The organism is Nonomuraea sp. NPDC050310 (genome assembly GCF_040655795.1).
Taxonomy (GTDB): Bacteria; Actinomycetota; Actinomycetes; order Streptosporangiales; family Streptosporangiaceae; genus Nonomuraea.
Genome location: NZ_JBFAKP010000007.1, coordinates 110,955 through 221,703, shown reverse-complemented (window position 1 = coordinate 221,703; position 110,749 = coordinate 110,955). Strand labels below are relative to the sequence as shown.

The window sequence follows — 110,749 nt, the reverse complement described above, 5'->3', positions numbered from 1 at the left end:
CCGGGGACGGCATGCTGGGGTGCATGAGAAGGCTGGGTGTCAGGCTGCGGTTCACGCTCCTGCTGGGCGGGCTGTTCGTGCTGTCCGGGCTGGGCCTGCTGCTCGTCCTGTTCGTGCTGGTGCTCGGGCCGACCCGGATCAGCCACAGCGTGCCGGCCGGCGTCCAGCCCGCCTCGGCGGCCCAGCAGCGCATCGAGCAGTTGGAGACGGAGGTCTCGGAGCTGCGCGAGGGCCAGACCCGCCAGCTCGTCGTCGGCGCTGGGGTGGCGCTGCTGGTGATGTCCGTGGCGTCGGTCGGGCTGGGCCGGATCGCGGCCGGGCGGGTGCTGCGCCCGCTGCGTACCCTCACCGCCGGCACGCGCCGGATCTCGGCCGACAACCTGCACGAGCGGCTCGCGGTGGACGGGCCGGCCGACGAGGTCAAGGACCTGGCCGACACCATCGACAACCTGCTGGAACGCCTGGAAGGCGCGTTCGCCGCGCAGCGCCGGTTCGTGGCCAACGCCTCGCACGAGCTGCGAACCCCGCTGGCCACCATGCGGGCCTCGATCGACGTCGCCACCGCCAAACCGGAGCCGCCGCCGCCTCAGACGCTGCTGCTGGCCGACCGGCTGCGCACCGAGCTCGACCAGGTGGACCGGCTGCTCGACGGCCTGCTGACCCTGGCCCGTACGCAACACCAGCGCGGCGCGCTGCCCGACCGGGTCCCGGTCAGCCTGGCCGACCTGCTGGCCGAGGCCCTGGCCGAGCGCTCCGCCGCCATCGCCGACCGCGCCCTGACCGTGCACGTCACCACGCCGGATGATCAGCTCGGAGACGGGCTGGTGCAGGGCAGCCCGACCTTGCTCGCGCAGCTCGTCGGCAACGTGATCGACAACGCCGTGCGGCACAACCGGCCCGGCGGCTCCATCCGGGCCGAGCTGCGCCTCCGCGCCCTGGTCGTGGAGAACGACGGCCCGCGGCTCGACCCGGCGCAGGTCGCCCGCCTCGGCCACCCGTTCCAGCGCCTCGGCACCGACCGGGTCAACAGCGATGGCAGCGGCCTGGGCCTGTCGATCGTCGCCGCCATCACCTCCGCGCACGGCGGCCGGCTCAACCTGACCGCCCGCCCCGAGGGCGGCCTGCGCGTGGAGGTCACGCTGTGAGAGTGCTCGTCGTCGAGGACGCCCGAGCCCTGGCCGAGGTCATCGCCGAAGGGCTGCGCGACCAGGGCATGGCCGTCGACGTCGCGCTCGACGGCCTCACCGCCGCCGCCAAGCTCGACCTGGCCCCCTACGACGTCGTCGTCCTCGACCGTGACCTGCCCGGCCTGCACGGCGACACCCTCTGCGAGATGATCACCAGCCGGGACGAGCGGGTCATGGTGCTGATGCTCACCGCCGCCGGCGCGCCCGGCGACCGGGTCAGCGGCCTCACCCTGGGTGCCGACGACTACCTCGCGAAGCCCTTCCACTTCCCCGAACTGGTGCTCCGCGTCCGGGCCCTGGCCCGCCGCCGGCCCGCCGCCCGTGGCCGGGTGCTGCGGGTGGCCGGGGTCGAGCTCGACCCCCTCCGGCGTACGGTCACCCGCGACGGCCGGCAGCTCGACCTGTCGGTCAAGGAGTTCGCCGTGCTGGAGGCGCTGCTGCGGGCCAGCCCGGGCTTCCTCAGCGCGGAGGACCTGCTCGAACAGGTGTGGGACGAGTTCGCCGACCCCCTCACCAACACCGTCACGGTCACCGTCAGCCGGCTGCGCCGCAAGCTCGGACCCCCGGCGATCATCACCACCACACCGGGCGTGGGCTACCGCCTCCTCTGAGCCGCCTGCGCCTCGGGCCCGGCTACCGGGCCGGACTGGCGCGTCCCGCCTGGCGGAGGGCCTCGCGGCAGGCGCGGACGGCCGGGTGGCCGCTGCGGCCCCGCCGTACGACGGTGAACAGGCGGCGCACCCCCTCGCCACCGGGCAGCGGACGGAGCGGGACCGTCGGCGGGCGGCCGTTCCAGACGAGGTCCGGCAGGAAGGCGGCGGCCAGCCCCTGCTCCACCAGCCGCACGTGCAGCAGCAGGTCGGCGGTCTCGAACCGGACGTCGGGCTCGAACCCGGCCGCCCGGCAACGCGCCGTAGCCCACTGCCGCGCGGCCGTCCCCTCCGGCTCCATCGCCCACACCTGGCCGGCCAGATCACGCAAGGCCCCGCCACGGTGGGCCGGCGGTGTGGCGAGGTGGATGGGGTCGTCGAGGAGGTCCTCGCGGGCGAGGCCGGCGGGGCGGGCGTCGGGCAGGCCGGGGTACTCCTCCCCCACCGCCAGGTCGAAGTCCCGCGCCAGCAACGCGGGCAACGCCTGCTCCGGCTCCAGTTCCCGCAGGTGCACCCGCAGCCCGGGGTGCCGCGCCCGCAGCCAGGCCAGCGCGGCCGGGAGCAGGGCGAGCGCGGCGGTCTGGAAGGCGGCCACCCGCAGGGTCCCGGTCAGCTCGGCCGATGACCCGGCCACCTCCGCCTCGGCCCGCTCCAGCCGCGCCAGGATGGCCTCGGTGTGCGCGACCAGGATCTCGGCCGGCCCGGTCAGCCGTACCCGCCGCCCGGCCGGCTCCAGCAGCGGGACCCCGACCTCGGCCTCGAGCTGAGCGAGCTGCTCGGACACCGTGGACGGCGCGTAGGAGAGCGCGGCGGCGACGGCCGCCATCGTCCCCCGGTGCTTGAGCTCACGCAGCAGCCGCAGCCGGTGCAGGTCGTACATCGGTCGGCCTTTCCGATGGGTACATGTCGGATACATCCGCTGGACCGATGCTAGCCCTCGGCGGCAGCCTGGACCGGTGACGACTGACTGGGTCACCCGACCCGCCGCCCGCACGTGGACCTGCCCGCCCGCCCCGCCCGAGGCCCGCGCCTTCCACGCCACCCTGCCCGGCTACCACCCGACCCCGCTGCCCGAGCTCCCGGCGCTGGCCGAGGAACTGGGCGTCGGCCGGCTGTTCGTCAAGGACGAGTCCGACCGCCTGGGCCTGCCCGCCTTCAAGGCGCTCGGCGCCTCCTGGGCGATCCACCGCGCCCTGGCGGGACGGACCGGCCCGCCGGCCACCCTGGTCACCGCCACCGACGGCAACCACGGCCGTGCCGTCGCCCACGTGGCCCGCCTGCTGGGCCAGCACGCGCACGTCTTCGTCCCGGCCGGCGTGTCCCCGGAAGCGGTGGCCGCCATCGCCGCCGAGCAGGCCCGGATCACCGAGGTCCCCGGCCCCTACGACGAGGCGGTACGGCAAGCCGCCCGGGCCGCCGAGCAGCCCGGCGCGCTCCTCATCCAGGACACCGCCTGGCCGGGGTACGAGCAGGTGCCGGGGTGGATCGTCGAGGGCTACTCCACGCTCTGCGCCGAGGTGGACGACCAGGTGGCCGCCGCGGGTGCCGGAGGTCCCGACCTGGTGGTGGTCCCGGTGGGCGTCGGCTCCCTGGCCCAGGCCGTCATCACCCACTACCGCAGCCGTACCGGCGGGCGCTCCCCCGCGCTGCTGGCGGTCGAGCCGGAGACCGCCGCCTGCGTCACCACGAGCCTCGCCCTCGGCCGGCCGGTCACCGTCGCCACCGGCGAGACCGCCATGGCGGGGCTGAACTGCGGCACGCCGTCCAGCCTGGCCTGGCCGTACCTCGACGAGGGCCTGGACGCGGCGATCACCGTGTCGGACGCCGCCGGCGCGCGGGCCGCCCGTGACCTCGCGGCCCTCGGTGTGCACGCCGGGCCTTGCGGAGCCGCGCCGCTGGCAGGACTGCGGGCGGCCCTCGCCGGGCCCGGGCGCCGGGAGGCGCTGGGCCTCGGGCCGGAGTCGGTGGTCGTCCTGCTCAGCACCGAGGGGGTCGCTCAGTTGCGTACGTAGTACCCAGTGGCCTAGCCTGGCTTTACCGCGTACGGCGTACCCAGTGGAGGCGGCGTGAGCAGGATCGGTGAAGCCGAGCGCGACGACGCCGTGCGGCGGCTCAAGGAGGCCTACGGCGACGGGCTGCTGACCCACGAGGAGCTGACCGAGCGGCTGGACCGGGCGCTCACCGCCGGGAGCCGCGGGGAGCTGGCGGCGGCGCTGGAGACGTTGCCGGACGGGACGGCTTCGCTCACCGCGGTCAGCGGGCGGATCCGGCGGCGCGGGAGGTGGCGCGTGCCGCGGGTGCTCAAGGTGGAGTCGGCGCTCGCGCGGGTGCACCTGGACCTGTCGCGGGCGGTCATCGACCATCCCGTGGTCGAGATCGAGCTGCGCCTGGGCACCGGGCGGGCCCGGATCACCGTGCCGCGCGACGCGGTCGTGGACCTCGAGGACCTGCGCGCCGGCCTGAAGGCGCCGCGGTATCGCGGCGGGACGGCGGGGCGCGAGGGCGGGCCGAGGATCCGGATCTCCGGGGCGATGGGCACCGGCCGCCTGACGATCCGGCACGCCTGGACGCGGAGCGCCGGGTAAGGGTCGCGGAAGGCCGGGTGAGGGTTGCCCACAAAGGGGCCGGGTGAGGGAGGGGACCCTCACCCGGCCCGGTCAGCGGGTCAGCAGGTGCCTCGGTTGTAGGCCCGGAAGACGTCGTTCCACGGGCCGACGTGCCGGACGCTGCCGGGGGTGACGCAGTGGTAGCGGTTCGGGCCGAAGATGCGGGTCACGAAGACGTTCTCGTTGGCGTCCGTGCAGTTCTTGTACATCGCCTGGTCCCCGTCCCGGTACAGCCCGCAGGGGTTGCGCGCCGCGGCGGCCGCCTCCGCCGCCTGCGCCGACCCGGCCGCGGCGGCGCCGGCCAGCAGGGTGGAGCCGAGCGAGGCGGCGAGCGCGAGGGCGGCCCAGCGTGCGGTGGTTGTCCTGGCCATGGTGTGACTCCTTAGGTCCGGCCCCCGCCGCCGTGGCGGGGAGCGCTACGTCCACCAGCGAAAACGGCCGGCCGGGGTGTCCAACAGGCTCTCGGACGGTCCCATCCATTCCCGGACACGGACCGTGACTGGCTTTACACTCTCCGAGTGGAGTGGAGGGTGGGGCGATGAGCGCGGGACCCGAGTCCGTGCACGGGCACGAGGACCTGGTGCGACTGCTGGCCAGGCAGTTCGCGCTCGCCGATCTGTCGTTGCGCGAGCTGGAGTCGCGGGCGGACCGGGCGGGCGGGACCCGGCTGCCCCGGGCCACCGTCGCGGACATGCTCGCCGGGCGGCGCTTTCCGCGGCGGGCGGTCATGCTGGCGTTCCTGCGGGCCTGCCGGGTGCCGGAGGCCGAGCTGCCGGCGTGGGACCAGGCGTGGGAACGGGCCCAGGTCGCCCGCGTGACCCAAGGGTCCAGGGCGGGAACGCCCAGCCCAGCCCCACCCGAAGCCCCCGAGACCCTCGCATCCACCACCGCCCCCGCAGCCGGAGCCACCCCCGCAGCCACCGTGCCCGCAGCCACCGTGCCCGGAGCCACCGTGCCCGAGGCCGCGGCACCAGGGGCCCTCGCGCCTGGGGCTGGCGCGGCGGGCGCCTCCCCCTCGCCCGCCGAGGTCGTGGCCACCGTCCGAGCGCTGGTCCCCGAGCAGCCGGTGCACGCGAGCGAGCCGTCACAGCCGAGCCGGACGCCGGTGCTCAAGCCGTCGCTCTTCTACCCCGCCCGGCCCGGCCGGCGCCCGGTCGTGGTGGGGGCGGTGATCGCGGGCACGGTGGCGGTGGCGGGTGCCGTAGCCACGGGCGTCCTCATCGGCCGCCGCGCCACCCCAGCCCCGCCCACCCCCGCCGAACGCCTGCTGGCCCGCCCGGTGACCGGCCACATCGTCAGCGACGACGGCCGCGCCTTCGGCCCGGGCGGGTCGAGCCGCTTCACCGTCCACGTCGACCCGGCCAACACCGGCGTACGGCTGATCCGCCGCCTCGACGTCGGCGTCCCCCTCCAGCAGGCCAAGGTCACCGTGAACGGGGCGAAGGCGGGCCAGTGGCGTCCCCTGCTCGGGGACACCGACTACAAGTGGCGCGACCAGGTCTTCCAGATCCCCGCCGGCCTGACCGCCGGCCGGAGGGCGCTGGCCATCGTCAACACCTTCGTCGCCGCCGAGGGGTTCAACGAGTTCCGCTACCTGGTCGAGCACCGGGTCGGCGGCACCTGGTCGGCCGCCGACCGGCTCGACGTCGGCGACGCGGCCAGCGAGGCCGCGCACGGCTACCGGATCGTCGGGGAGGGCTGGCGTGGCACCCAGACCTTCGCCTACCCGCCCCTGCGCAAGGACTGGACCGTCCGGTGACCGTACATCCGGGTTGTAACCGGGCATCTGTCCGGCCCAGCAGCCGCAGAAAATTAGGTAACCCTAACTAGGTGGCATGTTCGGCTTTTTTCTCGCTACCGTGACCCGCATGCGCAGCGAAACGGTCATTCCTTGCCTGCCCTGCCGCTTCCTAGACGACATCCTGCCCTTCTACGCCGCCCTCGGTTTCGAGCTCACCTACCGCCAGGACCGGCCCAATCCGTACGCCGCCCTCCGCCGGGAGGGCATCGAGCTCCACTTCTTCGGCCTCCCGGAGTTCGACCCCGAACAGTCCCTGGGGAACGTGGTCGTCCTCGTCCCGGACACGGAGGCCCTGCATAAGGCGTTCGCCGCCGGGCTCCGGGCGGCGTTCGGGAAGATCCCGGTGTCGGGGATGCCGCGGATGACGCGGCCCCGGCGGATGCAGGGCACCGCGGGCGGGTTCACGGTGATCGACCCGGGAGGCAACTGGGTACGGTTCAGCCGCTACAAGGAGGACGCCGACGAACCGGGCGCCGAGGAGGGACGGCTGGCCCGGGTGGTGTCCACGGCCGCCCGGCAGGCCGACTCGCACGGGGACGAGCACGCGGGGATCCGGGTGCTGGAGATCGGGCTGGAGCGGCACGCGGACGCGCCTGCCGTACAGCGGCTTCCGGCTCTGGTCTACCTGGCCGAGCTGCGGATCCGTACCGGCGACCGGGACGCGGCGGCGGCGCTGCTGGCCGAGGTCGAAGCCCTCGAGCTCAGCGACGCCGAGCGGGCGGCGGTGGCCAAGGAACTGGCCACCGCCGCCGAACTCACCGCGGACCTCAACGCCTGACCACCCGCCCGCCAAGACAGCCGGCCGAAGAATCGGCCGGCCAGTGAGACAGCCGGCCGAAGAGACAGCCGGTCAGCGAGGGGCCGGAATTCAAGGCGACCCCGTCGGTGAGGCGGCCGGTCAGCGAGGGGGCCGCTCCTGCTGAGGCGTCCAGTTCTCCAGCAGATCCCCCTGCCCCGCGCAGTCGCCGCCCGGCCGCACCCCGGTCAACCTGAGCGGTCTCCGCTCCTCGATGCCGAGCTTCTTCCGGCACGTGGGCCCGATCACGAACCCCAGCGACTCCGGATCCCGCAGTTTCCGCTTGCACGCCCGGCACCGCGCCGCATGGGCGCGGACCTCGGGCAGGCCGAGAAGGTCGAGCTGGCTCATCCACCCATTATCACCACGGCACCTCCCCGCGCCCCGCCCTTGGAACCGCGGTCGCGCAGTCGCTTCGACACCACCATCCGGCACGTCATCTCCTTGATCACCGCACCGAGCCGCCCGCCGACGAAGACGTTCACCACGCTGTCGTCGCGGCGGGCGAGCTGCCGGAGGCCGGCCCGCCGGCCCAGGCTGAGGCACGCCCCGCTGAAGGCCACCTCGGCCCGGGCCGGCTCGGTGCCGTCGAGGTGGCTGAGCACGGTGGCGGCGGCCTGCGCCCCGAGCGGGACCGCGGCGTAGCCGCTCATCCGCAGCGGCCGGCCCGACGGCGCGGCGGCGTCGCCCGCGGCGACGATCCGGTCGTCGTCGACGCTGGTCAGCGTCTCGTCGGTGAGGAGGCGGCCCAGCTCGTCGGTGCGGAGCCCGCTCGCCGCGGCGAGGGCCGGCACCCCGAAACCGGCGGTCCAGACGGTGAGCGCGCTGGCCAGTTCGCCCCCTCCCGCCTGGACGGAGACGGTGAGCTCGCCGCCTCCGGTCAGGACGACCGCGTCCGGCCGCACCTCGCTCACCACGGCGCTCTCCAGGACGGTGACGCCGTGCCGGGCCAGCCACCTGGCGACGTACCGGCGGCCGGGCGCGCTCAGGTAGGGCGCCAGGGCGCCGCCGCACACCAGTGTCACCCGGCGCCCCTGCTCGGCCAGTTCGGCGGCGGTCTCGACGCCGGTCAGCCCGCCGCCGACCACGGTGACCGGCGCGTCGGCGGGCGTCCGGTCCAGCCGGTCGCGCAGCCGCCGGGCGGCTTCGAGCTCGGCGAGGCCGAAGGCGAACTCGGCCGCGCCGGGCACCGACGACGGGATCGCCGCGCTGCTGCCGACCGCGTAGACGACGTGGTCGTAGCCGAGGGCCTGGCCCGATGCCAGCCGTACCGCGCGGGCGGCGGTGTCGATGCGCGTGACGCGGTCGACGACCAGGCGCACCCCCGCCCCGAGCAGCGTGCCGTACTCGAGGGTGGCCTCGCCGGTGCGGGCCACGTACTGGTGCAGGCGGATGCGGTCCACGAACTCGGGCCGCGGATTGACCAGCGTGACCTCCACATCGGTACGGCGGCGCAGCCGGTTGGCGGCGACCGTTCCGGCGTAACCGCCGCCGATGACGACGACCTGGTGACGTGCGGGCATGGCGATGATCCCTTTCGCTGGGTGGTGGTCCGTCACCTGTCCGACCACGCGGCCCGTCAGGATGTGAGGCGCTGAAGGACCTCACGTTCCGCCGCGCTGTCCGGTCGAACGGGTGACAGACCCGACAAGGGGCAGCACGGACCCGACGGCCAGGAGACCATGACCGACCACCCCGAACTCGGCGCGATCATGAACGAGCGGCGCCGGCTCATCAACCTCGCCTACCGGCTGCTCGGCTCCCTGGCCGACGCCGAGGACGTCGTCCAGGAGACCTACACCCGCTGGTACGGCCTGTCGCGCGAGCAGCAGGAGGCCATCGTCTCCCCCGGCGCCTGGCTGACCACCGTCGCCGGGCGGATCTGCCTCAACCTGCTCTCCTCGGCCCGGGCCCGGCGGGAGACCTACGTCGGCGAGTGGGTCCCCGAGCCGCTGCCGGACCCGAGGGAGTGGCTCACCGGCCGGCCCGACGGCGGCACCCTCGACCCGGCCGACCGGGTCACCCTCGACGAGTCGGTCTCCATGGCCTTCCTGGTCGTGCTGGAGGAGATGACGCCGGCCGAGCGGGTCGCGTTCGTCCTGCACGACGTCTTCCGCTACTCCTTCGCCGAGGTCGCCGGCGTCGTCGGGCGTTCCACCGCCGCCTGCCGCCAGCTCGCCTCCTCGGCCCGTCGCCGCCTTCGCGCCGCTCATCCGCCCGCCGCTCCGGCGGCGCGGCAGGCCCGGGTGGTCGGCGACTTCAAGCGGGCCTGGGAGACCATGGACATCGAAGCCCTCGTCGGCCTGCTCGACCCGGCCGCCACCGTCGTCGCCGACAGCGGCGGCCTGGCCAGCGCCGTCCTGCGGCCGATCCAGGGCGCCGAGAACATCGCCCGCTCCCTCACCGCCCTGTCCGGCCGGCTGCGCGACCTGACCTTCCTGGAGAGCACCGTCAACGGCCGCCCCGGCCTGATCGCCCAGGAGGCCGGCGTCACCGTGTCGGTGTACGCCTTCGAGGTGAGCGGCGACCGGATCACGCACATCTGGAGCATCCGCAACCCCGGCAAACTGCGCGCCTGGCGCTGAGGTCAGCCGGTCAAGGACAGGGCGGCGACCTTCCGGGCCAGCAGGCGGGCCGGGTCCAAGACCGGGACGGGGAGGTGGGCGGGGTCCAGGGCGAGGACGATCTCGGTGCAGGCGGCCACGATGCGGTCGGCGCCGCGGGCGGCCAGGGAGCGGGCGACGTCGGCGAGGGCCCGGCGGTGGGCGGCGGTCGCGGCGCCGGCCTTGACGGCGGCGATGGCCGCGCTGACGTGGCGCTGCTCGGCGGGCGTGGGCTCGACGGGCTCGATGGAACGCCGGCGCAGGGCGTCGCCGTACAGTCCGGAGTGCAGGGTGCCGGCGGTGGCGAGCAGGCCGGCGGCGGCCACGCCCGCGTCGGCGAGGGCGTCGGCGGTGACCTCGACGATGCTGACGAGTTCGAGCCCGGCCTCGGCGGCCAGCCGCGGGACGAAGGCGTGCGCGGTGTTGCAGGGCACGGCGAGCACCTCGCACCCGGCCCGCTTGAGCGCCTGGATGCCGTGCTGGAGTTGCGGGGTCGGGTCCTCGCCCAGGCCGAGCAGGCTGAGCGAGCGGTCCGGGACGCGCGGGTCGGCCCAGATGACGACCGGCACGTGGCTCTGGTCGCCGGTGGCGGGCGTCTCGGCGACGAGCTTGGCGTAGAAGTCGGCGGTGGCGGCGGGTCCCATCCCGCCCAGGATCCCGACGAGGCGAGAGGTCATGGTGCCCCAGGATCGCCGGATATGGTGACCTCGCCGCGAAGCGCGGCTATCCGGCGGCCGAAGGGGCGCGCATGCAGGATTCCGGCGGGGAGCCGCTCCGGTTGTTGTCCGAGACCGACCTGGAGCTGATCGACGCGCTGCAGGTCAACCCGCGGGCGAGCTGGGTCGAGATCGGCGCGGCGACCGGCGCCGACCCGGTGACGGCGGCACGGCGCTGGCAGCGGCTGACCGGCGCGGGCGAGGCATGGACGACGGTCGCGCTGGGCCCGCGGCAGATGCACGACCTGAACATGGCGATCCTGGAGATCGACTGCGAGGCGGGCGCGGCGGTGCCGGTGGCGGCCAGGCTCGCCGAGGCCAGGCATCTGATCACCGTCCAGCACGTGGCCGGGGCGCACGACCTGTTCGTGATCGCCGCGGCGGCCTCCATGCCGGCCCTGGCCGACTACCTGCTCGCCGATCTGCCCCGCGTGCCGGGGGTGGTCCGGGTGCGCACCCATCTGGCGACCCGGATCTTCGAGGCGTCGTGCCGGTGGCGGCTGCGGGTGCTGCCGCAGGCCGCGGCGGCCCGGCTGGCCCGGCGGGCGGCGGCGCCGGAGTCCACGCGGCCGATGGACGAGGTGGACCGCCGGCTGTTCCACGCGCTGGTCGCCGACGGCCGGGCCGGTTACGCCGAGCTGGCCGAGGTCGTCGGCGCGTCCGAGCGGACCGTGCAGCGGCGGCTGTCGCGGCTGCTGGCCACGGGCGACGTGGACTTCCGCTGCGACCTGGCCCGCTCGCACGCCGGGTGGCGCTCGTCGGCGGTGTTGTGGCTGCGGATGCCCGACCGGCTGCTGGAGGAGACCGGGCGGGCCCTGCTCGGCTGGCCGGAGACCCGCACCTGCGCGGCGCTGGCCGGCTCCAGCAACATGCTGCTGACCGTCGGGCTGCACTCGGTCACCGACCTGCATCCGCTGGTGGTGCGCCTGGAGGCCGGCTTCCCGCACCTCACCGTGGCCGACCGGCAGATCGTCCTGCGGCAGACCAAGCTGTACGGCAGGCTTCTCGATCCGGTCGGGCGGTGCACCGGGGTCGTCCCGGTCGACCCGTGGAGCCTGGGCGGCTGAGCCCGGGAGGGAGCGGGGGTCAGCGGGGTTCGGGGATCGGCTCGCCGAGCGCCTCCCGCGCCAGTCCGGCCCGCAGCACGACCGCCTCCTCGCGCCCGACGAGCTGCAGGTCGCCGATGGCCAGCGCGGGCAGCCCGAGCGCGGAGATCACCGCGGTGAACCGGGTGACCTCGGCCCGCACCGCGGCCTCGTCGCAGCCCACCCGCGGCGCGGGCCCGCCGAGCGTCGGCATGATCAGCAGGTCCACCCCGGCCATCCGCTCGGCGAAGGCCGCGCGGGCCGCGGCCAGCCCGGCGACGGCCGCCGCGTACTGCGCCGGCTCGACCCCGGCCGCCGCGTCGAGCTTGCGCCGCACGCCCTCGCTGTAGCGGTCGGCGTTCACCGGGTAGGTCCCCTCGTGCACGCGGCGGGCCTGCGCGCCGAGGATGGTGCGGTAGTGCTCCCCGATCTCGTACGGCAGGGCGAAGTCCCGCAGCTCGGCCCCCAGCTTGGTGAAGGCGTCGGCCCAGTCCCCGCCCTCGACGACCCCCACCACCCATCCGGCCAGCGACCGAGCAGGCTCGACGCGCTCGGAGGCGAGCACCTCCCACACCCGGGCGAGGTCGGCGACCGTGGTGGCCATCGGCCCGACCACGTCGAACGCCGGCGCCAGCGGCGCGACCCCTTCCTCCGAGACCATCCCCGCCCGGGGCCGCAGCCCCACCACGCCGCAGCAGGCGGCCGGGATCCGCACCGATCCGCCGGTGTCGGTGCCCAGGCCGAACCGGGCGATCCCGGCGGCCAGCGCCGCGCCGGTGCCCCCGCTGGAGCCGCCGGGCGTCAGGTGCGGGTGGCGAGGGTTGCCCACGTCGCCCCAGTGCGGGTTCTCGCTGGTGATGCCCCAGGCGAACTCGTGCTGGTTGCTCTTGCCGACCAGCAGCGCCCCGGCCGCCTCCAGCTTCTCGACACAGGGGGCGCTCTCCAGGGCGGGATGCCTGCCGTACAGCAGGGAGCCTCGGGTGGTGGGCAGGCCGGCCACGTCGATCATGTCCTTGGCCACGAAGGTCCAGGAGTCGAGCGGCCCGCCCGGTGGCCGGCCGGGCAGGCCGGCGAGCCGGTCGATGACGGGGGCCGGTCCGGCCTCGATGAGGATGTTCTGGTCGCTGTGCCGCCGGATGGCCTCGGCCGACCGGGCGATCGCCGCCTCGCGTTCCACGGGTGCTGTTCTCCTGACGAAGGTGCTGATGAGCACGGGATCGTGACAGATCGGGCCCGTCCGCGTCGAGGGGTCAGACCTCCAGGGCGTCCAGGAGGGCCTGCAGCCTGGGGGTCTCGCGGTCGGGCCGGACCAGCGCGAAGACGCTGCGGCTGGTGTTCAGCCAGGGCACGTCGGCGACCACCACGTCCGGTCCGTGCCCGGACAGCGCCAGGTCGGCGATGAAGGCCGCGCCCACCCCGGCGCCGATCAGCGACATCGTGATCTTGAAGTCGTCGGAGTGGCAGGCCACGGACGGGTACAGGTCCAGGCGGGAGAAGACGCCCTCGAAGAAGGAGGCGTCGCTGCTGCCCGGGTGGTGCATGATCCACGGCAGGTGCACGAGCTGCTCGACGCGGTACGGCGCCAGGTCCGGCCAGCTCGCCGGGAGCACCAGCTTGTAGGGGTCCTCGGCGATCCAGCGCCGGCTCAGCGCCGAGGGCCATGACAGGCCGGAGTTGCCGACCTGGTAGACGATCGCCGCGTCCATCTCGCCGCCGGCACCCAGATGCGGGATGAGCTGCGAGGACTCCCCCACGGTGATCCGCACCCCGGCCCGGTCGGCCGGCTCCATCGTGCGCAGGACTCCGGCCAGCCGGTCCACGAGGCTGGGGAAGACCCCGAGCCGGATCTGCCGCTCGCTGCCCCGGTGCACGGCCTGCACCGAGGTGATCATGCGTTCGAGGTCGGCCAGCACGGTTCCGGCGTGCCGGGCCAGCACCTGCGCCGCGCCGGTCGGGAGCACGCTGTGCGCCGAGCGCTCGAACAGCCGCACGCCGAGTTGCTTCTCCAGCGCGGCCATCTGCTGGGAGACCGCGGAGGAGGTGTAGCCGAGCCGGTTGGCCGCCGCGGCGAAGGAGCCGAGCTGAATGACCTCACGGAGCGTGCGCAGGTGTTCCGGCTTCAGCATCAGCGTTCCTTGCTCTCAGCTTGGCTAAATGTCGTGTTTATAGCGCTTCCATGCCCATTTCGCTACTTCTACAGTGATGCCCACTGTCACTCCCCTCCCCTGGGCCCGGCCGGCGCCGCCGTACAGGATCACCCCGCACGGCCACCGGCCGTGCCGCGACCGAGCGATTGAGAGCCGTCTTGAGCATCCGCGTCTACCGCAACGCCGCCATCCACACCGGGGTGGCCGGCGCCCCACCGGCCCAGGCCCTGGCCGTGGACGGCGAGCACGTGCTGGCCGTCGGCACCGAGGCCGAGGTCCGCGCGGCCGCCGGCGCCGGGGCCGAGCTCGTGGACCTGGCGGGCGCGGCCGTCCTGCCCGGCCTCTACGACGCCCACATCCACACCGCCCAGTACGCCAACAGCCTCGGCGCGGTCGACCTGCGCGACGCCCGCTCGCTGGAGGAGGCGCTGGCGCTGGTGGCCGAGCACGCGGCCCGGCTGCGGCCCGGCCAGTGGCTGTTCGGCGGCCGGTGGAACGCCAACACCTGGACCCCGCCGCAGGAGCCGGACCGGTACGCGCTCGACTCGGTCTGCCCCGACCGGCCGATCGTGCTCCCGAACGTGGACGGCCACAGCGTGTGGGCCAACTCCGCCGCGCTGCGCCTGGCCGGCATCGACGCCTCCACCCCCGACCCGGCCGGCGGCGAGATCGTCCGCGACCAGTACGGCGAGCCGACCGGCATCCTGCGTGAGTCGGCCTCCTACCCGCTGCGCGCGCTGATGGTCGAGCCCGGCCTGCGCGAGCGGCTGCTGCTGGCCCAGGAGGAACTGCTCGCCCTCGGCCTGACCAGCGTGCACGACATCGACGGCGAGGACTGCCGCGAGGCCTACCTCGACCTGCGCGACAGCGGCCTGCTCAAGATCCGGGTGCACAAGGCGATCCCCGCCACCCATCTCGACGCCGCCATCGCCGAGGGCCGGCGCACCGGCCAGGGCGACGACTGGGTCCGGACCGGACCGGTGAAGATCTTCAGCGACGGCGCGCTCGGCTCGCACACCTGCCACATGAGCCAGGCCTTCGCCGGTGACGCCGCCAACCACGGCATCGCGGTCACCCCCTACGACGAGCTGGTCGCGCTGTTCCGCAAGGCGGCCGGGGCGGGCATCGCGGTGGCCACCCACGCCATCGGCGACCGCGCCAACCACCTGGTGCTCGACGCCTACGAGGCGCTCGGCGCCACCCCCGGCCTGCGGCACCGCATCGAGCACGCCCAGCACCTGCGGCCGGCCGATCTGACCAGGATGGCCCGGCTCGGCGTCGTCGCCTCCATGCAGCCGGTCCACTGCACCAGCGACATCGACCTGGTCGACTCGCTGCTGGCCGGGCACGACCTGGCCTCCTACGCCTGGCGCGGCATGCTCAACGCCGGGGTGGCCCTGGCCTTCGGCTCCGACGCGCCCGTCGAGCACCCCAACCCCTTCGCCGCGCTGCACGCGGCGGCGACCCGCACCCGCGCGGACGGCACGCCCACCGGCGGCTGGCAGCCCGAGCAGCGGCTGAGCATGGCCGAAGCGATCACCGCGCACACCCTCGGCGCGGCCTACGCGGCGGGCGAGCAGGACCGCAAGGGCGTGCTGGCCCCCGGCCGGCTCGCCGACTTCATCGCGGTGGACACCGACCCCTACCTGGAGCCGGCGGCCGCGGTGCTGCGCACCCACGTCATCACCACCGTGGTCGGCGGCCTCGTCCGCCGGCAACGATCCTGAAGGAGCACACCCCCGTGAACCCCCGCCTCCCCGCCCTGCTCGCCGCCTGCGCCCTGCTGACCACCGCCGCCTGCGGCGCCAAGAGCCTCGACGCCGCCTCCGGCCCCGACTCCGGGGCCCCCGCCGCGGAGGTCGTCCTGGACGTCGCCCCCGACGAGGAGAAGGCGGCCGGCGTCATCAACGCCATCACCCCGGACAAGGACCTGGCCGCCAAGGTGCCGGCCCGGCTGAAGAGCGCCGGGCTCAAGGTCGTCTCCTCGATCGGCTACCCGCCCATGGAGATGTGGTCGAGCGACGGCAAGACCGCGATCGGCTTCGACCCGGCCCTGGCCCGGGCCATCGCCCGCAAGCTCGGCGTCAAGTACACGCTGACCGACGAGGAGTTCAACTCCCAGATCCCCGGCGTGCTCACCGGCCGCTACGACTTCGTCATCTCCTCGATGACCGACAACGCCGAACGCCAGGCGAAGATCACCTTCGTCGACTACGTGCGGGCCGGCTCCGGCCTGCTCGTCAAGAAGGGCAACCCGGCCGGCATCGCCACGCCCGCCGACCTGTGCGGCAAGACCGTCTCGGTCGTCGACAACGGCTCGTCGATGGAGCTGGCCGAGAGCTACGGCGCCGACTGCGAGAAGGACGGCAAGCCGGCCGTGACCGTGCTGAAGTTCGCCGGCGACACCGAGGCGATGCTCCAGGTCATCAACGGCCGGGCCGACGCGACCGTCACCGACTACGTGGTGGCCGCCTACAAGGCCGCCGACCCCAAGGTCGCCGTCGAGGCCATCGCGCTCGAAGGCACCGAGAGCCCGTGGGGCATCGGCATGAAGCCGGACGACAAGGAGCTCATCGCCTCCGTCCAGGGCGCCCTGGACGCGCTCATCAAGAGCGGCGAGTACGGCAAGCTGCTCGCGGCCTGGAACCTCGACAAGCTCGCCGTCGAGTCCGCCGTGATCAACGGCGGCAAGTGACGATGCGCACCGAACCGATCCCCGGGCCCGCCGGGACGCCCGTCCCCGTCGCCCGCGCCCGCCACTGGGGCCGGCTGCTGGCCGCCGCGGCGGCGCTGGCGATCGTCGGGTGGCTGCTGTTCCTGCTGGTGGTCAACCCGCGCCTGGACTGGGGCGCGGTGGCCACCTACCTGTTCGACGACCGGATCCTGTCCGGCGTCTGGGTCACCGTCCAGCTCTCGGTCCTGGCCACCGTCCTCGGCCTGGCGCTGGGCGTGCTCTTCGCGGTCATGCGGCTGGCGCACAACCCGGTGCTCAGCAAGCTGGCGCTGCTCTACATCTGGTTCTTCCGCGGCACGCCGGTGCTGGTCCAGCTCATCTTCTGGTACAACCTGGCGTTCCTGTTCCCGGAGCTGGTGATCAAGATCCCGTTCACCTCGATCGGGCTGGTGTGGGACACCAACCAGGTGATGACCGGCTTCACCGCGGCGATGATGGGGCTCGGCCTGAACCTGGCCGCCTACTTCGCCGAGACCGTGCGGGCCGGCATCCAGGCCGTCGACCACGGCCAGACCGAGGCGGCCTACGCGCTGGGCATGACCCCGGCCAAGCGCATGCGGGTGATCGTGCTGCCGCAGGCGCTGCGCATCATCATCCCGCCGACCGGCAACGAGTTCATCTCCATGCTGAAGACGACCTCGCTGGTCTACGCGGTCGCCGGGCACGACCTGATGACCAACGCGAGCCAGATCTACAAGGCCAACAACCTGATCATGGAGCTGCTGATCGTGGCGAGTCTGTGGTACCTGCTGCTGACCACCGTGGCCACCTTCCTGCAGGGCAGGCTGGAGCGCCGCTTCGGGTCCGAGGCCGTCCGGCTGGTACGGCGGGGCGGCCTGGCGGCCCGGGTCCTGCCGAAGGTCGCCGCGTGAGCCCGGTCGTGCACGCCACCGGCGTGCGGATGAGCTACGGCGAGGTCCAGGTGCTCAACGGCGTGGACTTCGAGGTCGCCGCCGGCGAGGTGAGCTGCGTCATCGGTCCCTCGGGCTCGGGCAAGTCCACCTTCCTGCGCTGCGTCAACGGGCTGGAGCCGGTGCTCGGCGGCAGCCTGCGGGTGCTGGGCCAGGAGGTCGGGCACTCGATGCGCGGCGGGCGCTACCACCCGTGGACGCCCAAGGAGTACGCCGCCTTCCGGCGCGACATCGGCATGGTGTTCCAGCGGTTCAACCTCTTCGCCCACCACAGCGCCCTGGAGAACGTCGCCTGCGGGCCGGTGCACGTGCTCGGCACGCCCACCGCCCGCGCGAACGCGCAGGCGATGGAGCTCCTGGACCGGGTCGGGCTGGCCGATCACGCGCACAAGCGGCCCCACCAGCTCTCCGGCGGCCAGCAGCAACGGGTCGCCATCGCCCGCGCCCTGGCGATGAACCCGGCCCTGATGCTCTTCGACGAGCCGACCTCCGCGCTCGACCCCGAACTGGTGGACGAGGTGCTGGAGGTCATGCGCGCCCTGGCCGCCGACGGGATGACCATGGTCGTGGTGACGCACGAGATCGCCTTCGCCCGCGAGGTCGGCGACCGGCTGACCTTCTTCGCCGACGGCGTGGTGGTCGAGCAGGGGCATCCCGCGGAACTGCTGGCCAACCCGGCGCACGAGCGGACCCGGGCGTTCCTGTCCAGCGTGCGCAGCGCGAGCTCGTGAGGCAAAAGGGTTTGCGGGCCGGCCGGGGCCGGGGGTAGATCTGGGACGACCACGAACACGGAGAGGAGGGACGAGCCATGATCCGCCCGATCACCGCGCCGAAGTCCTCCAGGGGTGCGGTCCACGTCTGAACCCCGGAGTCCGGCGCCCCTCCCCTGGAGCGTGCCGTGACCCTTGCACCTGACGACCTGACCATCCGCCCGATCACCGGGCCGGAGGAGCTCGAGCTCTTCCGGCGCCTGCCGTACGTCCTGGACGAGGAACTGGCCGGCGACCTCGCCGGCGGACGCCGCCGCCCCGGCTGGCTGTGGGTCGCCCTGCGCGGCGACCGGCTGCTGGCCAGGGCCGCCTGGTGGGGCCAGGCCCGGGCCAAGACGCCGTTCCTGCTCGACGTCTTCGACCTCGACGACGACGATCCGGGCCCCGGCCCGGTGGCGGCCGGCGAGCGCCTGCTGCGGGCCGCGCTCGCCGAGGTGGTCCCGGCCGGGGCCGTCCCGCCGGAGTACCTCCGCTTCGTCCCGCCCGATTGGCGCGACTCCGCGCCGGACCGGCTCGCCGTCGAGCGGCGCCTGGCGGTGATCGGACGGACCGGCGCGCGGCCACTCGTCGAGCGCCTGCGCCTGGAGTGGCGGCCGGGCACGCCGTTGCCCCCGCCGAGCGGCCGCCTGGCCTTCCGGCCGGTGAACGGGGACGGCGAACTGCTCGCGCTGATGACCCGGGTGCTGGACGGCACCCTGGACGCGCACAGCCGGGCCGACCTCACCCGGATGCCGGCCGCCGACGCCGCCCGCAAGCACTTCGAGCAGGAGCTGGCCCGCCTGCGCAGCCCGCGCGAGTGGTGGCGGATCGCGACGCTGCCGGACGGCGAACCGGTCGGCTTCGTCACCCCTGGACGCAACGACTACAACGCGGTGATCGGTTACCTCGCCGTGCTGCCCTCGCACCGGGGCCACGGCTATATCGACGACATCCTGGCCGAGGGCACCCGCCTGCTGGCCGCCCAGGACGTGCCGCGCATCCGGGCGGCGACCGACGTCGGCAACGTGCCGATGGCCGCCGCCTTCCACCGCGCGGGCTACGTGACCTTCGAGCGCGTCGTCAGCCTGACGTGGGACTGAACGAGGCGCGGGCGGATCACCACTGGTCGGCGGGGAGCTCCACGCCCACGGCAGGGTCGTAGATGACCGTCTGGTCGGCCATCCGGATCACCGCGACCCGGGTGGCCAGGCCGGCCTGCTCCAGGGCGCGGGCCGACTCCACGGCGTACCGGGAGAAGTGGTAGCGGTCGCGCGTGGGGCTGAAGGGCGTGCGGCGCTCGCACAGGACCTCGTAACGGTCGCCCGGCCAAGCCGGCGGCAGTCCATTCAAGCGCTGGTGTCCGCCTGTTGTCGTCATCGCACGCTCACCCCCCTCTGTCCCCGGTTTCGGGCGCCGGAATCGGGCGCCCAGAAGACCTTAACAATCGGTGGCATCTTGCACCAATCAGGAATTCCGCCGAATCACGACGAGGCGGCCAGCGGGCCGTTCTTGGCCTGTGGGAAATAGCCCTTGTCGTGCGGAGCGTCACGCTTGTAGACCATGACCGTGCGCCGCCAGGACATGATCTCGTCGCCGTCCTGGTTGAGGCCCCGGGTGTGGCAGGAGACGATCCCAGCGTACGGCCGCGAGGCCGACTCGCGCTTGCCGAGCACCAGCGACTCGGCGTAGATCGTGTCGCCGATGAAGACCGGGTGGCTCAGCTTGATCTCCTCCCAGCCGAGGTTCATGATCGCGGTCTGGCTCATGTCGGCCACCGACAGGCCCAGCACGATCGCCACGGTCAGCCCGGAGTTGGCGATGATCCTGCCGTAGGGGGCGCGCTCGGCGAAGTGGGCGTTGAAGTGGTTCTGGTTGGTGTTCATGGTCAGCAACGTGAACCAGGTGTTGTCGGCCTCGCTGATGGTGCGGCCCAGCGGGTGCTGATGGACGTCGCCGACGACGAAGTCCTCGTAGTAGCGGCCGATGCCGGCCTCGTGCACGGTCACGGATCTCTCCCACCGGGGTGCTGGACGTCAGGCGACGACGGTAGCCGGGCGCCGTTTCGGCGGTCAACGCGCCGCCTCGGGCCGGTCAGAGCAGGAAGGTGGCCAGCGGGGAGCCGGGCGGGATGCGCTCGACGGTCAGCGGGCTGGCCTTCATCCGCACCAGCAGGCTGTCCAGGTCGGCGGCGCGCTCCAGCTCGATGCCGACCAGCGCCGGGCCGGTCTCGCGGTTGTTCTTCTTGACGTACTCGAAGGCGATGATGTCCTCGCCCTCGCCCAGCACCTCGTCCAGGAAGTGCCGCAGGGCGCCGGGGCGCTGCGGGAAGGTCACCAGGAAGTAGTGCCGCAGCCCGATGTGCACCAGGGAGCGTTCCAGCACCTCGGTGTAGCGGCTGACGTCGTTGTTGCCGCCCGAGACCACGCAGACCACCGGGCCGGGCGCGCCGTACGGCAGGAGCTCGCGGGCGGCGGCGCCGGCCAGGGCGCCGGCGGGCTCGGCGATGATGCCGTCGGTCTGGTAGAGGTCGAGCATCTCGGTGCAGACCGCGCCCTCGTCCACCGGGACCACCTCGTCGACCAGGTCCCTGACGAGCGGGAAGGTGGCCTCGCCGACCCGGCCGACGGCCGCGCCGTCCACGAAGGTGTCCAGCTCGGGCAGCGCGAGCGGGCCGCCGTGGTCGAGGGCGGCGCGCATGCTGGCCGCGCCGGCCGGCTCCGCGCCGACGATGCGGGTGGCCGGGGAGTGCTCGCGCAGCCAGACGGCCAGGCCGCTGATCAGGCCGCCGCCGCCGACCGGCACGACGACGGTGTGCGGCGGCTCGGCCGACTGGTCGAGCAGTTCCATGCCGACCGTGCCCTGGCCGGCCATCGTGCGCACGTCGTCGAAGGGGTGCACGTAGATCGCGCCGGTGCGGTCGCTGTCGTCGTGCGCGGCGGTGCTGGCCTCGTCGTAGGTGCCGCCGCCGACGACCACCTCCACCCGGTCGCCGCCGAGCGCGGCGATGCGCTCACGCTTCTGCCGGGGCGTGGTGGACGGGACGTAGACGCGGCCGTCGATGCCGAGCCGCGCGCAGACGAACGCCACGCCCTGGCCGTGGTTGCCCGCGCTGGCGCAGACCACGCCACGCTCGCGCTCGGCCCGGGTCAGCGAGGCGATGAGGTTGAACGCGCCGCGCACCTTGTAGGAGCGGCAGATCTGGGTGTCCTCGCGCTTGAGCAGCACCGGCCCGCCCAGCAGTCCGGACAGCCGGTGGTTGGGCTCCAGGGCGGTGCGGCGCACCACGGGCCGGAGCCGTTCGGCCGCCTGGCTGATCAGGGCGGCGGTGAGGCGCTCGGTCATCCACGGATGGTAGCAAGGTGACGCGAGTGCGAGCGGAGACCGGCCGGTCTCAGGAGCCCGAGGCAGCGTTCTGGCGCTCGCGGAATTCGGCCAGGACGGCCTTGCGCGCGGCGGCCGACAGCCGGTCGATGTAGAGCATGCCGTCCAGGTGGTCGCTCTCGTGCTGCAGGCAGCGGGCCAGCACCCCGGTGCCGTGGACGGTCACCGGCGCGCCGGTGACGTCGAAGCCGTGGCAGGTGGCGAGGTCGGGCCGTCCCACCACGGCGCGCGGGCCGGGCACCGACAGGCAGCCCTCGTCGTCGGGGTCGAGGTTGCGGTCCTTGTGCGCGGGCAGCTCCAGCGTCGGGTTGACGATCACGCCCTTCTGGTAGACGTCGTCGCCGTCCGGGCAGTCGTAGACGAAGACCCGCAGGCCGACGCCGATCTGGTTGGCCGCCAGGCCCACGCCGTTGGCCTCGTACATGCTGGCGAACATGTCCTCCACCAGCGCGGCCAGCTCGTCGTCGAAGCGCTCGACCGGGCGGCACGGGGTGTGCAGCACGGGCGTGCCGACGAGGGTGATGGGGCGTGCCGTACCGGCCATGAACAAACCGCCTTGGGGGACGTGGGAGCGTGTGGTGCAGCGACCAGAATAGGCGAATCCGCGTGCCATCCTGGAGCGGGCGTCGAGGGGCGGGTGGGGGATGACCTGGTGGCAGGCGGCGCTCGGGTTCGCCTCGGGGTTGCTGATCGCGGCGGTGACCGCGCCGGTCGGGGTGTCCGGGGCGGTGTTCCTGCTCCCGGTCCAGCTCAGCGTGCTGCAGGTGCCGAGCCCGGCGGTGACGCCGACGAACCTGCTGTTCAACGTGGTGGCCACGCCGGGCGCGCTTCTGCGGTACGGCAGGCGCGGCGAGCTCGGCGGGGCGCTGACCCGGCTGCTCGTCCTCGGCACGCTGCCCGGCGTGGTCGCCGGAGCGGTGCTGCGGGTGTTCGTGCTGCCCGGCGGGCAGGTCTTCCGGCTCCTGGTCGCGGGGCTGCTGCTGCCGCTCGGGCTGTGGCTGTGCCTGCGGACCCTGCGCCCCTCCAAGGGGCCCGCGCCCGAACCGGCCGGGCCCTCGCCGCGGGCGATCACCACGCTGGCCCTAGCCGTGGGGGTCGTCGGCGGGATCTACGGCATCGGCGGCGGGTCGCTGCTCGGGCCGATCCTGGCCGGGCGCGGCCTGCCGGTCACCCGGGTCGCGCCGGCCGCGCTGGCCTCGACCTTCGTCACCTCGATCGCCGGGGCGGCCACCTACGCCGTCCTCGCCCTGGCCACGCCGGGCGACATCGCGCCCGAGTGGGCGCTGGGGCTGCTGTGCGGGCTGGGCGGGCTGATCGGCGGCTACCTGGGCGCGCACCTGCAGCCGCGGCTGCCCGAGCCGGGGCTGCGGCTGCTGCTGGGGGTGCTGGCGGTGGGGGTGTCGGGGGTGTACGCGGTCCAGGGACTGGCCATGTAGACCCCGGTGGCCGGCCTCGGGGTGACGCGGCTCCTTGCCGTGCCGGTCTTCAGGGGCGGGGCGCGCGGTGGAGGGCCTCGCGCTGGGCCGGGGTGAGGCGTTCGGGGCGCAGGCCGAGCGTCCAGGCGCCCGCGGGGGTGCGCACGAGCTGGAGCGGGTCGGCGATCTCCGGCCGCCGGTCGAGCGTGCCGAGGGCGGCGGCGGCCCGGTCCGGCTCCCACCCGAGGGCCTGCGCGAGGTCGGCCTCGGTGCGCGGCGCACCCGCGTGCACGAGCGCCGCGACCATGGTCAGCGCGTCCCCGGCCACCGCGGCCGTGACGCCTCCGTCGCCCATGTGGTCGCTGAGCCGCCCGAAGAAGCCGCGCATCCGCTCCAGCCGCTCCGCCGCCGCCGAGCCGGGGCCGAGGAGCTCGATCCCCCGCCGCGCCGCCTCGGCCACCTCGGCGTGCGCGCCGGTGTCGGAGCGCCAGGCGCGGAACCAGACGTCGTCGTCGATGAAGTACTGCTCCCGCCGCCCGGACGGGTCGAGCCTGCGCCCGACCAGGTCCATGGCCTCCAGGTAGCCGATGGCCTTGGAGATCGAGGCGGGGCTGACCCGCAGCAGCCGGACCAGTTCGGCGGCGGTGCGGCTGTCGGTGTCGGCGGTGAGCAGGCAGGTGAACACCCGCGCGGGCATCCGGGGCAGGCCGGTGGCGGCCAGGGCCGTCGCGAGCCGCTCCAGCAAGGCCCGCGTCTGCTCGGAGTCCGTCCCCACGGCCTCGGCCGTCCCCGCCGGGACGCCTCCGGCCGGCCCGGTCGTACGGCGAGGCGAGCGGCGGCCCGCGGCTCGCTGGGCTCCGTCGGCCCGATATCCGCCCGGCCCGCCGTTGCGCGCGACCTCCCGGCTGACGGTCGAGGTCGGCCGCCCCAGCCGCCTGCCGATCTCCGCGTATCCCACCCCTTCGACCAGCCAATCCGCGATCCGCCGGCGGTCGTCAAGGGTCAGCCTGCCCCCGGGCATCCGGTCACCTCCTGTGGCGTTCACCAACACTATAGTGCAACGGCTCATTGCGTTTCCCGTCAGCTCTATTGCAACGCTGCACTATTTCATGTTGACGCTTCATGAAACGCAACGTAGCCTTTCCGCAGATGCAAACGCCGAGGAAAGGCAGCCCCATGCATGTCATGGCGATTTCCGCCGTCTCCGACCAGAGCCGCTTCTGGAACGCGGTCAAGTCCGCGTACGGCAAGCTCCCCCGGAACGCCGCCTGGAAGCTGGCCGTCGCCAGCACCGACGGCACCAGAGCGGTGAACGTCGTCAAGCACGACTCCATCGACGCCGTCCGCGAGCTGTTCGAGGCCCACGCCGGCCCCTACGCCACCACCGAGTTCCTCGAGGCGGACGCGGCCAACGCGGTGGGCCTGCAGAAGTGAGCGTGGACACCACCGCCCTGGAGGCCCGCCTGGCCGGCCTGCTCGCCGAGTACCGGATCCCCGGCGCCTCGGTCGGCCTCCTGCGCGACGGCGAGGTCACCGACTTCGCGCTCGGCGTCGCCGACGTCACCACCGGCGAACCGGTCACGACCGGCACGGCCTTCCAGATCGGCTCGCTGACCAAGACCTGGACCGCGGTGACCTTCCTGCGGTTCGTCGAGGAGGGCAAGGCCGCACTGGACGAGCCGGTCCGCGCCTTCCTGCCCGGCTTCAAGGTCGCCGACCCCGAGGTCTCCGCCAAGGTCACGCCCCGCCACCTGCTCAACCACACGCACGGCATCGAGGAGGACTTCGGCGATCCCGGCGAGGACGACGACGTCTACGAGCGCATGGTCGCGGGCATCGCCGGCGCTCCCCAGGTCCACCCGCTGGGCCACACCCACGGGTACAGCGCGGCGCTCGGTTACGCGATCCTGGCCCGCGTCATGGAGGTGATCGACGGCAGGCCGTGGGACGACATCCTCACCGACCGGCTCGTCCGGCCGCTGGGGCTGAGCCGTACCAGCAGCCGCCGGGAGCTGGCCGACCCGGCGCGGATCGCCACCGGGCACCTGGTCCGCTCACCCGACGAGGGCCCGATCGTCTCCCCGCTGAGCCACCTGCCGCGGCTGTTCGGCCCCAGCGGGACGATGACCTCGACGCCGCGCGAGGTCCTCGCCCTGGCCCGCCTCCTGCTCGACGAGGGCATGGCGGCGGACGGCACGCGGATCCTCTCGCCCGGGCTCGTCCGCGAGATGACCGGCTCGCGCGTCCCCCTGCCCGAGCCCTACTCGCTCGGCCGGGAGTGGGCGCTCGGCCTGCTCGCCGACACCTGGTCCGGCGTGGAGGTCTACGGCCACGACGGCAGCACGATCGGCCACAACGCCCGGCTGCGGATCCTGCCCGAGCTGGGCCTGGCGGTCGCCATGACGGTGAACGGCGGGCCGCGCGACGGCTTCTACCGGCGGGCGATGAGCGAGATCCTCACCTCCGTGGGCGCGCCCGCCGTACCGGACCTGCCGGCTCCCGACCCCACCCTGCGGCTCGACCCGGGCCGGTACACCGGCCGCTACGAGCGGCCCGGCCTGCGCTACGACGTGGGCAGCCGGGACGGGACGCTGACGCTCAGCTTCCACCTCAACCCGATGGAGGCCGAGTTCCTGGGCCGGCCGGACCGGATCGACTACGACCTGCTGCCGGTCAGCGAGACCCACTTCGTCACCCGCTCCCCCGACCCACTGGAGGACCCTCAGGTCGTGGCGCTCTACGACTTCCAGGACGGGAAGGCGCGCTACCTGCACACCAACAGCCGGGTCACCCCGCGGGCGGCTCCGGCGGCAGGGTGGTGAGCACGGCGAGGAGCGTCGACTCCACCCAGGCCCGCCAGGCCGCATGGCTCCACCTCCGCTCGCCGACCAGGAGCGTGTAGGTCTCGGGCGATTGAACGGCCAGCGCGATGTCGGCCGCCGTCTCGGGGGTCAGGCCGGCGCGCAACGGCGTCTTGTCCGCCAGCGCCTCGGCGAAGACCCGCAGGACGGCGAGCCGCTGGGCGAGGTTGGCAGCCCACAGCTCGCCCAGGTCGGGATCGGTCGGCGCGGCGCTGCGCACCACGTCGAGCAGCGGCGCGGCGCGCAGGTAGATCTCCCCCGCTCCGGCCACCTGGCGGCGGAGCTGGCCGCGCGGGTCCGGGTCGTCGAGCGCGGCCCGGACCCAGGGGCGTTCCAGCGTGGGCACGGGCCGGTCGTCCCCCGCCACCGCCTGGTCGAGCGCGGTGGCGAGGATCGCCTTCTTGGTGCCGAAGGCGTAGTACACCGTCTGCTCACTCACCCCCGCCCGGGCCGCGATCGCGCCGATGCTCGTCGCGGTGTAGCCGTCGGCGACGAACAACTCCCCGGCCGCCCGGACGAGGCGGGCGCGGGTGGCCTGCGCGCGGGCGGCGCGGCCGTCGACCTTCTCCTGTGACGTCCCTCTCATCCGCTTGACTGTAGCAGCACTACAAAAACATTCTCTTAGTGTGACTATAAAAACCCTGTCGGACGGGCTCCGATGACCACGATCCTCGTCCTGGGCGGGCACGGCGCCGTCGGCCGGCACGCCGTCGGCGCGCTCGCCGCCGGCCTGCCCGGAGCCACGCTGCTCGTCGGTGGCCGCAACCCGCGGCCGGTGCCCGGGGCGCGTCCGGTGCGGGTGGACGCCACCGACCCCGCCGCGCTGGCCGCCGCCCTGGAGGGCGTGGACACCGTGCTCATGTGCGCCGAGCTCGACAACGCCCGCGTCGCCCGTGCCTGCCTGGAACGCGGCATCGACTACCTGGACGTCACCGCCTCGCACGCCCAGCTCGCCGCGATCGAGGACCTCCACGACCTGGCCGTGCGCAACGAAGCGACGGCCGTGCTCAGCGTCGGCCTGGTCCCCGGCGTCACCAACCTGCTGGCCCGGCACGTCGCCGAGCGCGACCCGGCGGCGAGCGAGCTGCGCATCGGCGTGCTGCTCGGCGCGGGCGAGCGGCACGGCCCGGCCGCGCTCGCCTGGACCCTCGACGGCCTCGGCGTCCTCGACGGCTCGTGGCCGATGACCTTCCCCGCCCCGTACGGCAGGCGGACCGTCCACCGCTTCCCGTTCGCCGACCAGTTCACCCTGCCCGGCACGCTCGGCGTCCCCCACGCGCGCACCGGCCTGTGCCTGGATTCGGGGATGCTCACCGGCGTGCTCGCGGCGGCCCGGATCCCCGCGCTCGCCCGCCTCCTGCGCCACCGCTGGGTGCGGCGCTCGCTGGAGCGGGTGCACATCGGCGGCGACGGCTTCGCGGTGACCGTCTCCACGGGCCGGGCGCACGCGTCCTTCACCGGCCGGGCCCAGAGCCGCGCCACCGGCCGGGTCGCGGCCCAGCTCATCGGCAAGCTGCCGGCCCTGCCGCCAGGGGTGGGGCACATCGAGCAGCTCGTCGACCCGGCCGCCTTCCTGACCACGCTCGCCGCCGGGGGCTTCGACCTGAGCCTCTGACGCCCGCGAGGCGGTCAGGGCCGCATGGTGACCGGCAGCGGCGAGCGGGGCTTCGGCATGCCGAAGGCGAACGAGGTCTCGATCGAGGCGAGCGACGGGATGGTGCGGATCTCGGTGCGCAGCAGCTCCTCATAGCTGAGGAAGCTGTCCACCACCACGCGGAGCAGGTAGTCGGTGTCGCCCGCCATGAGATAGGCCTCGACGATGCTGTCGATCTCGCGGATGCGCTCCTCGACCTGGTGGACGACCTCGGCCGCGTGCGAGTCGAGGCGGATCCGGACGAACGCCGTGATGGTCAGCCCGACCGCCCGCGGGTCCACGTTCGCCGCGTACCCGGTGATCACCCCGTCGCGTTCGAGCCGCCGGACCCGGCGCAGGCAGGGCGAGGGCGACAGGCCCACCCGGTCGGCCAGCTCCTGGTTGGTCAGCCGGCCGTCGAGCTCCAGCTCCCTGACGATCATCAGGTCGATCTCATCCATCCCTCATTCGTAGCAGATTCTGCTAATATCACCGCGAAACCCGGCATGATCGGCAATCGGCTGCTCCGTCCTCTTCCCTATTCTCCTAAGTCACCGAGCAGGAGGAGAGAGATGACGGGCAGCCGAACCACGGAACGGTCCGCCGTGGGGCTGGGCGCGATGATGCTCGCCGTGACCGTGTGGGCCGCCTACGCGCTCAGCATCCGGAGCGTCGCCTCCTCCAGCCTCACGCCCGGCGACCTGGCCCTGCTCCGCTTCGCCGTACCGGTGGCGCTGCTGCTGCCGTGGCTGCCACGGACGCTGCGGCGGTGCCGCGAGCTGCCGCTCCCGGCGCTGACCGGGGTGGCGGTGGGGGCCGGGCTGCCGTTCCTGCTGCTGTCGGAGGCGGGTGGCGCCGCCTCGACCGCCTCGCTCGTCGGGCTGGTCATCCCGGGCACGGTGCCGCTGTTCGTCAGCCTGCTGGCCTTCGTCCTGCTGCGCGAGCGGCCCGGCCGGGTGCGGCTGCTCGCGCTGGCGCCGATCGTGGCGGGCGTGGTGGTGACGCTCGTCCTCGGGCCGAACGGCGTGCCCGCCGCCGGGATCGTGCTCCTGCTGGCCGCCGGGGCGCTGTGGAGCGGCTACACCCTGGCGCTCGGCCGGGCCGGGCTGAAGCCGGTCGAGGTCGTGCTGGTCATCGCGGTGCCGTCGCTGCTGGCCACGATCGTGGCGATGGCCGCCGGGCTGCTCGACACTCGGATGTTGCGCGGCGACTCCACCGTCCCCGACATCCTCGCCATCGCGGGCGTGCAGGGCGTCGCCGTCGGCGTGCTGTCGACGCTCTGCTACTCCTTCGCGGTGCGGCGCATCGGCTCGCGGACCGCCTCGGCGCTCGGCGCGCTCAGCCCGGTGCTCACCGCGGTCCTCGCCGTCCCCTTCTTCCACGAGGTGCCGGACGCGGTGATGATCGCCGGCCTCGCGCTCATCCTCACCGGCGTGCTGGCCGCCACCGCCGCGAGCGGCCCCCGCCGCCGGGCCGCCGCCACCGCCCCGGCGGGCCGGGCCTAGCCCCCGGCACCCAGCACTCCCGCATTGAGCGCTCCCGAACTCAGCCCTCCTGCGCTCAGCCCTCCTGCGCTCAGCGCTTCTGGGCGAACTGCCGGAGCTGCGGGGCCAGCACGTCCGCGGTGGTCCCGTGGTTCTCGCCCGGTACGGCTCGCAGCTCGGCCGTGGGCAGCGCCTCGGCCGCCGCGCGGGCCCCGGTGACGAGCCACGGCATGGTGTCGAGGCCGTGCATGACCAGCACGGGCGCGGTGATCGCGGCCCAGCGGCCGGCCGGCAGCGGCGCACCCGACATGGTGGTGCCCATGATCCGCCCGTCGTAGGCGATGGTGTGCGCGACCGCCTCGAAGGTGGACCAGTACGGCGTCTGCCGGAACCCGGCCACGTCCTCGGCGCTGCCGCCGACCGCCGCGGTCATGAACAACTCCATCGCGTCCCCCGGCCGGCCGGCGGCCACCGCGGCGTCGAGCCGCTCGACGTAGTCGCCGGGCAGCGGCGGCCGGCTGTCGTCGACGACGAAGGGCGGCTCGAACAGGCCCACGTGCGTGATCGGCAGCCCGGCCGCCGCCGCGTCGAGGGTCAGGACCGCGCCGGAGGACCAGCCGAAGACCATGGCCGGCGCGCCGGCGTCGTCGATCAGCGCGGCGATGTCCTCGATCTCCCGCTCGATCGCGTAGGGCGGGGTGTCACCGCTCTCGCCGCGGCCCCGGCGGTCGTAGGCGTAGACCCGGAACTCGTCGCTCAGCAGACCGGCCACCTCGGCGTTGAGCGGGTTGACCCCGCGGTAGGCGGTCGCGCCGTCCACGATGATCAGCGGGCGGCCCTCGCCCCAGACGTCGAAGGCGATGGTCGTGCCGTCCTTGGACTTGACCGTTCCCATGGCGTGGCTCCCTTTCCCGGAGGGGGTGTACCGTACGGTACTGTACTGGGGTGAACCGTACGGTACTGTACGCTCACGGTCAATCCCCCGTTCGGAGGTCCTCGCATGGCACAGGCCGAAGTACGCCGCCGGATCATGGACGCGGCCCTGGAGGTCTTCCTCCGTGACGGCTACGTCGGCGCCAAGACCGACGAGATCGCCGCCGCCGCCGGGGCGTCCAAGCAGACGATCTACAAGCACTTCGGCCGCAAGGAGGCGCTGTTCGAGCAGATCGTGCTCGACCGGCTGACCGGCATCGACGAGATCTTCCAGGACGCCCTGCGCAAGCTGGCCGCCGCCGACGACCTGGAGCCCACGCTGCGCGAGGTCGCCCGCAACTTCGTGCACGCCCTCACCCGGCCCGCGCACCTGCGCGTGCGCCGCCTGGTGATCGCCGAGGCGGGCCGGTTCCCGAACCTGGGCAACGCCTATTTCGAGGCCGGGCCCGGACGGGTGCACGCCGCCCTCGCCGCCGCCTTCGAGCAGCTCGCCGGGCGCGGGCTGCTCCGCGTCGAGGACGCCGTGCTGGCCGCCAACCACTTCACCTGGCTGGTCACCTCCATCCCGGTGAACAAGGTGATGTTCTGCGGCGACGAGGTCACCTTCCGGGACGCCGAGCTCGAGCACTACGCCGACTCCGCGGTCCGGGTCTTCCTCGCCGCGTACGGCGTCAGGGTTGGTGACCAGCCGGCCGGGCAGTAGCCGCGGCATGAACGAGGACACGTTGCCCGAGGAACTGCCCGCCGCCGTCGGACAGGTGAACGGGGAGAGCGACATGCGGGTGGAGCGGGCCGGCGTCGAGGTGCGGCAGACCGCGCGGCCCATCCCGGCCGAACCGGTCGACCCGCCGGCCGACCCCGAGGCGAAGGCCGAGGCCGAACAGCGGAAGACCGAACGCGAGGGCCCCGACGAGCCCGATCAGGAGCCCGAACCCACCGACTGACCGAACCGGCCCCCGTTTCAACCCACCCGCTGACCTTTTGGTCCGGCTCACCGATCGGGCGGTCACCTGGGCAGCCACCGCAGGGTGAGGACGCCGAGCGCCGCGTGCAGCCCGGCCGCGACCGCGGCCACCACGCGGAGCCCGGTGACGAAAGCCGCCTTGGCCTCCTCCGCCGCCGCGGCGGCCAGACCGGGCAGCCGCAACGTCTCGGCCAGGGTCGGCGCGAGGTCCGGCCCCTGAAGGCGGAAGACCAGTACGGCGAGCGACCCGAACACCGCGATGCCCAGAGCGTTCCCCAGTTCGTTCCCGGTCTCCGCGATCGCCCCCGCCGCCCCCGCCCGCTCCACCGGAACCGCACCGACAGCGGTGTCGGCCACGACGCTGAAGCTCAGCCCGTACCCGAGCCCGGCCACCACGGTGGAGGCCACGTACCAGCCGACCCCGCCGGGCAGCAGGAGCAGCAACCCGGCGGCGATGGCGAAGTGGCACAGGATCAGAGCGGTCCGCCGCCCGATCCGCTCGACGACGTGCGGCGTGACCACACAGGTCAGGATGAGGACGGCAGCTCCGGGAAGGGCGAGCAGCGCGGCGTCCAGCACCGCCAGGCCGAGCACCGACTGCAGGTAGCCGCCGGCCAGGTACGCGGTGGCCGACCAGGCGGCCAGCGGCAGCAGCCCGGTGATGATCGCCACGGTGAAGACGCGGTCGCGGAAGAGGGCGAAGTCGATCAGCGGGTGCGCGAGCAGCCGTTGCCTGCGCACGAACCAGCCCAGCAGCACCACCCCGGCCACGCCCAGGGCGACCGGCCCCGCGGCGAGGCCCTCCGCCGCGGTGTGCTTGACCGCGTACCCGGCCAGCAGCAGGCCCGCCGCGGAGGTGACGACGCTGAGCGCGTCCACCCCGCCGGGACGCCGGGCGCGGACCTCGCGGAGCACCACGGGCGCGGCGAGGAGGAACAACGCGACGACCGGCAGGTTGATCAGGAAGACCGAGCCCCACCAGAAGCGCTCCAGCAGCACGCCCCCGGCGATCGGCCCGACGGCGAAACCGGCCGCGAAGGTCGCGGCGAAGATGCCGATCGCGCGGGCCCGATGTCCCGGGTCGGTGAACAGCTCGCTCAGCACGGCCAGGGCGGAGGGCAGGAGGGTCGCGCCGGCCACGCCCATCAGCAGCCGGGCGGCGATGAGGAGCCCGGCGTCCGGGGCGAAGGCGGCCGCCGCCGAGGCGGCTCCGAACGCGGCGGTGCCGATCATGAGCAGCTTGAGCCTGCCGTACCGGTCGCCGAGGTTGCCGAAGGCGATCAGCAGGGAACCGACCGCGAAGCCGTACCCGTCGAGGATCCACAGCGCCTGGTCGGCGGTGGGGGTCAGCTCGCGGCTGATCCGCGGCATGGCCAGGAACAGGATGGACCCGTCCATGGAGACCAGCAGGACGGGACCGAGGACGGCCAGCAGGCCGAGCCAGGACCGCAACCCAGCCGATGGCCGCCGAGGGGCAGGGCGGTCAGGGCGGTGACCAGAGGGCCGGTCAGGGTGCTGGCCAGGGGGCTGGCCAGGGGGCTGGTCGGAGTGTGGATCAGCGGGCCGATCAGAAGGCTGGCCGGCGGGGCGACCGGGATGCTGGTCAGGGTGTTGGGTGCGGTGTGGGGTGACATGTCGGGACATGTGGTCGAGGCTCCGCCGGCGCGGCCCGCGCAACCATCCCCCTGCCGAGGGTGCACCCAGCAGGGTCACCCACGCGCCCGCCGCCCGCCCTAGGCTCGACGGCATGGAAGACCTGGGGACGTTCCTGCGCGGCCGCCGCGCGCGGATCACACCGCAGCAGATCGGGCTGCGCACCTTCGGCACCGCACGCCGGGTGCCCGGCCTGCGGCGCGAGGAGCTGGCCCAGCTCGCGGGGGTGAGCGCGGGCTACTACACCCGCCTTGAGCAGGGACAGGCCGGCACCGCCTCCGAGCAGGTGCTAGACGCGCTGGCCCGGGTGCTGCGACTCGACCGGATCGAGCGCGCCCACCTGCACAACCTCGCCCGCCAGCCCGCGACCCCCGGCCTGGCCGAGCCGCCGCCGGAGGACCCGCACCCCAGGGTGCTCGCGCTGCTGGCGGCGCTGGGCGAGACGACGCCGGCGATCGTCCTGGGCCGCCGGGGCGACGTGCTGGCCTGGAACCGCACCGGGCACGCGCTGTTCGCCGAGCACCTGCCCTTCGACCTGTCCCCCGGCGAGCGGCCGTCGGTGCCGCGATTGTTCTTCCTCGACCCGTTCACCCGCGACCTGCACCGCAACTGGGCGGAGCTGGCCCGCATCCACGTCGCCTACCTGCGGCTGACCGCGGGCCGCTTCCCGACGGACGCGAAGCTGGCGGCGCTGATCGGCGAGCTGACCATGCGCAGCGACGAGTTCGCCCGGATGTGGGCGGTCGGCGAGGTCTCCGACTGCACCGTCGGGACCATGCACCTGAACCACCCGACGGTCGGCCGGGCCAGCGTGGACTACCAGGTGTGGCTCCAGCCGGACAGCCCCGACCACCGGCTGGAGATCTACACCCCGCACGACGCGGGCTCCGCCGACGCGCTCCGCATCCTGGCCTCAGCCGGGTAAGGCCGGTCAGGCCGCGTTGCCCACCACGCGCTCCGGCGTGATCCGGATCTCCACCCGCACCGCCTCCGGCGGCAGGGCCAGATAGGCCTCCCCCGCCCCGGCGCCCTCGTACTTCTCGGCCAGCGACACGGCCAGCCGCCGCCCCTCGTCCTCGGTGACCGTGGCCACGCCCCGCACCTCGACGTAGCTCTCGGGGTCGGCGAGGTCGAACACGCTGAGGCTGACCCGCGGGTCGCGCTCGACGTTGCGGACCTTGCGCCGCCCGGCCTGGGAGGAGATGACCACGTCGTCGCCGTCGAGGCCGACCCAGACCGCCGAGGTCTGCGGGCTGCCGTCGGGGTTGAGGGTGGCCAGGATGCCGGTGTTCGGGCCGCCGAGGATCTTACGCGCGGAGTCGCTGAGAGTGACGCTCATGATCCGACAGCATAGGCCTGGACACCCAGGTCGCAGGTTCAGTAGCGGTGACGGATACCGCTACTGAGCAAGTGCGGGGTTAGCCTCGGCCAACCGTCTTTCCCCCCAGGGCGGAGGTCCATCGGCATGCGTCACAGGCTCCGGACCGCGATCGTGGCAGCGGCCACGATCCTCGCGATCCCCTTCCCGGCCGCGGCAGCCGTACCGCGAGCACCCCAACCAGCGGCAGCGGCGGCAGCCGTACCGCGCACATCCGAACCGGCGGCGGCAGCCGCCCGGCACGTGCGGCACGCCGACCCGGTCACCCCGGTCGGCGAGCAGCAGGAGGCCGAGCTCACCCTGCGCTATGGCGCGTCCGGCCGGCAGTGGTCGGCCGAGATCAGGCGGCCGGGCTCCAGCTACGTCAAGGTGCACTTCAGCGCGCTCAAGCTCGTCCCCGGCGACCACCTCACGGTGGCCTCGCCCGACGGCCGCGAGGTGCACACCTACTACGGCGACCCCACGCTCGGCGCCAACACCGGCGGCTCCGGGCACACGGTGCACGGCACGCCCGGCTTCGCCGCGTTGTCCGTCGACGGCGACACCGCCGTGGTGACGCTGCACGCCGCCGGATCACGATCCGCCTCCCGGCTCACCCGGCAGGGCTACGGCGCGGTCGTCGACCGCTACTACCGCGGCTTCACCAAGGACGAGGCCGCGGCCCGCGCGCCCCGGTCCTTCTCGGTCTGCGGCACCGACGCCCGGCGCGACGTCGTCTGCTACCGCGACAGCCACCCCACCGAGTTCGCCCGCAGCAACGCCGTCGCCCGCCAGCTCCTCGACGGCCTGGGCAGCTGCACGGCCTGGCGGGTCGGCAACACCAACCGCATGCTGACCAACTACCACTGCATGGAGAGCGCCGCGGACCTGGCGGCCAGCGAGTTCCAGTTCGACTACCAGTGCGCCACCTGCGGCGGCAACGACCCGCGCGCGGGCACCAAGGTCAGCGGCGCGCAGTTCCTGAAGTCCAGCAACCTCAACGCGCTCGACTACGCCCTGTTCAGCGTGAACAACTTCGCCGCGATCCAGCAGTACGGCACGCTCTACCTCGACCCGCGCCCGCCGGTCGCCGGGGAGCGGATCTACATCCCCGGCCACGGCGACGTGCTGCCCAAGCGGCTGTCGCTGTTCGAGGAGACCCAGGGCGGCGCCACCTGCAAGATCGACGTGGTGTCCTCCGGGGTCAACACCGGCTACCGCTGCGACACCTCGGGCGGCAACTCCGGCTCGCCGGTGCTGGCCGCCTCCAGCCACAAGGTGATCGCCCTGCACCACCTGGGCGGCTGTCCCAACTGGGGTACCCGGATCACCGAGGTCTACAACGAGATCTCGGGCCTGATCGACAACACCCCGCCCACCGGCGGCAACGACTTCTCGCTGGCGCTGTCGCCCACCTCGGCGAACGTGCCGGCGGGGCAGTCGGCGACCTCGACGGTGTCCAGCGCGGTCACCGGCGGGCAGGCGCAGCAGATCACGCTGGCCGCCTCCGGCCTGCCCGCCGGCGCGACCGCCACCTTCGCGCCCCAGGTCATCCAGGCCGGCGGCAGCTCGACGCTGACCCTGGCGACCACCGCGCAGACGCCGGCCGGGACGTACCAGGTCACCGTGACCGGCACGGGCGCCTCGGCGACCCGGACCGCCACCTTCGCGCTCACCGTCGGCGGCGGTCCCCCGCAGGGCTGCGCGGGCTTCGAGACGACCAAGACCGGCTCGCTGACCAGCGGCGCCAGCCAGTACCAGCCGGACGGCCAGTACTTCCAGACCACCACGACCGGCGCGCACCGCGCCTGCCTCGACGGCCCGGCCGGCACCGACTACGACCTGTACCTGCAGAAGTGGAACGGCTCCACCTGGGCGTCCGTCGCGCAGGGCGCCACCTCCGGGCCCGACGAGACGCTCAGCTACACCGGCACCGCCGGCTACTACCGCTACCGCGTCCACGCCTACCAGGGAGGTGGCGCCTACACCCTGGGCTACGACGCGCCCTGAGCCCCCTCGCCGATCGGGCCGGCCGCCGGGAACCCGTCCTGCACGGACGCCGGGCGGCCGGCCTCCCACATGCGGTCGAACTCGCCGTGGAAGTGCCGGAACCAGCGCGGGTCGCGCTGCGCGGTGAGCGTGAAGACCGGGTCGGGCCGCGCCGAGCTGTGCGTGCCCAGCTCGACGTGGAGCACCCCGCCGGTGCTGTCCGGGTCGATCAGCACCACGCCGAAGGCCGGGACGAACGGCAGCAGCCGCACCTCCAGCCGCCCGGTGGCGTCCGGCAGGGCCGCCAGGTGGCGCAGCAGGTCGGTGGTGGCGCGGACCCGGTGACCGAAGACCTCCGGGTGGTCGGGGATGGTGCTGCGTTTGGCCGCCTGGTCGAGCACGCCGGGCTCGGCGTCGATCAGCAGGATCTTGACGGAGGCGCCCCGCCGCAACCGGTCCTCCAGCTCGCCGACCAGGTTGCGGACGGTACGGCTCAGCGTCACCCCGCACAGCCGGATGTCGTGCGCCCGGGCGATCTGCTCCTCCAGCCCGGCGCGGGTGGTCGTCAGGAAGGCCTCGGCCGAAACCGACCCGGCGATCCGCTCCTCGACCAGCCGGTTGAGCCGGCCGACCTGCTCCTTCAGCTCGTCGGCCTGCTGGCGCGGACCGAGCGCGTTGACGGCGAGCAGGGCGAGCGTGGCCAGGATCGCGGCGCTGATGACCTCGGCGTCCACGGTGCCCACGACACCGAGGACGCCCACGCCCAGGGCGATCAGCGCGGTCAGATAGATCTCCAGGTTGCGGCCGGCGGCCAGGTCGGCGCGTAACCGAGCGAAGGGGTTCACCCCCTCATCATGGCCCGGAACGCTGCGACCGCATCGTCTCGCGCAGCACCGCCCAGGCGTCGGCCACCGGGCCGACGTGGGTGAGCTTGTCGGGGTTGAGCACCGCGTGGATGGCCTGGATGCGCCCGTCGAGGATGTCGAGCGCCCAGGTGTTGACCACCCGGCCCTCGCGGTCGCGGAAGATCGCGCCCGGCTGGCCGTTGACCTCGTGCGGCTCGACCGTGCCGCCGATCCGGGCGAACGGCAGCACCAGCGCGGTCAGCAGCCGGCGCACGTTGGCGACGCCGTGCACGCCGTCCTCGCCCCAGCGGGGCGCCTTGCCGCCGCTGTCGGCCAGCAGGTGGACGTCGGCGGCCAGCAGATCGGTGAGCCGCTCGACGTCGCCGTCGCGGAAGGCGTCGAAGAAGCGGCCGGCCAGCTCCTCGCGCTCGCGCCGGTCGGCCTCGAACCGGGGACGGCCCTCGTCCATGTGCCGGCGCGCCCGGACCACGAGCTGGCGGCAGGCCGCCTCCGACCGGCCGACCGTCGCGGCCACCTCGGCGAAGCCGAACCCGAAGACCTCGCGCAGCACGAAGACCGCCCGCTCCAGCGGGCTGAGCCGCTCCAGCAGGAGCAACGCGGCCATCGACACCGAGTCGGCCAGCTCGGCCGAGCGCTCGGGGTCGGCGTAGGGGTCGCTCAGCAGCGGCTCGGGGAACCACGGCCCGACGTACTCCTCGCGCCGCACGCGCGCCGAGCGCAGCACGTCGATGGCGAGCCTGGTGACCACGGCCGACAGGAACGCCTTGGGCGAGTCCGGCGGGGGCTCGACGCTCTCGTAGCGCAGCCAGGTCTCCTGGACGGCGTCCTCGGCCTCGGTGACGCTGCCGAGGATGCGGTAGGCGATGGAGAACAGCAGCGGCCGCAGCTCCTGGAACTGCTCGGCCCGGTTCACGCCGGTTCCCGGCCGGGCTCGGTCCCGACGATGGCCACGTACACCCGCATGAGCTTTCACCTTCCGGCCGGTCGACGTCCTTCCCCATCCAAGACGAGACAGGGCGGGAGTCTGTGACATGGGACCCGCCCGGGGGCGCGGAGGGGCGGAGGTAGAGTCGGATCTCATGTCGCAGATGCCCCGGGTGCTGGCCGTACAGAACGATCCGAAAGGCGGGCCAGGGCGGTTCGCCGGCTGGCTGGCCGAGGCCGGGATCGCGCTCGACGTGGCGACCCCCTTCGACGGGTCCGCGCTCCCGGACCGGCTGGAGCACGACGGGCTGATCGTGCTGGGCGGCGCCTACCTGCCGGACGACGACGAGCGGGCGCCCTGGTTGCCGGCCACCCGCGCGCTGGCCGGGCAGGCCCTGGAGCGGGCGGTGCCGTACTTCGGGATCTGCCTCGGCGGCCAGTTGCTGGCCCAGGTCGGCGGCGGCCGGGTGCAGGGCGACGCGGGCGCGCCCGAGCACGGCAGCACGCCGATCACCGTCCGCGCCGAGGCCGCCGCCGACCCGCTGTTCGGCGGGCTGCCCGGCACGGTGCCGGCCATCGAGAACCACATCGACGCGATCACCGCCCTGCCGCCCGGCGCGGTGTGGCTGGCGTCGACCGAGCGCTGCCCGTACCAGGCCTTCCGGCTGGGCGAGCGGGCGTGGGGCGTGCAGTTCCACCCCGAGGCGGGGCCCGGCCGCATCCGCGGCTGGAGCCCCGAGTCCGCCCGCCGCCGCGGCCTCGACCTGGACACGTTGTACGGCGGAGCCGTGACGGACGACGCGCTCGCGCGGGCCGCCTGGGGCGAGGTGGCGGCCCGCTTCGCCGCCCAGGTCCTGGCCCGCCGGCCGGACCTCAGCGCCCTTCCGCGATGACCCCGGCCCCCTGGGAACCGCCCGCCTCGGCGGCCCCGGGGTCCGGCCGGTCGAGGCCGAGAAGCTTGGCGAGGGGGCCGTCCGGGTCGGCGGTGAGGTCGGCGAAGGTGCCCTGAGCGACCACCCGGCCGGCGTCGAGCACGACGATGTGGTCGGCGCGGCGGATGGTGGCCGGGCGGTGCGCGATGACCAGCGTGGCGCGGTCCTGGGCCGCCGCGGCGAGGGTGGCGGCCAGGCGGGCCTCGTTGCCGGGGTCGAGGTTGGCCACCGCCTCGTCGAGCACGAGCACGGGCGCACCGGTCGCCAGCGCCCGCGCAACCGCGACCCTGGCCCGCTGGCCGCCGGACAGGGTGACGCCGCGCTCGCCGACCGGCGTGTCGGGGTCGATCGCCAGGTGCGCCGCGGCCAGGGCCGGGACCACGTCGGCGTCCGGGGCGCCGAGCCGGACGTTGTCCTCGACCGTCCCGGCGAACAGGTGCACGTCCTGCGGGACCACGGTGACGTGCGCGGGCACGTCCGCCACCCGGTCGAGCGGGACGCCGCCGAGCAGGATGCGGCCCCCGTCGGGATCCCAGTACCGCAGCAGGAGCGAGACGCAGGTCGTCTTGCCCGCCCCCGAGGCGCCGACCAGCGCCACCGTCTGGCCGTGCCGGACGGTGAAGGAGACGCCGCGCAGGACCTCGGGGCCGTCGGGGGTGTAACGGAAACGCACGTCCTCGAAGACCACCGCCGGGGCGGGCGCCGGGGTCGCGGGCTCGGCCGGGGCGGGGACGTTGGGCGGGGCGGTGACCAGGGTGTGCACCCGTCCGGCCGCCGCGCGGAGCGTGCCGTACTCCTTCAGCAGCCCGGCCACCTGGGTGGCCGGGCCGAGGGCGCCGGCCGCGACCACCATGGCCAGCGGGGCGTGCGCCGGGTCCAGCTCGCCGGCGCGCACCAGGAGGGCTACGGCGAGCAGCGTCCCGGCGGCGGCCAGCGCGACCAGCAGGTCGGTGAGGGCGCTCTCCAGGCCGCCGCGGGCCGCGTTGGCCGCCTGGAGCCCGGCCAGCTCGCGGGTGCGGGCGGCCAGCAGGACGCGGCGGCGGCCGAGGGCGCGGAAGGCGGTCAGCTCGCGCAGGCCCTGCACGGTGTCGACGACGTCCGCGGTGAGGCTCGCGGTGGCGGCGCGCAGCTCGTCGCCGTGTCGCCGGGAGCGGCGGCGCAACCACAGCGGCACCGTCGCCACCGCCGCCGCCAGGGGCAGGAGGATGGCCGGGAGCCAGGGGTGCAGCAGGGCGGTGAGCACCGTGCCCGCAGTGAGGACGACCGCCGCGGTCAGGCCCTGGGCGAGGGTGTGCGCGAACAGCCACTCCAGGGTCTCGACGTCCGACAGCACCGTCGCGGACAGGTCGCCGCTGCGCCGGCCCAGCAGCCGGGCCGGGGCGATCCTGGCGATCGCCGTGTAGATCTGGCCGCGGAGCCCGGCCAGGACCCGGTAGGCCAGGTCGTGGGCCACGTACGTCTCCCACCAGGCGGCCAGGGTGACCACCGTCACCAGCCCGGCCAGCGCCGTGGCGACCGGCGGCAGGTCGGTGGGCGTGCCGGTGAGCACGCGGCCCAGCAGCCAGGCCGCGGTGGCGGCCGCGGCCAGGGCGGCGGTCTGGGCGAGCAGGTTGGCGGCCAGCGTGGCGGCGAACGCCCGCCGGTGCCCGGCCACCGCCCCGGCCAGCCACCACATCGGCCCCCGTTCCGGGATTCTCGGATGGGTCATACGGTCACGTCCTCGACGATCGGCGGGAGGTCAGTGGGCAGATGCGATGGTGTGGAGGGTGGCGGGCGGGCCGGACTCGACGACCTCGCCGCGGTCGAGGACGACGATCCGGTCGGCGTCACGCACGGTGGACAGCCGGTGCGCGATCACCAGGCAGGTACGGCCACGCCGCAGCCGGGCGAGGGCGTCCTCGCCCCGGACGTCCACGTGCGAGGTGGCCTCGTCGAGCAGCAGCACGGGCGCGTCGGCCAGCAGGGCCCGGGCGATGGCCAGCCGCTGGCGCTGCCCGCCGGACAGCGTCGCCCCACGCTCGCCCAGCCGCGTGCCGTACCCCTCGGGCAGGGCGGTGATGAAGCCGTGCGCGCCCGCGGCCCGCGCGGCGGCGGCCAGCTCGGCGTCGGAGGCCCCGGGCCTGGCCAGCCGGAGGTTGTCGGCGACGGTCCCGTGGAAGAGGTAGGTGTCCTGGGCGACCACGGCGACGCCCGCGCGCAGCGCGTCCAGGCTCAGCTCCCGCAGATCGGCGCCGCCGATCGTGATGGTCCCGCCGCCGGGGTCGAAGTGCCGCTGGAGCAGGGCGGCCAGCGTGCTCTTGCCCGCCCCCGACGGGCCGATCAGCGCGACGGTCTGGCCGCCGCCGACCCGGAAACTCACCTGGTGCACGGCAGGCCGCGCGGCTCCCGGATAGGTGAAGGTGACCCGGTCGAAGACGAGCTCCGGCCGGGGCGCGACCGTGGTGAGCGTCCCGGTGTCGCGGACCGGGAGCGGGGCCGACAGCAGCTCTTCGAGGCCGTCGACCGCGGTGATGCCGAGGTAGCCGGCGTGCCAGTACTCCGCCAGGTTCCGCACCGGGCGGAAGCACTCGACCGTGATCAGCAGCACGGCGAACACGCTCCACGCGTCGCCCGGCCGGGCGGCCACCAGCACCGCCGCCGCGGTGCCCGCCTGGACCAGGAAGGCGCTCACCCCGGTCTCGATCAGGGACACCCTCAACTGCCGCATCGTGCTCTCGTAGAGCCGCTGGGCGCGGCCGGCGAGCCCGGCGCCGACCCGCTGGACGGCGCCGAACGCCCGGAGCGTGGCCATGCCCTGGGTGGCTTCGAGGTAGTCGGCGGCCAGGTCGGCGAACGCGCTCCACCGGGCGCGGCCCCGGCGCAGCAGCGTGGCGTCCCAGAACCTCGGGATCACCAGCACCCCGGCCACCGCCGCCGCCAGCACGGCCGCCGCGGCCGGGTGGACGGTGAACAGCCAGCCCACCAGCGTGAGCGGCACGACCAGGGTGATCACGACCTGGGGCAGGTAGCGGCTGAAGTAGGCGTCCAGGCCCTCGACCCCGTCCACCAGCGTGGTCTGCACCCTGCCCGTCCGCGCGCCGGTCAGGTAGGCCGGGCCGAGCCGTCCCAGGCGCTCCACCAGCCGGTCGCGCAACCTGGCCCGGACGAGCGCGCCGGCCCAGGCGGTGACGCACTCGCGGGCCCACAGCAGGACGGCTCTGGCCGCGATCACGCCGAACGTCCAGGCGAGCAGGATCACCGCGGTCTCCGTGCGGCCTTCCGTCAGCGCGGCGAGGGTCGCGGCCAGGAGGAGGGCCTGGCCGACGTAGGCGGCGGACACCGCCAGGCCCAGGGTGACGCAGGCGGCCACGGGGGCTCGGACGCTGCCGGAGAGCTGGAGGAGGCGTCGATGGATGATCACGGGTGGCGGTTCCTTGGGGGATGGGGGCCCGAGTTGGACATTTCGGGATTGAGGTTGGCGCGGCGCCAGCCTAGATGGTAATGATTTTCATTGTCCAGATTGGCAATGATTTTCATACCGGAGGTTTCGATGCGCCCTGGAGCGCTTTTCGGCCGGGTCGGCGAGGCTGCCCGATGATCCGCGCCTTCGCCGTGGCGGCGGCCTTGACCCTGGTCGCCGCCTGCGGCTCCACCCCCGCCCAGCCCGCCCGGCAGGCCGTCTCGGTGAGTGTCGCCGATCCGGCGGGCGGGGGGCGGGTGACGCTGCCCAAGGCTCCCGAGCGCATCGTCTGCCTGACCGGGCTGTGCGACGACATCCTGGTCGAGCTGGGCCTGGTGCCCGTGGCCACGACCACGCCCAAGCTGCTGTCCAGGCCCGACTACCTGGGGGCGCGCGGGGCGGAGGTGCCGGTGGTGCCGGGCGGGTTCGGGAGCGAGGACGTCGCCGCGATCGCCCGGGCGCGTCCTGACCTGGTCATCGGGCTGGCCGGGGTGCACGACCAGCTCCGGGCGGCGGTGGAGAAGTTCGCGCCGCTGTGGGTGGTGCGGGTCAAGAGCTACGAGGACTCGATCGCCTACCTGCGGGCGGTGGGCGCCCTCACCGGCCGGGCCGGGCAGCAGGCCCAGGCCGAGCGCGTCTTCCGGACCAAGGTGGCGGACGGCAAGGCCGCCGCGCGGGCCAAGGGCCTGGCCGGGGTGCCGGTGCTGGCCATGTACGGCGGCAGCGGTTCGGTGGGCGTCAACACCACCGACGACGTGCTGGGGCACTTCCTGTCGCAGTTCTTCGGCTACCCCTGGCCGAGCAAGGGCGGTGGCTTCGAGACGGCGCAGGCCTACAGCTTGGAGGAGATCCTGGCCAAGGGGCCGCAGGTCATCTTCGTGCAGTCGTTCTCGTTCGGGGGCGGGAAGGCGGTCACCGAGACCTACCGGGAGCATCCGGTCTGGCGGCGGATTCCGGCGGTCGGGGCGGGCCGGGTGTTCGAGGTCCGGCCGGAGCTGTGGGCCTCGGGCCGGGGCACCCGCGCCTTCGGCCTCATCCTGGACGAGGCTCTCTCCAAGGCCGCCGGGTGACCCGCATCCAGGTGGTTCGGAGCGCGCTGGGTGGCCGGGGCGGCTCCCTCGGAGACTCCCCTCCCCCAGCCTCCGCGCAGGAAGGGCCGACGCGGTTCCGGGTGGGGGCGGTCGTGGTGGCCGGGGTGGTGGTGGCCGGGGTGGTGGTGGCCGGGCTGGTGGTGGCCGGGCTGAGCCTGGGGACGCCGGTCGTGGCGCCGCATCGGCTGGCCGCGGTCCTGGGCGAGCCGGGGTCGCTGGAGTACGTGGTGGTGTGGGAGCTGCGGGCGCCGCGGCTGGTGATCGCGTTGCTCGGCGGAGCCGCCATCGGCACGGCGGGGCTGCTGCTGCAGGAGTCGTTGCGCAATCCGCTGGCCGTACCCGAGCTGATCGGGGTGTCGTCGGGGGCCGCGCTGGCGGTGGCGGTGTGCGTGGTGTGGGCGTTGCCGGTGCCGGGCGGGCTGTACCCCCTGGCCGGGCTGGGCGGGGCGGCGGTGGGCGGGGCGCTGACGCTGGCCGCCGCGCGGGCGGGGCGGAGCGCGCAGAGCGTGTTGCTGATCGGGGTGGCGGTGTCGACGGCGATCCAGGCGTTGCTGCTGGCCGTGCTGGCCAGTGCCGACCGCCTGCAGTACGACCTGCTCTTCCGCTACCTGGTCGGGAGCTTGAGCGGGGTGGTGTGGGAGCAGGTGGGGCAGACGGTGCCGTGGTTCGTGGTGGCGGTGCCGCTGGTGGTGGCGTGTGTGCCGGCGTTGGGGCTGCTGCGGCTCGGCGACGAGGCCGCGGCGGCGCTCGGCGGGAAGGTCGGGCGGGCTCGGCTCGGGGTGCTGGCGGTGGCGGCGTTGCTCGCCGGGGCGGTGGTGGGGCCTTGCGGGCCGATCGCCTGGGTGGGGTTCGTGGCGCCGTTGCTGGCTCGGCGGTTGCGGCCTCGGGGGGAGGCTCGGGACTGGTTGCCGTGGACGGCCGTCGTGGGGGCGGCCCTCACCGCTGCGGCCGATCTGGCGGCGCGGGTGGCGCTGGCTCCGGTCGAGACGCCGCTCGGGGCCTGGACGGCGCTGGCCGGGGTGCTGGCCGGGGCCGTGCTGCTCCGCGGGCGGGCGGCATGAACGGGCCCGTCGAGACGGCCGGCCGCCCGGGTCGGCTGAGGTGGGCAAAGGGGGTCACCACCCGAGCGCGTCGGCTGAGGCGGACGAAGGGGGGCACTCGGGCGGGCCGGTTGAGGTGGACGAAGGGGGGCATCCGGGCGGGTCGGCTGAGGTGGGGAGGCGGAGGTTTCCGGCTGGGGTGGTCGGGGTGGGGGGTGGGGTTGCTGGTGATCGTGGGGGTGCACCTGCTGGCGTCCGGGGTGGGGCCGGGGGCGGTGATCGGGGTGGTGGACGGGGTGCCGGAGACGCTCGACGAGCGGATCCTGTGGGAGCTCGGCCTCCCCCGCCTGCTGACCGCGCTGCTGGCCGGGGCGGGGCTGGGGGTGGCGGGCCTGGTGCTGCAGGCGGCGTTGCGCAACCCGCTGGCGGCCCCGGAGTTCACCGGCGTCAACCCGGGCGCGGTGCTCGGGATCCTGGGCGGGATGACCCTGGGCGTCGTCCCGGCCGACTCGGTCACCGGGGCCCTGGCCGCCGCGGTGGCCGGCGGGACCGCGGGCGGTGGGCTGAGCTGGATGCTGGCCGCCCGCCGCGACCCAGGGCAGGTGATCGTCGCGGGCCTGCTCGGCTCGGCGGCGCTGGCCGGGCTGACCACGCTCCTGCTGGCCTACCAGCCGAGCCGGTTCGGCAACGCCCTGCGCTGGCTGGTCGGCTCGGTGGAGGGCCGGGTCTGGGACCACCTGGCCACCACCTCGGGCTGGATCCTCGGCTGGATCGCGCTGGTCTGGCTCGGTTCGGCCGCGCTGGCCGTGCTGGCCGGCGGCGACGAGCACGCCGCGGCGCTCGGGCTGCCGCCCCGCCCGGCCAGGGTGGCCGCGCTGGCGGCGGCCGTGGCGCTGGCCGCCGGGGCGGCCGGTCTGGCGGGGGCGCTGGCCTTCGTCGGCCTGATGACACCGCACGTGGCCCGCTGGGCCGCACGCCACCGGCCGAGGGCGGTGGTGCCGGTCGCCGCGCTGGCCGGGGCGGCGGCACTGGCCGGTGCCGACGCCGTCGCCCAGACCCTGACCCGGCTGCTGCCGGGCGACCTGACCCACCGGCTCGGCCTGCCCACCGGCGTGGTGACCGCGCTGGCCGGAGCCGCCGTCCTGATCGCGGTGGCGCGCAAGGAGAGAGAGTCATGACCATCGACATCCGCGGCCTCACCTACTCGTACGGCACGCGAAAGGTCCTGAAGGGAGTCGACCTGACCATCACCCCCGGCGAGTTCGTCGCGCTCGTCGGCGTGAACGGCTGCGGCAAGTCCACCCTGCTCAAGCTGATCGCCGGCCTCCTCCCGCCGGACGAGGGCGCCGTCACGCTGGACGGCACCCCGCTGCGGGCCCTCTCCCGGCGCGCGATCGCCCGCCGGCTGGCCGTCCTGCACCAGAGCCTGCCGCCGGTGCCCGGCCTGACCGTCCGTCAGCTCGTCCGGCAGGGCGGCTACCCCAGCCACGGGCCGCTCCGCATGGTGTGGCAGCCCGAGCACGACCCCGGCACCGAGGAGGCGCTCGCCCTGGCCGGCGTCACCCACCTGGCCGACCGGCTCCTGGACACCCTGTCCGGCGGTGAACGCCAGCGCACCCGCCTGGCCCTGGCCGTCGCGCAGCGGACCCGGATCCTGCTGCTCGACGAGCCCACCGCGCACCTGGACGTGCGGCACCAGCTGGAGGTCCTCACCCTCGTGCGGGAGCTGCGGGAGGCGAGGGGCCTGACGGTGGTGGCGGTGCTGCACGAGCTCGACCACGCGGCCCGCTTCGCCGAGCGGATCGTCGCCCTGCGCGACGGCCGCGTGCACGCCGACGGCCCGCCGTACCGGGTGGTGACGCCTGACCTGCTCGCGGAGGTCTTCGCGGTGCGCGGCCGGGTGGTGGCCGACGAGGTGCTCGGCGTGCCCCGTGCCCTGATCGACGACCCGCTGACCGAATCGAGGACGATCTGATGACCACTCTGTGCCCGGAGTACGCCCGCGCCTGGCTGCGGCGCTGGGACGCGCAGCAGGAACGCTACGTCGCCGAGCGGGAGCGGCGCTTCGAGGTGGTCGGCGACGTCCTGCGGCACGCGCTGGCCGATCGGCCGCGGCCGCTGGTGCTGGACCTGGGCTGCGGTCCCGGCTCGCTGGCCGTACGGCTGGCGCGGCGGCTGCCGGACGCGCGCGTGATCGGGGTGGACACCGATCCGCTGCTGCTGGCGCTGGGCCGGAGCGCCTACCCGGAGGTCGCGCGCTTCGCCGAGGCGGATCTGCGCCGGCCGGGCTGGACGGCGCGGCTCGGGCTGGAGGAGGCGGCCGACGCGGTGGTGTCGGCCACCGCGCTGCACTACCTGCCGGTGGCCGACCTCGCCGCGGTGTACGAGGAGCTGGCCGGGCTGATCCGGCCCGGCGGCCTGTTCGTCAACGCCGACAACCTCTACGACGAGCAGCCGGCCATCGCCGCCCTGGCCGCGGCGGTGCGCGGCGAGCGGGTGGGCGACGGCGAGGACTGGGCCTCCTGGTGGCGGGCGGCCGGTCAGGATCCCGTACTGGCTCCGCTGGTGGCGGCGCGCGAGGCGGGCGGGACGGTCGAGGGCGACCACCGGGTGTCCGTCGCCGTGCACGCCGCGCTCCTGCGCCAGGCGGGCTTCGCGCAGGTGGGGACGGTCTGGCAGACCGGCGACGACGTCGTCCTGGCGGCGGTGCGTCAAGCTCCATAGCCTGTATGGATGATCGACCTCCGCCAGTTCCAGGTCCTGCGCGCCGTCGCCGTGCACGGCTCGCTCGCCGGTGCCGCCCGGCACCTGCGCTTCGGCCAGCCCACGATCAGCTACCACCTGAGCGCGCTGGAGTCCCACCTGGGCGCCCGCCTGGTCGAGCGCGGCCCGGCGGGCGCGGTCCTGACCGACGTCGGGGCGATGGTGCTGGAACACGCCTCCGGGGTGCTGGACCGGGTGCAGGCGATGGAGTCGGACGTGCGGGCGAGCCTGGCGCACGGCCTGGCGACGATCCGGGTGGGCGCCTTCACCACGGCGGCGACCAAGCTGCTGCCGCGACCGCTGCGCCGGGCGGTCGCGGGCAGCGGGGTGCGGGTCGAGCTGACCGAGGCCGAGCCGCTGGACCTGCTCACCCGGGTGCGCTCGGGCGCGCTGCACTGCGCCCTGATCTACGACGTGGCCGGGGCGAAGCCGGGGTACGGGGCGGACCTGCGGGTGGAGCGGCTGTTCGACGACCCCTTCCGGCTACTGCTGCCGGCCGGGCGCGACACCCCGGACGGGCCGGTCGACCTGGCCTCGCTCGCCGGGGCGGGCTGGCTCATCTCCGAGAGCGGCTACGACCCGAGCGACCAGATCCTCATCGCCACCTGCCAGTCGCTCGGCTTCCGCCCGCGCATCGTGCTGCGCAGCGACAGCTACAGCGTGATCCACGGCTTCGTCGCCGCGGGTGACGCGGTCGCGCTGGTCCCCGAACTCGCGCTGGAGGCCGGGCACGAGGTGGTGGTGCGAGACACCGTCCAGGAGGTCGGCGCGCGGGGCATCCTGTTCGTCACCCCGGCCGGTGAAGGGCCGCCGGTGGTGGAGCGCCTGCGCGCGGAGCTCCATAGGGCGTATGGAGGGGGTCGCGACAAGCGAGGCGTTCCGCCGGGCGAGGCGGGGCTGTGACGATGCGGGTATGACCCGTTACGGCGCCATGTTCGGCCCTGACCTGACCTTCCTCGGCGTGCCGGCCTGCGCGCTCGACGAGCCGGACACCTGGGCGGACGCCGAGGTCGTCATCCTCGGCGCGCCGTACGACGGCGGCACCTCCTACCGCGCGGGCGCCCGGTTCGGCCCGGGCGCGATCCGGCAGGCCTGCTACCTGCCGCACGACGGCGTGCGCCCGTCGCTGGCCCTCGGCGTGGACGGCCTGCGCGACCTGAAGGTGACCGACGCCGGCGACGTCGAGATGTTCAGCGGCGACGCGCACGCCGCCCACGCCGCGCTGGAGCGGGCCGTGCACACCGTCGCGGCGGCCGGGAAGATCCCGTTCATCCTCGGCGGCGACCACTCCATCGCCCTGCCCAACGTCACCGGCGTCGCCCGCGCGACCGGCTGGGGGCGGGTGTCGATCCTGCACTTCGACGCGCACGCCGACACCGGCGACAGCTCGTACGGCTCGCTGATCGGGCACGGGCAGCCGATGCGCCGCCTCATCGAGTCGGGGGCCGCGCGGGGTGACCGGTTCCTGCAGATCGGGCTGCGCGGCTACTGGCCGGGGCCGGAGACGCTGCGGTGGATGGCCGGGCAGCGGATGCGGTCCTACGAGATGACCGAGGTGGTCGCGCGCGGCCTGGACGTGTGCCTGACCGAGGCGTCGCGGATCGCGCTCGACGACTGCGACGGGGTGTACCTGTCGGTGGACATCGACGTGGTCGACCCCGGGATGGCGCCCGGCACCGGCACTCCCGAGCCGGGCGGGCTCACCTCGCGGGAGCTTCTCGACGCGGTGCGGCGGCTCAGCTACGAGCTGCCGATCGTCGGGGTGGAGGTGGTGGAGGTGGCTCCGGTGCACGACCACGCGGACGTCACCGCGTTGCTGGGCAGCCGGGTGGTGCTGGAGGCCCTGTCCGGGCTGGCCCGCCAGCGGGCCGAACGACGCGGCTCGACCGGCCCCTGGGAACCGGGCGAACCACTCCTGAAGCCCTACGCGGACTGATCCCAAGCCGCCTGGACTGGAAGTCCTGCACGGACCGATTCGAAGCCGCCTGGACCAGAGGTGCTACGCGGGCTGGTCCGGGAGGCGGGCCGTGACGTCGTCGGCCAGCCGCCGCGCCGCGCCGATCATCGCCGGGAGCTCCCCGGCCAGGGCGAACACCTCCTGGACCCGGGCCTCCAGGTCCGGCGGGGCGGTGGCCAGAACCGCCGCCTCGGCGACCAGGCCCTTCTCGTTGACCACCCACCGCCGTTCGGCCCCGCAGATCCCGTGGGCCAGCACCCCGACGGCACGGAAGACGCACCCCGCGGCGTAGAAGGCGTCGCCGCGCTTGGCGCCCTTGCCGGCGGCGGTGAGGACGAACCCCGGCTCCCAGCGGGCCGCCGCGACCAGGGCCGTGCGAAGGGCGTCGGGGTAGGCCGAGACGCGTCGCCGTACCTCGGTGAGCTCCCCGGTAGGGTCGGCCAGGACCCGGCCCAGGGCCAGCTCACCGGGGTAGGACAGGGCGTAGACGCCCAGCGGGTGCCCGACCTGGTGGCCGATCTCGACGTGGCCCTCGGCGCAGTCGGCGTAGTGGCGCGCGACCCGGTCGAGGTCGCGGTAGAGCCAGTCGACCTGGGTGCCGCCGACGGTCAGCCAGCCGCCGCCGTCCACCCACGGCCCCCACCCGCCGGGTTCGGTGAGCTCGGCCGGGCCGCCGGTGAGTTCCTCGGCCGCCACGCGCAGGGCGGCGGTGTCGAGCGGGCCGCGGTAGTAGAGGCCGAGGTCCCAGTCGGAGTCGGGCCGGTGGGCGCCGCGGGCCCGGCTGCCGCCGAGGCAGACGCCGACGACCCCGTCCACCTGGGCCAGCCGGTCCGCGGTCCGCGTCAGCCAGTCAGGAAGATCCATGACTGGCCAGCATACGCACCCCTCCCGGCCAGCCGGGTCGCGCGGGACGGTCAGCCGGCGGCGGTGGGCGAGGAGGGCGGTGTAGAGGGCCGCGACGTCGCTGGGTGGTCTCAGCCGGTGGCCGTGAGGCGGTGGGCGAGGAGGGCGGTGTAGAGGGCCGCGACGTCGCCGGGGTGGTCCAGGGAGCGGCCGGTGAGCTGTTCGATCCGGCCGAGCCGGTTGCGGATGGTGTTGCGGTGGCAGTACAGCCGGCGCGCCAGCTCGGCGGTGGACTGCCCGCTCTCCATCCACGCCGCCAGCACCTCCAGCAGCGCCTCGCCGTCGGGCCGGTCGAGGACGCGGCCGAGCACCGCGGATCCGACCCGCTCGGCCAGGTCGGGGGCGGCGGCGACGAGGGCGCCGACCGGGCGGCTGTCCACGGTGGCCGCCTCGCGGCTGCCCGGCGGCAGCCCCGACCGGACGAGCTGGGCCACCCGGTAGGCGGCGGCGGTCTGCGGCAGCCGCTCGTACGGCTCGCTGATCCCGATCCGGCCGCGCCCGCCCAGCGCCGCCCGCACCCCGCGGCAGGCGGTCACGATGCCGACCTGGTCCTCGGCCCGTGACCGCCACACGCCGCGCAGCCCGATGGTCGCCAGGGCGAGCCCTGGATCGGCCACCACGCAGAGGTAGGGCCCGGTCGCCGGCAGGCCGAGCGCGTGGGCGCTCCCGCCGAGCACGCTCCAGTCGCTCACCCGTCCCTCGATGAGCGCGTCCAGCAGGAGCTGCCGCCGGTGCGCCTCCCGCTGGGCCAGGTCGAGCAGCGCCTGCTGGTAGCTCTCGGTGACGGCGACCGAGTAGGTGTCCACGAGCCTCCAGACCGAGGTCATGGAGGTGGCGAGCGTCTCCAGCGGGTAGCCGGGCTCGGCGGTCGCGCGTTCCACCATGCTCTGCCAGACGACCCGGAAGCCGATGCGGTAGGCGTGCAGGACGGTGCCCAGCGGCACGCCCTGCTCGGCGCGGCGGCGCGCGGTCTCCTTGGCCGCCCTGGCCTCGGTGGGCCGGGCCTCGGCCAGGTCGGCCAGGTGCTCGGTGAGGTTGAGCCGGTTGTCCTCGCCCACCTCGGCCAGCCGTTGCGCGGGCAGGGCGGCGTAGGTCTCGTTCTCGGCGACGATGGCGGCGAGCATCCGACCGGCCAGCGCGGGCACCTCGGGCAGCAGGCCGGCGGCGAGCCTCGCGATCCAGGGATCCTCCAACGGCCTCTCCTCTCCGGCAAGGGCGCCCAATCCTACCAATCGATCGGTAGCTGTGGCTTGGCCTGCGGTGTCCGGCAGTTTTCTGCCGGTGCACGGGCAGCTTCGTGCCACGCGACGGCCTTCCGGAGCGCCGCCCGTCCCGGCCAGGGTGGAGCCACCCCTGAACAGGAGGAGAACCATGCAGCAGTTGAGACAACCCTGGTGGGCCGACGCCGTCGGCCCGCAGGAGGCGGCCGGCCCGCTCCACGAGGGCGCCGAGGGCCGGGTCTATCTCGGTCTCGCGCCGGTCACCGCCACCCCGGCGGTGGTCACCATCGCCGGAGCGATGGTGGTGGCCTACGCGGCCGGGGCGCTGGTCGGCGAGACCCCACGGCAGCCGGGGTGATCGCGATGCTCCAGACCACGCCGCCCGCCGTCCCCGCCACCACCCGGGCGCTGGCCGAGACCGACCCGGGCTACGTCCGGGCGTCGCTCGCGCCGGTCACCGTGACGCCCGCCGTCGGCTTCGCCGCCGGAGTCGTGGCCGGCTACGCGCTGGCCAAGGCCATCGGCGCGCTCCCGCCCCAGCCGGAATGACCCGGACCCATCATCAAGGAGAACCCGTGCACGACACAGCCTTCCTGCGCCGGCCAGGCGCTCTGACCGACCTGCGGGTGGACGACCCGCACGGCCGGATCGCCACCGAGCAGGCGCCGGTCATGGCCACCCCCGGTCTGGTGGTGGGCATGGCGGTCGGCTACGCGCTGCTGAACGCCTTCGAGGCCGGCAAGGGCGCCGGCGGCATCCAGCTCCCGCAGCCGGGCTAACCGAACCGGCGGCCGGTCGGCCGGGACCCCTGGCACCGGCGCCCTCCGGTGCCCCGGCCGCCGGCTGATCCGCCGCAGTCCGCCGGTCCGGCGGTGCCTCCCGCCGCCGGACCGGCCGATCGCCCGCACTCCTTCCGGAAGGTCGTCACCATGCCCTCACCCTTCAGAACCAGGGCCGGGGCGGCGCTGTCGGCGCTGCTCGGCCCCGTCCCCCTGTCCCGCTCCCAGGCCCTGGGCGCCTCCGAGCGCCTGTCGGCGGTGACCTCGCTGCTGTCGAGCCTCGAACACCTCACCCACCGCCGGCATCGACGGCCGGGCGGGCTCAACGACTGGTCGATCTCCCGGGAGAGCTACGCCGGGCAGAGCCGGCCGGTGCGCCGGCTGCTCGACCTGGCCGCCGCCGAGCGCGTCAACACCGCCCTGCACGCCGGGCGGGTGGCCGCGAGCGCGGCGCTGCTGCTGCCCGGCCACGGCCGCTGGCGCGGGGCGGCCAACCTCTTCCTCGGCGTCAGCGGCGCGTTGCTCTACCCGGTGCACCGCTACGGCACCGACGGCTCCGACCAGGCCGCCGGTCTGGTGCAGACCGCGACCGGGCTGGCCAGGCTCTCGACCACGCCGCAGGTGCAGGACGCGCTGCTGTGGTACGTGGCGATCCAGTCGAACCTGTCCTACCTGGTCTCCGGCTGGGTGAAGCTGCTGGGCCCGGACTGGCGCAGCGGCTCGGCGCTGTCCGGGGTGATGCGCACCAGGACTTACGGCAACCGGCACGTGTGGCTGCTGACCCGGCGCTTCCCCCGCTCCGCCCGGCTCGTCGCGCACGGCGTGCTCGCGCTGGAGTGCCTGTTCCCGGTGCTCTACCTCAAGGGCGGACGGCTGACCCGGCCGGTGCTGGGCAGCGCCCTGGCCTTCCACGTGGTCAACGGGTTCGTGATGGGGCTGGGGCGGTTCATCCCGTCCTTCGCCGCGATGCACCCGGTGGTGGCCTACACCAGCACGCCGCGCAGCCATCCCGCGGTCGCCGGGCGGGACGACCGCCTGCTGGGCTCGCTCGCCCTGCTGGCCGGCGCCGCGGCCGTGGGCGCGGCCTCGGTCGCCGTCAGCCGCCGGCTGCGGGTGACCGACGGCGCCCAGGGCGGGTGGACGGTGCCGACCCGGCACGGCAACGAGCTCAGCCCCATGTCGACCGTGAGCGCCGGGGGCGCCGGTCCGGTGGTCGTCTTCGAGCACGGGCTGGGCGCTTTCCCCGCGCACTTCGGCTGGTACACGCGCGCGCTCAACGCCGCGGGCGTGGAGTGGCTGGCCTGCGCGAGGGCGGGGTACGGGCCCAGCAGGCGGCTGGCGGCGGAGCCGTACACGCTGGAGGAGTCGGTCGGCGACCTGGCCGACCTGGTGGCGGCAGCCGTACCGGAGGGGCGGCAGGTGGTGCTCGCCGGCCACTCGCTGGGCGGCGAGATCGCCCGCCGCGCGGCGGTACGGCTCGGCGAGCGCGTGCACGCGGTGGTCTACCTGGACAGCTCGCACCCCGGCCAGCTCAACCGGTCCGGGCAGCAGGACAAGAACTCCGGGATGATCGACGAGACGGTCGGCGCCCTCATGGTCAGCCTGCGGCTCGGGCTCGGGGTCCTGATGCAGACGCCGGAGTGGATCAAGAACCTGCCGGCTCCGCTGCGCGGCCGGGCGATGGCCGAGTACGCCGACCCGCGCCTGTGGACCGCGGCCCGACGCGAGTGGCGGGCCGCCGAGCGCGACTTCCGCGCCTTCGACGGCGCGCTCGACCCGCTCGACACGCACGCGCTGGTGCTGTCGGCACAGCACACCGTCGACCGCGACCCCGAGCACCTGCTCATGCACCAGGACCTCGCCGCCGCCCACGCACCGGAGCGGGTCGTGCGCACCGTCGTCGTCGAGGGCGCCGACCACGACGGCATCCTGACCAGCCCGGAACACGCCGCCCCGGCGATCCGGCACCTGCTGGACTTCCTCGCCGAGATCGGCAGCCCGGCTACGGTGGAGGTCCGATGAACGGCGCACGCGACCTGCTGGCCCGGCACTTCGGCGGCCCGGCCGGCACCGCCCGCCTGGTCGCGGGCCTGGCCCTGCTGGGCACGGTCTGCTCCCAGCACCCGCACGAGGCCTTCAGCCGGGTCATCCGGTTCGACCGCTTCGCGGCGCTCTTCCCGAACTGGCGGTTCTTCGCGCCGACCCCTGCCCAGCACGACTTCCAGTTCTACTACCGGACCCTCGACGTGGCCGGGCAGACCTCCGAGTGGCGGCCGGTGGAGCTCATCGCCGGCCGCCGGCCGCACCAGATCCTCTGGTTCCCCGAGCGCCGCGCCGAGAAGGCGGTCTTCGACCTGGGCGCCGAGATCCTCCGCTACCTCGACCGGGGCTTCGGGACGGCTCGCACCCAGCCCGCCTTCCGGCTGCTGACCGGCTACATCCGGTCAGAGATCGAGCGCTCGGGCCCGCCCGGCGTGAAGGGCTTCCAGTTCACCCTGGTCCGCAACGCGGGCTACGACGACGGCGAGGAGCCCGAGATCCTGTTCGTCTCCCCCTACACCCCGGCGGGCGGGCCGCGATGAGCGCGGGCATCGTCGGCGGCCTGGCCCGCGGCCAGCGCGCGCTGCTCGGCGGCGGGGTGCTCCTGGGCATCGTCGGCGTGGGCTTCACCCTGCTGCAGCCCGTGCTCCTGGCCCGGCTCATCGAGGCGGCCGGGCAGCACCGCCCGGTCACCGGGCTGATCGTGCTGCTGGCCGCCCTGTTCGTCGCCGACGCCGCGCTCTCGGCGGTCCAGGGCTACCTCATCGGCCGCGCCGGGGAGAACATCGTCCGCGACGCCCGGGTGACGCTGGCCGGCCGGGTGCTGCGCGCCGAGCTGGCGCACATGAACGGCCGACGCCAGGGCGACGTGCACACGCGGCTCGTCTCCGACACCTCGCTGATGAAGATCGCGCTCACCCAGAGCCTGGCCCAGATCATCCTCAACGGGCTGATCGTGCTCGGCTGCGTGGTGATGATGGCGCTGACCGACGGCTGGCTGCTGCTGGTCACCGTCGGCTGCCTGGGCACCGCCGCCGCCTGTTCGGTACGGCTGGCCCGCGGGCTGCGCCGGGCGGCTCTGGCCAACCGGGAGGACACGGGCGAGTTCGGCGCCGACCTGCAACGCGTGCTGTCGGCCCTGCCGACGGTGAAGGCGGCCGGCGCCGAGGAGCGCGAGCAGCGCCGCCTGGCCGGGCTCGCCGACCGGGCCCGCGCCTCCGGCAACCGCGTCACCGCGCTGAACGCCCTGCTCTACCCGGTCCTGAACGTGGGGCTGCAGGCGTCGCTGGCCGCGGTGATGGGCCTGGGCATGGCCCGCGTGGCCACCGGCGCCCTGGGCACCGCGGACTTCACCGCCTTCACGATGTACCTGTTCTACCTGGTCTCCCCGCTGGTCCTGGTGTTCCTGTCCCTCGGCACCTTCCAGCAGGGCCGGGCGGCCGTGCAGCGGGTGGACGAGCTGGCCGTACTGCCGCAGGAGGACCTCGGTCTCGCCCCCGGCGCGACGCTCCCGCTGCCGTCCGGCGGCGGGCCGGCGGTGGAGTTCCGCGGGGTGAGCTTCGCCTACGGCGAGCGGCCGGTGCTGGACGGCGTCTCCTTCGAGGTCCCGGCCCGCGGGCTCACCGCGCTGGTGGGCGCGTCCGGCGCGGGCAAGACCACGGTCTTCCAGCTCATCGAGCGGTTCTACCGGCCCACCGGCGGCGCGGTCCTGCTCGACGGCAGGGACATCGCCGGCCTGTCGCCGGTGCAGATCCGCGGCCGCGTCGGTTACGTGCAGCAGGACAGCGCGGCTATGCGCGGGACGCTGCGCGAGAACATCGTCTACGCCGCCCCCGACGCCGACGAGGCCGACATCCGGGAGGCCGTTGAGCTCGCCGGCCTGACCGAGGTGGTCGCCGGGTTGCCGGACGGCCTCGACACCCTCCTCGGCGACCAGGGCGTCGGGCTGTCCGGCGGGCAGCGGCAGCGGCTGTGCGTGGCTCGCGCGCTGCTGCAGAAGCCGTCGGTGATCCTCCTGGACGAGGCCACCGCGCACCTGGACTCCGACGCCGAGTCCGCGCTGCGCGACAGCCTGCGGCGCATCGCGCGCACCTGCGCCGTGGTGGCCATCGCGCACCGCATCTCCACCGTGGTGGAGGCCGACCGTATCGTGGTCCTGGACGGGGGCCGGGTGCGTGCCGTCGGCACGCACGCCGAGCTCGTGCGCGGCGACGACCTCTACCGCCGGCTCGCCGCCGCCCAGTTCGCCGAGGCGGCGGGCGCGGCGAGCAACCCGATGGACAGCACGGCGGAAGGCGGGGCGATGGCGCTTCTCGGACCCGAGCCGAGCCGATGAGCGGCCTGGACGCGGCGGTGGCCGGCAGCGAGCCCAACGACCTGGACGCGGCGGTGGTCGGCAGCGGGCCCAACGGGCTGGCCGCCGCGGTCGTGCTGGCCCGCGCCGGGCTGCGGGTGGCGGTGCACGAGGCGGCCGACACCATCGGCGGCGGGCTGCGCGGGGCGGCGCTGTTCGACTCCGAGGTGGTCCACGACCTGTGCGCGGCGGTGCACCCGATGGCGGTCGCCTCCCCGTTCTTCCGCGAGTTCGGCCTGGCCGGGCGTGGCGTGCGGATGGAGCGGCCGGAGATCAGCTACGCCCACCCGCTCGACGGCGGCCGGGCCGCGCTGGCCTGGCACGACCTCGACGCCACCTGCGCCGGGCTCGGCCCGGACGGGCCGCGCTGGCGGCGGCTGATCCAGCCGCTGCTGGCCCGCAGCCGGTCCCTGGTGGACCTGCTGCTGTCGGACCTGCGCACCCCCGCCGGTTTGGGAGTGGCGCCCGCGCTGGTGAGCCGGGTGCTGCGGCACGGCAGCCCGCTCGGCGCGCGCCACTTCCGGGGCGAGGAGGCGAGCGCGCTGCTGGCCGGGGCCGCCGCGCACACCATCGGCCCGCTGCCGTCGCTGCCCGGCGCGGCGGTCGGGCTGCTGCTGGCCCAGCTCGCCCACGGCCCCGGCTGGCCGCTGCCGCGCGGCGGCAGCTCGCGCATCGCCGAGGTGCTGGCCGACGACATCCGCGCGCACGGCGGCGTGCTGCACACCGGGGTGGAGATCACCGACCTGCGCCAGATCGGCGGCGTGCGGGCGGTCCTGCTCGACGTCTCGCCGACCGCGCTGCTCGCCCTCGCCGGCGACCGGCTGCCCCGCGGCTACGCCCGCGCGCTGCGCGGCTACCGGTACGGCCCGGCCGCCGGCAAGGCGGACTTCCTGGTGTCGGAGCCGATCCCGTGGAAGGCCGCCGACGTGGGCCGGGCGGGCACCGTGCACCTCGGCGGCACCGCGGCCGAGATCTTCCGCCAGGAGCGCGCCAACGCCCGCGGCGTAGCCGGGGAGCGGCCGTTCGTGCTGGTGGTCGATCCGGCCGTGGCCGACCCCGGCCGCGCCCGGCCCGGCCGGCGGCCGGTGTGGGCCTACGCCCACCTGCCGCCCGGCTCGGACCGGGACCCGCTGCCGCTGATCCGCGCGGCGATCGAGCGGTACGCGCCCGGGTTCACCGACACGATCGTCGCCGAGCGGGGGCTGTCCGGGGCCGGGTACGCCGCCTACAACCCCAACTACGTCGGCGGCGACATCGGCACCGGGGCGATCACCTTGCGGCAGAGCGTGCTGCGGCCGGCGCCCCGGTGGAACCCCTACCGGACTCCCCTGCCTGGCGTGTACCTGTGCTCCGCCGCGACCCCGCCGGGGCCGGGCGTGCACGGGATGTGCGGGCTGCACGCCGCCCGGGCGGTGCTGCGCCACGAGTTCGGCCTGCCGGTGCCACCGCTGAGCCCTTGAGAGCCGGTGCCGTCGCCGAGCCTTTGAAGGGTCTCAGACCCAGCCTCGTTCGCGGGCGGTCAGGGCCGCCTGCGCGCGGGTGCCGGCGTCGAGCACCCGCAGCAGCTCGGCGATGTGCCGGCGGTAGGTGCGCAGGGACATGCCGGCCCGCCGGGCGCCCACCTCGTCCTTGCTCACCGTGCACATGCAGGTGAGCACCCGGCGCTGCGTCTCGGACAACCGGACCGGCTCGCCCTGGCCGGTGACCTCGGCGAAGCCGGCGGCCGCCGCCCACAGCCGCTCGAAGAGGCTGACCACGCCGCCGACCAGCGCGCCCTCCTCGATCAGCAGCGCGCCGCGCGAGGTGTCGCCGGGGTCGATCGGGACCAGCGCCGTGCGCCGGTCGAAGACCAGCATCAGGTCCGACAGCTCCCCCGCGACCCGGACCTGCGCGCCGCCGTCGTGCAGGTCGCGCAGGTAGCCCAGGGAGACGGGGTCGTCCAGGGCCGAGGCTCGCACGAGGGTGCGCAGCCGCACGCCCCGCCGCAGGAAGCGGGCGTCGGCCGAGCGGGCGCGGGCGAGCTGCTCCGGGCTCAGCGCGTCGTACGGCTGGGCGGCCAGCACCTCGTGGCGGGCGCCGAAGGCGAGCTGGTCGAGGTGGGCGCGCACCTGCCCGGGGTCCTCCAGGCGGCGCAGGGGCGGGTCCGGGTCGCCTGCCGTACCGGCGGGGTGGTCGTCCTGGAGCGAGCGCAGGATCGGCCGGGGGTCGGCGAGCTGCCGCATGGTGCGGTGCATCGCCTCGAGTCGCTCGTCCATCAGCAGGGGGACGGCCACGCCGGGCTCGGTGGCCCAGGTGCGCTCGTCGTCGCCCTGCAGGAGGTTCAGGTCGCGCAGGCGCGAGATCGCCTGCCTGGCTCGCTCCTCGCCGATCGCCAACGCCTGGTGGGCGTCGTGCGCCGGCGTGCACGGATGTCGCAGGAAGTAGCGGTAGACGTCCTCCTCCGCGCGGGTGAGCCCGAGGACGGACATGGTGTGGCCCTGCATGTCGCTCCTTCGTCGTGGCCGGGTGCCGGAAAGAACCACGCAGCACAAAGTAGCCGCATCAGGGGCACATCTGACCTCATGGACGCTTCGCCGTCCCAACTGGGGGCGGCGGCCCGTCCGCGCGGCACGCGGCTTGTGCGGCCGCACAAGCGGGCTCAGCCGAGCCGGATGATCCCCCGCGTGGCCGCCACGGTCACCGCGGCGGTGCGGTCGTCGACGCCGAGCTTGGTGAAGACGTGCAGCAGGTGCGTCTTGACCGTCGCCTCGCTGATGCACAGGTGCGCGGCGATGGCCTTGTTGCTCAGGCCCCGGGCGACCGCGCCCAGCACCTCGATCTCCCGGCCGCTCAGCGAGCCGGGCGGCTCGGTGCGGGCCCACGACAGCACCCGGGTGGCGATGGCCGGCGACAGCGCGCTCTCCCCGCGGGCGGCCGCCCTGACCGCCTCGAAGAGCTGCTCGCGGCGGGTGTCCTTGAGCAGGTAGCCGATGGCTCCGGCGTCGATGGCGCGGGAGATGTCGCTGTCGGTGTCGTAGGTGGTCAGCACGATGACCTTGGCCGCCGGGTCGTGCTCGCGGATGCGGCTGATCGCGCTCGCGCCGTCCAGCTCGGGCATCTGCAGGTCCATCAGGGTGACGTCGGGCCGGAGTTCGAGCGCCAGCCGTACCGCGTCGGCGCCGGAGACCGCCTCGCCGACCACCTCCAGGTCGGCCTGCGTGCCGAGCATGGCGCGGATGCCGTCGCGCACCACCGGGTGGTCGTCGGCGATCAGGACCCGGACGGTCATCGCGCGGCCGCCGGGAGGCTGGCGACCACGGTGGTGCCCTCGCCGGCGGCGCTCTCCACCAGCAGCGAGCCGCCGAGCTGGGCCATCCGCTCGCGCATGATCGACAGGCCGTGGCCGGTGGCCGCGCGCCCGGGGTCGAAGCCGTCGCCGTCGTCGTGGACGTCGAGCACGATCAGGTCCTCCATGTAGGAGAGGGTCAGGGTGAGCCGCTCGGCGCGGGCGTGCCGGCGGGCGTTGGCGACCGCCTCCTGCGCCACCCGCAGCAGTTCGGCCTGGACCTGCGGCTCCAGCGGCCGGGGCGCGCCGGTGAGCACGGCGTGCGCGTCGATGCCGGTCTCGTCGCGCAGCCGGCCGGACAGCCGCCGCAGCGCCTCGGGCAGGCCGCCGTCGTCGAGCTCGCCGGGCCGCAGGGCGTGGACCACGCGGCGGCTCTCGGCGAGGTTCTCCCGGGCCGCGCGCAGGGCCTGCGTCAGGTGCCGGTCCTCCGGCAGCCGCTCCTGCGCCGCCTCCAGCAGCATGACCACGCTGGCGAAGCCCTGGGTGAGGCTGTCGTGGATGTCGCGGGCCAGCCGCTGCCGCTCGGCGGCCACGCCCGCCTGCCGTTCGGCCGCCGCGCGCGCCTCCTGGGCGGCCTGCAACTGGTCGATGAGCTGCTGGCGCTCGGCGCTCTGCCGGGCCACGGTGTAGAAGTAGCCGACCGCGGTCGCCGCGCTGATCGCGATCAGCCCGGTGATGGCCAGCTCGGTCCAGGTGATCGTCCCGCCCTCGTGGTAGCTGTGCCACAGCCAGCCGCCCGCGCACGAGACCACCGCGACCAGGCCGACGCGCAGCGCGTCCATGCAGTACGGCACCAGCACGCTCAGGCAGACCACCAGGAAGGCCGAGTCGACGGCGAACAGCCCCAGGCACAGCAGCCCGCCGCCGAGCACGTACGGCAGCGGCACCTCCCCCGCCGGGGGCGTGCGCGCCACGAACCACACCGCGTACCAGGCGGCCAGCCCGGCGACCAGCACCCAGGGCAGGATCTCGCGCACCTCCATCAGCGGCCCGGCCGAGGTCAGCACCAGCCACGAGGCGAAGAAGGCGTGCTGCCAGCGCCGCCGCGACCGCTCCCAGGACTCCACGGCACCGACGATAATCAGCCGGACGCCGGCGCGGCATCAACCAGTCGACTGACCCGGCGATCGGTGGCCCGCTCGATGTGCGCGAGCCGGGCCCGCGGCCACACTCGGAACGTGATCGCCTTTCCCAGCCCGGCCGAGTCCGTGTGGCATCTCGGCCCGCTGCCCATCCGGGCCTACTCCCTGCTGATGGTGCTCGCCGTCCTGGTCGGACTGTGGCTCACCCAGCGCCGCTGGGACGCCCGCGGCGGCGAGCCCGGCGCCGTCGGCGAGATCGCGACCTGGGCGGTGCCCTTCGGCATCGCCGGCGCGCGGATCTACCACGTGGCGACCGACTGGCCGCAGTACTTCGGCCCCGGCCGGGAGCTCTGGCGCGTCCTGGCGGTCTGGGAGGGCGGGATCAGCATCTGGGGCGCGGTCGCCGGCGGCGCGCTCGGCGCGTGGCTGGCCTGCCGCCGGCGCGGCGTCCCGCTGCGCGACTTCGCCGACGCCGTCGCGCCCGGCCTCGCCTTCGGCCAGGCCATCGCGCGCTGGGGCAACTGGTTCAACCAGGAGCTGTACGGCAGGCCGACCACGCTGCCGTGGGCGGTGGAGATCGACCCCGAGCACCGGCCGCCGGACCTGAAGGACACGGCCACCTACCACCCGGCCTTCCTCTACGAGTCGCTCTGGAACCTCGGCGTGGCCGGGCTCGTGCTCTGGGCCGAGCGGCGCTTCCGGCTGGAGCGCGGCCGGACCTTCGCGCTGTACGTGGCCGCCTACAGCTCCGGGCGGGCGTGGATCGAGTGGCTGCGGGTCGATCCCGCGCCGATCGTGCTCGGGCTGCGCTTCAACGTGTGGGTCTCGCTGCTGGCCTTCGGGGCGGCGGCCGGTTACCTGGCCGCCACCCGCTCCCGCGCCGAGCCGGTCAGAGGATGACCTGGCGTTACTCGCACCCGCGCTTGCCGGCCTTGGCCACCGGACCGGCGGCGACCGTCGAGCGCGGGGTGGCGTAGCCGCCCATCGTCGCGTAGAAGACCCGCTCCCGGGTGGACAGCTTGGCGACGAGGTCGGCCGCCCCGGTGCGCACGTCCATCACGTAGACGTAGCTGCCCACCACGGTGTTCTCCTTCTTGCCCGGCCGCTCGCGCCCGGCGGAGACGACGATCTCCCTGCCGTTCAGCCAGTCCACCACGTCGGCCTGGTAGACGTCGGCGGGCAGGCGCGGCCTGACCTTCTTCATCGCCCCGGTGCGGGTGTCGAAGGTGGTCAGCCAGACCGGCGTGGTGTCCGGGCCGCACGCGGGCGGGTCCTTCGGCACCAGGTTGGCCGCCCGCCCGTCGCGTGCGGCGAACGCACCCCAGATGAGGTGCTTGCCGGCGTACTCGGGGATCTTCGCGCTGACCGGGCGGCCGTCGCCCAGCGTGCGGAAGAGGCGGCCGGCGTGGAGCGTCACGCGGCCGGAGCCCGGGTCGGCGTCCAGGACGGCGAAGCCCTTGCTGAACTTGCGCGCCTTCCCGGTCTCCACCTGCACCAGCGTGGCCTGCGCCGCGTCGGCGGTGGTGGTGATCGCGAGCTGGCTGCCGTCGCGGACGAACTTCAGCGTGAACGGCGAGCCGATCGAGCTCGCGCGCACCTTGTACGGCATGGACCAGGTCTCCCCCGAGGCCAGGTCCCGCACGACCACCTTGTCGTCGGCCGCGCGCTGGAAGGCGATGCGCGTGCCGTCCGGGCTGATGGCGAACGCGCCCCGGTCGCCCCAGTCCTTGCCCTGCTCCCAGCCCAGGGCCTCGGGCACGGTGTGGATCGTGCCGTCCTTGGCGACCAGCCGCCACGTCGTGCAGGCGCCGGTGGGCTCCCCGGCGATGTCCTTGGCGTTGCCGCACAGGTACGCGAAGCCCGCCGGCCCGGCGCCGGAGCCCGGCAGCTCCGGGAAGGCGGCCTTCGCGGTGTTGGTGGCGGTCGCCGTGGTGGTGGCGGTCGCGGTGGTGGCCGCGGTCGCGGGCGCGGCCAGCCCGCAGGCCAGCAGGGCGACGGCCGCGGCGGCGGACAGTCTTGTGATCATGTTTCCCCCGGGGGTGCTAGTGGCTGTGCCCTGTTGGAGTCCGCACCGGCGGGAAAGGTTCGGACCCGGGGAGCCCATGGTCACAGCGGACGCAGATGCTCGACGGCGACGCGATGCTCCTCGGCCAGCCGCCCCGCGATCAGCGACCGGTGGCACGCCTCGGGATCACGCTCGACGCAGAGCAACGCCACGCGCCCGCCGCCCGGCAACGCCGCCGCCAGGGGCGCGAGGTCGGCGCGGGCGAGGACCTCGGCGGTGTAGCGGCGGACGTACCCCGCCGCGAGCTCACGCCGGGAACGCTTGCCGACCCTCTGGCGCGCGTCCTCGGCGTACTGCAGGCGGCGCAGCTCGGTGGTGGGGGCGAGCTCCAGGTGGTGCTCGTAGGCGATCCCCGCCCGGGCGAGGGCCGCCTGGAGCCGCAGCGAGTTCGCCCACGCGTACTCCGCGCCCCGGACGCCGCGGCGCTGCCGTACGTCGGCCAGCAACCGGACGTCCGCCTCCCGCAGCCGCCGCAGGAAGGACTCGGCGTCGAAGCCGTAGACGCCGACCGTCACCATGCCGTCCACCCCGATCACCCGCCCCTAGGCGACAGCCGTCGCCTCCAGCTCGACCATCAGCTCGGGGATGGCCAGCCGGGTCACCCCGAGCATCGTCGTGGCCGGCGTCACCCGCGCGGCCCCCAGCCTGGCCGCCAGCACCCCGTAGTGCTGGAACAGCAGGTCCACGTCCGTGGTGTACACGTTCAGCCGCACCACGTTCGCCAGGGTCATCCCGGCCTCGTCGAGCACCGCCTCCAGGTTGTCCAGGCTCAGCGCCACCTGCGCCGCCATGTCACCCGCGTGCTCCGGCTTGCCTTCGGCGCTCATCGAGGTCTGCCCGGAGACGTGCAGGGTCCGGGTCTCCCCCGACACCAACTCGCCCTGGTTGTAGCCCAGCTCCAGCGACCAGGTCCACGGGTTGACGGCAGTACGTTCCATCGCCATGTCGGCTCCCTTTCGATACCCGGCCGGACGCAGACCGTCCGGCTCGGTGCTGGAAAGCCTCGCAGGCAATCACGACACCCTCTGTCGTGTATTTCACCCCGATTTCCGAGCCGCGCGCAGTCCCCCTCCAGGTGGTCGATGCGCTCCTGCAGCGAGGTGAGGGCGCTCTCGACCGTCTCGCGGGGGAAGAGCTGCGGGATGTGCTGGTGGCAGTTCCAGTCGAAGGCCTCGACCTCGATGAGGACCGTGCGTTCCACCTAGGCGCGGTAGCCCTCCACGGCCAGGGGGGAGTCGCCGTCGACGGTGCGGGCGCGGCCGAGGATCTTCATCCGGGCCTGGTGGGCGTAGTCCATGAGGAACAGCGAGACCCGGTCGTCGTGGTCGAGGTTCCCGACGGTGATGTACCGCCGGTTGCCGCGGAAGTCGGCGAAGCCGAGCGTGCGCTCGCCGAGCACGCGCAGGAAGCCGGGCGGCCCGCCGCGGTGCTGGAGGTACGGCCAGCCGGTGGATCCGACGCTGGCCAGGTAGAAGCTCTCGCGCGTCTCGATGAAGGCCTGCTCGTCGGGTCCGATCCGGTCGCCCATCCGGCGCGTCATGAGAGGTACCTCTTCCGGGACGAAGCGATCTACCTAACGGCTATACCATCGGCCAACCATTAGGTGATCGCCGCGCATTCCCGGCGAGGGATCGTGTCAGTCCGGCGGGGCGGCGAGCCGCCGGGATTCGGCCGCCGCCCAGCGGAAGACGCCGCGGGCCATCACCGACCGCTCCTGCTCGGCCCGGGCGCCAAACACCGCCGCGCGAACCGCGTGCAGCGCCGGGTCGTCCGGGGCGGCGAGCACCGCCAGCTCCGCGAGGTGCCCGGCCAGCCGCAGGTCTCCCGCGACGGCCGCCGAGCTCGCCGCGTCGGCCAGCCGGTGCGGCCCGCCGGCCAGCCCGGCGAGGGCGCCGGCCAGGACCGCGTCCGGGGCGGGCTTGAGGGTGGCCGGGTTGCCGTCGTACCAGCCGCCGTAGAGCCGCCAGATGTTCCTGACCACGAACTCGGGCTCGTCGTAGAGCGGCCGCAGGTAGGGCCGGCCGGCCAGGTGGGCGGGCGGGCGCACCTCCCGCACGATCTCGTCCAGCCGCGCACCCGCGTTGAGCAACGCGAGGGTCTGCTCGACCAGGCTCTCCAGCCACTCGGCGGTCTCCTCCAGCGCCTGGCGGACCCGCGCGGCCCCGAAGATCGGCACGCCGTGCGCGGGCAGCAGGGTCTCGGCGTCCAGCGCGGCCATGCGGCGCAGCGCCCGCGCCCACTCGGCCGGATAGCGCTGCACCTTCTGCGGGTTGCCCGCGTTGGGCGCGACCCAGATGAACAGGTCGCCGGCGCACAGCGTGCGCCGCTCGGGGATCCACGCGACGGTCGCGTCGTCGGTCTCGCCCTTGGCGTGGAACAGCTCGAAGGTCAGCTCGCCCCGGACGAGGGTGAGGCTGTCGCGGTAGGTGCGGTCGGGCAGCCGGAAGCGGCTCGGCCAGGTCAGGTCCGGCTGCTGGAACTGGCGCCGGTTGACGACGGTGTTGTAGCCGTTGGTCAGCACGTACCGGTCGAACCGGTCGAGCACGGCCTCGTGCGCGATCACCGTCGGCCGGGGCCGGCCGAGCTCGTCGGCTTCGGCGTCGAAGGGGTCCACGCCGAAGACGTGGTCGATGTGGCCGTGGGAGTAGATCGCCTCGGTGAGCGGTTCGGCCGTCCAGGCGCGCACGTCGGCGTGGAGCCTGGCGGCGTCGCCGGGGTTGCCGGTGTCGAACAGCACCAGCCCGTCGCCGGTGCGGAAGGCGGCGACGTTGCCGAAGCCGGCCCGCCAGCCGATCCCGGGCGCGACGTCCTGGACGCCCCGCCCGGCCGCGGTGAAGCCGAAGACCCCGCCTTCGGCGCGGCCGTGCCAGACCTCGTCGGCGTGCTCGGCGAGGGAGGGGCTGGTGGTCATCGTTGGTCCTTTCCGAGGGTGCGCGGGTGGCCGCGGTGCCGGGGCAGCCCGCCGTGGACGGCCACGCCGCCGAGGAAGGTGGCCAGGACCTCCAGCCCGGCCACCGCCTCGGGCTCGACCGCGAGCGGGTCGGCGGGCAGCACCGCCAGGTCGGCGTAGCGGCCCGGGGCCAGCGTGCCGACGACGTCGCCGGCCAGCAGTTGCCATGCCGCGTCGGCGGTCTGGGCGCGCAACGCCTGGGCGACGCCGATCCGCTCGGCCGCGCCCAGCGTCCGGCCGCGCCGGGTGGTGCGGGTGGCCGCGACGCTGACGTTGTGCAGCGGGTCGGCGGGCGTGACCGGCGAGTCGTTGTGCAGCGAGACCCGCATCCCCGCCCGTACGGCGGAGCCGGCCGGCGCCCACCGGGCGGCGACCTCCGGCCCGAACAGCTCGTCGGCCAGCACCTCGCCCCAGTGGTGCAGGTGGTCGGGGAACAGGCTGCAGGTGACGCCGAGGGCGTGGGCGCGGGCGAACTGGTCCTGGCGCATCGCGCTGACGTGCTCCAGGCGCAGCCGGGGCCATCCGGCGGGCGGCGGCGCGAGTTCCTCCCAGACGTCGAGGGCCAGGTCGATGGCGGCGTCGCCGTTGGCGTGGCAGGCCAGTTGCCAGCCGGCTCCGCCGTACGCCTGGAAGATCTCGGCGAGCTCCGCGTGGTCGTAGCGGGGGGCGGCGCGGTGGCCGGGCGGGAGGCCGAGGGCGCGGGTGGCGGCGGTGTCGAGGTAGGGGAAGGTGGCCGCGAGGGTGCCGACCCAGGGCGAGCCGTCGGCCCAGACCTTGATGCCGACCTGCCGGACGAGGTCGTCGCCCGCCCCCGGGGCGACCGCGCTGGCGAGCGCGGGGGTGGCCGGCTCGTACAGCCGCAGCCGGGTGCGGATCGCCCCGGCCGTACGGGCGGCCTCCAGCGCCGGGCGGTAGGCGGGGGCGAAGCCCATGTCGCTCATCGTGGTGATGCCCCGGGCGGCCAGGCGCGCGCTCTGGGCGGCCATGGCCGTGGTGAAGCCGGGACCGAGCAGGGCGGTTGCGAACGGGGCGGTGAGCAGTCCGATCGCCGCGGGTCCGGTGGCGGTGCCGTCCAGGGTGCCCTGCGGGGTACGGCCGAAGCCCTCGCCGGGGTGCTCGTCCAGCCCGGCCTGGCGGGCCGCGGCGCTGTTGAAGTAGGCCAGGTGCCCGGAGTTGTGCAGGACGACCAGCGGGCAGGCGGGCGCTCGGCGGTCGAGCCAGTCCAGGTCGGGCCGGGGCAGGCCCGACTGCAGCAGCGCGTCCCAGCCGTTGGCCAGGACGCCCGTACCCGGCCGGGTGGCCAGGGCGGCGTCGATCGCGGCCAGGACCGCTTCCGCATCGGGTGCGGTGACCGGGCGCACGTCCACCACGCCGCCGGCCGCGCCGAGCCCGTCGGCGACGAAGTGGCCGTGCGCCTCCACGAACCCCGGCAGCACGCAGCCGTCGCCGGCGTCGGCCACGACGGTGCGGGGGCCGCGCAGCCCGTCGAGGTCGTGCGGTTCGCCGAGCGCGAGGATCCGGCCGTCGCGGACGGCCAGCGCACCGGCCAGCGGCCGGACGGGGTCGAAGGTACGGATCCGCCCCACGAAGATCAGGTCGGCGACGCCGCGCACGTTGCGTGGGCCGGGGGCCTCGCTCATGCGAGGTAGGCCAGGGCGGCGCCGGTCAGGGCGGTGACGCCGTGGCGCAGGCCCTCCTCGGCGGAGGGGGCGAAGCGCGAGTTGTGGTTGCCGGGCACGGTGCGGAGCTTGTCCTCCGGGCCGTCCCCCGGCGCCGCCTCCCACACCTGCCACGGCGTGCCGCCGAAGAACCAGAACGCCGTCGGGATCGCCGTGCCGCCGTTGTGCTCGGCCAGGCCCAGGTAGGAGAAGTCCTCGCTGCCCATCAGCGGCCCGTGCTCGATCACCGCCTCGGCCCCGAACAGCTCGGCGTGCACGGCGCTGACTGTGGCGTCGGCCCCGGGGTCGTTCAGGGTGAGCGGGAAGCGGCCGGTGACCTCGACCTGCGGGGGCCGCGGGCAGCCGGCGGCGGCGCACTCCCCCTCGGCCATGCGCCGGATGGCGGCCAGCACCCGCTCCCTGGCCCCGTCGGTGCGGGTGCGCAGGTTGAGGGCGAGGTAGGCCTCGTCCGGGATGACGTTGGCCTGCGTGCCCGCCCGCAGGACCCCGGTGGTGAGCACGACCGGATCGCTCGGCGAGGTCTCCCTGGAGACGATGGTCTGCAGCCGGGTGACCAGGTGGGCGGCGGTCACCACCGGGTCCACGCACAGCTCCGGGGTGGAGCCGTGCCCGCCCCGGCCGAGGATGCGCACGTCGATCGTGGTGGAGGCGGCCATCAGCAGGCCGGGCCGGTGGATCGTGGTGCCCGCCGGGGTCGGGCCGACGTGCTGGCCGAGCGCCACGTCGGGCCGGGGGAAGCGGGTGAACAGGCCGTCGCCGAGCAGGGCGAGCGCGCCCTCGCCGACCTCCTCGGCGGGCTGGGCGACGACCACGAGCACGCCCGACCAGGAGCTGCGGGCCCGGCTGAGGGCTTCCGCGGCCCCGGCCAGGCAGGCCAGGTGCAGGTCGTGCCCGCAGGCGTGCATCACCCCCGGCACGGTGCTGGCGTACGGCAGGCCGGTCCGCTCGGTCACCGGCAGCGCGTCGAGGTCGGCCCGGAGCAGGACCACCGGGCCGTCGCCGTTGCGCAGCACGCCGACGACTCCGGTCCCGCCGACCCGCTCGGTGACGGTGAAGCCGGCGGCGGCCAGCCGGGCGGCGACCGCGGCGGCGGTGCGGTGCTCCTGCCACGACAGCTCGGGATGGGCGTGCAGGTCGCGGTAGAAGGCCGCCAGGCCGGTCAGGTCGAGACCGGTCAGGATGGCGCGGGTCGTCTCCGCCGCTCGGCTGCTCAACGGGTCTCCTCCAGGGACAGGGACGGCGCGCTGTCCAGCAGCCGCCGGGTGTAGGGATGGGCGGGCTCGCGGTAGATCAGGTCACGCGGCGCGTGCTCGACCACCCGGCCCCGGTGCATGACGGCCACCTGGTCGCAGACGTGCCGGACCACGGCCAGGTCGTGGGAGATGAACAGCATGGTCAGGCCCAGGCGTTCGCGCAGCCCGGCCAGCAGGGCCAACACCTCGGCCTGGACCGAGCAGTCCAGCGCCGAGGTGATCTCGTCGGCGACCAGCACGTCCGCGCCGGTCACCAGCGCGCGGGCGATGGCGATGCGCTGGCGCTGGCCGCCGGAGAACTCGTGCGGGTAGCGCCCGGCGGCGGCGGCGTCCAGGGCGACCGCCTCCAGCGCGCCGGTGATCTTCGCGGCGTGGGCGCGCGGGTCGGCCCGGCGGGGGTCGGCGGCCTCGGCGAGCGCCCGGCCGATGGTCATCCGCGGGTTGAGCGAGGAGTAGGGGTCCTGCGGGATGAGCTGGATCCGGCGCCGGGCCTCGGCCAGGCTTCGTCCCCGCAGGGCCGCGTGGTCGGCCCCGTCCAGCAGCGCCCGGCCCGAGCGGGGCCGGACCAGCCCGACCACGACCTTGGCCAGGGTGGACTTGCCCGAGCCCGACTCGCCGACCAGGCCGGTGGTGGTCCCGGTGGGCACGGTGAGGCTGACGTCGTCCAGGATGGTCTGGGCGCGGGCGCCGTGGCCGAACACCACGGTCACGTTCTCTGCGGCGAGCGTCACGACGCCCCCTCCGAAACCTTGGTCGCCAGAGCGTGGCAGGCCGCCCAGCCGCCCGGCGACGGCACCGGCGGCGCGGGCTCGGCCGCGCAGTGCGGCAGGGCCTCGGCGCAACGGGCGGCGAACGCGCAGCCGCTCGGCCGCTCGGCCGGGGCGGGCGGGCGGCCCGGGATGGTCGCCGGCGGCTCCCCGGCCGGCCCGGTCAGCCGGGGGGTCGCGGCCAGCAGCGCGCGGGTGTAGGGGTGGCGGGCGCGGCCCTCCCGGAGGTCGGCGACGGTCAGCTCCTCCACGACCCGCCCGGCGTACATCACCAGCACGCGGTGGCACAGGGTGGCGATCACCCCGATGTCGTGCGAGATGAACAGCACCGCGGTGCCGTCGCGCTCGTTGATCTCCTTCACCAGGGCGAGCACCTCGGCCTGGACGGTGACGTCCAGCGCGGTCGTGGGCTCGTCGGCGACGAGCAGCCGCGGTCCAGGGAGCACCGCCGAGGCGATCATCGCGCGCTGGCGCAGGCCGCCGGACAGCTCGTGCGGGTACTGCCGCAGCCGGGCCTCCGGCCGGGTGACGCCGACGCTCTCCAGCGCCTCGACCGCCCGGCGGCGCGCCTCGGCCCGGCCGGTCCCCCGGTGCCGGCGTAGCACCTCGGTGATCTGGCCGCCCATCCGCAGGCCGGGGTTGAACGACGCGGCGGGGTCCTGGTAGACGACGCCGATCTCCAGGGCGAGCCGGCGGTCCGGCGCCGGCCCGAGCAGGTCGAGGTCGTCCAGCCGGAGCACGGCCGCCTCGGCTCGCACCTGGTCGGGCAGCAGCCGGGCGACGGCCATCGCGGTCAGGCTCTTGCCCGAGCCGGACTCGCCGACGATGCCCACGATCTCGCCTCGCCGTACGGTGAAGGAGACGCCCGCGACCAGCTCAACGCCGTCAGGGCGGGAGACCCTGAGGTCCTCCGCCACCAGGAGCGCGTCCTGCGGCACCTCCGGCGCCGGAGCCGCCGCGCGGGAGACGGCTTTGCCGGTACGGCGGAGCGGACCGGCACGCCGCGGGTCGGCGGACTCGGCCAGCCCGTCGCCGACGAACCCGGCCAGCACCCCGGTGAGGGTGATCGCGATCGCCGGTCCGAGCGCCTCGCCCGGGTTGGTGTAGAGGGCTTCCAGCCCGGTGTCGAGCAGCGAGCCCCAGTCGTAAGCGGGCGGCTGGACGCCCAGCCCGATGAACGACAGCCCCGACAGCGCCGTGAGCGTGCCGGCGAAGCAGACCGAGATCAGCACCAGCAGCGGTTCGGCGATGTTGGGCAGCAGGTGGCGGGTGAGGATCCGGCTCGGCGGCACGCCCAGCAGCCGGGCGGTGGCGACGTGGTCGCGGCCGGCGACCGAGGCGGCGAGGTTGGCGGTCAGCCGGGCGAAGGCGGGGCTCCACGCGACGCCGATCGCGACGACCGCGGCCGGGCCGCCCGCGCCCAGGATGGCCGCGACGACCAGCGCGAGGATGACCGCGGGGTAAGACACCATGACGTCGATGAGCCGCAGGCCCACCTCGCGGACGCGGGCGCCGCTCACCCAGACCGCGGTGCCGAGGCCGATGCCCAGGACGGCGGCGATGAGGGTGGCGAGGGCGGTGAGCACGAGGGTCAGCCGGGTGGCGACCAGCGTGCGGGCCAGCACGTCGCGGCCGAGCGCGTCGGTGCCGAGCGGGTGGGCGGCCGACATGCCCTCGCGTGCGGCGCCGGTGAGCCGGGTCGCCGCCTCGTCCCAGACGAAGGGGGCGACGACGCCGACGAGCACGATCAGGGCCAGGCCGGCCAGGCCGAGCACCAGGCCTTTGGTCCAGCGGATCACGGGTGGCTCCTCGCGGTGAGGGTCCTGGGGTCGAGCAGCCCGAGCAGGATGTCGACCAGGGTGTTGAGCAGCGTGGCGAGCAGCCCCAGGACCAGTACGGTGCCCTGGATGACCGGGTAGTCGCGGTTGAGGATCGCCTCGACGACGCGGGTGCCGAGGCCCGGCCAGGCGAAGACGCTCTCCACGATCACGGTGCCGCCGAGCAGGCCGGCCAGCATCAGGCCGCCCATGGTCAGGGTGCCGGTGAGCAGGTTGGGCAGGGCGTGCCTGCCGTACAGGACGAGGGCGGGCAGCCGGTGGCCGCGGGCGGCGCGCAGGTAGTCCTGGCCGAGCACGACCGCGGCCTCGCGCCGCACGATGCGCGCGAGCACGCAGCTCGTCGGCAGCGCGACCGCGGCGACCGGCAGGATCAGCGCGGACAGGGTCTCGGCCCCGGCGGCAGGCAGCGCGCCGAGCCGGATGGCGAAGATCAGCACCAGCAGGGTGCCGAGGACGTACTCGGGGGCGGCGCCGAGCAGGCCGGTGACGAAGGTGAAGCCGGTGTCGAGCCGGCGCCGCCGCCCGCCGCGGGTCAGGACGGCGACGGTCAGGCCGAGCGGGACCGCCACCACGAGCACCACGGCGATCGCCAGGAAGGCCAGCTCCGCGGTGAAGGGCAGCCGGCCGGCGAGTACCTCGGCGACCGGCTCGCCGGTCTGGAAGGAGGTGCCGAGATCGCCGCGCAGCAGGCCGGCGGCGTAGGAGCCGAACTGCTCCGCCTGCGGCCGGTCCAGGCCCAGCTCGTGGCGGAGCAGGGTGACCTGCTCCTCGGTCGCGCTCTGCCCGGCGAGCGCGCGGGCCGGGTCGCCCGGGATGAGCTGCACCATGCCGAAGGTCACGACCACGAGGGTGACCAGGACCGCGGCGAGGCCGCCCAGCCGGCGCAGCAGGAAGCCGAGCCAGGGGTGCGGCCGGCGCACCGCGGCCGCGCCGGCCCGGGTGGCGGTCCCGGCCATCAGCCCTTGATCCGGAAGGTGGTCGGGTCGGGCGTGCCGTTGACGACGGCCCCGTCGGCGTTCTTGCCGTAGACGAAGGCGACCGGCACGGTGGCCAGCGGCACCACGTCGTTGCGGCCGAGCAGCGCCTGCTGCGCCTCGGCCCAGCCGGCGCACTTGGCGGCCGGGTCGGCGGCGGCCATGGCCTTGCCCATGCCGGCGGTGAAGGCGTCGTTGCGGAGGTCGCCGAAGTTGCGGCCCCGGGGCGGGGGCGGGCCGGTCAGGAGCAGCGCGCCGGAGGTCAGGGTGCCGGCGAAGTTGAGGTGCGCCATCACCGTGAGGTCCCACTCGCCCTTGTCGGCCAGGACGTCGCTCGCCCAGGTGGCGTTGTCCACGTTGCGCAGGGTGACGTCGGCGCCGGCCGCGCGCAGCGCCTCCTGCACGTAGGCGTTGCCGGAGCCGTTGGCGACGCCGTTGGTGCCGGTCAGCCTGATCTTCACCCCGGCGAGGACCTGCTTGGCGGCGGCCGGGTCGGTGGCGGTCACCAGGGCGGCGTCGGTGCTCGCGCACTCGCTGGTGCTGTCGCTCCAGCTCTTCATGGCCTCGCCCTTGCCGCCGAAGACCTTGTTGAAGGCCTGCGGGTCGAGCGCCTGCGCGACCGCCTTGCGGATCTTCGGGTCGGCGCCTGGGTGGCCCTCGCGCTGGTTGAAGACGACGAACATGCGCGGCAGGGGGGCGGTCTTCAGCGTGTAGCCGCCCTGCGTGAACCGGGCGGCGTCGGGGCCGGTGAGCGCCACGTAGTCCAGCCCGCCGGTGCTGAGCTGGTTGGCCGCGGTGCTCTCGTTGGCCAGGACGGACAGCTTGAGCTGCGCGGGCGGCGTGCCCTGCGGCGCGTACGCGGGGAAGGCCGGGTAGCCCTCGCGCAGCGTGAAGGTGTAGGAGCGCCCGCGCTGCACGTCGGCCAGGACGTACGGGCCGGTGCCCGCCCCGGCGACCGGCCCCCGGGCGAGGGCCTGCGGATCGGCCAGGCCGGCGGGGCAGACGATGCCCGCGTTGGTCAGAGACAGCCCGACCAGCAGGTCCGACCACGGCTGGGCCAGGGTGACGGTCACGGTGCCGGCCTGGTCGTCGGCGGTGATCGTCGGCGCGCCGGGGCCGAAGGCGAAGACGACGCCCGACGAGCCGGTCTTCGGGTCGGCGAAGCGCCTCAGCGATCCGGCCACCGCGGAGGCGGTGAGCGGCTTGCCGTCGGTGCAGGTCAGGCCCTTGCGCAGGGTGAAGGTGGCGCCGGCGGGGGTGGCGTCCCACGTCTCGGCCAGGCCCGGGATGATCTTGTTGCCGGTGTCCCGGTTGACCAGGGTGGCGTACTGCAGGCGGGCCAGGCTGTAGTCGGTCGCCGCGGTGCCCTTGGCGGGGTCGAAGGTGTTGGCGTCCGAGGTGGCGGCGAAACGGAACACGGCGCCTGCCGTACCGTCCCGGCCGGAGGTGGGGCCCGCGCCCGGACCGGCGGAGGTGGTGCAGGCGGCGAGGGTGAGGACGGCCGAGACGGCGACTGCCGCCGGGACGGCCGGACGGGGTCGGATCATGACTTCTCCCCTGGGGGGACGGGGGCGGGAGCGATGGGGACCAGACTCGGGCTTGGCCTGTTCCGCGGCGTAAAATGCACGAATGCCGTCAGGAAGCCGGGCCGTACGCACGGATCCCGCACTCGACGAGCTCGACCTCGCGTTGATCAACGCGCTCCAGCTCGATCCCCGCGCGCCCTGGAGCCGGCTGGCGGCGCCGCTCGGCGTGGACGCGGCCACCCTGTCGCGGCGCTGGGCCCGGCTCAGCGCCTCGGGCGAGGCCTGGGTGACCTGCGCCGCCGGGCCCTCGCAGGTGCCCTACCACGCCTTCGCCATGGTGGAGGTGGGCTGCGTGCCCGGCGCGCTGGAGGAGGTGGCGGCGAGGCTGGCCGCCGACCCGCAGGCGATCAGCGTCGAGTGCACGACCGGGCGGCGCGACCTGCTGCTCACGGTGATCACCACCGACCTCGCCCGCGCCGGCGATTACGTGCTGCGCCGCGTCGGCGCCCTCGACGGCGTCCGGTTCACCCGGACCCACCCCGGCCAGCGGCTCTACCGTGAGGCCAGCCGGTGGCGGCTCGACTCGCTCAACCGGGAGCAACGCCTCGGCCTGGAGCACGGCTCACCCGCCGCCCGCGACTCCGGCCTGCTCCGCCCCGACGAGCTCACCCTGATGCACGCGCTGGCCGCCGACGGCCGCCGCTCCTACGCGGCGCTCGCCGAGCTGCTGGGCTCGTCGGAGGCGCGGGTCCGCCGGCTGCTGAACGGCATGCTCTCCAGCGGCCGGGCGGTCCTGCGGTGCGAGGCCGCGCACCGGCTGGCCGGCTGGCGGGTGACCGCCATGCTCTGGCTGGCCGTCCCGGCCCCGCTGCTCGACCCGGTCGCCGACGGGATCGCCGAGCTCCGCGAGACCCGGATGGTCCTGTCGGTCGTCGGCGAGGCCAACCTCATGGTCAACGTGTGGGTCCGCTCGCTGGACGAGCTGTCGGCCTTCGAGGCCCGGCTGCTGACGGCCTGGCCCGAGGCGTCCGTGGTGGACCGCTGCGTGACGCTCCGCTGGGTCAAGCGCCTGGGCCGCCTGCTCGACCCCGACGGCCGCAGCACCGCCGCGATCCCCATGGACGCCGCCGCCCGCTCAGGGCCCTGAGACCGGCGCCGGGGGTCAGCTCACCGCCAGGTGGACGTGGCGGTGACGCGGGGTCTCGGCCTCGTCGAGCAGGACGATGGCGAAGTCGGCGTAGGAGATGCGGGCCGCGGGGTCGCCGTGCCGGCCGATCTCGTAGCGGCCGGTGCGCTCGCCGTCGTGGTCGAAGTCGCCCACCGGGCTGATGTACACCCAGTCCAGCGGGTTGTCCTCGGCGCGGAGCACCTCCAGGCCGGCGGCGTGGCCGAGGCAGAAGGGGCGGAACTGGGCGGGGAAGCCGGGCTGGTCCATCAGCGGGACGCCGGCCGGGTCGGGCAGCAGCGAGGCGAGGCCGACCGCCACCAGGCGGCGCACCCCGGCCTGCCGCAGGCCCTGGTTGAGGGCGCGGGCGGCGGCGGGGAAGAAGGTGTCCGGCTCCACCACCGCCGCGGCGTTGACGGCGGCGTCGTGCCCGGCGGCGAAGGCCGCCACGTCCGCCGGGTCGGTGACGTCCCCGGCGACGACCTGGACGCCGGCGTCCAGCGGGCCGGTGTAGCGGGACGGGTCACGGACCACCGCGGTGACCTGGTGCCCGCGGCGGACCGCCTCGGCGACGGCCTGCCGTCCGGCCCGGCCGCCTGCGCCGAAAACCACGAACTTGCTCATGATGGAATACCTCCTGGTGCCTCGGTGCTCCGAGCTGGTACCTCGGTGCCCCCGACGGTAGCCATCGGGGTGGTTACCTCCCGGATACCGAACTCCCGCCCCACCGTCGACGAGCAGGAGAGACCATGACGCACCGGCGGCCGTTGCCTGCTGACCTGTTCGACGAGCTCTGCCCGTCGTCGCTACTGCCCTTCCGCTTCGGCGACAAGTGGGCCGCGCTGGTCATGTACTGCCTGGAGGCGGGCCCGCGGCGCTTCTCCGAGCTCCGGGTCCCGCTGCACCGCGTCACCCCGAAGGTGCTCACCCAGTCGCTGCGCGGCCTGGAACGCGACGGCCTGGTGTCCCGCACCGTCCACCCGGACCCGCGCGACGGCGTGGAGTACGCCCTGACCCCGCTGGGGCGCAGCCTGCTCGAACCGCTCAGGGTGGCCTGCGAGTGGGCCGCGGAGCACTGGGACGAGCTGCTCGACGCCCGCGAACGCCACCTCGCCTCGTGAAAGCCCTGAACGCAACCGGCGCCCCTCCCCCAGGCTGAGGGAGGGGCGCCGGTGGATCGTCAGCGCAGGGGCAGGATCCGGGTGCTGGTCTGCTTCACCCGGTTGCCCGCCGCGTCCCACGCCTCGGCCCGGAGGCTGACCGCGCCGGTGGTGGCGCGGAGGGCGGGGTAGCGGACGGAGGCGGTGTACCGGCCGTCCCGCTCACGCTTGAGCGTGACCGGCTGCCAGGTGGCCCCGTCGTCCGTGCTGGCCCAGACCTTGAGGCCCGCGATCTTCGGCATCGGCGCCGTCGAGCGCGAGTGGTAGGCCTCGACCTCGAAGGTGTGCCGGCGACCGGCCGCGACGCTGTTGTCGGCCTCGCCGCCGAGGGCGTAGCTGACGAACACCGCCGGGGTGGGCCGGCAGTGCTCGCCGGTCCCCTCGATGAACCAGGAGTTGCAGGCCGCGCCGGGCTGGACCGCGCCGGCGGCGGGCGGGCCGGTGAAGGTCCACTCGACGTCGTGCACGGCGTTCTTGGCGGTCAGCCGGTAGACGCCCTCGGTGGCCGGGAGCGTGAAGCGCGGCGCGTTGCCGGCCACCGGCTCGACGCCCTCCCGGGCGATCTCCTTCCCGTCGCGGTACAGGTGCGTCTCGTAGTTCGGGGTGAACGGCTGCGCGACCGACCAGTAGGCGTCGCCGTCCACGCGGGTCGCGCCGACGCCGGAGACCTCGGAGAAGTCGGCCCACAGCTTGTCGCCCTGCACGCAGATCGCGCAGGTGAGGCCCAGCGGCTGCTGTTCGAGCACGCCGGCCTTGGGGTCGGGCAGCGCCGCCGCGGCGTCGCCCACCGTCGCCGCGCCCGGCGTCCCCGGCGCGAACCACACCTGCCCGGTACGGCCCGGCCGCGGATGGACCTCGGTCAGGTAGCGCGCGTTGACGCCCTGGGTTCCGGTCGGGTCGAGCGCCATGCCGCGCAGGTGCGCCACCGTCGGGTCGGTCGGCCACACGTACTCGGGACGGACCTGCGGCCCCTCACCGACCAGGTCGGATTCGGAGGGCGAGATGCCCCAGCGGGTGGCGTCGTCCACCTTGAAGGCGTAGGTCCACTCCCAGAACCCGGTCGAGCGAGGCGCCCGGATGGCCAGGTCGACCCGGGCGGTGTCCCGCTCGCGCACGGTGTAGTGCAGGGAGTCGGGGATGCGCCCCTCCTCGTACGGGGTGAGCGCGTAGGTGTAGGGCGAGTACCGGTGCCCCTCCACCCGGATGGTGACCGGGCCGCGTCCGGCCTGCTCCCGCAGGGCCAGGCCCTCCTTGGTGGACAGGTGGGCGTTGGGGATGCCGATCGGCTTGGGCGGGCCGGAGAACGGCTTCTGCCACATCGGCAGCGGGACCGCGCAGCCGGTCTCGGCCAGCGGGTAGATCAGCAGACCGGCCGCCCCGGCGTCGCGAACGGCGCCGATGCGCTCGATCTGCGCGCCGCAGACGGGGTTGCCGAAGGGGTCGTGCACGCCTTCCGCGCCCATCAGGACGAGCTTGCCGCGCAGGTCGCGCCCGGCGAGCTCCTCGGGGCTGCCCTGGCCGACGTCGGCCAGCTTCAGATCGGCGGTGCCGGTGAACGGCTTCCAGTCGGGGTGGCTGTCGACCTGGCCCTGCCAGTGCAGGTTCACGGCCGGGTCGAGCTTGGTCGCGCCGCGCCGCCCGAGCACGCTCATGGCGACCTCGGCGCGGCCGAGGGTCCACTGAGTGGAGAACCGGAAGCCGCCCTTGGTGACCTTCTCGGTCGGCGACACCCACAGCTTGCCCCACGAGCCGGTCGGCACGCCGTTGACCAGGGCTCCGGAGAAGACCTGCCCCTTGGCGTTGGTGCGCTGGTAGAAGGTGTTGTAGCCGTTGTTCAGCGGTTCGGCCGGCTTGGGGGTGCTGAAGCGGACCTGGGTGGTCTTGCGGACGTCCAGCGTGATCTCGGTGTCGCCGGTGACGGTGAGCTCGGGCTCGAACAGCCAGGCGCGGTTGCGCTTGCTGTCGGCGTCGACCCACTCCACGATCTGCAGGACGCTGATCGTGCCCACCGGGACGCGGGTCACCACGACGCCGTGGTCGACGATCAGGTGCGGGCCGAGCTGGCCCTTGCGGCCGTCGAGGTCGATGACGTCCTGGGCGAAAGGGGTGATCGGCTTGCCGTCGCGGCCCAGGGTGCGGATGGTCAGCTCGACCGTCGGCACGTCGCGCACCGCGCCGACGGGGGTGGTCAGGCGCAGGCCGTCGGCCTCGGCGGTGACGGCTCCGCCGTACAGGCCGATGGGCAGCCCCTCGGTCTTGAGGGTGACGGTGGTGGTGGCGGTGCCCTTGGCGGGGACGGTCAGGCTGGCGTCGGCGACGCTCAGCCCGTCCATGGCCGGCTTCAGCGCCAGGGTGACCGGCTGGTCGCCGAGGTTGGTGTAGGTCAGCTCGCGGGTCTGCGGCTTGCCCGTGGCGTCGATCAGGCGGAAGTCGAGGCTCGGGGTCACGGCGAAGACGCGCTGCGTCGCCGCGCGGCCCGCGTCGACCAGGCCCGCGCCGCGCTCGTAGACCGTGCCGCCGGTGTCCTTGGCGGTGGACATCAGCGCCGCCTTGAGCTGCTGCCCGGTCCAGTCCGGGTGCGCCTGGGCGACGATGGCCGCGGCGCCGGCGACGTGCGGGGTGGCCATGGAGGTGCCGGAGGCCTTGGTGTAGTGCTCGTCGACCGGGCTGCCCATCGCGGTGCCGGCGGCGCGGCCGGCGGCGATGTCGACGCCGGGGGCGGTGATGTCGGGCTTGAGCGCGCCGTCGCCGACGCGCGGTCCCTGGCTGGCGAAGTCGGCCTGCTTGCCGGACTTGTCCACCGCGCCGACGGTCAGCGCGGCGTCCGCGGTGCCGGGCGTGCCGACGGTCTCCTGGCCGCCGTTGTTGCCCGCGGCGATGACGAACAGCGCGCCGGTGGCGGCGGACAGGTCGTTGACCGCCTGGCTCATCGGGTCGGTGCCGTCGGTGGCGTTCGCGCCGAGGCTCATGCTGACCACCTTGGCGCCGGCCGCGGTGGCCCACTCCATCGCCTCGATGATCCCGGACTCCGCGCCGGACCCGCCGTCGTCGAGCACCTTGCCGACCAGCAGGCGGGCGCCGGGCGCGACGCCCTTGTTCGCGCCGTTGGAGGCGGCGCCGGAGCCGGCGATGGTGGTGGCGACGTGGGTGCCGTGGCCGTGGCCGTCCTTGACGGTCTCGTCCGGGATGAACGAGCGCGCCTCGGTGATCTTCCCGGCGAGGTCGGGGTGGGCGGCGTCGATGCCGGTGTCCAGGACCGCGACGGACACGCCGGCGCCGTCGTGCCCGGCCTTCCACGCCTCCGGCGCACCGATCTGCGGGACGCTCTCGGCCAGGTCGGCCTTGACCTTGCGGTCCAGCCAGACCTTGGCGACGCCGCCCTGCAGCCGGGCGGTCCCCTTGGCGTCGGGAGCGGCGTGCAGCGCGGCCCAGAAGGCCCCGGCCTCGCCCTTGGTGACGTCGAGCGCGGCGCCGTTGATGCTCTCCAGCGTCGCGGTGGGCGCGCTGGCCGGCATGGCGTCGGCCGAGGTCCGCGCGGCGGCGAAGCCCTTGGGGTACTGCACGATGACCGGCAGGTTCTTGGTCTGGGCGTCGGTGTAGCCGTTCTCGGCCAGGTACTTGACGTTGAACAGCTCGCGGTCGAGCAGGCCGGACTGGATGGCGGGGAAGGCGTCGTCGGGCAGGGCGTAGACGCCGTCCGGCCCGGTGCGCACGAAGAGGGAGGCGACGCGGCCGTCCGGGCGGGCGCCGCCCTGCTGGCTGATCTCGTAGCGCCCGGCGCCGACGTCGGTGAGGGTGATCCGGTCGCCGGTGATCAGGGTGACGGTGTGCGGTCCCTTGCCGACGCCCTTCAGGGCGAAGGGCTGCTGCGGCGGGGTCTGGTTCTGGGTCTGGTTCCGGGTCTGGGCCTGAGCGGTGGGCTGGATCGCCAGGGTGCCGGCGGCCAGCGCGAGGACCGAGGTGAGCGCGAGCGAGCCGCGCCGGAGCCGGCTCACGCCGCTCCTCCCGGTGGGGTGGTCATGCGCATGAGGGGGTGTCTCGCCTTTCGCGGGGGGTGATCACAGCGGCTCGAAGCCGTCCGGCGGCTGGGACTCCTCGGGGCTCTCCTGCTCGTCCGGTGGGAGTTCGGGCCCGGATGGACCGGGGCGGTCGGGCGTGTCTTCGGGCATGGCAAAAGACTCGCGCGGCGGGCGGGGCGGCAGGTATGGGGCGGGCATGGGGTGAACACCCCAATTCCGGCGCACCCGGCTGGGGTACCCGGGACAAGGATCACCCGCCTGGGGTGCCCGGGACAAGGATCACCCGCCTGGGATGCTCGGGACACGGGTCAGCCGCCTGTGGTGTCCGCGCCCGGGACGAGGATCATCCGCCGAGGTGGCGGCCGAGTTCGGTGCGGGAGCGGGCGCCCAGCTTGCGCATCGCCACGCCCAGGTGCTTGTCGACCGTCTTGGGCGACAGGAACATCTGCCGCGCGATCTCCTGGTTGGTCAGCCCGGTCGCCGCCAGCCGCGCGACCTGCGCCTGCCGCGCCGACAGGCCGGCCGCCTCGCCGTCCACGCCCGCGCCGGACCGGATCCGGCCGGCGGGCCGCAGGCCCCAGCGGCGGCCGAGCTGGGTGGCCCGGTCGAGGTCCCAGCGCGCCTCCAGCCGGGTGTAGGTCTCGACCGCCCGGGTCAGCGCGTCCCCCGCGCCGGGGTCGCCGAGCTCGAACAGGCACGCCGCCTGCTGCTCGACCGCCTGGGCGGCGTCGTAGGCGGCGGGCAGCTCGGCGTAGGCCGCGGCCGCCTCGCCGTAGCGTTGCGCGGCCCGCGCCCAGCGCCCCGCGTGCGCGTCGAGGTGCCCGCGGGCCTGCGCCAGCGCCGGTACGGCCAGCGGCGCGTCCATCCCCCGCAGCCGGTTCTCGTAGCGGCCGGCCAGCTCGGCGGCCTCGCGCACCCGCCCGTCGGACAGCAGGGCCCCGGTCAGCGCGGGCAGGGCACGCACCCCCACCGGCCACAGGTCCCTGGCCTCCCACCCGGCGACCACGTCGGCCGTCTCCGCGAGCGCCGCCCCGGCCCGTTCCCCGGCGGTGGCCAGGCGCAGCAGCATGGTCACCGGGGCGCCGAGCATGTCGAGGTCGCCCCGCACCCGCAGGTCGCGCACCAGCCCGGCGAGCATGGTCCGGGCGGCGTCGAGCCGGCTGGGCGCCGGGGCCAGGCAGGCCGTGATGAGGTCGACCTGGAGGCGCTCGTGCGGCCGGTTGCCGCACTGCTCGCGCAGTTCGGCGAGCTCCTCGCGCAGTCCCTCCCACGCACCGGCGTGGTAGCGGGCCAGGGCCAGGCCGGCGCGCAGGCCGAGGTCGTCCCGGGCCGAGCCGCTCGCGCCGCGGCCGGCGTCGAGGGCGGCCTCCAGCAGCCGCGCCGCCACCCGGTGGTGGCCGGTGTCGACGGCGGAGCCGCCGACGGACCGGTAGGCGCCGACCTCCCGGCGGCCGGTCGGGCGGCCGCCGGTCTCGGCCAGGATGCGTTCGGTCAGCGCCCACCAGCGGGGGTCACCGGAGCTGACGAAGACCATCGCGACCTTGCCGAGCACGAACACCCGCGGCCCCGGCTCACCGTCGGCCGGCACCGTCTCCAGGGCGCGCTCCAGCCAGGGCAGGCGCTCGGCGAACGGCACGTCGGCCATGGTGGGCAGGCCCATGCCGACCATGGCCCAGGCGGCCAGTTCGGGCAGGTCGGCCAGGTCGGGCACCGCGTCGGCGAAGGCCTGCCGTACGCGGGAGTTGTCCACCCGGATGGTGTCGAGGTAGAGGGCGAGCAGGATGCGCAGCTCGCCGCGCAGGCGCTGGGGCAGGTCGTGGGTCAGCGCCTCCTCCAGCAGCTCGCCGATGGCGGGGATGCGCAGGGTGTAGGTGGCCGCCCAGCCGAGGCGGATGGTCAGCTCGGCCCGCCGTACCGGGTCGAGGCCGGCGTGCCGCAGCACCTCCTCCAGCAGGCGTGCGGCCTCGGCGTCGTTGCCCAGCCCGGCGGCGTGCTCGGCGGCGGCGACCGCCGCGGTGACCCATTCCTGCGGCCGGCCCGCGTGCCGCAGGTGGTGGGCGACCTGCCCGAGCGGGACGGGCCGCAGCGTGCGGATGGCGGTGGCCGCGGCGGCGTGCAGGGCCTGGCGGCGGCCGAGGGTGACGCCCTCGTAGACCGCCTCGGCGGCCAGCACGTGCCGGAAGGCGACCAGCCCGCCCTGCTCGGTGAGCAGCCCGGAGGCCAGCGCCTCGTCGAGGGCGTCGGTGCCGCTCACCCCGGCCACCTCGACGAGCGTGCCGGCCGGGACGGCCAGCCGCAGCACGGCCGCCGCCTCGGTGACCGCGCGGGCGCCGGCCGGCATCCGCGCCACGCGCTCCTGGACCGGGGCGCGCACCCCGGCGGGCACGTCGAGCTCGTCGAGGGTACGGCGGGCCCAGCCGCCCTTCCAGCGGATGAGCTTGCCCTGCGTGCGCAGCATGGCGAGCAGTTCCTGGATGGCCAGCGGCAGCCCGGAGGAGCGGGCGCACAGGTGCTCGGCGAACTCGGCCGACACCTCGTCGGTCTGCAGGATCGCCGCGGCCAGGGCGCGGGTGCCGGCCACGTCCAGCGGGCGCAGCGCGATGTGCTCGCCGGCGACCGCGTCGGCCGGGCGGGCGGTCGCCGCGCGCAGCGCCGGATCGGCCTCCTCGTCGCGGTAGGTCAGCACCACCGCCAGCCCGGCGGGCTGCGCCCGGACCAGGTAGGTCAGGAACTCGATCGTCTGCTGGTCGGCCCAGTGCAGGTCCTCCAGCACCAGCACCGCCGGGGTCAGCGCGGCCAGCACCTCGACCAGGGCGCGCAGCACGCGGTGCCGTTCGGCCGCGCGGTCCTCCAGCGGCGCGGGCGCCTCCGGCAGCACCTCCTGCAGTTCGGGGAGCAGGGCGCGCAACGCGCCGGTCACCGGCGACAGGGCGGCCCCGCGTAAGTCGGCGGCCCGTCCGCGCAGCGCCTCGACCACCGGCCCCAGCGGGAACGGCTCCCTGACCTGCCCGCAGCCGCCCTTCAGCCAGCGCAGCCCGGCGACCTCGGGCCGGCCGGCCAGTTCGGCCACCAGCCGGGTCTTGCCGATCCCGGCCTCGCCCGCCACCACGCTCACCGACGGCAGCGAGGGCACCGACCGCACGGCCGACACCGCCGCGACCAGCCGGTCCAGTTCGGCCTCCCGTGCCACCAGGACCGGCGACACCGCACCTGTGATCACGGGATGACCTTACACAGCGGCCGAAACCGGGATCTTTACCGAGGCGGCAGATCTCGCTTAACCCCCGCTGGAAAGGGACCCGACGGGAGAGGAGCCGACCACATGACCACCACCGAAGCGGCGGGAGCCCTCGTCCTGTTCGGCGTCACCGGGGATCTGGCCAGGAAGAGCCTGCTGCCCGCGCTCTACCGGCTGGTCGCCGACGAGCGCCTGTCCGTGCCGGTCGTCGGCGTCGTGCGCGGCGACTGGACCCCCGAGAAGGTACGGCGGCGCGCCCGCGAGGCGATCTCCGCGCACGGGCGGCTGGACGAGGAGGTGTTCGCCAGGTTCGCCGAGCTGCTGCGGGTGGCCCACGTGGACTACGCCGAGCCGGACTCCTTCGCCGACATCGCCGAGCAGACCGAGGGGCTGGGCTTCCTGGCCCATTACCTGGCCGTCCCGCCGGCGCTCTTCGCCACCGTCGCGGCGAACCTGGCCCACGTGGGACTCAACGACCACGCGCGCCTGGTGGTGGAGAAGCCGTTCGGCCACGACCTGGCCTCCGCCCGCGCGCTGCAGGCCGAGCTGACCCGGTCCTTCCCCGAGGAGCGGCTGCGCCGGGTCGACCACTTCCTGGGCAAGGACGTGATCGAGGACCTGCTGGTGTTCCGCTTCGCCAACACGCTGCTGAGCGCCACCCTGGCCCGGCCGCACGTGCGCAGCGTGCAGATCACCATGGCCGAGGACTTCGACGTGGGCGAGCGCGGCTCCTTCTACGACGAGGTGGGCGCGCTCCAGGACGTGGTGCAGAACCATTTGCTGCAGACGCTGGCCTTCCTCGTCATGGAGCGGCCCGAGGGCGAGGAGCCGGAGGCGATGCTGGCGGCGAAGGCGGCGGCGCTGAAGGCGGTGCGTGCCGTACCGGCCGGGGACTACGTGCGCGGGCAGTACGCCGGCTACCTCGACGTGGCGGGGGTCGAGCCCGGCTCGGTCACCGAGACCTACGCGGCGCTGCGGCTGTACGTCGGCACCGACCGCTGGGACGGCGTGCCGTTCACCATCCGGGCGGGCAAGGCCATGGCCGCCACCACCCTGGAGATCGTCGTGGAGCTGCATCCGGCGGACGCGGCGGACCCCAACCTGGTGCGCTTCCGGCTGTCGCCCGATCCGGGCGTCACCTTCGACCTGCTGGCCAAGAGCGCGCGCCGGGCCGAGCCCGACCACGTGGCGGCCCGCGTCGACTTCACCTGCCTGTCGGGTGACGACGTGCGGGCCTACGAGCGGGTGCTGGCCGACGCCGTCTCGGGCGACCCGCGGCGGTTCGCCCGCATGGACCAGGTCGAGGAGTGCTGGCGGATCGTCGCCGACCTGCTGGACCCGGCCGGCGAGCCGGTGGTCTACCGGCCGGGTGGCTGGGGCCCGGAGGAGGCCGACCGGCTCACGCTGGACGGGCACTGGTTCCCGCTGGAGAACGGCTGACCCGCGGGGCCTTGCAATATCCAACAGATTTGGTAGGAAAAGGAGGAATCAAGAGAAGGGAAGCCCTGCATGCCCCTGCCCGACTTCCTCGTCATCGGCGCGCCCAAAACCGGGACGACCGCCCTGCACGCGGCGCTCCAGGGCCACCCGGAGCTGTACCTGTCGGCCGTGAAGGAGCCCAAGCACTTCCTCACCGACGGCCGCCCGCCGGCCGGCGCCGGACCGGGGGACGCCCGGACCTCGCGCGAGCACGTCTGGCGGCGCGCCGACTACGAGGCGCTGTTCGCCGCCGCGCCCGCCGGGACTTTACGCGGCGAGTCGACGCCGTTCTACCTCTACGACCGGGCCGCCCAGCGGCGCATCCACGCGGCCGTCCCGCACGCCCGGCTGATCGCCGTGCTGCGCGACCCGGTCGAGCGCGCGCACTCCAACTGGGCGCACCTGTGGTCGGCGGGCCTCGAACCCCTGGACGACGTGGTGCGGGCCTGCGCCGAGGAGGACCGGCGGATCGCCGCCGGGTGGGCGCACTTCTGGCACTACGTCCGGCTCGGCCGCTACGGCGAGCAACTGGCGCACCTGTACACGCTCTTCCCGCGCGAGCAGGTGCTGACCTTCCGCTACCGCGACCTGCTCGACCACCCGGCCGACACCCTGGACCGCATCTGCTCCTTCCTGGACGTACGGCCCGGCCTGATCTCCGCGCTGCCCAGGGAGAACGTGACCGCCCAGCCCACGGCGACGCCGTTCCACGCGCTGCTGTCGGCGGTGCGCCGCCGGCTGTCCGGTGGGCTCGGCTCCCGGCTGCAGGACCGTCTGCAGCGGCCCGGTCAGGCGCGGATCCCGCTCACCTGGGAGCAGCGGCAGCGGCTCATCCCCCACTTCGCCGCCGACATCGAGCTGCTCCAGGACGTCACCGGCGAGGACTTCGGCGACTGGCTGCGGCCCCGCGAGCGCTCCGGCGGCCAGGTCGGGCCGCGCCCGCCGGGCCAGCGCCAGGCCAGGAACGGGCGGCCGGCGTGACTCCGGCCCGCCCGCACCACGGGCCTCAGTGCAGCTCGGTCCGCAACTCGTGGGCGCCGTCGGGCCGGGTGTACTCGTAGTACAGCCGGGTGCCGCCGCCGGGCAGGTCCACGAGATCGACGTAGCGCAGCCCGCCGCCGCCGTGCGCGGAGGTCGCGGCCGGGGCGGCGCCCATCGGGCTGAGCGCGGCCGGGTCGCGACCCCAGGCGAGCCCGGTGCGCTCCTCGTAGTTCTCCGCCGCGCTGGCCCGGCCGTCGTAGAAGGCGAGCACCTGCTCGCCGGCGAAGCGGACGGCCGACACGCGCGTGCCGCGGGCGTCCCAGGAGCCCGGCCGCCCGCTCAGCGCGGTGCCGTGCCAGGCCCACTCCAGGCCGTCCTCGCTGGTGGCGTAGTCGGTGACCATCCGGTCGGCCTCGTCGGGATCGGCCAGCGGGTGGACCGAGGCCCACAGGTGCCACCGGCCGCCCCGGTGGACGATCACCGGGTCCTTGACCCCGGTCTTGGGGTCGCCGGGCAGGACGGTCGTGCGGGTGCGCGGGTCGAAGCCGGCCGGGTCGGCGGCCTCCAGCACCTCCACCCGCCAGTGCTTGGTCCCCGGCGTGGCGCAGCTCAGGTAGAGCCGCCAGCGACCCTCGGGGGTGCGGACGAGCGCGGGCCGCTCCAGCGACTCGGCGGCCATCTGCTCGCGGGCGATGGTCGTCACCGGCTGGAAGCGCTCGCCGTCGGCCGAGCGGGCGACCACGATGGCGTAGCCGCGGCCCGCCCCCACGGGCCGGCGCAGCCGGTAGGCCAGGTAGATCTGCCCGTCGGCGGCGACGGCGCTGGGCGCGCCGGCCCAGTACCCCTCGCCGGTCCGGGGTGGTTCGATCGCCACAACGGATCTGTCCGGGGCGGGGAGCAACGCGTCGATGTCGGAAGACACGTCGGTAGGCACGTCGGTAGGCACGTCGGTAGGCACGTCGGTAGGCACGTCGGTAGGCATGGATGCGACGGTAGAAGCCTTGCTCGTTCCGCGCACGCGGACTCACCTGCCCTTGTCAATTCATGCAATCCCTATTTACTTAAAGGGTAATAGACGCGGCGGCGGCGCTCTGCGGATCCAGCAGGATCAGCACGGTCAGCAGGACGATCCAGGCGACGACCGCGGCCAGCAGCAGCCGGCTGACCGACGGCCGGCGGCGGAAGAACGGCGGCGGCTTCACAGCCACCCGCTCTTGCGCAGCAGCCGGTGCACGATGATCACGGCCACCACCATGACCCCGAGGCTGAGCGGATAACCGAGCAGCCAGTGCAGCTCGGGCATGTAGTCGAAGTTCATTCCGTAAATCCCGGCGATCATCGTGGGGACGGCGATCAGCGCCGCCCAGGAGGAGATCTTGCGCATGTCGGCGTTCTGCTGCATCGCCGCCGCGCTCTGCTCGCGTCCCACCAGGGCCAGGTGGGCGCTGAGCGCGCTGGTCAGCAACTCGTTGTGCTCGTCGACCCGGGCGTCCACCCGCAGCAGATGGTCGAGGACGTCGCGGAACTGCTCCCGGCTCGCGGTGCACTGCTCCACCCGGCCCTTGACGATCTCCTCCAGCACCGGGATCAGCGGGTCCTGCGCGGTCCTGAACTCCAGCACCTCCCGTTTGAGCGAGTAGATGTCGGCGGTGACGTCGTCCTGCTCACCGCTGAACACCCGCTGCTCCAGGGCGATGAGGTCGTTCTCCACCTCGTGCGCGATGCGCCCGTAGGTGTCGACGACCTCGTCGCAGATGGCGTAGAGCACCCCGGCGGGGCCGGCGGCCAGCAGCTCGGGGTCGGACTCGATGCGCCGCCGTACCCCGCCCAGCGGGTTGGCCTTGCCGTGCCGGACGCTGAGCACGAAGTCGCGGCCCAGGAAGAGGTTGATCTCGCCGACCTCGATGTCGGAGCTCTCCTCCACGTACAGCAGCGGCTTCAGCACGATGAACAGGGTGTCGTCGTACCGTTCGAGCTTGGGCCGCTGGTGGGCGTGGATGGCGTCCTCCACCGCCAGCGGGTGGAGGCTGATCTCGCTGGTGATCAGGTCGAACTCCTCCTGCGTCGGCTCGTGCAGGCCGATCCACAGGAAGCACTCGCCCCGGCTTCGGGCGGCGGCGAAGGCATCGCTGATGTCGCCGTCGATCGTGTGCCGAACGCCGTCGCAGTAGATCGCTTTGTCGACAATCACGTCGGGCATTCTCCCCCATCCGGGACGGTGCTCAGGACCGCGTCGCTCACCCCCGGTCGAGCGCGAGGTTGAGTTCCAGCACGTTGACCGCGGGCCGGCCCATGAAACCCAGCGCCCGGCCGGTGGTGTGCTCGCCGATCAGGTCCCGGACCCGGCCGGCGGCCAGGCCGCGTTCCCGGGCCACCCGCGGGGCCTGGAGCTCGGCGTAGGCCACGGAGATGTGCGGGTCCAGGCCCGAGCCGCTCGCCGTCACCGCGTCGGCCGGTACGGCAGGCGTCCCGGCCGTCCCCCTGACCGGCACGGTACGGCCGGCGGTGTAGTCCTCGCCGGGCCGGCCGCACTCGACCCGGACGCCCTGGTAGACGGCGAGGAACGGCTGGGCCGGGCAGGCCTGGTTGACGCTGACCGCGCGCACCGGCGTGCCCACCGCGGGGAAGACCTTCAGCACCGCGCCCACGCCGTCCGGCGTGCAGTACGGCCTGGCCCCGCTTACGCCCTCCAGCTCGCCGACCGCCTTGGACCGGGCGCAGACCCGGGTGAGCAGCGACTGCCGCCCCTCCTGCCCCGCCGCCGGCAGGGTGTCCAGCACGTCCTCGGGGCCGAGGTTGCTCGCGGCGCTGGCGAGCGGGTCGTAGCCGTCGCCGGCGGCCGAGGGCCGCGACTGGAAGTACTTCCCGATCGGCACGCCGGCGGCGTCGGTGAAGCTCTGGCCGATGAGCGCGCTGCCCACCACCCGGCCGTCCTTCTCGACCAGCGAGCCGCCGGCCTTGGCGGGCAGCACCGCCTGGGCGACGCCGGTGGTGACCAGCGGGTAGGCGACGCCGAGCACGGCGGTGAGCACGGCGAGCGCCCGCAGCGCGGCCAGGTGCTGGCGGATCCAACTGGGCAGACGTTCCATCACACGATCCCCGAGATGAGCAGGTCGATGAGCTTGATGCCGAGGAACGGCGCCACGACGCCGCCCAGGCCGTACAGGGTGAGGTTGCGAGACAGCAGCCTGGCCGCGCTGGAGGGCCGGTAACGCACGCCGCGCAGCGCCAGCGGGATGAGCGCGACGATCACCAGGGCGTTGAAGATCACCGCGGACAGGATCGCCGATTGGGGCGAGGCCAGGCGCATGAGGTTGAGCGCGTCCAGGCCCGGGTAGACCGCGGCGAACATGGCCGGGATGATCGCGAAGTACTTGGCGATGTCGTTGGCGATGGAGAAGGTGGTCAGCGCGCCCCGGGTGATGAGGAGCTGCTTGCCGATCTCCACGATCTCGATCAGCTTGGTGGGGTCGGAGTCGAGGTCGACCATGTTGCCGGCTTCCTTGGCGGCGCTCGTGCCGGTGTTCATGGCGACGCCGACGTCCGACTGCGCCAGCGCCGGGGCGTCGTTGGTGCCGTCGCCGGTCATCGCGACCAGCCGGCCGCCCTCCTGCTCCTTCCTGATCAGCGCGAGCTTGTCCTCGGGGGTGGCCTCGGCCAGGAAGTCGTCCACGCCCGCCTCGGCGGCGATGGCCTGCGCGGTCAGCGGGTTGTCGCCGGTGACCATGACGGTGCGGATGCCCATCCGGCGCATCTCGGCGAAGCGTTCGCGCATGCCCGGCTTGACCACGTCCTTGAGGTGCACGACGCCCAGGACGCGGCCCTTCTCGGCCACCACCAGCGGGGTCCCGCCGGCCGCCGAGATGCCGTCGACCAGGGTGCTCACCTCGGCGGACGGCAGGCCGCCCTGCTCGCGCACCCAGGCCAGGACCGCCGAGGCCGCGCCCTTGCGGATCTGCCGGCCTCCGGCGTCCACGCCGGACATCCGGGTCTGGGCGGTGAAGGGCACCCACTCGGCGCCCTGCGGCTCGGGCTCGCGCAGGCCGTACCGCTCCTCGGCGAAGGCGACGATGGACCGGCCCTCCGGCGTCTCGTCGGCCAGCGACGAGAGCTGGGCCGCCGAGGCCAGCTCCCGCTCGCCGACCCCGCCGACCGGCACGAACGCGCCGGCCTGGCGGTTGCCGAGGGTGATGGTGCCGGTCTTGTCCAGCAGCAGCGTGCTGACGTCCCCGGCGGCCTCCACCGCGCGGCCGGACATCGCCAGGACGTTCCGCTGGACCAGGCGGTCCATGCCGGCGATGCCGATCGCGCTGAGCAGCGCGCCGATCGTCGTCGGGATGAGGCAGACCAGCAGCGAGACCAGCACGATCCCGCTCACCCCGTCGCCGGTCAGCGCCAGGGAGTCGGCGATGCCGGGGTTCTCGGCCTTGGCGTGGACGGCGAACGGCTGCATGGTGATCGTCGCGACCAGGAAGATGATCGTGAGCGCCGCGAGCAGGATGTTGAGCGCGATCTCGTTCGGCGTCTTCTGCCGGTCGGCCCCCTCGACCAGGGCGATCATCCGGTCGATGAACGACTCGCCGGGCTTCTGGGTGATCCGCACGACGATGCGGTCCGACAGCACCCGGGTGCCGCCGGTCACCGCCGAGCGGTCGCCGCCGGACTCGCGGATGACCGGGGCCGACTCGCCGGTGATCGCCGACTCGTCCACGCTGGCGATGCCCTCGATCACGTCGCCGTCGCCGGGGACGATCTCCCCCGCCTCGACCACCACCTCGTCGCCCTGCCGCAGCTCGGCGGCGGCGACCAGCTCGCCGGAGACCCGGCGGGCGGTGGTGTCGCGCTTGGTGGCGCGCAGCGTCGCCGCCTGGGCCTTGCCACGGCCCTCGGCGACCGCCTCGGCCAGGTTGGCGAAGAGCACGGTCAGCCAGAGCCAGGCCACGATCGCCCAGGCGAACACGCCCGGCTCCAGCACCGCGAGGACGGTGGTGAAGACCGCGCCGGCCTCGACGACCAGCATCACCGGGTTGCGCCAGAGCGTGGCCGGGTTGAGCTTCCTGACCGCGCCGGGGAGCGCGGCGACCAGTTGCCTGGGGTCGAGCAGGCCGCCCCCGACCTTGCGGGGGGCGTCGACCGGGTGCGCGGTCATCAGAACAGTCCTTCTGCGATGGGTCCCAGCGCCAGCGCCGGGAGGAAGGTGAGCGCGACCAGGACGACGGTGACCCCGGCCACCAGGCCGACGAACTGCGGCCGGTGCGTCGGCAGCGTGCCCGCCGACTCCGGTACGGGGGTCTGCCTGGCCAGCGAGCCGGCCAGCGCCAGCACGAAGATGATCGGCAGGAAGCGGCCCAGCGCCATGCAGAGGCCGAGCGCCACGTCGTACCACGGGGTGTTGACGGTGACACCGCCGAAGGCCGAGCCGTTGTTGTTGGAGGCGCTGGTGAAGGCGTAGAGGATCTCGGAGAAGCCGTGCGGGCCGTCGTTCAGCATGGCGGCGAGGCCGGCCTGGTTGCCCATCGCGACCGCGGTGCCGGTCAGCACCAGCACCGGGGTGACCAGGAAGTACAGCGAGGCCAGCTTGATCTCGCGGGCACCGATCTTCTTGCCGAGGTACTCGGGGGTGCGGCCGACCATGAGGCCGGCGACGAACACGGTGATCACCGCGAGGATCAGCATCCCGTACAGGCCCGCGCCGGCGCCGCCCGGCGCGACCTCGCCCAGCATCATGTTGACCAGCGTCATCATGCCGCCGAACGGGGTGTAGGAGTCGTGGAAGGAGTTCACCGCGCCGGTGCTGGTGAGCGTGGTCGCCGCGGCGAAGGTGGCCGAGTCGGCCACGCCGAAGCGCACCTCCTTGCCCTCCATCGCCGCGCCCGCCGCCTGCGGGACGGTCGCGCCGCCCTGGAGCTCGAAGACGTTGACGAGCGTCATCGACGTCAGGGCCAGCACGGACATCACCGCGAGGATGGCGTAGCCCTGGCGGACCTGGCCGACCATCCGGCCGAAGGTGCGGGTCAGGCAGATCGGGATGAGCAGGATCAGGAAGATCTCGAACCAGTTGGTCCAGCTCGTGGCGTTCTCGAAGGGGTGGGCGGAGTTGGCGTTGTAGAAACCGCCGCCGTTGGTGCCCAGCACCTTGATCGCCTCCTGGCCGGCCACCGGGCCTCCGGTCAGGTGCTGCGTGCCGCCGGCCAGGCCGGTGATCTCCTGCGGGCCGGCGAGGTTCTGGACCACCCCGCCGGCGACCAGGACCAGCGCGCCCACGAAGGCGATCGGCAGCAGGATGCGCAGCGTGCCGCGCACCAGGTCCACCCAGAAGTTGCCGATGGTGTCGCTGCCCCGGCGGGCGAACCCGCGCACCAGCGCCACGGCCACCCCCAGGCCCACGGCGGCGGAGACGAAGTTCTGTACGGCCAGCGCCGCCATCTGGGTCAGGTGGCCCATGGTGGACTCGCCGGAGTAGGCCTGCCAGTTCGTGTTCGTCACGAAGCTGACCGCGGTGTTCCAGGCGACGTGGTCGGGGACCGGGGCCATGCCCAGGCTCAGCCACAGCTTGTCCTGGAGGCGTTGCATGCCGTACACGAACAGGACCGACAACACGGAGAAGGCCAGCAGGCTGCGGGCGTAGGCGCCCCACCGCTGCTCGCCGTCCGGCTCCACGCCCAGCAGGCGGTAGAGGCCGCGTTCGACCCTGCTGTGCCGGGGGGTGGTGTAGACGCGGTGCATGTGGTCGCCCAGCGGCCGGTAGACCAGGCCCAGGGCGACGACCAGGGAGACGATGAAGATCCAGCCCATGTCAGAACCGCTCCGGGAACAACAGGGCTGCCACCATGAAGACCACCATGACGACGGCGGCCGCCAGACCGATGGCGTTGACGGCGCTCACAGCCGCTCCACCGCCTTCACCACGAACCCGAAGACCACGAAGATCGCGATCGTCAGGGCGACGAAGATGACGTCACCCATCCGTACTCCTCAACTCGATTCCGCCACCACCGGGACCGGTGGCTGCGGGATCAGCAAACCGCCGTTTTGAGGGGATTTGGCCGTTCTTGACGACCTTCATACGGATGGCCGCCCAATATTGACGCCCTCCCTACGACCCCCGGTCCCGCCCGGCCCGCGCGCCCGCTCCAGCCAGGCCGCAGGGCGATCTCGGCCACAAAGTCCCCGTAAGGTGGGTTTCTGTGCTGTACGGCAGAACCGCGGAACTCAGCGCCCTGACCGAGCTGATCACCCGCGCACGCGACGGCTCCGGCGGGGCGCTGGTCCTGCGCGGCGAGGCGGGCACGGGCAAGACCGCCCTGCTCGACGCGGCGACCGCACAAGCCGGAACGATGCGGGTGCTGCGGACGACCGGGGTGGAGTCGGAGTCCGACCTGACCTTCGCGGTGCTGCACCAGCTGGTGTGGCCGGTGTCCCCCCTGCTCGACGCCCTGCCCGCCCCGCAACGACAAGCCGTCCAGGCAGCCCTCGGCCAGGCGGACGGCGGCGGCGACCGATTCCTGCTGGGCGCAGGCGTGCTGTCCCTCCTGGTCGAGGCCGCAGCGCCGGACGGGCTGCTCTGCGTGGTGGACGACTTCCAATGGGCCGACCGAGCCTCGGCCGACGCGCTGCTGTTCGCCGCCCGGCGGCTGAGCACCGAACGGATCGCCCTGCTGCTCGCCGTACGGGAAGACCTGCCGCAGCGAAACCGGCCCCCGACCCAGCACGGCCATCCGGCCGCACCGGTGACGGTGGAGGTGCGCGGGCTGCCCGAGCCGGCGGCGGCCGAACTGCTGGAGGCCCGCCACGGAGCCCTGGCCGCCTCGGTGAAACGGGAGCTCATCGAGCTGACCGGCGGCAACCCGCTCGCCCTGGACGAACTGGCCGCCCGCCTGACCCCCGGCCAGCTCGCCGGCCGGCACCCCCTGCCCGACCCGCTGCCCGGAGGCGCGCGGCTGTTCGGCGACCAGGTGGCCGCGCTGTCGGCCGAGGCCCGGCGGGTCGCCCTGGTCGCCGCCCTGGAGACCGACCTCACCGTGGTCCTGCGCGCCACCGCCCACCTGGCCGGACCCGGTACGGCGGCGCCGACCGGCCGGTCCGAGACCGATGAGCGCGGGCTGGCGGAGCTTGAGGCGGGCGGGCTGGTGGAGGTGGCCGACGGTGGGGTGCGGTTCCGGCACCCGCTGGTACGGGCCGCGGTTCTGGAGGGGACGGCACCGGCTGAGGTGCGACGGGCGCGGGGCGTGCTGGCGGAGCTGACCACGGGTGAGCGGCGGGCGTGGCATCTGGCCGGGTCCGCGCTGGGCCAGTCCGAGCCGGTGGCGGCGGCCCTGGCCGAGGCGGCGGGACGGGCACGGGAGCGAGGCGGGTACGGCGCCGCCGCGACGGCCCTGGCCAGGGCGGCGGAGCTGACGCCGGATCCACGCACGCGTGCCGTACGGCTGAAGGACGCCGCGGTGACGGCCTGGCTGGGCGGCCGGCCCGGCCAGGCCGAGTCGCTGCTGGCCGAGGCCCGGGAACGGGCCGGCGGCGACCCCGCGCTCACGATGGAGATCGCCCAGCTCAGGGGCAGGTTCGAGCTGAACTCCGGCAACGCCGCCGAAGCGGTGCGGATCCTGGCGGCGGGCGACACCCTGGACATGCTGGCCGACGCCATGGAGGCGGCCTCGTACGTGGGCGACACGGCGTCCATGATCGAGCTGGGCCGCCGGGCGGCTGCCCACCCCGAGGGGTTCCTGCGGGACGCGGTGGCCGGGGTCGGCCTGACGCTGGCCGGTGAGACGGCGGGCCCCGGGCTGCTGCGCCGGGCACTGGCCGGCGTGGACGAGCTGGAGGACGCGGCCGGTCACCTGTGGGCGACGGCGGCGGCGAGCGCGCTGGGCGAGGCGGATCTGGCCACCGAGCTGGCCGGACGGGCCGGGCAGGTGGCGCGGGTGTCCGGGATGACCGGGCAGTTGCCGGTGGTGCTGGAATTCGTGGCGACCGCGGACCGGCTCGCCGGGCGGCTGGCGCGCAGCCAGGCCGTGTCGGAGGAGGGCCTGGCCCTGGCCCGGGAGGCGGGGTACACGAACACGGTGGCCGCGCACCTGGCCAACCTGGCGGTGCTGGCGGCGCTCCGGGGCGAGGAGGAGGCGTGCGAGCGGCTGGCCCGTGAGGCGCTGGCGATCGCTCTGCCGCACCGGGTGGGGCTGCGGGTGGGGGTGGCGGCGTACGCGCGGGCGATGCTGGACCTGTGCCTGGGCCGGTATGCGGCGGCGTACGACCGGTTCCAGGCCATCGCGGCGGCCGGGCCGGGGGCGGGGCACTGGTCGGTGGCGTGGCGGACCACGCCGGACCGCATCGAGGCCGCGGTGGGCGCGGGGGACGAGGCCGGGGCGCGGGCGGCGCTGGAAGCGTACGAGCGCTCGAGCGCCCACGCGGCGACCGCCGAGTCCCGCGCCCTCCTGGCCCGCTGCCGCGCCCTGACCGGAACCGGCCACGCCGAGGGTCCCAGCGAGCCCCAGGTCGCCGGGGAGTCGGGCTTCCGCGAGGCGTTGCGCCTGCACACCAACCCGTTCGAGGCGGCCAGGACCGCGCTGCTGCTGGGCGAGCGGTTGCGGCGCGCGCAGCGGCCGGGTGAGGCACGGGCGCATCTGCGGCAGGCGTGGGAGACGTTCGAGCAGGCAGGAGCCCTGCCGTGGGCCCGCCGCGCCCAGGAGGAGCTGCGAGCGGCCGGAGAGAGCGGCAGCGCTCCCCCGCCGAGCCTGCTGGAGGCGCTCACCCCGCAGGAGTCGCGCATCGCGGGCCTGGTCGCGGACGGGTTGTCGAGCAAGGAGATCGCCGCCCAGCTCTTCCTGAGCCCGCGCACGGTCGAGTACCACCTGTACAAGATCTATCCCAAGCTGGGCATCGGCTCCCGTACGGAACTGGCGCGGCTAGTAGTTCTACTGAAGGCACCGGTAGCCGGGACGGGCATGCTCTGACTCATGCAAAACATCGCCATCTGGAGTGAAGAGTTCGGCGCCGCCACGGACGAGCCGATCCTGTTGATCATGGGTTCGATGTCGCAGGGCATCCTGTGGCCGGACGAGCTGGTCGGGCGGCTGACCGCCGGGGGCCGCCGAGTGATCCGGTACGACCACCGCGACACCGGCCGGTCGGACACCGTGGACTTCGCGGCGCAGCCGTACACCTGGGAGGACATCAAGAACGACGTCTACCGCGTGATGGACGCGCACGGCCTGGACAGCGCGCATCTGGTGGGGCATTCGGCGGGCGGGCTGCTCGCCCAGCTCATCGCGGTGGAGGCGCCGGAGCGGGTGCGGTCGCTGACCGTCATCGCCGCCTCGCCGCTGGGCGGGGGTGAGGGCCAGGTGCTCCTGCGGGCGCTGACCGGGCAGCCGCAGCCGGAGGGCAGCCTGCCGGAGCCGTCGGCGGAGTTCGTGGACTTCTTCCGCGCGCTGATGGCCGCGCCCCCGGCGGAGGATCGGCGGGGGGTGATCGACGGCATGATCGCCGAGCAGCGGGTGCTGCACGGGACCGGGTTGCCGTTCGACGAGGACGCGGCCCGGCGGCTGCAGGAGCGGGTCTTCGACCGGGCGCGGGACCTGTCCGCGGTGGCCAACCACCGGCTCGCGGCCGCGGCCGGGCCGGACTTCGAGCCGGTGGGGGTGCTGGACCGGGTGAAGGCGCCCACGCTGGTCATCGAGGGCAGCCACGAGCCGGTCAAGCCCGGGCACGGGGCGATCATCGCCGAGCGGATCCCCGGGGCGCGGCTGCTGATCGTGGACGGGATGGGGCACACCCTTCCGGCGGAGACCCACCGGGAACTGGCCGACGCCATCCTCACCCACACGGCCGGGTGACTCCCCCGCTCACCCGGCCGGGTGGACCCCCCTCTCCCTCCACGTCCACCTGAGCGGCAGGGGTGGGCGAGGTGGCGGAAGGGTCCGCGTGGGCGGCGGGGGTGGGCGAGGCGGCGGAAGGGTCCGCGTGGGCGGCGGGGATGGCCGAGGTGACGGAAGGGTCCACCTGAGCGGCGGGGGTGGGCGAGGCGGCGGAGGGGTCCGGCCGGGTGGCGCGGGTGTAGCGGGCGGCCAGGGTGGTGAAGGCGGCGGCGAGGGCGGGCGGGCCGATCACCTCGATCTCGGCGTCGAAGCGCCCGAGCGCCGCCGCCAGCCCGGTCCACGACCAGGAGCCGAGGACGAGCCGGCACCGCCCCGGCCCGAGCTCCTCCACGATCCCGTCCCCGGCGAAGGGGGCGACCTCGGCGGCGGGCCGGTGCAGGACGACCTCCCCCAGGCAGGGCCAGGCGGCCGTCGTGCCGTCGGTGCCGCGGAACCGCCCCCGCAGGAACGCCGCAACGTCCCCGCCAGGCAGTTCACGCGGCTCGAAGCGCGGCCCGGTGGGGACGCGCGGCCGCACCCGGTCGGCCCGGAAGACCCGCCAGTCCTCCCGGTCGAGGTCCCAGGCCACCAGGTACCACCGCCCCCGCCAGGTCACCAGGTGGTGCGGCTGCACCCGGCGCCCCACGTCGAGCTCCGGCGCGTAGGCGAAGCGCAGCTCCTCCCGAGCGTGGATGACCCGGCTCAGCTCCAGCAGCAGCTCCGGATCAGGACCGCCCACCGCCCCCACCGCCGTGACCTGCAGCAGGTCGATCCGGTGGCGCAGCCGCGGCGGCATCACCTGCCGGACGGTGGCCAGGGCCCGGGCGGCGTCCTCGGCGACGGCGGTGCCCGCCCCCACGGCGCTCTGCAGGGCGACCGCCAGCGCGACGGCCTGGCGGTCGTCGAACAGCATCGGCGGCAGCCGGTTGCCCGCGTCCAGGCGGTAACCCCCGGCCGGTCCCTTGACGGTCGTGATCAGGTAACCCAGCTCCCGCAGGCGGTCGATGTCGCGGCGCACGGTCCGGGCGGTGACGTCGAGCCGCCCGGCCAGGTCCTCGCCCGGCCAGTCCCGGTGCGTCTGCAGCAGCGAGAGCAGGGCGAGCAGCCGGGCGGAGGTCTTCTGCATGTCGTCCATTGTGCGCGCAGTACAGGACAGAACCTGTCCGCTACCTCCGGCATCGTGGCGGACGAGCCGCCCGGCTCGACCGTTCGAGGCAAGGAACAGATCATGTCCGTCAAGACCACCACCCACCTGAACTTCCGGGGCGACGCCCGCGAGGCGCTCGCCTTCTACCAGTCCGTCTTCGGCGGGCACCTGGTGGCCGTCACCTACAAGGACGCCGGCGCCGTGCAGGAGGAGAGCGAGGCGGACTGGGTGATGTGGGGCGAGGTGTCGGCCCCCGGCGGCTTCCACGTCATGGCCTACGACGTGCCGTCGTCGCTGGGGTGGCACCAGGGCGAGCGGCCGTTCTTCGTCTCCGTGCGCGGCGACGACCCCGAGGAGATCCGGGCCCTGTGGGCCGGGCTCGCGCAGGGCTCGGCCGTGGTCCGGCCGCTGGAGCCGGCCCCGTGGGCCCCGCTGTACGGCATGCTGACCGACCGGTTCGGCGTGACGTGGGTCCTGGATGTGGCGGCGCCGTACCAGGGCTAGAGCGGGGCGGGCCGTCCACCCGGGGCGGTGGACGGCCACCCCGCCAGCGAATGTCTACTTTGTCATTACTTGCCGGTTACGCCGAGCCGCCTAGCGTGGATGTCATGGCTATCTGGCGCTCTCCCGACGGGACCGAGGTCGAGGCGATCGTGCTCGACGACCGGCCGACGCTGCGCGTCACCAGACGGTACGGCGAGCGCACCGTCGTGGTCGGCTACTGCGCGGACGTGATGGACCTCGCCGGTCTCGGCGTGGACGTCGGCGCGCTCGCCGAGGTGCCCGCCTGACGCGCCTGGCCGCGGCTTGCCGTACCCCTGCTGACCTGGGTATTGGCGTGATCGCCCGCACATATCCGTTGATCCCGCTACCGTCATGGGCTGTGCGGGAGGTGATCCGTCCTCAAGGCGGCTGACCTTCGCCCCCCGCCGGCCCGCCCTCCCTCCCGGGCCGGACCCGTCACGCCCTGCGCATGACCCAGCACGCCATGCGGCCGAGACCGGCCGCCGTGAGGCTCCCGGACGGGGGCTCAGGAGGTAGAGATGTCGGAACAGACCCGAGACCGGAACAGCTCCGGCCCGCTCGCGCCGGAGCAGCGGGAGCAGGCGCGCGAGATCGTCACCAGGCACCTCGACGCCCGGGTACGGCTGGCCGAGTCGGTCCTGGCCGCCGCCCAGCAGGACCTGCAGGCGCGGCACACCGAACGGCAGCAGTGGATCGGGCTCCAGGTGCTGAGCGCCCCGATCGCCCGGGAGATCGAGGCCGCGGCGAGCGACGCCTACACCGGCGCGGCGCTCGACGTGATCCACGACAACGGCGGGACCAGCGAGGCCGCGCGCCGGCTGCGGGAGGAGCACCGGCTGCTGCAGGCCTACCTGCACAGCGAGGGGCTCACGGCCGGCCGTACCCCGCCGGGCTAGCGGCGCCGGAACACCACCAGGGCGACGTCGTCCTCCCTGGCGCCGAAGCTCTCGATCAGCCGGTCGGCGAACTCCTCCAGGTCGGGCCCGATCGTCTCCGCGCTCTTGCGCGCCACCTCCAGGCTCTCCTCCAGCGGCACGCCGCGGTCCTCGACCAGCCCGTCGGTGAACATCAGCAGCACGCCGCCGGGCGGGATGTGCACCTCGTCGACCCGGTAGGTCTCGTGGGTGACGCCGAGCAGCAGGTTGCCGAAGGCGTGGTAGCGGGGGTGGCCGCCGGGCTCGACCAGCACGGGCGGGATGTGCCCGGCGTTGGCGACCAGAGTGCGGCCGGTGGCCGGCTCGGTCAGCACCAGGCAGACGGTGGCGGTCATCCGCGGGTGGTAGCGGCGCAGCACGTCGTTGAGCAGCGCCAGCGACTCCCCCAGATCGACCCGCCCGAGCAGCGAGGCGCGCAGCGCGTGCCGCAGCTCCGCCATCACGGTGGCGGCGCGCAGCGAGTGGCCCTGCACGTCGCCGATCGCGACCAGCACCCGCTCGCCGAGTTCGAGGACCTCGTAGAAGTCGCCGCCGACCTCGACGTTGTCCAGCGCGGGCCGGTAGCGCCAGCCGAGGTCCAGGCCGTCGACCTCGGGCACGCGCGCCGGCAGCAGGCTGCGCTGCAGGGTGAGCGCGATGGCGTGCTCCTCGGCGTAGGAGCGCAGCGAGTCCACGGCGAGCGCGACCGCCTGGCCGATCTGGCGCAGGATGACGCGCTCGTCCTCGTCGAGGTCGGGATCGGGGTCGACGCCCAGGCAGATGGCCGGCCGGCCGCTCTTGGAGCGCGACAGCACCGCGACGATGTCGCGTTGCGCGATGGTGTCGGGGGCGACCCGCGACCATTCCTTGATCGGGATGAGGTGCAGCTTCGTGCCGGGCCTGTCTTCGAGCACCTGCTCGGCGAGCTGTTCGAGGGCGCCGGGCGGCACGCTGCGCGCGGTCACCTCGCCGGTCGCGGGGTCGGCGGTGAAGCGGCGGGTGCGCCCGTCGGCCGGTACGGCCAGCGCCCCCGCGCGTCGGTCGAGGATGCGGCCCGCCCCGGCCACGGCGGTGGCCAGCAACGCGTCGAAGCTCTCGGCCGCGTTGAGCGCGAGGGTCAGGTCGGTGAGCGCGCTCAGCCGCCGGGCCAGCCGGTCGGACCGCTGCCGCGCCCGGTAGTAACGCAGGGTCGCCTCGACCGTGGCGGCGAACTCGTCCGGCTCGACCGGCTCGGCGAGGTAGCCGTCGGCGCCGCGGTGCAGGCCGAGTGCCCGGTCGGCCGCGGTGACGGCCGCGCCGGAGATCTGGATCACCGGGATGGCCGAGGTGGCCGGATCGGCCTTGATCCGCTCGCACACCTCGTAGCCCGACAGATCGGGCAGCCGCACGTCGAGCACGACCAGGTCGGGGCGGACCGAGCGCACCTTCTCCAGCGCTTCGAGCCCCCCGGTCGCCTCGACCACGTGGTGCCCGGCCCGGCGCAACCAGCTCGACAGGATGTACAGCTTGGTCGGGGTGTCGTCCACGACCAGCACGGTCGCCTGCCCGCCGTCAGCCATCGGCCCTCCCCAGCGCCTGCCGTACCGCGCCGAGCAGCGCGTCACGGCGGAGCCCGTGCTTGGCCAGCACGACGCGCGCGCCGGCCGGGTGGTGGTGCGAGGCCGCGGCGGTGATGATGATCACCGGGATGTCCCGCAGCCGCTCGTCCTCGGCCATGCGCTGGATCAGCGCGGCCCCGCCCATGACCGGCATCAGCAGGTCGAGCAGCGCGAGATCCGGCGGGTCGGCGGCCATGGCGGCCAGCGCCGCGGGGCCGTCGGCCGCCTCGTCGATGCGCTCGGCGAACCCGGTCAGCATCCGGCGCACCCCCGAGCGGAAGTTGTCGTCGTCGTCGGCCAGCAGCACCCGCCCCACGACCGGCACGTCGGACGGCTGGTGCGGCAGCCGCAGCGTCGCCGTCGTGCCCTCGCCCTCCCGGCTGCTCAGCCGCAGGGTGCCGCCCATCGCCTCGGCCAGTCTCCTGGCGTACGGCAGGCCGAGCCCCGTGCCCTTGGCGCGGAGCTGCGCCGGGCCGGGCACCTGGTAGAACTCCTCGAAGACCCGCTCCAGGTGCTCGGCGGGGATGCCGATGCCGGTGTCGCGCACGGTGAAGACCAGCTCGCTGGCCGCCTCGTCGGGCCGGACGGTCAGCTCGACCTCGCCGCGCTCGGTGAACTTCAGGCTGTTGGCCAGCAGGTTGCGCAGGATCCTGGTGAGCATCGCCTCGTCGGCCACCAGCCGGGGCGACGGCTCGGGCACCTGGACCGCCAGCGTGACCTGCTCGGCGCCCGAGGTGGGCAGGAGCGTCAGGTGCAGCCGTTCGACCAGCGCGACCACGTCCACCTCGCCCGGCTGCGGGTCCAGCCGGCCCGACTCGGCCTTGGCCATGTCCAGGAGCTCGCTGACCAGCGCCAGCAGCGTCTCGGCCGAGGAGCCGATGAGCTCGATCTGGTGGAGTTGTTCGCCGGCCAGCGGCTCGCCGCCGGGGCCGGTCAGCAGCCGCACCAGGCCGATGATGGAGTTGAGCGGGGTGCGCAGCTCGTGGCTGACGGTCGCCCAGAAGCGGTCCTTGGCGTCGCTGGCCTCGCGCAGCTGCGTGGACTTCTCGTCCAGCTCGGCGTAGAGCGCGACCACGCCGCGGTTGGTCTCCTCCAGCTCGGCCGAGAGCTGGTTGTACAGCGCCATCACCCCGCGGTTGGTCTCCTCCAGCTCGCCGTTGAGCTGGCGGACCTCCTCCAGGGTGCTGGCCAGGTCGCGGTTCTGCTGGCGCAGCTCGTCCAGCGCGCTGGCGGGGGTCAGGTCGTCGATCCTGGCCCTGATCTCCTCGGCGCTCAAGGCTCCCGTCCCTCCTGTCAGCCGCTTGCGCAGGACGATGCGGCCGTCGGTGGCCTCGACCGTGTCCATCAGCCGTCCGGCCATCGTCACGCCCTCGGCGGGGCGGTAGCCGTACCCCGGGGTGAACTCCAGCGAGACGGCCAGGTCCGCCCCGTCCAGGAGGAAGCGGACGGTGACGCCGCGGACCGCGGCGACGATCTCGCGGCCGACCTCGCTGAGCGCGGTGGCGACGCGGATCTGGTCCTGCTCGGACATGCCGGTCGCGGCGGCCACCTCGCGGCCCACCCGGCGCACGGCGAAGACGTCCTGGTCGTCGGCGACCAGGAGGCGGCCCAGTTCGGCGCTCACGCCGCCGCCACGGGCGAAGCGGCGCGCAGCACCGCGACACAGGCGTCGTCGCGCCGGGTACCGGCCTCGCGCAGCAGGGTGGCGGCGACGACGGCCGGGGCGCGGGCGGTCACGCCGCGCATCCCGGACAGGTCCCAGCGCTCGGACAGGCCGTCGGAGTGCAGCACGACCAGGCTCTGCGGGCTCACCGCGTAGTCGTACTCGCGCAGCGTGCGGCTGTGGTGCCCCGCGATGCCCGGCACCGAGATCATGCCCTGGCGGCCGTCGGAGCGGACCACCCAGCCGGAGATGTTGCCCAGCCCGGCGTACCGCACCGTGCCGGCCACCCGGTCGAGCCTCGCCACGGCGACCGCGCCGCCCCGCGTGCCGGCCAGCGCGCGGTGCACGCGCCGCAGCGTCTCCGCCGGGGAGCTGCCGAACGGGTCGCCGTCCACGAAGGCGCGCACGGCCTGGCGGGAGGCGTTGGCCGCCGGCTCGCCGTGGCCGAGACCGTCACACATCATGATCACCGCGAGCTCGGGCGAGTCGGCGCAGGCGAAGGCGTCGCCGGAGACGACCTCCTCGCCGATCGGCCGGGTCAGGCCGCTCACCCGCAGCGGCGGGGTCGGCACGTCGGCCTTGGTGAAGCACATGGCCAGGACCGTTCCCCGGCCGGGCATCGAGTGCACCTCGTGGGCGCTGGCCATCCTGGCGATGCCGCCCAGCCCGACGCCGAGCGTGCCGGCGGTGGAGTAGCCGTCGCGCAGCGCGCGGTTGAGGTCCTGGATGCCGGGGCCGCGATCCAGCGCGATCACCTCGACCGCCTCCACGCTCTCGGGGTGGACGCGGATCAGCATGCCGCCCTCGACCGCGTGCTTGATCAGGTTGGAGGCGGCCTCGGTGACCGCCAGGGCGACCCGGCCGCTGTCGTGCTCGTCGAAACCGGCCGCCTCGGCCAGCGCCGTGGCCCGGCGGCGGGCGGCGCCGATGGCGCTGGAGTCCTCGATCGCGGTCCAGACGTCGTCCCTGGACCTGATCACCTCGCCCACTTGATCACCGTCACGCGGGTGCCCGCCCCGGGCTTCGACTCCAGGTCGAACTCGTCGACCAGGCGCCGCGAGCCGCTCAGGCCGAGGCCGAGGCCGCCGCCGGTGGTCCAGCCGTCGGTGAGGGCCAGCTCCAGATCGGGGATGCCCGGCCCCTCGTCGGTGAAGGTGAGTTTCAGGCCGTCGCGCAGGCCGTTGCTGACGACCTCGATGCGTGCCCGGCCGCCCCCGGCGTACACCAGGGCGTTCCTGGCCAGCTCGCTCGCGGCGGTGACCAGCTTGGTCTGGTCCACCAGGGAAAGGCCCACCCCCTGCGCGCGGGTGCGGACCTCCTGGCGCACCAGCACGACATCGCTGTTGCCGGCGATGGGCAGTTCTACCGCGTCGCTCACCGGCGCACCGCGGGGGCGCCGCGTCCGTCGAGCAGCGCGACGCCCTTCTCCAGGTTGAGCGCCGTGCGCACGCCGCCGAGCGAGAGGCCGAGCTCGACCAGCGTGATGGCGACCGCCGGGCGCATGCCGACGACGATGGTCTCGGCGTCGAGCATGCGGGAGATGGAGGCGATGGTGGCCAGCATGCGGCCGATGAAGGAGTCGACGATCTCCACGGCGGTGATGTCGATGATCACGCCGCGGGCGCCGTGCGTGACGACGGCGTCGGCCAGGTCCTCCTGCAGGGCCAGCACGCTCTGGTCCTGCAGGTCGATCTGGATGGAGACGATCAGGATGTCGCCGAGCTTGAGAATGGGGACGCGGTCCATCAGGCGTGTTCCGTCCCGACGACCACGCGGCGTGACCCGCTGCCGGTGATCTCCACCCCGCTCTGCCGCAGCGCGTGGGCGAGCGCGTCGGACAGCGACGCCTTGGTGACGATGTCGCCGAACTCGATGCCGAGGGTGACGATGGTGTGGGCGATCTGCGGCCGGATGCCGGAGATGACGCACTCGGCGCCCATCAGCCGGGCGGCGACCACGGTCTTCAGCAGGTGCTGGGCGACCTGGGTGTCCACGGCGGGCACGCCGGTGATGTCGATCACCGCGTGCTCGGAGCCGGTGTCGACCAGCGCCTGGAGCAGCTTCTCCATGACGACCTGGGTGCGGGCGGAGTCGAGCGTGCCGACCAGCGGCACCGCCAGGATGCCCTCCCACAGCTTGACGACCGGGGTGGACAGCTCCAGGAGCTGCTCGGCCTGGTCGGCGATGATCTTCTCGCGGGCGGTGGCGAAGGTCTCGAAGGTGAGCAGCCCGAGGTCGTCCACGATCTTGGAGAACCAGATGAAGCCGCGCAGCGTCGCGAAGTCGCCGCCGTCGGCCACCGACTCGTACACCGCTTCCTTGAGGCTGAAGACGACCACGGCGGTCTCGCTCGGGGTGAACCCCTCGCGCGCCCGCGACCTGGACAGCTCGGCCAGCAGGCCGCGCAGTTCGGTGGCGTCCCCGCCGTCGGCCAGCGAGCGCAGCAGCGCCTGGTAGATCTCCCGCAGGCGTACGGCAAGCGCTCCCGGGTTCTCGTGGGCGCCCGCGGCGGAGGCGGCCAGCTCGGTCCAGCGCTTGAAGATGATCTCCTCGCGCTCGCGCAGCAGCGCTTCGACGCGAGGCCGGTCGGCATCCCCTCGGAGGGTCAAGGTGTGCTCCCATACGTGGTCAAAAGGTGTATCTGCTTGTCAGGCTACCGGTCACCCGGCACGGTCTCAGGTCGGGAACGGCCCGGCCGCCTGAAGCGCCTGCTCCAGCGTGGGATGCACGTCGAAGTGGCGCAGCGCGCCGGTGATCTCCATGAGATGCGCCGGCCGGGGCTGGAGGGCGGCCAGGTGGAGGCTGCCCCGCGTGCCGCCCTGGCCGCGCAGGTGGATCAGCAGGCCGAGGCCGCTGCTGTCCAGGAAGGACAGCCCGCCCAGGTCGAGCACCAGGGCCCGGCCGGGGTCGGGGTGGTGTTCGGCGACATACCGTTCCAGCATGGCCACGTTGGTGGCGTCGAGCTCACCGGAGACGGTGATCAGCGTGCCCTGCAGCAGGCTGACGCTCATCAGCGACAGCGGGGTCGGCACGACCCGGCTACCGGCGTCCGGGTGATCGGACAGCACGGCCGAGGCATCCATCGTCGAGCCCTCACTTATCCGACACCTGAAGGTGAATACCTGAATACCGCTTCATCATACGTGGCCCGCGAGGGTTCGACGATCGAAGTGCGGGCATCGAGTGCCCTCAGATCGCCCCTTCATGCACGGTGGCGGACATCGGCGGCGGACACTAACGTCTGGTGGCTATGAGAACGCTCCGGCAGGTGGCGACCGCGGCTCTGCTCACGCTCGGCGCGGGCGCGTGCTCCCTGGTCGAGGGCGTGGCCGCCCCGGCCGGCACCGCCGCGCCGAGCAGCCCGGCTCCCAGCTTCCCACCCGCCGTGACGTTCACCGACGTCGCGCAGGGCTGCGAGCTCCTCGACCCGGAGACCCTCGCCAAGTACGCCCCCGGGGCGGACTGCCGCCCGGACCCCGAGGACGACCGGAGGACCCAGAACGAGCACCAGGTGCCCATCCTCCAGCGCGGCCCCCGCTGGGCGCCGGGCGGCGGCCCGCCCGAGGGCGAGTTCAGCGGGGTCATCGACGTCCATCTGAAGGTCAACCAGGACACCTTCACCGAGTTCAAGGAGAACGCCCACCGGTCGGTCTCCGGCGGGGCACTCATCGACGGCGAACCGGTCGCGGGCGTCGGCGACGAGGCCGCCCTCTACTACGCCATCGGCGACGGGCAGGGGTACAACCTCGACCGCACCACAGGGATCATGGTCTCGCGCTGGGGCAACGCCACGCTGCGGGTCATCTATTGGCACTACAAGGCCAAGAGCGACCGCAACCCCTCCGAGCGGCAGATGCGCAAGGCCCTCACCGCGATCACCCGCGACGTCTACGACGACCTGAGCTGATCGGCCGTCGCCAGCCGGCAGATGGTCTTGGTGGTGAGGGTGGCGCCGATGCGCGCGTAGAAGCGTTGCGCGGCCACGTTCGCCTGGGCGACCTCCCAGCGGATCACCAGACCTCCGGCCTCCTCGGCGACGGCCCGCATGAGCCGCTCGCCGACGCCGTGCCCCCGCTCTCCGTCGGCCACGTACAGGTCGTCCAGCGCGAGGTAGTCTCGGCCCGCCCACAGGCTCACCCGCCGGAGCCACGAGACGTACCCGACCGGCCTGCCGTCCCGCTCGGCGACGAGGTAGCCGACCTCGGGCCGGCCGAGGTAACCGGCAAGCCGGTCGACGGTCACCGTGACCGCCCAGCCCTCGTCCTGGTGCTCGGCGAGCGCGCGCATGAGCCCGTGCACCATGGCGGCGTCCTGGGGCGTGGCGCGGCGAATCGTGATCATCCCTGTCCCTTCGCGGTGGAGGTCCGGCGCGGCCGGGGTGGGGTGATCAGGGCGGCGATCACGATTCCGGCGCCCGCGGCGGCGGCCGCCACGGTGAACCCGCCGGTGAACCCGCTCAGCGTCGTCCCGGCCAGGCTCGCCGCCGCGACACTGGAGATCACCGCGGCGCCGGCCGAGGCGCCGAACTCGTGGAAGGTGCTCACGATCCCGGAGGCGATCCCCGCCTCGTGCGGCGCCACCTGACCGAGCGCGGTCGCCGAGGCGACCACGAACAGCGCCCCGGTCCCGGCCGCGGCCACCGAGACCCCGGCCACCACGCCGACCGGATGCATCCACACCGCCGGCACAGCCAGCCCGGCCGCCGCCACCGCCAGCCCCGCGACGGCCAGCACCCGCGCCCCCCACCGCCCGATCAACCGCCCGGTCAGGTTGGCGCCCACCATGGTGAGCACCGCCACCGGCAGGAACAGCACACCCGTGAGCAGCGCCCCGTAGCCGAGCGCCTGCTGGAAGTAGAACGTCCCCAGGAAGAACACCGCGATCATCAGCGCCGTCGCCATCAGGATGAGAAACGCCCCGGTCGCCACCGGCCGCCGCACCAGCAGCCGGACGTCCATCAGCGGCGACCGGGCCCGCCGCTGCCACACCACGAAGAGCACGTAACCCACGGCCGCGGCCAGGACCAGCCAGCCGGTGAGCGGCGTGACCCACCCGCCCTCCCCCGCGGCGATGAGCGCGTAGATCAGCGACGCGGAGGCCGCCGTCACCAGCACCGCGCCGAGGACGTCGAGCCGCGTCCCCGCAGCGGCCCAGGCCCGCTGCCTGGGCAGGAGTACGGCCAGCAGGACGGCGATCACCAGCCCGATGGGCACGTTGACGTAGAACACCCACGCCCAGCCCGGCCCTGCGGTGAGCAGGCCGCCGAGCAGCACCCCGAGGGCGGCCCCGCCACCGCCGAGCGCGGACCACACGCCCAGCGCCCGGTTGCGCTCCTCCCCCTCGAACAGCCCCACGACCAGCGACAGCGCCGCCGGCGAGAGCAGGGCCGCACCCACCCCCTGACCGATCCGGCCGCCGACCAGGGCGGGCGCGCTCTCGGCCAGGCCGGTGGCCAGCGAGGCCCCGGTGAAGATCAGGAGGCCGGCCAGCACGATCCAGCGGGCGCCTAGCAGGTCCGAGATCCGCCCGCCGAGCAGCATGAGGCCGCCGAAGGTGAGCGTGTAGGCGCTGACCGTCCAGGTCAGCGCCTCGCGGCTGAGGCCGAGGTCGGTCTCGATGTGCGGCAGCGCGAGGGCGACGACGGTGACGTCGAGGATCAGCATGAGCTGGGCCACGCCCAGCAGGCCGAGGATGCGCCAGCGCGCCGGGTGTGCCGTGGGTGGGGTCATCGGGTTCTCCAATCGGTTAACTCGTATGTCCATATACGAGCTTTGCCGTCACTATAACTCGTATATCTGCATACGCGTTAGGGTGAGGCATGGCCGACTCCTCCGTGCGCCCGAAGCGCCGTGCCGACGCCGAGCGCAGCATCGCCCGCATCGTCTCCGCCGCCCGCGACCTGCTGAGCTCCGACCCGCACGCCAAGACCGACGACATCGCCAAGGCGGCGGGCGTGGGACGGATGACCCTCTACGGGCACTTCGCCACCCGGGCCGACCTCGTCGAGGCCGCCCTCATGGACGCGTTGCGGGCCGGGGACGAGACGTTGTCGTCGGTCGACCTGTCCGGGCACGCCGGCGAGGCCATGACCCGGCTGCTGGAGTCGAGCTGGCAGGTCGTCGCCGAGTCAGCGGCGTTGCTGGCGGCGGCCGAGGAGGTGCTGCCTCCAGGGCGGGTGCGTGAGCTGCACGAGGAGCCTGCTCGGCGGATGAGCGAGCTCGTGCGCCGGGGGCGGGAGCAGGGCGTCTTCCGGACCGACCTGCCTGCTACGTGGCTGGTCAACGTCGTGCACTACATCCTGCACGGGGCAGCGGCCGAGGTCCGGGCCGGCCGCCTGGAACCGCACCACGCCGGGGACGTGATCACCCGATCCGTGCAGGCCGTGCTGGCCGTACCGGCTGACCGGGGCGAACCCGGCAAGGGGAACAGCCGGGCCGACCGAGAGCGGCGGGGCGGGCCCGGCTAGAGGAACAGCCGGGCCGACCGAGCGGGGCAGGGCGAGTCTGGCTAGAGGAACAGTCGGACCGGGCGAGCGGGGCGGGGCGATCCGATCTGAGGAGCGGCCGGGCCGATCGGGAGCGGCGGGCTTCGCGGCGTGGCTGGGCGGGCCGGTCAGGCGGCGGGCGGGGAGCGGCCGCTCAGGCGGTGGGCAGGGCGGCGGCGACGTCGGCGGCTCCGGCCTGGTTGAGGACCACGGGGTCGAAGCCGTGGCGGGTCAGGATGGTCGCGGCGATGGACGCGCGGCGGCCCGATCCGCAGACGACCAGCAAGGGCCGGCTGGGGTCCAGTTCCGCCGGGATGCCCTGGGCGATCAGGTCGGGCAGGAAGCGCTCGACGGCGCCGGGCAACGGGGCGGCCTCGCGCTCGCTGGGCATCCGGACGTCGAGCACCTGGGCGCCGGGCAGCCGCTCCAGGAAGGCGGGCAGGTCGAGGAGCTCGAAGCGGGCGGTCGCGGCCGGTCCGAGGTCGCGCAGCACGCCGCGCACGTCGTCCAAACCGATCCTGGCCAGTTGGACCAGCGCCTCGGCGACGTCCTGGCCGGGCTCGGCGACCAGGACGATCGGCTCGCCGTACGGCAGGAGCCACCCCGCCCAGCTCCCGAAGTCGTCGGCCAGCTCGACGCCGGTCGAGCCGGGCAGGAAGCCGGCGGCCTGGGCGGTGCGGGGCCGGAGGTCGAGCACGTGAGCCTCGCCGGGCACCTCCTCGACGCTCAGCTCGGGCGTGGAGCGCTGCGGGAGCGGCGGCACTCCGAGCAGGTTGACGGGGCCCACGTGCTCGTAGAAGGCCGGGATCGGCATGGGCGCGGCGAGTAGTTGGTCGGCGAAGGCGTCCTGGTCGGGCAGGGCGAGCAGCGGGTTGCCGTCCTGCTCGGCGCCGATGGTGGAGGTGTGCCGGCCCACGCCGCTCGTGCTGCAGAAGGAGCCCTCGCCGTGGGTCGGGTACAGGCCCACCTCGCGCGGCAGACCGGCCAGGCGGTGCAGCGAGCCGTGCTGGAGCTTGGCCAGCGTGCGGGCGCGCTCGGGGCCGAGCAGGTCGGGACGCCCGGCGGAGGCGACGAGCAGGCTGCCGCCGGAGAACACCGCCACCGGCTCGCCGTCGATCAGCACCAGGTAGCTGGTGTGCTCCGGGGTGTGCCCTGGGGTGTGGATCGGGCGGATGGACAGGCCGCCGGTCGCCGGGAGCTCCTCCAGGTGGAAGGCCGGGGTGTGGGGGTAGGCGGCGGCTGCTGCGGCGGGCAGTACCAGCTCGGCGCCGGATCGCAGGGCCGCCTGTTCGGCGCCGGACAGGTAGTCGTTGTGGAGGTGCGTTTCCAGGACGTAGCGCAGTTCGACGTCGTGGTCGGCGGCGGCGGACAGGAAGCGGTCGATGTCGCGCTGGGGGTCTACGAGGATGCCCTTGCCGTCGTGGGTGAGCAGGTGGCTCTGGTCGCCCAGTCCGGGCGTCCGGAACGAGATGATCTTCATGCGCGTGCGCCTTTTGTCAGTACCCCGGGGGGTATATGTCGTGGATGGATAACCCCAGGGCGAGCCAGTAAACCCCTTGGGGTATGGGCGGGTGACACGTCCGGGCCGAGGCGACCCGGAGACGGGGCCAGATGGAGGGCCGGCGTCGGACCCGCAGACCCGCCCGAAGACGGAACCGCCCGAAAGCGGAGCCACCCGAAGACGGAGCCACCCGAAGACGGAGCCACCCGAAGACGGAGCCACCCGAGCCGGAGTCGGGTGAGCTGGTGGCGGAGGTGGGTCAGGCGAGGGCGAGGAAGAGCTTCTCCAGCTCCTCGACCGGCATGGGGGCGGCCTCTCCCCTGGCCTGTGCCTCCTGGCAGTGCCGCAGGCCGCTGGCCACGATCTTGAAGCCGGCCCGGTCGAGCGCCTTGGAGACCGCCGCGAGCTGGGTGAGGACCTTCACGCAGTCCTCCCCCGCCTCGATCATCGAGATCACCCCGGCGAGCTGACCATGGGCCCGGCGCAACCGGACCGTGGCGTCGCCGACCATCGTTTCGTTCAGCTCCATACCCCCCAGGGTATCCACGGAGGGAGCCGACGCCAAACGAGTCCGCACGTCACGCCGACTTCAGGACACCTCCCG

At 74.3% G+C, this 110,749-nt stretch carries 109 protein-coding genes (1 of these 109 running past the window's edge); 50 read left to right on the top strand and 59 right to left on the bottom strand.

What is annotated here, in order from left to right; all coding sequences use genetic code 11:
* Positions 1-23: 23 nt before the first annotated feature.
* Positions 24-1,145, top strand: coding sequence for a HAMP domain-containing sensor histidine kinase (locus AB0I67_RS20005; protein WP_357925433.1), 1,122 nt, complete (start codon positions 24-26; stop codon positions 1,143-1,145).
* Positions 1,142-1,798 (top strand): response regulator transcription factor, encoded by a 657-nt coding sequence (locus AB0I67_RS20000; protein ID WP_357925432.1) that lies wholly within the window; start codon positions 1,142-1,144, stop codon positions 1,796-1,798. The genes AB0I67_RS20005 and AB0I67_RS20000 overlap by 4 nt, the downstream gene beginning before the upstream one ends.
* A gap of 22 nt (positions 1,799-1,820) precedes the next feature.
* Here AB0I67_RS20000 and AB0I67_RS19995 read toward each other — a convergent pair whose 3' ends face one another.
* Complete coding sequence (locus AB0I67_RS19995; protein WP_357925431.1) at positions 1,821-2,717, bottom strand: LysR family transcriptional regulator; 897 nt, start codon at positions 2,715-2,717, stop codon at positions 1,821-1,823.
* A gap of 76 nt (positions 2,718-2,793) precedes the next feature.
* On the opposite strand from AB0I67_RS19995, the gene AB0I67_RS19990 reads away from it, so the two are divergent.
* Both AB0I67_RS19990 and AB0I67_RS19985 read left to right on the top strand, forming a co-directional pair.
* Positions 2,794-3,849 carry a pyridoxal-phosphate dependent enzyme gene (locus AB0I67_RS19990; protein WP_357925428.1) on the top strand — a complete coding sequence of 352 codons (1,056 nt, stop codon included), beginning with the start codon at positions 2,794-2,796 and terminating at the stop codon, positions 3,847-3,849.
* Between the two features lie 54 nt (positions 3,850-3,903).
* A complete protein-coding gene (locus AB0I67_RS19985) occupies positions 3,904-4,422 on the top strand; it encodes a DUF1707 domain-containing protein (RefSeq protein WP_357925425.1) in 519 nt (172 codons plus the stop codon).
* 80 nt (positions 4,423-4,502) lie between these two features.
* Here AB0I67_RS19985 and AB0I67_RS19980 read toward each other — a convergent pair whose 3' ends face one another.
* Positions 4,503-4,814, bottom strand: a complete 312-nt coding sequence (locus AB0I67_RS19980) for a DUF6355 family natural product biosynthesis protein (RefSeq protein WP_357925422.1) — start codon at positions 4,812-4,814, stop codon at positions 4,503-4,505.
* Between the two features lie 167 nt (positions 4,815-4,981).
* Between AB0I67_RS19980 and AB0I67_RS19975 the strand changes: the two genes are divergently transcribed.
* Both AB0I67_RS19975 and AB0I67_RS19970 read left to right on the top strand, forming a co-directional pair.
* Positions 4,982-6,202, top strand: a complete 1,221-nt coding sequence (locus AB0I67_RS19975) for a hypothetical protein (RefSeq protein WP_357925420.1) — start codon at positions 4,982-4,984, stop codon at positions 6,200-6,202.
* Between the two features lie 109 nt (positions 6,203-6,311).
* Positions 6,312-7,022, top strand: a complete 711-nt coding sequence (locus tag AB0I67_RS19970) for a hypothetical protein (RefSeq protein WP_357925417.1) — start codon at positions 6,312-6,314, stop codon at positions 7,020-7,022.
* A 120-nt stretch (positions 7,023-7,142) separates the two neighbouring features.
* Here the strand turns inward: AB0I67_RS19970 and AB0I67_RS19965 are convergent, their stop codons facing one another.
* Both AB0I67_RS19965 and AB0I67_RS19960 read right to left on the bottom strand, forming a co-directional pair.
* Positions 7,143-7,391, bottom strand: a complete 249-nt coding sequence (locus tag AB0I67_RS19965) for a DUF6011 domain-containing protein (protein ID WP_357925415.1) — start codon at positions 7,389-7,391, stop codon at positions 7,143-7,145.
* Complete coding sequence (locus AB0I67_RS19960; RefSeq protein WP_357925412.1) at positions 7,388-8,563, bottom strand: FAD-dependent oxidoreductase; 1,176 nt, start codon at positions 8,561-8,563, stop codon at positions 7,388-7,390. Before AB0I67_RS19960 ends, AB0I67_RS19965 begins: the two co-directional genes overlap by 4 nt.
* 159 nt (positions 8,564-8,722) lie before the next feature.
* Between AB0I67_RS19960 and sigJ the strand changes: the two genes are divergently transcribed.
* A complete protein-coding gene (sigJ, locus tag AB0I67_RS19955) occupies positions 8,723-9,625 on the top strand; it encodes an RNA polymerase sigma factor SigJ (RefSeq protein ID WP_357925409.1) in 903 nt (300 codons plus the stop codon).
* 2 nt (positions 9,626-9,627) lie between these two features.
* Here the strand turns inward: sigJ and AB0I67_RS19950 are convergent, their stop codons facing one another.
* On the bottom strand, positions 9,628-10,320 hold the full coding sequence (locus AB0I67_RS19950) for an amino acid racemase (RefSeq protein WP_357925406.1): 693 nt from the start codon (positions 10,318-10,320) through the stop codon (positions 9,628-9,630).
* 71 nt (positions 10,321-10,391) lie between these two features.
* On the opposite strand from AB0I67_RS19950, the gene AB0I67_RS19945 reads away from it, so the two are divergent.
* Positions 10,392-11,426, top strand: coding sequence for an AsnC family transcriptional regulator (locus tag AB0I67_RS19945; RefSeq protein ID WP_357925404.1), 1,035 nt, complete (start codon positions 10,392-10,394; stop codon positions 11,424-11,426).
* Between the two features lie 19 nt (positions 11,427-11,445).
* Here the strand turns inward: AB0I67_RS19945 and AB0I67_RS19940 are convergent, their stop codons facing one another.
* Both AB0I67_RS19940 and AB0I67_RS19935 read right to left on the bottom strand, forming a co-directional pair.
* Positions 11,446-12,657 carry an amidase gene (locus AB0I67_RS19940; protein ID WP_357925402.1) on the bottom strand — a complete coding sequence of 404 codons (1,212 nt, stop codon included), beginning with the start codon at positions 12,655-12,657 and terminating at the stop codon, positions 11,446-11,448.
* Between the two features lie 37 nt (positions 12,658-12,694).
* Positions 12,695-13,570, bottom strand: coding sequence for a LysR family transcriptional regulator (locus AB0I67_RS19935; protein WP_357925400.1), 876 nt, complete (start codon positions 13,568-13,570; stop codon positions 12,695-12,697).
* A 179-nt stretch (positions 13,571-13,749) separates the two neighbouring features.
* Between AB0I67_RS19935 and AB0I67_RS19930 the strand changes: the two genes are divergently transcribed.
* From AB0I67_RS19930 to AB0I67_RS19910, 5 genes are all read left to right on the top strand, one after another.
* Positions 13,750-15,318 carry an amidohydrolase gene (locus AB0I67_RS19930; protein WP_357925398.1) on the top strand — a complete coding sequence of 523 codons (1,569 nt, stop codon included), beginning with the start codon at positions 13,750-13,752 and terminating at the stop codon, positions 15,316-15,318.
* A gap of 14 nt (positions 15,319-15,332) precedes the next feature.
* Positions 15,333-16,286: an ABC transporter substrate-binding protein gene (locus tag AB0I67_RS19925; RefSeq protein ID WP_357925395.1), complete on the top strand. Its 954-nt coding sequence runs from the start codon at positions 15,333-15,335 to the stop codon at positions 16,284-16,286.
* A gap of 2 nt (positions 16,287-16,288) precedes the next feature.
* Positions 16,289-17,197, top strand: coding sequence for an amino acid ABC transporter permease (locus AB0I67_RS19920; RefSeq protein WP_357925393.1), 909 nt, complete (start codon positions 16,289-16,291; stop codon positions 17,195-17,197).
* Between the two features lie 29 nt (positions 17,198-17,226).
* The gene (locus AB0I67_RS19915) at positions 17,227-17,967 is read left to right on the top strand and encodes an amino acid ABC transporter ATP-binding protein (RefSeq protein WP_357925642.1); all 741 of its coding nucleotides are present in this window, start codon (positions 17,227-17,229) and stop codon (positions 17,965-17,967) included.
* A 167-nt stretch (positions 17,968-18,134) separates the two neighbouring features.
* The gene (locus AB0I67_RS19910; RefSeq protein ID WP_357925391.1) at positions 18,135-19,085 is read left to right on the top strand and encodes a GNAT family N-acetyltransferase; all 951 of its coding nucleotides are present in this window, start codon (positions 18,135-18,137) and stop codon (positions 19,083-19,085) included.
* Between the two features lie 16 nt (positions 19,086-19,101).
* Here AB0I67_RS19910 and AB0I67_RS19905 read toward each other — a convergent pair whose 3' ends face one another.
* The 4 genes from AB0I67_RS19905 to def form a co-directional block, all read right to left on the bottom strand.
* On the bottom strand, positions 19,102-19,362 hold the full coding sequence (locus AB0I67_RS19905; protein ID WP_357925388.1) for a hypothetical protein: 261 nt from the start codon (positions 19,360-19,362) through the stop codon (positions 19,102-19,104).
* A gap of 104 nt (positions 19,363-19,466) precedes the next feature.
* A complete protein-coding gene (locus AB0I67_RS19900; RefSeq protein WP_357925385.1) occupies positions 19,467-19,991 on the bottom strand; it encodes a MaoC family dehydratase in 525 nt (174 codons plus the stop codon).
* Positions 19,992-20,076: 85 nt separating this feature from the next.
* Positions 20,077-21,327: a threonine ammonia-lyase IlvA gene (ilvA, locus tag AB0I67_RS19895; RefSeq protein ID WP_357925383.1), complete on the bottom strand. Its 1,251-nt coding sequence runs from the start codon at positions 21,325-21,327 to the stop codon at positions 20,077-20,079.
* A gap of 49 nt (positions 21,328-21,376) precedes the next feature.
* Positions 21,377-21,910 carry a peptide deformylase gene (def, locus tag AB0I67_RS19890; protein WP_357925380.1) on the bottom strand — a complete coding sequence of 178 codons (534 nt, stop codon included), beginning with the start codon at positions 21,908-21,910 and terminating at the stop codon, positions 21,377-21,379.
* Positions 21,911-22,010: 100 nt separating this feature from the next.
* Here def and AB0I67_RS19885 point away from each other — a divergent pair, with 100 nt between their 5' ends.
* The gene (locus AB0I67_RS19885; protein WP_357925378.1) at positions 22,011-22,802 is read left to right on the top strand and encodes a sulfite exporter TauE/SafE family protein; all 792 of its coding nucleotides are present in this window, start codon (positions 22,011-22,013) and stop codon (positions 22,800-22,802) included.
* Positions 22,803-22,851: 49 nt separating this feature from the next.
* Here the strand turns inward: AB0I67_RS19885 and AB0I67_RS19880 are convergent, their stop codons facing one another.
* Positions 22,852-23,826 (bottom strand): helix-turn-helix domain-containing protein, encoded by a 975-nt coding sequence (locus AB0I67_RS19880; protein ID WP_357925376.1) that lies wholly within the window; start codon positions 23,824-23,826, stop codon positions 22,852-22,854.
* Between the two features lie 140 nt (positions 23,827-23,966).
* On the opposite strand from AB0I67_RS19880, the gene AB0I67_RS19875 reads away from it, so the two are divergent.
* Together AB0I67_RS19875 and AB0I67_RS19870 are read left to right on the top strand one after the other, a co-directional pair.
* The gene (locus AB0I67_RS19875; protein WP_357925373.1) at positions 23,967-24,215 is read left to right on the top strand and encodes a hypothetical protein; all 249 of its coding nucleotides are present in this window, start codon (positions 23,967-23,969) and stop codon (positions 24,213-24,215) included.
* A 2-nt stretch (positions 24,216-24,217) separates the two neighbouring features.
* Positions 24,218-25,603, top strand: a complete 1,386-nt coding sequence (locus AB0I67_RS19870) for a serine hydrolase domain-containing protein (RefSeq protein ID WP_357925370.1) — start codon at positions 24,218-24,220, stop codon at positions 25,601-25,603.
* Here AB0I67_RS19870 and AB0I67_RS19865 read toward each other — a convergent pair.
* Entirely contained in the window at positions 25,569-26,228 is a 660-nt protein-coding gene (locus AB0I67_RS19865) for a TetR/AcrR family transcriptional regulator (RefSeq protein ID WP_357925367.1), read from the bottom strand. The two genes, AB0I67_RS19870 and AB0I67_RS19865, sit on opposite strands and share 35 nt — an antisense overlap.
* 72 nt (positions 26,229-26,300) lie before the next feature.
* Here AB0I67_RS19865 and AB0I67_RS19860 point away from each other — a divergent pair, with 72 nt between their 5' ends.
* Positions 26,301-27,257, top strand: coding sequence for an NAD(P)H-binding protein (locus tag AB0I67_RS19860; RefSeq protein WP_357925363.1), 957 nt, complete (start codon positions 26,301-26,303; stop codon positions 27,255-27,257).
* Positions 27,258-27,271: 14 nt separating this feature from the next.
* On the opposite strand, the gene AB0I67_RS19855 is transcribed toward AB0I67_RS19860, so the two are convergent.
* The gene (locus tag AB0I67_RS19855) at positions 27,272-27,736 is read right to left on the bottom strand and encodes an Lrp/AsnC family transcriptional regulator (protein ID WP_357925361.1); all 465 of its coding nucleotides are present in this window, start codon (positions 27,734-27,736) and stop codon (positions 27,272-27,274) included.
* Between the two features lie 111 nt (positions 27,737-27,847).
* Here AB0I67_RS19855 and AB0I67_RS19850 point away from each other — a divergent pair, with 111 nt between their 5' ends.
* Positions 27,848-28,780, top strand: a complete 933-nt coding sequence (locus AB0I67_RS19850; RefSeq protein WP_357925358.1) for a DMT family transporter — start codon at positions 27,848-27,850, stop codon at positions 28,778-28,780.
* Positions 28,781-28,850: 70 nt separating this feature from the next.
* Here the strand turns inward: AB0I67_RS19850 and AB0I67_RS19845 are convergent, their stop codons facing one another.
* Complete coding sequence (locus AB0I67_RS19845) at positions 28,851-29,654, bottom strand: alpha/beta hydrolase (RefSeq protein WP_357925355.1); 804 nt, start codon at positions 29,652-29,654, stop codon at positions 28,851-28,853.
* A gap of 105 nt (positions 29,655-29,759) precedes the next feature.
* Between AB0I67_RS19845 and AB0I67_RS19840 the strand changes: the two genes are divergently transcribed.
* On the top strand, positions 29,760-30,395 hold the full coding sequence (locus AB0I67_RS19840) for a TetR/AcrR family transcriptional regulator (RefSeq protein WP_357925352.1): 636 nt from the start codon (positions 29,760-29,762) through the stop codon (positions 30,393-30,395).
* Between the two features lie 7 nt (positions 30,396-30,402).
* Positions 30,403-30,636, top strand: coding sequence for a hypothetical protein (locus tag AB0I67_RS19835; protein WP_357925350.1), 234 nt, complete (start codon positions 30,403-30,405; stop codon positions 30,634-30,636).
* Positions 30,637-30,698: 62 nt separating this feature from the next.
* Here AB0I67_RS19835 and AB0I67_RS19830 read toward each other — a convergent pair whose 3' ends face one another.
* Positions 30,699-32,108, bottom strand: a complete 1,410-nt coding sequence (locus AB0I67_RS19830; RefSeq protein ID WP_357925348.1) for an MFS transporter — start codon at positions 32,106-32,108, stop codon at positions 30,699-30,701.
* 295 nt (positions 32,109-32,403) lie between these two features.
* On the opposite strand from AB0I67_RS19830, the gene AB0I67_RS19825 reads away from it, so the two are divergent.
* The gene (locus AB0I67_RS19825; RefSeq protein ID WP_357925345.1) at positions 32,404-33,234 is read left to right on the top strand and encodes a helix-turn-helix transcriptional regulator; all 831 of its coding nucleotides are present in this window, start codon (positions 32,404-32,406) and stop codon (positions 33,232-33,234) included.
* A gap of 6 nt (positions 33,235-33,240) precedes the next feature.
* Here the strand turns inward: AB0I67_RS19825 and AB0I67_RS19820 are convergent, their stop codons facing one another.
* Positions 33,241-33,648: a PPOX class F420-dependent oxidoreductase gene (locus AB0I67_RS19820; protein WP_357925342.1), complete on the bottom strand. Its 408-nt coding sequence runs from the start codon at positions 33,646-33,648 to the stop codon at positions 33,241-33,243.
* A gap of 126 nt (positions 33,649-33,774) precedes the next feature.
* On the opposite strand from AB0I67_RS19820, the gene AB0I67_RS19815 reads away from it, so the two are divergent.
* On the top strand, positions 33,775-35,676 hold the full coding sequence (locus AB0I67_RS19815; protein WP_357925340.1) for a serine protease: 1,902 nt from the start codon (positions 33,775-33,777) through the stop codon (positions 35,674-35,676).
* Here the strand turns inward: AB0I67_RS19815 and AB0I67_RS19810 are convergent.
* A complete protein-coding gene (locus AB0I67_RS19810; RefSeq protein WP_357925337.1) occupies positions 35,661-36,500 on the bottom strand; it encodes a hypothetical protein in 840 nt (279 codons plus the stop codon). The two genes, AB0I67_RS19815 and AB0I67_RS19810, sit on opposite strands and share 16 nt — an antisense overlap.
* 7 nt (positions 36,501-36,507) lie before the next feature.
* The gene (locus AB0I67_RS19805; RefSeq protein ID WP_357925335.1) at positions 36,508-37,434 is read right to left on the bottom strand and encodes an RNA polymerase sigma-70 factor; all 927 of its coding nucleotides are present in this window, start codon (positions 37,432-37,434) and stop codon (positions 36,508-36,510) included.
* Positions 37,435-37,600: 166 nt separating this feature from the next.
* Between AB0I67_RS19805 and AB0I67_RS19800 the strand changes: the two genes are divergently transcribed.
* Positions 37,601-38,338: a type 1 glutamine amidotransferase gene (locus tag AB0I67_RS19800; RefSeq protein WP_357925332.1), complete on the top strand. Its 738-nt coding sequence runs from the start codon at positions 37,601-37,603 to the stop codon at positions 38,336-38,338.
* Here the strand turns inward: AB0I67_RS19800 and AB0I67_RS19795 are convergent.
* The gene (locus AB0I67_RS19795; RefSeq protein WP_357925329.1) at positions 38,319-40,085 is read right to left on the bottom strand and encodes an ABC transporter ATP-binding protein; all 1,767 of its coding nucleotides are present in this window, start codon (positions 40,083-40,085) and stop codon (positions 38,319-38,321) included. The genes AB0I67_RS19800 and AB0I67_RS19795 overlap by 20 nt on opposite strands.
* A 30-nt stretch (positions 40,086-40,115) precedes the next feature.
* Positions 40,116-41,777: an ABC transporter ATP-binding protein gene (locus tag AB0I67_RS19790; protein WP_357925327.1), complete on the bottom strand. Its 1,662-nt coding sequence runs from the start codon at positions 41,775-41,777 to the stop codon at positions 40,116-40,118.
* Positions 41,778-41,950: 173 nt separating this feature from the next.
* On the opposite strand from AB0I67_RS19790, the gene AB0I67_RS19785 reads away from it, so the two are divergent.
* The 7 genes from AB0I67_RS19785 (at position 41,951) to speB (ending at position 48,646) form a co-directional block, all read left to right on the top strand.
* Entirely contained in the window at positions 41,951-42,886 is a 936-nt protein-coding gene (locus tag AB0I67_RS19785) for an ABC transporter substrate-binding protein (protein ID WP_357925324.1), read from the top strand.
* A complete protein-coding gene (locus tag AB0I67_RS19780; protein ID WP_357925320.1) occupies positions 42,883-43,968 on the top strand; it encodes an iron chelate uptake ABC transporter family permease subunit in 1,086 nt (361 codons plus the stop codon). Before AB0I67_RS19785 ends, AB0I67_RS19780 begins: the two co-directional genes overlap by 4 nt.
* A gap of 194 nt (positions 43,969-44,162) precedes the next feature.
* The gene (locus tag AB0I67_RS19775; RefSeq protein ID WP_357925318.1) at positions 44,163-45,125 is read left to right on the top strand and encodes an iron chelate uptake ABC transporter family permease subunit; all 963 of its coding nucleotides are present in this window, start codon (positions 44,163-44,165) and stop codon (positions 45,123-45,125) included.
* Positions 45,122-45,922: an ABC transporter ATP-binding protein gene (locus AB0I67_RS19770; RefSeq protein ID WP_357925315.1), complete on the top strand. Its 801-nt coding sequence runs from the start codon at positions 45,122-45,124 to the stop codon at positions 45,920-45,922. Before AB0I67_RS19775 ends, AB0I67_RS19770 begins: the two co-directional genes overlap by 4 nt.
* On the top strand, positions 45,922-46,671 hold the full coding sequence (locus tag AB0I67_RS19765) for a class I SAM-dependent methyltransferase (protein WP_357925312.1): 750 nt from the start codon (positions 45,922-45,924) through the stop codon (positions 46,669-46,671). The genes AB0I67_RS19770 and AB0I67_RS19765 overlap by 1 nt, the downstream gene beginning before the upstream one ends.
* 9 nt (positions 46,672-46,680) lie before the next feature.
* The gene (locus AB0I67_RS19760; RefSeq protein WP_357925309.1) at positions 46,681-47,613 is read left to right on the top strand and encodes a LysR substrate-binding domain-containing protein; all 933 of its coding nucleotides are present in this window, start codon (positions 46,681-46,683) and stop codon (positions 47,611-47,613) included.
* A 10-nt stretch (positions 47,614-47,623) separates the two neighbouring features.
* Positions 47,624-48,646 carry an agmatinase gene (gene speB, locus AB0I67_RS19755; protein ID WP_357925307.1) on the top strand — a complete coding sequence of 341 codons (1,023 nt, stop codon included), beginning with the start codon at positions 47,624-47,626 and terminating at the stop codon, positions 48,644-48,646.
* A 63-nt stretch (positions 48,647-48,709) separates the two neighbouring features.
* Here speB and AB0I67_RS19750 read toward each other — a convergent pair whose 3' ends face one another.
* Positions 48,710-49,531, bottom strand: coding sequence for a nucleotidyltransferase domain-containing protein (locus tag AB0I67_RS19750; RefSeq protein ID WP_357925304.1), 822 nt, complete (start codon positions 49,529-49,531; stop codon positions 48,710-48,712).
* Between the two features lie 110 nt (positions 49,532-49,641).
* Entirely contained in the window at positions 49,642-50,763 is a 1,122-nt protein-coding gene (locus AB0I67_RS19745) for a helix-turn-helix domain-containing protein (RefSeq protein WP_357925301.1), read from the bottom strand.
* A 178-nt stretch (positions 50,764-50,941) separates the two neighbouring features.
* On the opposite strand from AB0I67_RS19745, the gene AB0I67_RS19740 reads away from it, so the two are divergent.
* The 7 genes from AB0I67_RS19740 (at position 50,942) to AB0I67_RS19710 (ending at position 57,422) form a co-directional block, all read left to right on the top strand.
* Positions 50,942-51,148 (top strand): hypothetical protein, encoded by a 207-nt coding sequence (locus AB0I67_RS19740; protein ID WP_357925298.1) that lies wholly within the window; start codon positions 50,942-50,944, stop codon positions 51,146-51,148.
* 5 nt (positions 51,149-51,153) lie between these two features.
* Positions 51,154-51,339, top strand: a complete 186-nt coding sequence (locus tag AB0I67_RS19735; RefSeq protein WP_357925296.1) for a hypothetical protein — start codon at positions 51,154-51,156, stop codon at positions 51,337-51,339.
* A gap of 26 nt (positions 51,340-51,365) precedes the next feature.
* Positions 51,366-51,569 (top strand): hypothetical protein, encoded by a 204-nt coding sequence (locus AB0I67_RS19730; RefSeq protein WP_357925293.1) that lies wholly within the window; start codon positions 51,366-51,368, stop codon positions 51,567-51,569.
* A 150-nt stretch (positions 51,570-51,719) separates the two neighbouring features.
* Complete coding sequence (locus AB0I67_RS19725) at positions 51,720-53,591, top strand: alpha/beta fold hydrolase (RefSeq protein ID WP_357925290.1); 1,872 nt, start codon at positions 51,720-51,722, stop codon at positions 53,589-53,591.
* Positions 53,588-54,151 carry a hypothetical protein gene (locus AB0I67_RS19720; RefSeq protein ID WP_357925287.1) on the top strand — a complete coding sequence of 188 codons (564 nt, stop codon included), beginning with the start codon at positions 53,588-53,590 and terminating at the stop codon, positions 54,149-54,151. The genes AB0I67_RS19725 and AB0I67_RS19720 overlap by 4 nt, the downstream gene beginning before the upstream one ends.
* On the top strand, positions 54,148-55,944 hold the full coding sequence (locus AB0I67_RS19715) for an ABC transporter ATP-binding protein (protein WP_357925284.1): 1,797 nt from the start codon (positions 54,148-54,150) through the stop codon (positions 55,942-55,944). The genes AB0I67_RS19720 and AB0I67_RS19715 overlap by 4 nt, the downstream gene beginning before the upstream one ends.
* The gene (locus AB0I67_RS19710) at positions 55,941-57,422 is read left to right on the top strand and encodes an NAD(P)/FAD-dependent oxidoreductase (RefSeq protein ID WP_357925282.1); all 1,482 of its coding nucleotides are present in this window, start codon (positions 55,941-55,943) and stop codon (positions 57,420-57,422) included. Before AB0I67_RS19715 ends, AB0I67_RS19710 begins: the two co-directional genes overlap by 4 nt.
* Positions 57,423-57,455: 33 nt before the next feature.
* Here AB0I67_RS19710 and AB0I67_RS19705 read toward each other — a convergent pair whose 3' ends face one another.
* The 3 genes from AB0I67_RS19705 to AB0I67_RS19695 all read right to left on the bottom strand — a co-directional run bounded on the left by AB0I67_RS19705 (position 57,456) and on the right by AB0I67_RS19695 (position 60,354).
* Positions 57,456-58,445 (bottom strand): hypothetical protein, encoded by a 990-nt coding sequence (locus tag AB0I67_RS19705; protein WP_357925279.1) that lies wholly within the window; start codon positions 58,443-58,445, stop codon positions 57,456-57,458.
* Positions 58,446-58,600: 155 nt separating this feature from the next.
* Complete coding sequence (locus AB0I67_RS19700; RefSeq protein ID WP_357925276.1) at positions 58,601-59,230, bottom strand: response regulator transcription factor; 630 nt, start codon at positions 59,228-59,230, stop codon at positions 58,601-58,603.
* On the bottom strand, positions 59,227-60,354 hold the full coding sequence (locus tag AB0I67_RS19695) for a sensor histidine kinase (RefSeq protein ID WP_357925273.1): 1,128 nt from the start codon (positions 60,352-60,354) through the stop codon (positions 59,227-59,229). Before AB0I67_RS19695 ends, AB0I67_RS19700 begins: the two co-directional genes overlap by 4 nt.
* A 111-nt stretch (positions 60,355-60,465) precedes the next feature.
* Here AB0I67_RS19695 and lgt point away from each other — a divergent pair, with 111 nt between their 5' ends.
* A complete protein-coding gene (lgt, locus tag AB0I67_RS19690) occupies positions 60,466-61,269 on the top strand; it encodes a prolipoprotein diacylglyceryl transferase (RefSeq protein WP_357925271.1) in 804 nt (267 codons plus the stop codon).
* Between the two features lie 7 nt (positions 61,270-61,276).
* Here the strand turns inward: lgt and AB0I67_RS19685 are convergent, their stop codons facing one another.
* The 11 genes from AB0I67_RS19685 to AB0I67_RS19635 all read right to left on the bottom strand — a co-directional run bounded on the left by AB0I67_RS19685 (position 61,277) and on the right by AB0I67_RS19635 (position 73,442).
* On the bottom strand, positions 61,277-62,395 hold the full coding sequence (locus AB0I67_RS19685) for a hypothetical protein (RefSeq protein WP_357925269.1): 1,119 nt from the start codon (positions 62,393-62,395) through the stop codon (positions 61,277-61,279).
* Positions 62,396-62,475: 80 nt separating this feature from the next.
* Positions 62,476-62,970, bottom strand: a complete 495-nt coding sequence (locus tag AB0I67_RS19680) for a DUF488 domain-containing protein (protein WP_357925266.1) — start codon at positions 62,968-62,970, stop codon at positions 62,476-62,478.
* A gap of 6 nt (positions 62,971-62,976) precedes the next feature.
* Entirely contained in the window at positions 62,977-63,372 is a 396-nt protein-coding gene (locus AB0I67_RS19675; protein WP_357925639.1) for a RidA family protein, read from the bottom strand.
* A 263-nt stretch (positions 63,373-63,635) separates the two neighbouring features.
* Positions 63,636-63,974, bottom strand: a complete 339-nt coding sequence (locus tag AB0I67_RS19670; RefSeq protein WP_357925263.1) for a pyridoxamine 5'-phosphate oxidase family protein — start codon at positions 63,972-63,974, stop codon at positions 63,636-63,638.
* 96 nt (positions 63,975-64,070) lie between these two features.
* Positions 64,071-65,345: an alkyl sulfatase dimerization domain-containing protein gene (locus AB0I67_RS19665; RefSeq protein ID WP_357925260.1), complete on the bottom strand. Its 1,275-nt coding sequence runs from the start codon at positions 65,343-65,345 to the stop codon at positions 64,071-64,073.
* On the bottom strand, positions 65,342-67,024 hold the full coding sequence (locus AB0I67_RS19660) for an amidohydrolase (RefSeq protein ID WP_357925258.1): 1,683 nt from the start codon (positions 67,022-67,024) through the stop codon (positions 65,342-65,344). Before AB0I67_RS19660 ends, AB0I67_RS19665 begins: the two co-directional genes overlap by 4 nt.
* Positions 67,021-68,277 carry an amidohydrolase gene (locus AB0I67_RS19655; protein WP_357925252.1) on the bottom strand — a complete coding sequence of 419 codons (1,257 nt, stop codon included), beginning with the start codon at positions 68,275-68,277 and terminating at the stop codon, positions 67,021-67,023. Before AB0I67_RS19655 ends, AB0I67_RS19660 begins: the two co-directional genes overlap by 4 nt.
* Positions 68,274-69,047 carry an ABC transporter ATP-binding protein gene (locus AB0I67_RS19650; RefSeq protein WP_357925249.1) on the bottom strand — a complete coding sequence of 258 codons (774 nt, stop codon included), beginning with the start codon at positions 69,045-69,047 and terminating at the stop codon, positions 68,274-68,276. Before AB0I67_RS19650 ends, AB0I67_RS19655 begins: the two co-directional genes overlap by 4 nt.
* A complete protein-coding gene (locus AB0I67_RS19645) occupies positions 69,044-70,882 on the bottom strand; it encodes a dipeptide/oligopeptide/nickel ABC transporter permease/ATP-binding protein (protein WP_357925246.1) in 1,839 nt (612 codons plus the stop codon). The genes AB0I67_RS19650 and AB0I67_RS19645 overlap by 4 nt, the downstream gene beginning before the upstream one ends.
* The gene (locus AB0I67_RS19640; RefSeq protein ID WP_357925243.1) at positions 70,879-71,877 is read right to left on the bottom strand and encodes an ABC transporter permease; all 999 of its coding nucleotides are present in this window, start codon (positions 71,875-71,877) and stop codon (positions 70,879-70,881) included. Before AB0I67_RS19640 ends, AB0I67_RS19645 begins: the two co-directional genes overlap by 4 nt.
* Entirely contained in the window at positions 71,877-73,442 is a 1,566-nt protein-coding gene (locus AB0I67_RS19635) for an ABC transporter substrate-binding protein (protein WP_357925242.1), read from the bottom strand. The genes AB0I67_RS19640 and AB0I67_RS19635 overlap by 1 nt, the downstream gene beginning before the upstream one ends.
* 82 nt (positions 73,443-73,524) lie before the next feature.
* Here AB0I67_RS19635 and AB0I67_RS19630 point away from each other — a divergent pair, with 82 nt between their 5' ends.
* The gene (locus AB0I67_RS19630) at positions 73,525-74,568 is read left to right on the top strand and encodes an Lrp/AsnC family transcriptional regulator (RefSeq protein WP_357925240.1); all 1,044 of its coding nucleotides are present in this window, start codon (positions 73,525-73,527) and stop codon (positions 74,566-74,568) included.
* 15 nt (positions 74,569-74,583) lie between these two features.
* Here AB0I67_RS19630 and AB0I67_RS19625 read toward each other — a convergent pair whose 3' ends face one another.
* Entirely contained in the window at positions 74,584-75,210 is a 627-nt protein-coding gene (locus AB0I67_RS19625; protein WP_357925238.1) for an NAD(P)H-binding protein, read from the bottom strand.
* Between the two features lie 125 nt (positions 75,211-75,335).
* On the opposite strand from AB0I67_RS19625, the gene AB0I67_RS19620 reads away from it, so the two are divergent.
* Positions 75,336-75,707, top strand: a complete 372-nt coding sequence (locus tag AB0I67_RS19620) for a helix-turn-helix domain-containing protein (protein ID WP_357925236.1) — start codon at positions 75,336-75,338, stop codon at positions 75,705-75,707.
* A gap of 59 nt (positions 75,708-75,766) precedes the next feature.
* Here the strand turns inward: AB0I67_RS19620 and AB0I67_RS19615 are convergent, their stop codons facing one another.
* Positions 75,767-79,741, bottom strand: coding sequence for a S8 family serine peptidase (locus AB0I67_RS19615; RefSeq protein WP_357925233.1), 3,975 nt, complete (start codon positions 79,739-79,741; stop codon positions 75,767-75,769).
* A gap of 367 nt (positions 79,742-80,108) precedes the next feature.
* Positions 80,109-82,985, bottom strand: a complete 2,877-nt coding sequence (locus AB0I67_RS19610) for an AAA family ATPase (protein WP_357925231.1) — start codon at positions 82,983-82,985, stop codon at positions 80,109-80,111.
* Positions 82,986-83,087: 102 nt separating this feature from the next.
* On the opposite strand from AB0I67_RS19610, the gene AB0I67_RS19605 reads away from it, so the two are divergent.
* Both AB0I67_RS19605 and AB0I67_RS19600 read left to right on the top strand, forming a co-directional pair.
* The gene (locus AB0I67_RS19605) at positions 83,088-84,443 is read left to right on the top strand and encodes a glucose-6-phosphate dehydrogenase (protein ID WP_357925229.1); all 1,356 of its coding nucleotides are present in this window, start codon (positions 83,088-83,090) and stop codon (positions 84,441-84,443) included.
* Between the two features lie 69 nt (positions 84,444-84,512).
* On the top strand, positions 84,513-85,463 hold the full coding sequence (locus tag AB0I67_RS19600) for a sulfotransferase (RefSeq protein WP_357925227.1): 951 nt from the start codon (positions 84,513-84,515) through the stop codon (positions 85,461-85,463).
* A 25-nt stretch (positions 85,464-85,488) separates the two neighbouring features.
* On the opposite strand, the gene AB0I67_RS19595 is transcribed toward AB0I67_RS19600, so the two are convergent.
* The 6 genes from AB0I67_RS19595 to kdpA all read right to left on the bottom strand — a co-directional run bounded on the left by AB0I67_RS19595 (position 85,489) and on the right by kdpA (position 92,258).
* Positions 85,489-86,445, bottom strand: a complete 957-nt coding sequence (locus tag AB0I67_RS19595; RefSeq protein ID WP_357925224.1) for a hypothetical protein — start codon at positions 86,443-86,445, stop codon at positions 85,489-85,491.
* A 79-nt stretch (positions 86,446-86,524) separates the two neighbouring features.
* On the bottom strand, positions 86,525-86,671 hold the full coding sequence (locus AB0I67_RS19590; RefSeq protein ID WP_357925221.1) for a hypothetical protein: 147 nt from the start codon (positions 86,669-86,671) through the stop codon (positions 86,525-86,527).
* Positions 86,662-87,663, bottom strand: a complete 1,002-nt coding sequence (locus AB0I67_RS19585) for a magnesium and cobalt transport protein CorA (protein WP_357925218.1) — start codon at positions 87,661-87,663, stop codon at positions 86,662-86,664. The genes AB0I67_RS19590 and AB0I67_RS19585 overlap by 10 nt, the downstream gene beginning before the upstream one ends.
* 37 nt (positions 87,664-87,700) lie before the next feature.
* Positions 87,701-88,552, bottom strand: a complete 852-nt coding sequence (locus tag AB0I67_RS19580) for a potassium-transporting ATPase subunit C (RefSeq protein ID WP_357925215.1) — start codon at positions 88,550-88,552, stop codon at positions 87,701-87,703.
* A complete protein-coding gene (gene kdpB, locus AB0I67_RS19575; RefSeq protein ID WP_357925213.1) occupies positions 88,552-90,612 on the bottom strand; it encodes a potassium-transporting ATPase subunit KdpB in 2,061 nt (686 codons plus the stop codon). The genes AB0I67_RS19580 and kdpB overlap by 1 nt, the downstream gene beginning before the upstream one ends.
* Entirely contained in the window at positions 90,612-92,258 is a 1,647-nt protein-coding gene (gene kdpA, locus AB0I67_RS19570; RefSeq protein ID WP_357925211.1) for a potassium-transporting ATPase subunit KdpA, read from the bottom strand. Before kdpA ends, kdpB begins: the two co-directional genes overlap by 1 nt.
* On the opposite strand from kdpA, the gene AB0I67_RS19565 reads away from it, so the two are divergent.
* From AB0I67_RS19565 to AB0I67_RS19555, 3 genes are all read left to right on the top strand, one after another.
* Positions 92,242-92,499 (top strand): hypothetical protein, encoded by a 258-nt coding sequence (locus AB0I67_RS19565; protein WP_357925209.1) that lies wholly within the window; start codon positions 92,242-92,244, stop codon positions 92,497-92,499. The two genes, kdpA and AB0I67_RS19565, sit on opposite strands and share 17 nt — an antisense overlap.
* Positions 92,500-92,650: 151 nt before the next feature.
* On the top strand, positions 92,651-95,410 hold the full coding sequence (locus tag AB0I67_RS19560; protein ID WP_357925207.1) for an AAA family ATPase: 2,760 nt from the start codon (positions 92,651-92,653) through the stop codon (positions 95,408-95,410).
* 3 nt (positions 95,411-95,413) lie between these two features.
* Positions 95,414-96,292, top strand: a complete 879-nt coding sequence (locus AB0I67_RS19555; RefSeq protein ID WP_357925204.1) for an alpha/beta fold hydrolase — start codon at positions 95,414-95,416, stop codon at positions 96,290-96,292.
* On the opposite strand, the gene AB0I67_RS19550 is transcribed toward AB0I67_RS19555, so the two are convergent.
* Positions 96,273-97,439 (bottom strand): WYL domain-containing protein, encoded by a 1,167-nt coding sequence (locus AB0I67_RS19550; protein WP_357925201.1) that lies wholly within the window; start codon positions 97,437-97,439, stop codon positions 96,273-96,275. The two genes, AB0I67_RS19555 and AB0I67_RS19550, sit on opposite strands and share 20 nt — an antisense overlap.
* A 102-nt stretch (positions 97,440-97,541) precedes the next feature.
* Between AB0I67_RS19550 and AB0I67_RS19545 the strand changes: the two genes are divergently transcribed.
* The 3 genes from AB0I67_RS19545 to AB0I67_RS19535 all read left to right on the top strand — a co-directional run bounded on the left by AB0I67_RS19545 (position 97,542) and on the right by AB0I67_RS19535 (position 98,881).
* Positions 97,542-97,964, top strand: coding sequence for a VOC family protein (locus AB0I67_RS19545; RefSeq protein ID WP_357925198.1), 423 nt, complete (start codon positions 97,542-97,544; stop codon positions 97,962-97,964).
* A 104-nt stretch (positions 97,965-98,068) separates the two neighbouring features.
* A complete protein-coding gene (locus tag AB0I67_RS19540; RefSeq protein ID WP_357925195.1) occupies positions 98,069-98,251 on the top strand; it encodes a hypothetical protein in 183 nt (60 codons plus the stop codon).
* Between the two features lie 252 nt (positions 98,252-98,503).
* On the top strand, positions 98,504-98,881 hold the full coding sequence (locus AB0I67_RS19535; RefSeq protein WP_357925193.1) for a hypothetical protein: 378 nt from the start codon (positions 98,504-98,506) through the stop codon (positions 98,879-98,881).
* Here AB0I67_RS19535 and AB0I67_RS19530 read toward each other — a convergent pair.
* From AB0I67_RS19530 to AB0I67_RS19500, 7 genes are all read right to left on the bottom strand, one after another.
* Positions 98,878-100,458 (bottom strand): fused response regulator/phosphatase, encoded by a 1,581-nt coding sequence (locus AB0I67_RS19530; protein WP_357925191.1) that lies wholly within the window; start codon positions 100,456-100,458, stop codon positions 98,878-98,880. The two genes, AB0I67_RS19535 and AB0I67_RS19530, sit on opposite strands and share 4 nt — an antisense overlap.
* Complete coding sequence (locus tag AB0I67_RS19525; RefSeq protein ID WP_357925188.1) at positions 100,451-102,121, bottom strand: ATP-binding protein; 1,671 nt, start codon at positions 102,119-102,121, stop codon at positions 100,451-100,453. The genes AB0I67_RS19530 and AB0I67_RS19525 overlap by 8 nt, the downstream gene beginning before the upstream one ends.
* Positions 102,118-103,149, bottom strand: coding sequence for an ATP-binding protein (locus tag AB0I67_RS19520; protein ID WP_357925185.1), 1,032 nt, complete (start codon positions 103,147-103,149; stop codon positions 102,118-102,120). Before AB0I67_RS19520 ends, AB0I67_RS19525 begins: the two co-directional genes overlap by 4 nt.
* Positions 103,137-103,538, bottom strand: coding sequence for an anti-sigma regulatory factor (locus tag AB0I67_RS19515; protein WP_357925183.1), 402 nt, complete (start codon positions 103,536-103,538; stop codon positions 103,137-103,139). Before AB0I67_RS19515 ends, AB0I67_RS19520 begins: the two co-directional genes overlap by 13 nt.
* Positions 103,535-103,906 carry an STAS domain-containing protein gene (locus AB0I67_RS19510; protein ID WP_357925181.1) on the bottom strand — a complete coding sequence of 124 codons (372 nt, stop codon included), beginning with the start codon at positions 103,904-103,906 and terminating at the stop codon, positions 103,535-103,537. The genes AB0I67_RS19515 and AB0I67_RS19510 overlap by 4 nt, the downstream gene beginning before the upstream one ends.
* Positions 103,906-104,769 carry an STAS domain-containing protein gene (locus tag AB0I67_RS19505; protein WP_357925178.1) on the bottom strand — a complete coding sequence of 288 codons (864 nt, stop codon included), beginning with the start codon at positions 104,767-104,769 and terminating at the stop codon, positions 103,906-103,908. The genes AB0I67_RS19510 and AB0I67_RS19505 overlap by 1 nt, the downstream gene beginning before the upstream one ends.
* Positions 104,770-104,835: 66 nt before the next feature.
* On the bottom strand, positions 104,836-105,243 hold the full coding sequence (locus tag AB0I67_RS19500; protein WP_357925175.1) for an STAS domain-containing protein: 408 nt from the start codon (positions 105,241-105,243) through the stop codon (positions 104,836-104,838).
* Positions 105,244-105,410: 167 nt separating this feature from the next.
* Between AB0I67_RS19500 and AB0I67_RS19495 the strand changes: the two genes are divergently transcribed.
* Positions 105,411-106,067: a hypothetical protein gene (locus AB0I67_RS19495; RefSeq protein ID WP_357925172.1), complete on the top strand. Its 657-nt coding sequence runs from the start codon at positions 105,411-105,413 to the stop codon at positions 106,065-106,067.
* Here AB0I67_RS19495 and AB0I67_RS19490 read toward each other — a convergent pair.
* On the bottom strand, positions 106,049-106,501 hold the full coding sequence (locus AB0I67_RS19490; protein ID WP_357925169.1) for a GNAT family N-acetyltransferase: 453 nt from the start codon (positions 106,499-106,501) through the stop codon (positions 106,049-106,051). The two genes, AB0I67_RS19495 and AB0I67_RS19490, sit on opposite strands and share 19 nt — an antisense overlap.
* Positions 106,498-107,889 (bottom strand): MFS transporter, encoded by a 1,392-nt coding sequence (locus tag AB0I67_RS19485; RefSeq protein ID WP_357925166.1) that lies wholly within the window; start codon positions 107,887-107,889, stop codon positions 106,498-106,500. Before AB0I67_RS19485 ends, AB0I67_RS19490 begins: the two co-directional genes overlap by 4 nt.
* Positions 107,890-107,978: 89 nt before the next feature.
* Here AB0I67_RS19485 and AB0I67_RS19480 point away from each other — a divergent pair, with 89 nt between their 5' ends.
* Entirely contained in the window at positions 107,979-108,626 is a 648-nt protein-coding gene (locus AB0I67_RS19480) for a TetR/AcrR family transcriptional regulator (protein WP_357925164.1), read from the top strand.
* Between the two features lie 172 nt (positions 108,627-108,798).
* Here the strand turns inward: AB0I67_RS19480 and AB0I67_RS19475 are convergent, their stop codons facing one another.
* From AB0I67_RS19475 to AB0I67_RS19465, 3 genes are all read right to left on the bottom strand, one after another.
* Entirely contained in the window at positions 108,799-110,124 is a 1,326-nt protein-coding gene (locus tag AB0I67_RS19475; protein ID WP_357925161.1) for an MBL fold metallo-hydrolase, read from the bottom strand.
* Positions 110,125-110,404: 280 nt separating this feature from the next.
* Positions 110,405-110,674 carry a metal-sensitive transcriptional regulator gene (locus AB0I67_RS19470; RefSeq protein ID WP_357925159.1) on the bottom strand — a complete coding sequence of 90 codons (270 nt, stop codon included), beginning with the start codon at positions 110,672-110,674 and terminating at the stop codon, positions 110,405-110,407.
* 49 nt (positions 110,675-110,723) lie between these two features.
* On the bottom strand, positions 110,724-110,749 hold the 3' end of the coding sequence (locus tag AB0I67_RS19465) for a hypothetical protein (protein ID WP_357925157.1). 451 nt of this gene lie beyond the right edge of the window; only the last 26 of its 477 coding nucleotides appear in the window; its start codon lies off the right edge, out of view; it ends in the stop codon at positions 110,724-110,726.

Coding starts and splice junctions, on each gene's coding strand:
- AB0I67_RS19635 (WP_357925242.1), bottom strand. CDS start 73,442: ATGATCCGACCCCGTCCGGCCGTCCCGGCGGCAGTCGCCGTCTCGGCC.
- def (WP_357925380.1), bottom strand. CDS start 21,910: ATGGCCGGTACGGCACGCCCCATCACCCTCGTCGGCACGCCCGTGCTG.
- AB0I67_RS19965 (WP_357925415.1), bottom strand. CDS start 7,391: ATGAGCCAGCTCGACCTTCTCGGCCTGCCCGAGGTCCGCGCCCATGCG.
- AB0I67_RS19915 (WP_357925642.1), top strand. CDS start 17,227: ATGAGCTACGGCGAGGTCCAGGTGCTCAACGGCGTGGACTTCGAGGTC.
- AB0I67_RS19475 (WP_357925161.1), bottom strand. CDS start 110,124: ATGAAGATCATCTCGTTCCGGACGCCCGGACTGGGCGACCAGAGCCAC.
- AB0I67_RS19685 (WP_357925269.1), bottom strand. CDS start 62,395: ATGATCACAAGACTGTCCGCCGCCGCGGCCGTCGCCCTGCTGGCCTGC.
- AB0I67_RS19920 (WP_357925393.1), top strand. CDS start 16,289: ATGCGCACCGAACCGATCCCCGGGCCCGCCGGGACGCCCGTCCCCGTC.
- AB0I67_RS19820 (WP_357925342.1), bottom strand. CDS start 33,648: ATGAGCGTCACTCTCAGCGACTCCGCGCGTAAGATCCTCGGCGGCCCG.
- AB0I67_RS20005 (WP_357925433.1), top strand. CDS start 24: ATGAGAAGGCTGGGTGTCAGGCTGCGGTTCACGCTCCTGCTGGGCGGG.
- AB0I67_RS19640 (WP_357925243.1), bottom strand. CDS start 71,877: ATGGCCGGGACCGCCACCCGGGCCGGCGCGGCCGCGGTGCGCCGGCCG.
- AB0I67_RS19995 (WP_357925431.1), bottom strand. CDS start 2,717: ATGTACGACCTGCACCGGCTGCGGCTGCTGCGTGAGCTCAAGCACCGG.
- AB0I67_RS19660 (WP_357925258.1), bottom strand. CDS start 67,024: ATGAGCGAGGCCCCCGGCCCACGCAACGTGCGCGGCGTCGCCGACCTG.
- AB0I67_RS19865 (WP_357925367.1), bottom strand. CDS start 26,228: ATGAGAGGGACGTCACAGGAGAAGGTCGACGGCCGCGCCGCCCGCGCG.
- AB0I67_RS19875 (WP_357925373.1), top strand. CDS start 23,967: ATGGCGATTTCCGCCGTCTCCGACCAGAGCCGCTTCTGGAACGCGGTC.
- AB0I67_RS19585 (WP_357925218.1), bottom strand. CDS start 87,663: ATGCCCGACGTGATTGTCGACAAAGCGATCTACTGCGACGGCGTTCGG.
- AB0I67_RS19595 (WP_357925224.1), bottom strand. CDS start 86,445: ATGCCTACCGACGTGCCTACCGACGTGCCTACCGACGTGCCTACCGAC.
- AB0I67_RS19960 (WP_357925412.1), bottom strand. CDS start 8,563: ATGCCCGCACGTCACCAGGTCGTCGTCATCGGCGGCGGTTACGCCGGA.
- AB0I67_RS19740 (WP_357925298.1), top strand. CDS start 50,942: ATGCAGCAGTTGAGACAACCCTGGTGGGCCGACGCCGTCGGCCCGCAG.
- AB0I67_RS19825 (WP_357925345.1), top strand. CDS start 32,404: ATGGAAGACCTGGGGACGTTCCTGCGCGGCCGCCGCGCGCGGATCACA.
- AB0I67_RS19860 (WP_357925363.1), top strand. CDS start 26,301: ATGACCACGATCCTCGTCCTGGGCGGGCACGGCGCCGTCGGCCGGCAC.
- AB0I67_RS19765 (WP_357925312.1), top strand. CDS start 45,922: ATGACCACTCTGTGCCCGGAGTACGCCCGCGCCTGGCTGCGGCGCTGG.
- AB0I67_RS19760 (WP_357925309.1), top strand. CDS start 46,681: ATGATCGACCTCCGCCAGTTCCAGGTCCTGCGCGCCGTCGCCGTGCAC.
- AB0I67_RS19535 (WP_357925193.1), top strand. CDS start 98,504: ATGTCGGAACAGACCCGAGACCGGAACAGCTCCGGCCCGCTCGCGCCG.
- AB0I67_RS19835 (WP_357925350.1), top strand. CDS start 30,403: ATGAACGAGGACACGTTGCCCGAGGAACTGCCCGCCGCCGTCGGACAG.
- AB0I67_RS19480 (WP_357925164.1), top strand. CDS start 107,979: ATGGCCGACTCCTCCGTGCGCCCGAAGCGCCGTGCCGACGCCGAGCGC.
- AB0I67_RS19485 (WP_357925166.1), bottom strand. CDS start 107,889: ATGACCCCACCCACGGCACACCCGGCGCGCTGGCGCATCCTCGGCCTG.
- AB0I67_RS19945 (WP_357925404.1), top strand. CDS start 10,392: ATGCAGGATTCCGGCGGGGAGCCGCTCCGGTTGTTGTCCGAGACCGAC.
- AB0I67_RS19800 (WP_357925332.1), top strand. CDS start 37,601: ATGTCGCAGATGCCCCGGGTGCTGGCCGTACAGAACGATCCGAAAGGC.
- AB0I67_RS19625 (WP_357925238.1), bottom strand. CDS start 75,210: ATGAGCAAGTTCGTGGTTTTCGGCGCAGGCGGCCGGGCCGGACGGCAG.
- AB0I67_RS19970 (WP_357925417.1), top strand. CDS start 6,312: ATGCGCAGCGAAACGGTCATTCCTTGCCTGCCCTGCCGCTTCCTAGAC.
- AB0I67_RS19850 (WP_357925358.1), top strand. CDS start 27,848: ATGACGGGCAGCCGAACCACGGAACGGTCCGCCGTGGGGCTGGGCGCG.
- kdpA (WP_357925211.1), bottom strand. CDS start 92,258: ATGGGCTGGATCTTCATCGTCTCCCTGGTCGTCGCCCTGGGCCTGGTC.
- AB0I67_RS19620 (WP_357925236.1), top strand. CDS start 75,336: ATGACGCACCGGCGGCCGTTGCCTGCTGACCTGTTCGACGAGCTCTGC.
- AB0I67_RS19665 (WP_357925260.1), bottom strand. CDS start 65,345: ATGACCACCAGCCCCTCCCTCGCCGAGCACGCCGACGAGGTCTGGCAC.
- AB0I67_RS19710 (WP_357925282.1), top strand. CDS start 55,941: ATGAGCGGCCTGGACGCGGCGGTGGCCGGCAGCGAGCCCAACGACCTG.
- AB0I67_RS19855 (WP_357925361.1), bottom strand. CDS start 27,736: ATGGATGAGATCGACCTGATGATCGTCAGGGAGCTGGAGCTCGACGGC.
- AB0I67_RS19540 (WP_357925195.1), top strand. CDS start 98,069: ATGGCTATCTGGCGCTCTCCCGACGGGACCGAGGTCGAGGCGATCGTG.
- AB0I67_RS19670 (WP_357925263.1), bottom strand. CDS start 63,974: ATGACGCGCCGGATGGGCGACCGGATCGGACCCGACGAGCAGGCCTTC.
- AB0I67_RS19795 (WP_357925329.1), bottom strand. CDS start 40,085: ATGACCCATCCGAGAATCCCGGAACGGGGGCCGATGTGGTGGCTGGCC.
- AB0I67_RS19735 (WP_357925296.1), top strand. CDS start 51,154: ATGCTCCAGACCACGCCGCCCGCCGTCCCCGCCACCACCCGGGCGCTG.
- AB0I67_RS19770 (WP_357925315.1), top strand. CDS start 45,122: ATGACCATCGACATCCGCGGCCTCACCTACTCGTACGGCACGCGAAAG.
- AB0I67_RS19720 (WP_357925287.1), top strand. CDS start 53,588: ATGAACGGCGCACGCGACCTGCTGGCCCGGCACTTCGGCGGCCCGGCC.
- AB0I67_RS19885 (WP_357925378.1), top strand. CDS start 22,011: ATGACCTGGTGGCAGGCGGCGCTCGGGTTCGCCTCGGGGTTGCTGATC.
- speB (WP_357925307.1), top strand. CDS start 47,624: ATGACCCGTTACGGCGCCATGTTCGGCCCTGACCTGACCTTCCTCGGC.
- AB0I67_RS19950 (WP_357925406.1), bottom strand. CDS start 10,320: ATGACCTCTCGCCTCGTCGGGATCCTGGGCGGGATGGGACCCGCCGCC.
- AB0I67_RS19700 (WP_357925276.1), bottom strand. CDS start 59,230: ATGACCGTCCGGGTCCTGATCGCCGACGACCACCCGGTGGTGCGCGAC.
- AB0I67_RS19500 (WP_357925175.1), bottom strand. CDS start 105,243: ATGGATGCCTCGGCCGTGCTGTCCGATCACCCGGACGCCGGTAGCCGG.
- AB0I67_RS19715 (WP_357925284.1), top strand. CDS start 54,148: ATGAGCGCGGGCATCGTCGGCGGCCTGGCCCGCGGCCAGCGCGCGCTG.
- AB0I67_RS19705 (WP_357925279.1), bottom strand. CDS start 58,445: ATGCAGGGCCACACCATGTCCGTCCTCGGGCTCACCCGCGCGGAGGAG.
- AB0I67_RS19675 (WP_357925639.1), bottom strand. CDS start 63,372: ATGGAACGTACTGCCGTCAACCCGTGGACCTGGTCGCTGGAGCTGGGC.
- AB0I67_RS19580 (WP_357925215.1), bottom strand. CDS start 88,552: ATGGAACGTCTGCCCAGTTGGATCCGCCAGCACCTGGCCGCGCTGCGG.
- AB0I67_RS19630 (WP_357925240.1), top strand. CDS start 73,525: ATGCCGTCAGGAAGCCGGGCCGTACGCACGGATCCCGCACTCGACGAG.
- AB0I67_RS19605 (WP_357925229.1), top strand. CDS start 83,088: ATGACCACCACCGAAGCGGCGGGAGCCCTCGTCCTGTTCGGCGTCACC.
- AB0I67_RS19490 (WP_357925169.1), bottom strand. CDS start 106,501: ATGATCACGATTCGCCGCGCCACGCCCCAGGACGCCGCCATGGTGCAC.
- kdpB (WP_357925213.1), bottom strand. CDS start 90,612: ATGACCGCGCACCCGGTCGACGCCCCCCGCAAGGTCGGGGGCGGCCTG.
- AB0I67_RS19530 (WP_357925191.1), bottom strand. CDS start 100,458: ATGGCTGACGGCGGGCAGGCGACCGTGCTGGTCGTGGACGACACCCCG.
- AB0I67_RS19935 (WP_357925400.1), bottom strand. CDS start 13,570: ATGCTGAAGCCGGAACACCTGCGCACGCTCCGTGAGGTCATTCAGCTC.
- AB0I67_RS19555 (WP_357925204.1), top strand. CDS start 95,414: ATGCAAAACATCGCCATCTGGAGTGAAGAGTTCGGCGCCGCCACGGAC.
- AB0I67_RS19840 (WP_357925352.1), top strand. CDS start 29,760: ATGGCACAGGCCGAAGTACGCCGCCGGATCATGGACGCGGCCCTGGAG.
- AB0I67_RS19495 (WP_357925172.1), top strand. CDS start 105,411: ATGAGAACGCTCCGGCAGGTGGCGACCGCGGCTCTGCTCACGCTCGGC.
- AB0I67_RS19470 (WP_357925159.1), bottom strand. CDS start 110,674: ATGGAGCTGAACGAAACGATGGTCGGCGACGCCACGGTCCGGTTGCGC.
- AB0I67_RS19845 (WP_357925355.1), bottom strand. CDS start 29,654: ATGGGAACGGTCAAGTCCAAGGACGGCACGACCATCGCCTTCGACGTC.
- ilvA (WP_357925383.1), bottom strand. CDS start 21,327: ATGACCGAGCGCCTCACCGCCGCCCTGATCAGCCAGGCGGCCGAACGG.
- AB0I67_RS19725 (WP_357925290.1), top strand. CDS start 51,720: ATGCCCTCACCCTTCAGAACCAGGGCCGGGGCGGCGCTGTCGGCGCTG.
- AB0I67_RS19565 (WP_357925209.1), top strand. CDS start 92,242: ATGAAGATCCAGCCCATGTCAGAACCGCTCCGGGAACAACAGGGCTGC.
- AB0I67_RS19550 (WP_357925201.1), bottom strand. CDS start 97,439: ATGCAGAAGACCTCCGCCCGGCTGCTCGCCCTGCTCTCGCTGCTGCAG.
- AB0I67_RS19510 (WP_357925181.1), bottom strand. CDS start 103,906: ATGGACCGCGTCCCCATTCTCAAGCTCGGCGACATCCTGATCGTCTCC.
- AB0I67_RS19750 (WP_357925304.1), bottom strand. CDS start 49,531: ATGGATCTTCCTGACTGGCTGACGCGGACCGCGGACCGGCTGGCCCAG.
- AB0I67_RS19980 (WP_357925422.1), bottom strand. CDS start 4,814: ATGGCCAGGACAACCACCGCACGCTGGGCCGCCCTCGCGCTCGCCGCC.
- AB0I67_RS19545 (WP_357925198.1), top strand. CDS start 97,542: ATGTCCGTCAAGACCACCACCCACCTGAACTTCCGGGGCGACGCCCGC.
- AB0I67_RS19600 (WP_357925227.1), top strand. CDS start 84,513: ATGCCCCTGCCCGACTTCCTCGTCATCGGCGCGCCCAAAACCGGGACG.
- AB0I67_RS19905 (WP_357925388.1), bottom strand. CDS start 19,362: ATGACGACAACAGGCGGACACCAGCGCTTGAATGGACTGCCGCCGGCT.
- AB0I67_RS19785 (WP_357925324.1), top strand. CDS start 41,951: ATGATCCGCGCCTTCGCCGTGGCGGCGGCCTTGACCCTGGTCGCCGCC.
- AB0I67_RS19815 (WP_357925340.1), top strand. CDS start 33,775: ATGCGTCACAGGCTCCGGACCGCGATCGTGGCAGCGGCCACGATCCTC.
- AB0I67_RS19975 (WP_357925420.1), top strand. CDS start 4,982: ATGAGCGCGGGACCCGAGTCCGTGCACGGGCACGAGGACCTGGTGCGA.
- sigJ (WP_357925409.1), top strand. CDS start 8,723: ATGACCGACCACCCCGAACTCGGCGCGATCATGAACGAGCGGCGCCGG.